This is a genomic window from Nonomuraea sp. NPDC050022, assembly GCF_044460705.1.
Taxonomy (GTDB): Bacteria; Actinomycetota; Actinomycetes; order Streptosporangiales; family Streptosporangiaceae; genus Nonomuraea.
In genome coordinates, this window is the sequence record NZ_JBITKE010000014.1 from 1 (window position 1) to 113085 (window position 113085).

Consider the following 113085-nt stretch of genomic DNA (forward strand, 5'->3'; position numbering starts at 1 on the left):
AGCCCCGAGCCCTGGCCTGCGGCTGATGGGTCGTGTTCGACCTGTGCCTCCAGCCGCAACGGGCGCGACTCCGGATCGCCGCCGTAGGCGTAGAAAGTCGGCTGCGTTGACGGCAGCGTCCACAAACCGGCCACCTGCTGTCCTGGGGAGGCCGACATCTCTGACACCACCGGCTTGGAGGTGTCCACTCGTCCGGCCTGCCATTCCGACCACGGACTGGCCACTCCGTCAGCGGTGGACGCCCTCACTCGCCAGCGGATCAGCCAGCCGTCTTTCAGCTTGCCGGCCGTCACTGCGGGGGTCTGCAGCCAGCATGTGCTGGTCGGGTAACAGCCGCTGCTGGACATCGCGCCGTTTCCGGACCAGATCAGCCCCGAGCCCTGGCCCGCTGCCGACGGGTTGTGCTCGACCTCCGCCTCCAGCCGCAACGGGCGCGACTCCGGATCTCCACCGTAGGCGTAGAAGGTCGGCTGCGTGGACGGCAACGTCCACAAACCGGCCACCTGCTGTCCTGGGGAGGCCGACATCTCTGACACCACCGGCTTGGAGGTGTCCACCCGTCCGGCCTGCCACTCCGACCACGGGCCCGACACCTGGCTGGAGGTGGACACGCGCACGCGCCAGCGGATCAGCCAGCCGTCCTTGAGCTTGCCGGCCGTCACTGCGGGGGTCTGCAGCCAGCATGTGCTGGTCGGGTAACAGCCGCTGCTGGACATCGCGCCGTTTCCGGACCAGATCAGCCCCGAGCCCTGGCCCGCTGCTGACGGGTCGTGTTCGACCTGTGCCTCCAGCCGCAACGGGCGCGACTCCGGATCGCCGCCGTAGGCGTAGAAGGTCGGTTGGGTGGACGGCAGCGTCCACAAACCCGCCACCTGCTGGCCGGGAGAGGCCGACATCCCCGACACCACCGGAAGCGCGGCGGCCGTGACAGCCTGCGTCCGGGTTGCCTTCGCATCGTCCTGTGCCGCGCTTCCCCGGGAGACCTTGTGCAGGCCGGCGCTCTCAGCGTGAACACGGGTCTGTCGTCCATTGTTCGTCGCTTGTGCTGATCCGGCGGCGTCGGGGGACGATTCCCAGGGCAGCGGCGGCGGGGTGTTCAGCCCGTCCGTGGCCGGCTCGTCCACCATCTCGCGCGGCTGCTCCAGCGGAAGCGAGCCCTTGGGCCGCTTCTTGCCAGCGTCCTTCGTCTTGTCCTCGATCTTCGGCTGAGTGGCGGCCGGGTCGACGAGGTGCGGCAGGTTCGCCGCGGTTCCGGAACCCTGGACGGGGGCGGCGTCGGCGGAACCTGAAGCTGGTGAGCCGGGAATCGCCAGCCGGTTCGGCGACGGGTCCACGACGATCGCCTGTGCCTGCAGCCCGAGAATCCCCGGCATGAGGATCATGGTCACGACCACGGCGAGGCGGCTCAGCCACCTCGATGGTCCACCCCGCCCGGTACTGAGCCGAGTCCGACCCAGCACACCCGCACCCGTCTGAGCACGCTGCATGGCCACGCCCACACTCCCCGTAGACCGGGCGCATCCCCGTAAGCGCCGCATAAAGAACACCACAGATATACACAGACAAGACGAACCATGAATAGATCTTGACAAGGTGATCACTGTTGGTGCAGTAGGCCGACAATTTGCAGCGCCAAAGGTGATTCGGGCAGCTCACACGTATGAGGCCAAAACGGAGATGTGACGTAGGTCACACGGGAAGTTTGAATTACCCAAAGGGGCATGCAAATTCTGTAGCTTCCTCGTCACAATGCGTCTCGTATGGTCGGTACTCTTGCCGGCGGCAGGCATCCCAAGCCGGGCCGATGCCCCGCCGAACAGGCAAAGAAGCGCATCACGTCATTCCGCTAAAAAGCGACTGGGGCGTTCGCGTCGAGATCAATAGCATTCGGTCCCTGCCTTTACCGGCTGCTCGTGGCGAGGGCGTGGCCGATCATCTCCGCAGCATGAATGGTGATATGAGCAGGTCAGGACCGTGATTGAATTCCTGTGATGTTGCGCGGCGCCACCGTACCGCCTGCGCGCAGTTGATTGTCTAGAGAGAAGAAAACACAGGCAGTTAACCATTTGAATGGACAAGCTGTTGGAGCGGCAACTTGGCCCTGGACAACGGAGGCCAGAAGATCGGGAAGGTGTCATGGACCCGATCCTGCGGTCCCGGTGGAGGGTTGGGCGGTGATCCGCCGGTTGCCCGGGCCGAGGGTATGCCGATCAAGGCGATCGCGCGGCGTCTGGGCATCGCCAGGAAAACGGTGCGGCGCGCATTGGCGGCCGAGAAGCCGCCGAAGTATCGGCGGCCGGGCAAGGGCTCGATCGTGGACGCAGTGGAACCGCAGATCGGACGGCTGGTGCGGCATGGCCGGACATGCCGGCGACGGTGATCGCCGAGCGGATCGGCTGGCGGCGGTCGCTGACCGTGCTCAGGGGCTGCGTCCGGCAGTTTCGGCCGGGGTTCCGGCCTGCCGGTGCTGGTCCCGGTCTGCGGCTACGCGCCCTGGCTGCTGGCCTGGATGATCCCGTCGCGGGCGGTTCTGGACACTTGTCCATGACGACCTCATCCTCGATCTTCAGCAGGGCGCTTGGATGGCTTCTGGCGGTGGCCGTTCGATCTGGGCGCGAAGATCGGGTTTTGTGTAGACGATCCAGGCTCGTGACGGGTACCTGCCTGCGCGGCCAGTCGGTCGGCTCGGGCGTCGGCGGGACGCGGGGTGGCCGGCTACCGCTCTGGGGGTGGCCACCCTGCTGCTCCCACTGGCCATCTATCGCTCACACGCTCAGCGGACGGTGAACTTCCGATGTCAGGCGCGTTTCTAGATTGTTATCCGCAACAACAAACTCCCCCCTCCATAGGTCTTCCAAAGCAGGCCGTCCCGGAATACGTTGCCGCAAACAACATTCATCCGGGCCCTCCGGAAGAAAGGACCCTGCACTATGCGCAAGGGGATCCTCAGCCTGACCGCCGCGGCCGCCGTTCTAGCCCTCGGTCTCACCGCCTGCGGGGGCAACAGCGGTCCGACCTCGTCCACGTCTTCCGCGCAGAGCACACAGAGCTCGCAGAAGGCCGGCAAGATCGGCGTCATCCTGCCCGACAGCAAGTCCTCGGCCCGCTGGGAGACGGCGGATCGCAAGTACCTGGAAGAGGCGTTCAAGGCCGCCGGGGTGGCCTATGACATCCAGAACGCCCAGAACGACAAGACGGCCTTCCAGACCATCGCCGACCAGATGATCACCAACGGCGCCACCGTGCTGATGATCGTCAACCTCGACAGCGGCACCGGCAAGACGGTCATCGACAAGGCCAAGTCCCAGGGTGTGGCGACCATCGACTACGACCGGCTGACGCTGGGTGGCGGCGCCGCCTACTACGTGAGCTTCGACAACACCAAGGTCGGCACCCTGCAGGGCGAGGGCCTGGTCAAGTGCCTGACCGACAAGAAGGCCAGCAAGCCGATCATCGCCGAGCTCAACGGCTCGCCGACCGACAACAACGCCACCCTCTTCAAGGCCGGGTACGACGGCGTGCTCAAGCCCAAGTACGACTCGGGCGACTACGTCAAGGGCCCCGACCAGTCCGTGCCCGACTGGGACAACGCCCAGGCCGGCACCATCTTCGAGCAGATGCTGACCAGCGCGCCGAAGATCGCCGGTGTGCTGGCCGCCAACGACGGTCTCGGCAACGCCGCCATCACGGTGCTGAAGAAGAACAACCTCAACGGCAAGGTCCCGGTGACCGGCCAGGACGCCACGGTCCAGGGTCTGCAGAACATCCTGGTAGGCGACCAGTGCATGACCGTCTACAAGGCCGTCAAGAAGGAGGCCGACGCGGCGGCCAAGCTCGCGGTCGCGCTGGCCAAGGGCGAGAAGCCCGCGGCGAGCAGCAGCGTCAAGGACCCGCAGACCAACCAGGACGTGCCGTCCGAGCTGCTCGACCCGCAGCCGATCTACCTCGACAACGTCAAGGACGTCGTGGCGGACGGTTACGTGACCAAGGAGGAGCTGTGCACCGGCGACTTCGCCGCCAAGTGCACCTCAGCCGGCATTCAGTAGGAAAGTAAGAAAGCAGAACCGGGTACGGCCGCGACCTACACAGGGCGGCCGTACCCCTCCCCAAGGGAGCCTCATGACCCCCCTGCTCGAAGTGCGCGGGATAGACAAGAGCTTCGGCCCGGTACAGGTCCTGCATGACGTCACCTTCGCCGCCAACCCCGGCGAGGTGACGGCCCTGGTCGGCGACAACGGCGCGGGCAAGTCGACGCTGGTCAAGTGCATCGGCGGCATCTACCCGATCGACGGGGGCGACATCCTCTTCGACGGCCGCCCCGTCCAGGTGCACGGCCCGCGTGACGCCGGTGAGCTGGGCATCGAGATCGTCTACCAGGATCTCGCCCTGTGCGACAACCTCGACATCGTCCAGAACATGTTCCTCGGCAGGGAACGCCGCAGCGGGCTCGTGCTCGACGAGGCGTCGATGGAGGAACTGGCCACACAGACGCTCGACGGACTGTCCGTCCGTACGGTGAAGTCCATCAGGCAGCAGGTGTCCAGCCTGTCCGGCGGTCAGCGCCAGACGGTGGCCATCGCCAAGGCCGTCCTGTGGAACAGCAAGGTCGTCATCCTCGACGAGCCGACGGCCGCCCTCGGCGTCGCCCAGACCGCGCAGGTGCTGGAGCTGGTACGCCGGCTCGCCGACACCGGCCTGGCCGTCGTTCTCATCTCGCACAACCTGAACGACGTCTTCGCCGTCTCCGACCAGATCGCGGCGCTCTATCTCGGCAGGATGGCCGCGCAGGTCAGGACCGCCGACGTGACGCACGCGCAGGTCGTCGAACTGATCACATCCGGCCGGAGCGGAGACCTGGGGATCGCGCAATGAACAAGGTCAAGGAACTCCCCGGCGAGGCGATCGTCACCGCGACGCGGTCGCCGTCGATCGGGCACAGCGTCACCGCCTACATCGAGCGGGTACGCGGCGGCGACATGGGCGCGCTGCCGGCCGTACTCGGCCTGCTGGTGCTCTGCACCGTCTTCGCCATCGCACGTCCCGCCTTCCTCACGGCGATCAACGTCGCGAACCTGTTCACCCAGGGCGCCGCGGTCACGGTGATCGCGATGGGCCTGGTGTTCGTGCTGCTGCTCGGCGAGATCGACCTGTCGGCCGGTTTCGCCAGCGGCGTGTGCGCGGCGGTGCTCGCGGTGACGCTGACCAACATGGGCCTGCCCTGGTACGTCTGCGTGGGGGCGGCGATACTCACCGGCGTCGTCATCGGCACCGTGCTCGGCACACTGGTGGCCAAGGTGGGCATACCGTCCTTCGTGGTGACACTGGCCGCCTTCCTCGCCTTCCAGGGGCTGGTCCTGGTGCTGGTCGACGAGGGGACGAACATCTCGATCCGGGATTCCGTCATCGTCGCCATCGCCAACAAGAACCTGCCGGTCTGGCTCGGCTGGGCGCTCTTCGCGGCCTGCGTGGCGAGCTACGCGGCCCTCCAGCTGTTCAGGGCCCGCAGGCGGTCCAAGCGCGGGCTGGTGGCCGACCCGATCTCGCTGATCGCCGCCCGCGTGGGCGCGCTGACGATCATCGGGGGCGTCCTCGTCTACGTGCTCAACCTCGAGCGCTCCCGCAACCCGGCCATCAGCTCGCTCATGGGCGTGCCGATCGTGGTGCCGGTGATCCTCGTGCTGCTGGTCGTGTGGACGTTCGTGCTCCGCCGTACCGCGTTCGGCCGGCACATCTACGCGGTCGGCGGGAACGCGGAGGCGTCCCGCAGAGCCGGTATCAGCGTCGACCGGATCAGGATCAGCGCGTTCGTGATCTGCTCCGCGATGGCCGCCGTCGGCGGCATCGTCGCCGCCTCCCGGGCCAGCTCGGTCGACCCGAACACCGGCGGCAGCTCCGTGCTGCTGTACGCGGTCGGCGCCGCGGTGATCGGCGGCACCAGTCTGTTCGGCGGGAAGGGGCGGGTCCTCGACGCGGTACTCGGCGGCGCCGTGGTCGCGGTGATCGAGAACGGCATGGGCCTGATGGGGTACGGTGCGAGTGTGAAGTACCTGGTCACGGGGTTCGTTCTGCTCCTGGCCGCGGGTGTCGACGCTCTGGCGCGCAAGCGGGCGGCAGCCGCTGGTCTAAGGTGATCAGCGACTCTCACCCCTTTAAGGAAGCCCAGACGATGCGTGCCGGTCCCTCCCAGGAGGACATCAGGCGTCACAACCTCGGCGCCCTGTTGCGACACGTCCATCTGGGCGGGCCGACCTCGCGCGCCGAGCTGACGTCGAAGATGGGCCTCAACCGCAGCACGATCATGGCGCTCACCTCCGACCTCACCGCGGCCGGGCTGGTACGCGAGGAGCTGCCGCGCGAGACCGGCCGCGCGGGCCGCCCCTCGCTCGTGGTGCGTCCCGAGTCGGCGCGGGTCTACGTGTTCGCCTTCGACGTGGGCCCGGACCGGCTGGCCGTCGCGCGGGTCGGGCTGGGCGGGGTGATCCTCGACCGCAGGGAGGCCGTACGGTTGCGCGGCCCGTTCGAGCTGGAGGAGCTGGCCGGGATCCTGGCCGGCTTCGCCCGGCAGATGCGGCGCAAGACCAGGGCCGACACGGTCTGCGTCGGCGCGGCCGCGGCGGTCGCCGGCGGGGTGCGCAAGGGCGACGGCATGATCAGGTTCGGCCCGAACCTCGGCACCGAGGAGGTGCCGTTCGGTGAGGAGCTGGGCCGCAGGCTGGGCCTGGGCCTGCCCGTGAGCGTGGGCAACGACGCCAACCTGGCCGCGCTGGCCGAGCACAGCCGCGGCGTCGGGGCCGCCGTCAGGGACCTGATCTACCTGCACGGAGACGTCGGCATCGGCGGCGGGATCATCGCGGGCGGTCACCTGCTGGGCGGTCACGACGGCTACGGCGGCGAGGTCGGCCACATGGTCGTCAACCCCGGCGGGCGGGCCTGCGGCTGCGGTTCGCACGGCTGCCTGGAGGCCGAGGTGGGGGAGCGGGCCCTGCTGGAGACCGCCGGCCGGCTGGCCGGCGAGCAGCACGGCAGGGACGCGGTGCGCGCCGTGGTCGACGCCGCCGACCGGGGCGACATCGTGGCCCAGGAGGCGCTCAAGAAGGTCGGCGACTGGCTCGGTGTGGGCGTCGCCAACCTGGTCAACATCTTCAACCCGGAGATGGTCATCTTCGGCGGGATGCTGCGGGAGATCTATCTCGGTGCGGCCGCTCAGGTACGCACCAGGCTGACGCTGCACGCGATGGCGCCGCAGCGAGAGAAGCTGCGGCTGCGCACCTCGGCCCTGGCCGACGACGCGACGCTCGTGGGCGCGGCCGAACTGGCCTTCGCCCACGTGCTCGCGGACCCGCTGGAAGTGCTGGCCAGGGCCAACGCTTAGGAGACCCGGCTCTTCGACGCGGTCCAGGTGTTGCAGTACCGGGCCGATCCGCCGCTGTAGCCGCGGTCCTGCCAGTAGGCGAGGTTGGCCGGCTTGCCGTGGACCTTGCTCTCCCCGGCCCTGCTCACGGCGTCGGTCCACTCGTCCCAGGTGATGCCCGGGTCGATGGAGTCGAGCGTGGAACTGTAGAAGACGCCGGCGAAGCACTCGGCCTGCATCTCCAGGCGGTGGCTGAGTATCGTGCGCGCGCTGCCTCCGGCTCTCCAGTAGAGCCTGTTCTGCTCGTCCAGCATGCCGCTGAGCTGCTGCACGTGGTGGCCCCACTCGTGGGCGACGGAGTGCGCGATGTTCATCCGGAACGGGTCCTGCAGGTCCCGCTTCATGATCCGGATGGCGATCGTCCGTTGCGCCGGGCAGTACTGGGCGCCGTTACTGGTGATCTTGCCGCAGACCGATCCGCTGCCGGTCGTGATGGCGATCTTCGGAGGGCTGTAACGCAGCCCGGCGGCCTTGAACCTGGTGGCCCAGAAGGTGTTGGCGCACCTGGCCATGGCCCGGTGGAAGGTCTTGAGTGAGGCGGCGCTGCCCTTGCGGATCGCGGGGATCGCGCACGACTGCGGCGACGGGGTGCCGGACCGATAGATCTTGTTCTTGGCCAGTACGGCGGGCGGCGCGATCTGCGCGACCTGCGGGGCCGTGGTCTCCGCGTTGGCCGTGCCAGATAGGGCCAAACCCACGACCATGCCGACAGATGCGGCGATAAGGGGTATACGCACGATCGCGGATACTAGACCACTAGGTGAGGCCCTGTTCGCGAGACCTGTGCTTTGTCCGGAAAGCGCAATGCGGCCGCGCCGTAGGGCGCGGCCGCATCACAGCGGGAGAACGTTCAGAGTGGAGAACGTTCAGAGTGGAGAACGTTCAGAGTGGAGAACGTTCAGAGTGGAGAACTAGGCGACGGTGCGCGACGACGCGGCCCAGGTGTTGCAGGAGCCGGGGGACGCCGAGCCGTAGCCGCGGTTCATCCAGTACGCCTGCGACGGGCCACGGCCGTGGTCGTTCTGCGGCCAGCCCTTGGCGCCGTTCTTGCGGAACCAGTTGACGGTGTAGTCCCACTCACCCGAGTCGACGGGCAGCGTGCCCTCGACCGTGCGCATGAAGACCGAGGAGAAGCACTCCGCCTGCAGCTCCGAGCGGCGCGAGAGCGCGAGCTGGCCGGACCTGCCGCTGGAGTTCCTGGCGGCCCAGTAGTAGTTCCAGATGCCCGACATGTTCTGCACGTGGTGGCCGTACTCGTGGGCCATCAGCCGGGTGATGCCCAGCGCGAACGGCTGGCGCAGCTGAGACTTGGTGATCAGCATGTACATCGTGCGGTCGGTCGAGCAGTAGATGCCGTCGGCACCCGTGCTCCACGGGCCACAAGGGGTGCGGACCTTCCTGGTGATGATGCGCAGCCGCGGCTTGCTGAAGGAGAGGCCGGCCTTGCGGAATTGGGTGGCCCAGGAGCGGTTCAGGCAGTTCGTCACGGTCGAGAGGAAGCGCTTGTACGCCGTCGTGCTGCCCTTGGGCAGGTTGCCGGGCGAACAGTTGGAGCTGGCGAGCCGTCCCGTCCGGTACAGCGGGCTGGCCGTCGCGGCGGCCTTGCCGCGAGGGGGCGCCGCCTGCTGAGCGGCTGGCGGAACGACCTGCTGACCTGCGGAGACCGGCTTGACATCGGCTGTCGCCGTTCCCGCGCCGGCCAGCGCGATAACCGCGCCTGCGGCCACAAGGGACGACAGCTTCTTCATGGGGAGAGTGTTCATAGTGAAGGAAAGACTAGGTCAAGATCGGACATATGTGGGTGGATTTGACTCTATGGAGCTCGATGGAGTCAGCAAGGCAGGCACGAACTAGACTCGATCGGGTTAGCGCACAGGAGCAGAGGGGATCGCATCCGTGAGCGGGTTGCTGGGCTCGGTAAAGGGACCACACGACGTCAAACGCCTGGATGCAGAGGAGCTGCCGCAGCTAGCGGCGGAGATCCGTGACCTGCTCGTCGACTGCTGCGCCCGGTTCGGCGGCCATCTCGGCCCCAACCTCGGTGTGGTGGAGCTCACCATCGCGCTGCACCGCGTCTTCGACTCGCCGGGCGACCCCATCGTCTGGGACACCGGGCATCAGTCGTATGTTCATAAATTGCTCACCGGCCGGGCCGCGGGCTTCGGCGCGCTGAAGCAGGAGGGCGGCCTGTCCGGCTACCCGAGCCAGGCCGAGTCCGAGCACGACTTCGTCGAGAACTCCCACGCCTCCACCGCGCTGTCCTACGCCGACGGCCTGGCCAAGGCGTTCAAGCTGCGCGGCGAGCACGACCGCACGGCCATCGCGGTGATCGGCGACGGCGCGCTGACCGGCGGCATGGCCTGGGAGGCGCTCAACAACATCGCGGCGGGCAAGGACCTGCGGCTGGTCATCGTCGTCAACGACAACGGCCGCTCCTACTCGCCGACGATCGGCGGCCTGGCCTCCCACCTGTCCTCGCTGCGGGTCAACCGCCGCTACGAGGACATGCTCGAATACGTCAAAGACAAGATCGGGAACGTTCCCGTGCTCTACGACGCGCTCCACGGCATCAAGAAGGGCGTCAAGGACGTCCTGGCCCCGCAGGTCATGTTCGAGGACCTCGGCCTGAAATATGTCGGGCCGATCGACGGCCACGACGAGCAGGCCATGGAGGCGGCGCTGCGCAAGGCCCGCGACTTCCGCGGCCCGGTCATCGTGCACGCCCTCACTCAGAAGGGCCGCGGCTACTCGCCGGCCGAGAACCACGACGAGGACCAGTTCCACTCGCCCGGCGCCTTCGACCGGGCCACCGGCGCGGAGAAGCCCAAGGGCCGCATCTGGACCAACGTGTTCAGCGAGGAGCTGGTCAGGCTCGGCAAGGACCGCGAGGACCTGGTCGCCATCACCGCCGCGATGCTCCACCCGACCGGCCTGGCCGCCTTCGCCGAGGCCTACCCCGAGCGCATCTACGACGTCGGCATCGCCGAGCAGCACGCCCTGACCAGCGCGGCCGGGCTGGCGCTCGGCGGCATGCACCCGGTCGTCGCCGTCTACGCGACCTTCCTCAACCGGGCCTTCGACCAGCTGCTCATGGACGTGGCCCTGCACCGGCTGCCCGTCACCGTGGTGCTCGACCGGGCCGGCGTCACCGGCGACGACGGCGCCAGTCACAACGGCATGTGGGACCTGTCGATCCTGCAGGTCGTCCCCGGCCTGAAGATCGCCGTGCCGCGTGACGGTGAGCGGCTGACCGAGCTGCTCGGCGAGGCCGTGGAGGTCTCCGACGGCCCGACCGTGCTGCGCTTCCCCAAGGGCCCGGTCGCCGAGCCGATCGAGGCCGTCGGCAAGCTGGGCACGATGGACGTGCTGCGCGCGGGCGAGCCCGACGTGCTGCTGGTGGGTGTCGGCCCGATGGCGCGGATCTGCATGGACGCCGCCCTCCTGCTCGACGCGCAGGGCATCTCGGCGACCGTGGTCGACCCGCGCTGGGTCAAGCCGCTCGACGAGGCGCTCGTGGCCGCCGCGAGCGCCCACAAGCTGGTCGCCGTCGTCGAGGACAACGGCCGCGTGGGCGGCGTCGGTGACGCGGTGTCCCGCCTGCTGCGCGACGCCGACGTGGATGTGCCCGTACGCGGCTACGGCATCCCGCAGCGCTTCCTCGACCATGCCAAGCGGGCCGCGATCCTCGGCCAGATCGGGCTGACCGGCCAGGACCTGGCGCGCGAGATCACCGAGGCGATCGCCAAGCGGAGCAGCCCCATCGAGAGCCAGTCCGCGCCGCACTGACCGGCGGCTGAAGCCCGCGCCGGGCTGATCGCCCTGGTCACCCCCCGGACAGGCATGATCACCCAGAGGTGTGGGAAGACGCTGGGTGTGGACATCTTTCGCACCAAGAGCGTCGAGCAGTCGATCCTCGACACCGAAGCCCCCGAGCATCGGCTGCGAAAGCGACTGACCGCCGTCGACCTCACGGTCTTCGGCATCGGCGTCATCGTCGGCACCGGCATCTTCGTCCTCACCGGCCGCGTGGCCAAGGAGACGGCCGGTCCGGCGGTGGCGCTCTCCTTCGTCGTGGCCGCCGTCGTCTGCGGCCTGGCGGCGCTGTGCTACGCGGAGTTCGCCTCGTCGATCCCCGTGGCCGGGTCCGCCTACACCTTCTCGCTGGCCACGCTGGGCGAGTTCCCGGCCTGGGTCATCGGCTGGGACCTGATGCTGGAGATGGCGCTGGCCGGGGCGGTGGTAGCGGTCGGCTGGTCGGGCTACTTCGCGTCGCTGATGTCCTCGGTGGGCCTTGAGCTGCCCGCGTGGATGGCGGGGGAGAGCCCCGTGGTCAACCTGCCCGCGATGGTCATCGTGCTGATCCTCACCGGCGTCCTGACCGCCGGGATCAAGCTGTCGTCGCGGGTCAACCTGGTCATCGTCACCATCAAGGTGGCGGTGATCCTGCTCGTCATCGTGGCCGGGCTGTTCTTCATCAACTCGGCCAACTACTCGCCGTTCATCCCGCCGCCGGTGTCCACGCCGGGGGTTGAGGGGTTGAAGGCGCCGCTGATCCAGGTGCTGTTCGGCATCACGCCCGTCGCTTTCGGCGTGATCGGCATCTTCTCGGCCGCCGCGATCGTGTTCTTCGCCTTCATCGGCTTCGACATCGTCGCCACCGCCGCCGAGGAGACCATCAGGCCGCAGCGCGACCTGCCGCGGGGCATCATCGGCTCCCTGGCCATCTGCACCGTCCTGTACGTCGCGGTGTCGCTGGTCGTGGTCGGCATGCAGCGCTACGACAAGCTGAGCGAGAAGGCGCCGCTCGCCGACGCCTTCACCGCGGTCGGGCAGTCCTGGGCGGCCACGCTGATCAGCATCGGCGCGATCGCCGGCCTGACCACCGTGGTGATGATCCTCATGCTGGGTCAGAGCCGGGTGCTGTTCGCCATGTGCCGCGACGGGCTGCTGCCGCGCGCGCTGGCGAAGGTCCACCCCAGGTTCGGCACGCCGGCCCGGCTGACGATCATCATCGGGCTGGTCACCACGCTGCTGTCCGGGTTCATCTCGCTCGGCGCGCTGGCCGAGCTGGTGAACATCGGGACGCTCTTCGCGTTCGTGGTGGTCTCGGCCGGTGTGATCGTGCTCCGTCGTACACAGCCGGACCTGCACCGGGCCTTCCGTGCGCCGATGGTGCCGCTGCTGCCGATCCTGTCGGTGCTGGCCTGCCTCTACCTGATGCTCAACCTGCCGGTCGAGACGTGGCTGCGATTCCTGGTGTGGCTGATCATCGGTGCCGTGCTCTACTTCGCCTACGGCTACCGCCACAGCCGGGTCCAGGTGACCGGCCCGAAGGGGTAGGCGCCCGGGGCGCCCACCCCTCGGCGGTCAGGCGGCCGGCGGTCTGACGGTGAAGACCGCTCCGCCCGCCGCCTTCATCCGGCAGGAGTTGGAGAAGACGTACGTCCATCGCAGCGATGTCCCGCGCCACTTGCCCACCACCACGACGGTGTGCGGCTGGTACTCGTCGGTGCACACCGGATTGGGCACCACGTTCAGCTTGCTCGGGTCGCCCTTGACCTTCCGCAGCAGGTCGCAGGCCGCGGCGGGGGTGGGGTGGCTGCCGCCGTCGGGGTCACAGGTGAGGGTGGCCCCCTTCGGCAGGCCGTCCACCACGACAACGATCTTCAGTGTCGACTTGGGGGCCGTTTCGGCGAGTGCGGGGGTCGCCGTCACCAGCGCGGCTGCGCACAACGCGATCGTGCCGACTGCTCTCATCATGGATCTTCTCCGTTCGTAGCGCGGCGAACACGCTACGTGACGGATCGCCGGACCTTGGGAGGCCCGCCGGACGGGCCTCCCAAGATTCGGTCAAGCCGACCCGTCTCAGGCGGGCACGGAGGCGGTGCCGGGCGGGAGGAAGCGCGGCTGGGCCAGACCCGACCTGTCCAGGTACGGGGTGATCCCGCCCAGATGGAACGGCCAGCCCGCGCCGAGGATCATGCACAGGTCGATGTCCTGCGCCGCCGCGACCACGCCTTCGTCCAGCATGATCTGAATCTCCTCGGCCAATGCCCGCAGCACGCGCAGTCGTACCTCGGCGGCGGTGGAGGCTGCCGAGCCGCCCGCGAACAGCGCCACCGCCTCGGGGTCGAGCGAGAAGTCGGGCAGATAGACGCCCGGCTTGCCGGAGGCGACCAGCTTGGCCATGTTCGCCGAGACGCCGAAGCGCTCGGGGAAGGCCGCGTGCAGCGTCTCGGCCACGTGCAGGCCGACGGCCGGCCCCACGAGCTGGAGCAGCGCGAACGGCGTCATCGGCAGCCCGAGGTCGTCGAGCGAGTGCTCGGCGACCTCCAGCGGCGTGCCCTCGTCGACCGCGGCGATCACCTCGCCCATGAACCGGGTGAGCAGCCGGTTCACCACGAACGCCGGAGCGTCCTTCACCAGCACCGACGACTTCTTCAGCGTCCGGCCCACGGCGAAGGCGGTGGCCAGCGTCGCGTCGTCCGTCGCGGGCGCCTTGACGATCTCCAGCAGCGGCATCACCGCGACCGGGTTGAAGAAGTGGAACCCGACCAGCCGCTCCGGACGCTCCAGCGCGGCGCCCATCTCGGCCAGCGAGAGCGAGGAGGTGTTGGTCGCGAGCACGCAGTCAGCCGAGACCACCGCCTCCACCTCCGCGAACACCTGCCGCTTGACCGACATCTCCTCGAAGACCGCCTCGATGACGAAGTCGGCGTCGGCGAAGGCATCCTTGGTCAGCGAGCCGGTCACCAGCCCCTTGAGCCGGTTGGCCTGGTCGGCCGAGACGCGGCCCTTGGCGAGCAGCTTGTCGACCTCGGCGTGCACGTGCCCCACGCCCTTGCCGAGTCTGCTCTCGTCGAGGTCGGTCAGCACGACCGGCACCTCCAGACGGCGGGCGAACAGCAGCGCCATCTGCGAGGCCATCAGCCCCGCGCCCACCACGCCGACCTTGGTCACCTTGCGGGCCAGCGCGGGGTCGGGGGCGCCCGCCGGGCGCTTGGCCCGCCGCTGCACCAGGTCGAAGGCGTAGAGCCCGGCCCGCAGCTCGTCACCCATCAGCAGGTCGGTCAGCGCCTTGTCCTCGGCGGCGAAGCCCTCGTCGCGCGCGGCAGTACGGGCCAGGGAGATCAGGTCGAGCGCCCGGTAGGGCGCGGGGGAGGCGCCACGCAGCTTCATGTCGACCAGGAAACGCGCGTCGGCGACCGCCTTGTCCCAGTCATCGTCCGCGTGCGAGTCGCGCGCCACGACAGTGTCGCCGGTGAGCACCCGGGCGGCCCAGCGCAGCGACTCCTCCAGGAAGTCGGCCGGCTCGAACATCGCGTCGGCGACGCCCAGCTCGAACGCCTGGGCGCCTTTGAGCATCCGGTTCTGCGACAGCGGGTTCTCGATGATCAGCTTGATCGCACGGGCCGGGCCGATCAGGTGCGGCAGCAGCTGCGTACCGCCCCAGCCCGGCACCAGCCCGAGGAAGCACTCGGGCAGCGCGATGGCCGGGACACCCGAGGAGATCGTCCGGTAGGTGCAGTGGAGGGCCACCTCCAGGCCGCCGCCCATCGCCGCGCCGTTGACGAACGCGAACGACGGGATCGGCAGCTCGCCCAGGCGGCGGAACACGTGGTGCCCCAGCGCGCCGATGGCCCGCGCCTCATCGCGCGAGGCCATGGTCGTCGCGCCCTTGAGGTCGGCGCCGACCGCGAAGATGAACGGCTTGCCCGTCACGCCCACGGCGGCCAGGTCGGTGCGGGCGGCGATCTCGGACAGCGCGCCGTTCAGCGCGAACAGCCCATGCGGGCCGAAGGTGTTGGGCTTGGTGTGGTCGAAGCCGTTGTCGAGGGTGATGAGCGCCATCGTGCCGGCCCCGCCGGGCAGCTCGACGTCGCGGACCAGGGCCTTGGTGACGACTTCGCCGGTGTCGCGCTCGGTCAGCAGCGAGCGCCAGGTGTCGAGGTTGCTCATGCCAGGTTCTCCCAGATCACGGTGCCGCCCATGCCCATGCCGACGCACATGGTGGTGATGCCATAGCGAACGTCGGGGCGCTCGCCGAACTGCCGCGCGAGCTGCGTCATCAGCCGCACGCCCGAGGAGGCCAGCGGGTGGCCGAAGGCGATGGCGCCGCCGTAGGGGTTCACCCGCGGGTCGTCGTCGGCGATGCCGAAGTGCTCCAGGAAGGCCAGCACCTGTACGGCGAAAGCCTCGTTGATCTCGAACAACCCGATATCGGAAATATCGAGATTTGCCAGGCGGAGCGCCCGCTCGGTGGACGGGATCGGGCCCACACCCATCACCTCGGGATCCACCCCGGCGAAGGCGTAGGAGACCAGCCGCATCTTCGGTGCCAGGCCCAGCTCGGCGGCCGTCTCGGCGGCGGCCACGACGCAGCCGGTGGCGCCGTCGTTGATGCCCGAGGAGTTGCCCGCCGTGACGTTGCCGTGGGCGCGGAAGGGCGTCTTGAGCGCGCCCAGCCCGTCCAGCGTGGTGCCGGGGCGCGGCGCCTCGTCCTCGACCGCCAGGCCCCAGCCCCGCTCGGCCGTCCTGATCGCCGTGGGGACCAGATCGGGCTGGATCCGGCCGTCGGCGTACGCCTTGGCCACCTTCTCCTGCGACAGCACCGCGTAGGCGTCGGCGCGGTCCTTGGTGATCGTGGGGAAGCGGTCGTGCAGGTTCTCGGCCGTCATGCCCATGACCAGGGCGCTCGGGTCGACGAGGCGCTCGGACAGGAACCTCGGGTTCGGGTCGACGCCCTCGCCCATCGGGTGGCGGCCCATGTGCTCGACACCGCCCGCGATGGCCACGTCGTACGCGCCGAACGCGATGCCGCCCGCGACCGTGGTCACCGCGGTCATCGCGCCCGCGCACATGCGGTCGATCGCGTAGCCGGGCACGGTCTTGGGCAGCCCGGCCAGCACCGCCGCCGAGCGGCCGATGGTCAGGCCCTGGTCGCCGATCTGGGTGGTCGCGGCGATCGCGACCTCGTCCACGCGCTCCGGCGGCAGCCCCGGGTTGCGCCGGATCAGCTCGCGGATGACACGGACGACCAGGTCGTCCGCGCGGGTCTCCGCGTACATGCCCTTGGGCCCCGACCGGCCGAAAGGTGTGCGTACGCCGTCGACGAACACGACGTCACGAGAGGAAGGCACGGATTCGCTCCTCGTTGCTCGGCAGTTACCGCGCCTATGCTACTCGTCAGTAACCACGCTGCGGACGAGGTCCGTGCCCGCCGCCGTGCCCGCCGACAGCCGGCGCCTCAGTGACCCGGCTATCCCGTCGGCGAAGCCGTACAGGCCCGCCTCGCGGAACGGGCGTGGCACCGTACAGCGTCGCCGCCCGCCCGCGGCCGACGAAGAGCCTGCTGAGCGCCCGCGGCGGCGTCCTGGGCGGGCTGGCGTACAACTCAGCGTTCGCGTCTGCCTACGGTCCGCACGCGCGCCCCAGACGGTCTGGGTGAGCGTCGGCGCGGCGAGGGAAGAGCGTGAGCGCGAGTACGGCAGGCGGCAGGCTCTGTCCGCGCGCCGGGACCCGTTCGGCGAGCGATGGGGAGGAGGCGATCGGCGCGAGCGATCCGGGGGCGTGAGGATTGGGGGGAGGCGATCGGCGCGAGCGAGTCGGAGAGCGTGACGATCGCTGGCCGGCGCGCGGCGCGCGCCCGCGCGCGCAAAACGGTCAGCGCCGGGGCGCCGGGAGGGGGTGTGGTCTCGGTCGTAGGGGTCATGATCTCGTTACTGCGCGTGACCGCATCCTGAATTCCGGTCTTTTGGGTGGAGCCTTCGATTGGACCGAAACTCCAGTCCTGGCCGAGATCAGCGCCGTCATACGCGGCCTTTGCTGGCTTTAGGTGGGCCGTGTCCCATTACCGTGCGTATAGGGCTGGAGCAGGTGCGTGGTCATGTGCAGGCAACCTTCGGGCATACCCCTCGGGGGGTCTGCCGAAACGGGAGATAAGAGTTGTGACACCAGCTTATTTATGAGCATCCTGTGAAATTTCCGGACAAGTGGTGGAGAAGTCTGTTAGGAAGGGTCGCGGTCCAGATTCGTATTAGAGAGGTTCCATCGTGGCGCGCGACGAGAACGACAGGCCATATGAGGATGGGCAGGGCAGGTCGGCGAACCCGGAGCTGACCGGCGACGTTCTGTCTCCGCGCTGGAGCACGGACGACACCGACGAGCAGCCGGCCATTGTGGTCTCGGGCAATGAGACCTACATTCTCCCGCCGGACAAGGGCGCGCCCGAGTTGTACATCCCGCCGTCCGAGGGGCAGCACCGCGCGACGGGCGCCGAGGGTGAGCTGTACACGGGTGACCCGGCCAGCGGCCCCCTCTACGGGGATTCGCTTTACACGGGTGGTGACCAGCTGTACGCCGGTGACGCGCCCAGCGGGCCGCTTTACACGGGCGATGCGCAGAGTGGGCCGCTCTACTCCGGTGACACCGGCGAGCCGCTCTACTCCGGTGACACCGGCGTGCCGCTCTACACGGGCGACGCTGAGAGTGGGCCGCTTTACACGGGCGACGCGCCGAGCGGGCCCCTTTACACCGGTGACCAGCCGAGTGACGCCTACCTCCCGCTCGACAAGAGCTACGGGTCCTCCTACGACGATGACGAGCCCGCGGAGCCCAAGCGCGGCTTCCTCGGCTCCGGCTGGACCGACGGCTCCCAGGGGGGCGGTCACCAGGCCGAGGGCGACAAGGAGGTGCGCCGCCGTACCAAGGTGCTGCTCATGGCGGCCGTCGCGGTCGTCGTGCTCGGCGCGGGGGCCGGCTGGATGCTGACCGGTACGTCCTCCGACGACCCGTGCCAGAGCGGGAAGTGCGCCAGCGCCGAGCAGGTGAGCGCGCCGGCCGCCTCTCCCACGGACTCGGAGCCGACCGACGCCGAGGAGGAGGCCACCGACCCCACGGAATCGGACTCCCCGGAGCCGACCGCGTCGGCCACCGCCGCCCCGTCGCCGACCGCCGCCCGGGTGCGCGCGACCCGTACCCCCTCGCCGCGGGCCACCCGCACGCGCATCGGCGAGCCGACCGCCAAGCCGAGCACCCGGGCCACCAGGGCGACGCAGGACACGATCAAGGACACGGACACCGGCACCACGCAGAAGCAGGCGACGCAGGAGCCGCCCAAGGAGACCAGCCAGCCGACGCAGGCGGTCCAGCAGACGCAGGCTCCGGTGCCGGCTCCGACGGAGACCAAGAAGGGCCTGTTCGACATCCTGTTCCCGTGGGGATGAAGTCCTTCGGCGGTGACTTCCTGTCGCGCCGGCCCCGAGACGTGTAAGGATGCGGACCCAGGTGCCGGTCTGGCACACTGGGAAACCGCTTTCCGGGAGGTCTCGTGGTCACGCTGGAAGACGTCGCCAAGCAGGCGGGCGTCTCACTCGCCACCGCCTCGCGGGTGCTCAACGGCAGCACCCGCCAGGTGGGCGCCGACCTGCGGGCCCGCGTCGAGCGAGCCGCGTACGAGCTGGGCTACCGCGCCAACATCGCGGCGCAGACACTGGCCCGCGGGGCGAGCAACGTCATCGGCATCGTGGTCCACGACCTGACCGACCCCTACTTCGCGGCGCTGGCCGACGGCGCGATGCGGGCCGCGGCCGGCGAGGGCCTGCTGGTCATGGTGGGCACCACGCACCGCGACCCCGAGCAGGAGATCGCCTACGTGGCGACGCTCAACGCCCAGCGCGTACGCGCCGTGCTGCTGGTCGGCTCCCGCGTCGCCGACCCTGAGGTCACCCAACGGCTCCGCGTCGAGCTGGACCGCTACCGGGCCAGTGGCGGGCGGGCCGCGTGTGTGGGCCAGGACCTGCTCGGCGTCGACACGGTCGCGCCCGCCAACCACGAGGGCGCCGCCGCCCTGGCCCGCTCGCTGGCCGGGCTGGGCCACACCCGCTTCGCCGTACTGGCCGGGCCGCCGCGCCTGATGACCGCCCGCGACCGCTGCGCCGGGTTCGTGTCGGCGCTGGCCGAGCTCGGCCTGCCGGAGCCGCGCGTCATCGAGGGGCCCTTCGACCGCGACGGCGGCTACCGGGCGGCCCAGGAGACGGGGGACGCGACGTGCGTGTTCGCCGTCAACGACGTGATGGCCGTGGGCGCGCTCGCCGCCTACCGTGAGCGGGGGATCCGGGTGCCGGAGGAGGTGTCGGTGGCCGGCTTCGACGACATCGCGACGCTGCGCGACCAGGTGCCCGCGCTGACCACGGTACGGCTGCCGCTGCAGGACATGGGCGCCCGCGCCCTGGAGCTGGCCCTGGCGGCGGAGGAGGAGCCGACGGTGGAGCAGGTGCCGGGTGAGGTGGTTTTGCGCGAGAGCGTACGGGCGCTGCGCTGAGCTTCGCCATACAGGGCGTGGACAGGGGCGCTTCCGCAAGGGACGCGCCGTACAACGCGTGGTCAGGGGCGCTTCCGAAGGGGACGCGCCGCACAGGCGGGACGGTCGCTCGGGAGGGCGTTATGAAACTGGCGGTCAGCACGCTCGGGATGCCGGGCGACGGGCTCGACAGGGCGATCGAGGTGGCGACCGCGCAGGGTTGCCAGGGCCTGGAGCTGCGGTTGCACCCCGACACCGGCGTACACCGGGGTCTGTCGGCGGACGAGCGGTCGTCGGTGCGGCAGCGGGTCGAAGCCGCAGGTCTGGAAATATCGGCTCTCGCCGGATATGTCGGCGTATGTGAGCCGGGCCCTGACGAGCCCGTCGTCGAGGCGCTCGTCGCGGACCTGACGCTCGCGGCCGACCTCGGCGCCCCGGGCGTCCGGGTGTTCCCGCGTGGCGAGGACCCTTCTATCGGAGCGCGCAGGCTCAAAGCGGTCTCCGCCACGGCCGCCGGACTCGGTCTGCGGGTGCTCGTCGAGACGCACGACCAGATGGCCACCGGCGCGGCCGTCGCGCGACTGCTCGACGAGGCGGCCTGCCCGGAGACCACCGGCGCGCTCTGGGACGTGCTCCACCCTTGGCGCCACGGCGAGTCCCCGGCCGACACCCTGGCCCTTCTCGGCCCGCACCTCGCCTACGTCCAGGTCAAGGACGCGGTCTCCGCCCAGGACACCACGCCGGTGCCGATGTGGAGCGGCACGGTGCCGCTGGACGAGTCCGGTGAGCTGCTGCGCTCGTGGGGCTACTCCGGGTGGGTGTCGCTGGAGTGGGAGCGCACCTGGTATCCCCAGGTCGCACCGGTAGAGGAGATACTGCCTGGGGCCGCGGAGTGGGTGCGGCGTTTCAGGAGGGAGTAATCAGTGACGAGCGACCCGGTGAGGGACCCAGCGAGCAATCCAGTGGGCAACCCGGCGAGCGACTCGATGACGGACCCAGCCAGGGGGCCAGTGAGCGACAAGGTGCTGGTGGTCGGTATGGACGGCCTGCGCTTTGACCGGCTGGTCGCGCTGGAGCCGCCGGTGCTGAGCGGGCTGATGTCGGCGGGGGCGTATGGGACGAGCCTGCTCCCGTACGGCGAGGCCGCCGCCCCCCGTACCGAGTCCCCCGGCGAGATCGTCCCCGAGGGCACCGCCGCTTCGGGCGAGGGAGCTGGCACTTCAGGCGAAGACATCACCTCGGGTGAGGACACCGCCACCTCGGGCGGGGGCGCTGGCAGTTCGGGGGAGATCTCCTCCAGCAGTGCCGCTTCGGACCTGGTCTCCTCCAGGCGGGTCATCAGGTCGCGGACCGATTCCGGGCCGGGGTGGTCGTCCATCGCCACCGGGGTGTGGCCCGACAAGCACGGCGTTGTGGACAACGCATTCACCAGCCCCCAATTCGCGAAATATCCTGACTTCTTGACGCGCGCCAACACGGCCCGCCCCGACCTGACCACCGCGGCGTTCTTCTCCTGGGCGGCGCTGGCGGACCACGGCGCGTTCGGCCCGGCCATCGGCACGCGCCTCGCCCTGGACGGCTACGCGATCACCTGGCCGACCGCCGACAAGCAGGTAACCGCGGCCGCCGAGAACCACCTCGCGAACACCGGCGCCGACCTCACCTTCGTCTACCTCGGTGAGACCGACGAGGTGGCCCATGACCTCGGCCCGCACTGCCCCGAGTACACCGAGGCGCTGCACACCCAGGACGCCTACCTCGGCCGCTTCCTCGACGCGATCCGGGACAGGCCGACGTTCGCCGGCGAGCGCTGGACCGTGCTGGTCACCACCGACCACGGTCACGTCGACGAGGGCGGCCACGGCGGCACCTCCATCGAGGAGCGAACGGTCTTCGTCATCGCCGCCCGCCTGAACATGGACCTGGGCGGCACAGATCTCAGCGGCACAGACCCCAGCGGCCTGGAGCTGGACGGCGCGGAGTTGGGCGGCCCGGACCTTAGGGGCATGGACCTCAGAGGTGCGAACCCCGGAGGCGCGAATCTGGGTGACACGGACCTGGGCGCCGGCGAGCTGGGCGGTCCCGGCCTCGGCGGCCCGAGGCTGGTGGACGTCGGCCCGACCGCGCTGGCCCTGCTCGGTATCGAGCCCGACCCCGCCTGGGGCCTCGACGGTGTGCCGCTGGAGGTGTGAGCGACGCCACTGTTCATCAAGTGTTGAATTCTTTGCCGTAAAGCGTGAAACTCATAACGAGACGCTGAACGGTGGGAGTACACCCGATGACGACGGCACTGGACTTTTCCGACATCGACGGCGGCATGCTGGCCGAAGTCGGTGGCAAGGCGGCCAACCTCGGTGAGCTGACCCGGGCCGGGCTCCCCGTCCCGCCTGGCTGGGCACTCACCACCGAGGCGTACCACGAGGTGGCACAGGCGGCGGGCCTGGACGACGTCATCGCGACCGGCGGCCCGGGCCTCGCGGAGGCCGCCAGGACCCGGCTCCTGGGGGCCCCGATCCCCGGAGCCGTCGCGCGGTCGATCCGCGAGGCGTACACCAGACTGAGCCAGACAATGCACCAGGACGCGGCGCCGGTCGCGGTGCGGTCCTCGGCCACGGCGGAGGACCTGCCGTTCGCCAGTTTCGCCGGTCAGCAGGACACCTACCTCAACGTCGTCGGCGCCGACGACGTGCTCGACGCCGTACGCCGCTGCTGGGCCTCGCTCTGGACCGACCGCGCCGTCGCCTACCGCGACTCCAACGGCATCGACCACGCCTCCGTACGGCTGGCGGTGGTCGTCCAGGTCATGGTCGACGCGCGGACGGCCGGCGTACTGTTCACCGCCAACCCGCTCACCGGCCGCAGGCACGAGGCCGTCATCGACGCGAACCCCGGGCTCGGCGAGGCCGTGGTCTCCGGCGCCGTCAACCCCGACCGGTTCGTCGTCGACGCCGCGAGCGGCGAGATCCTCGACCGGCACGCGGGCGACAAGCGGCTGACGATCCGCGCCCTGCCCGGCGGCGGCACGGAACGCGTCGAGTCCGCTCACGACGGCTTCTGCCTGACCGATGAGCAGGTACGCGACCTGGCCGCGCTTGGCACCCGCGTCGAGGACCACTACGGCGCGCCGCAGGACACCGAGTGGGCCATCGACGCCGACGGCGCGCTCTGGCTCACCCAGGCCAGGCCGATCACCACGCTCTACCCGCTGCCCGAGACCACCAGGCAGGGCCTGCGGGTCTACTTCTCCATCAACGTCGCCCAGGGCGTCATGGGCCCGCTCACCCCGATGGGGCTGTCCGCGTTCCGACTGCTCAGCTCGGGTGCCGCCGGGGTGTTCGGCTATGGCCCGGCCAAGGCGCGTGATGGCGCGGCGTTCATGTTCGAGGCGGGGGAGCGCGTCTGGCTGGACCTCACCACGGCCCTGCGCAGCCGCATGGGCCGGGCGATCATGCCGCGCGCCCTGCTGATGGGCGAGGCCAGGGCCGGGGCGGTGCTGACGGACCTGTTCGAGGAGCCCCGGTTCTCGGTGATCCAGACCTCGCGCCGGCCGTTCTTCCGCGCGGTGGCGCACTTCGCCCGTCGCGTACACGCCCCGAAGCGGCTGCTCCAGGCGCTGACCCGGCCCGATCGGGCGATCGCCTACACCAGGCGGATGGGCGACGAGCTGGACCGGCGGCTGCGGGTGCCCGGCTCCGCCACGCCCGTCCAGCGGCTCGACCACGCGGAGCGGATGCTCAGCACCGCGTTCCCGGCGATCGTCTCGCTCATGCCGATCGCGGTCGCCGGTTACGGGCTGTTCGCGCTGGCCTCGAAGCTCTCCGGCCTGTCCATGAGTGACATGCAGGACGTGCTCCGCAGCGTCCCCAACAACCCGACCACCGAGATGGACCTCGAACTCTGGGCGCTGGCGACGCGCGTCGAGCCGGAACCGTTCAGGAACGAGCCGGTGAGTGAGCTCGTACGCCGCTTCAGGGCCGGCGAGCTGCCGCCGAAGGCCCAGCAAGGGATCACTGCTTTTCTGGATAAGTACGGGCATCGCGGCATCGCCGAGATCGACCTGGGCGTCGCGCGCTGGTCGGAGGACCCGACACACATCCTGGGCGTCCTGGCCAACTACCTGCGCATGGAGGGCGGCGCCGACCTCGCGCCCGACGCGCTGTTCGCCAGGGGAGCGGCCGAGGCCGAGGCGGCCGTCGCGCGGATCGTGGCGACCGCTCGCCGCAAGGGCGCGCTCCGGGGGGCTGTCGCCCGGTTCGGGCTGCGGCGGACCCGGATGTTCGCCGGGGTACGCGAGATGCCGAAGTTCTACCTGGTGAAGACCCTGGCCGCGATCCGGCGGAGTCTGCTGGTCGTCGGCGAGCACCTGGTGACCACCGGCGTGCTGGACGCGGCGGACGACGTGTTCTACCTGCGGATCGAGGAGGCGCGGTCGGCCCTGGACGGGGGCGACCTGCGTACCACGGTGATCGAGCGGCGGGCGGCCTACGAGCGGGAGTCACGCCGCAGGCACGTGCCGAGGATCATGCTGTCGGACGGCACCGAGCCCGAGGCTCTGGCGGCCCCCGCGGCGGCCGGTGCGCTGATCGGCAGCGCCGCCTCCGCGGGCACGGTCACCGGCCGCGCCAGGGTGGTGCTCGACCCGGTCGGGGCGCACCTGGAGCCGGGCGAGATCCTGGTCTGCCCATCGACCGACCCCGGCTGGACGCCGCTGTTCCTCACGGCGGGCGGGCTGGTGATGGAGATGGGCGGCGCCATGTCGCACGGCGCGGTGGTGGCCCGCGAGTACGGCATCCCGGCGGTGGCCGGCGTCCCGGACGCCACCCACCGCATCGTCACCGGCCAGGAGATCACCGTGAACGGAGCCGCGGGCACGGTGACGATCACCGAGGCCCCGGACCCGGCTGACGAAGCCGCGGTACGGGACGAACCGGCAGCCAGCCCGGCCTGACCCGGAGAGGCGGCGCGGGACGAACCGGCAGCCAGCCCGGCCTGACCCGGTCGGGGTCAGGAGCGGCGGCACAAGACGCCCGGCCGGGTCAGGCGGACACCACCTGGGCGTAGCGGTGCTTCATGGTGGCCACGATCTCGTCCGGGTCGGCGGCCCAGACGTCGGCGTTGAAGATCTCCACTTCGACGTCCCCGGTGTAACCGGCCGCGGCCACGGCGCGGGTGATCGGCGGGAAGTCGATCACCCCGTCGCCCATCATCCCCCGCCCCAGCAGCACGTCCGCCGGAAGCGGCTGCAGGTAGTCGCACACCTGGTACGACGCGATCCGGCTGCCGGCCCTGGCGATCTCCTCGAACAGCCGCGGGTCCCACCACACGTGGAAGGTGTCGACCACCACCCCCACCTGCTCCTCCGGATACGGCAGACACAGGTCGACCGCCTGGGCCAGTGTCGACAGGACGGCCCGGTCGGCGCAGTACATCGGATGCAGCGGCTCCAGCGCCAGCTTGACGCCCCGCTCGCCGGCGTACGGGGCCAGCACCTCCAGCGCCTCGGCCACCTGCTCACGGGCCCCGGCCAGATCACGCGAGAACGGCGGCCCCGCGCCGTCGAGGTCGGCCGGCAGCGGTTCACCCGGCCGCACGACCGGCAGCGGTTCGCCGGGCCGTACACCCGGCAGGCCGCCGACGACCATGACCAGGCAGGCCGCCCCCAGCTCGGCGGCCTCGTCGATGGCCCGCCGGTTGTCGTCGAGCGCCGCCTGACGGGCCGTCCCGCCTAGTGCCTGGCCGCTCGTGCCGGGGGCTGGGTCGGCGGGGGCAGTCAGGAAGCCGCCACGGCAGAGCGACGACACGCGCAGCCCGGCGTCGCGGACCAGCTTGACGCTCTCGGCCAGCCCCTGCTCCGCCACCTCCTCACGCCACAGCCCCACGGCCTCCAGGCCGTGCCGTACGCAGCCCTCGACGGCCTCCGCCACCGACCACCGTTTGGTCGTCCGCTGGTTCAGGGAGAGGCTCACAGCCCGTTCACCTCCAGCAGCGCCTTCATCTTCCGTACGGCCAGCTCCTGGTCGGCCAGCAGCCCGGCCTGGTCGGCCAGGCGGAAGACCTCTGACAGGTGGACCAGCGAGCGGGCCGACTGGGCGCCGTTCACCATGGCGAACGCGTCCTGGTGGCCGTTCAGCCAGGCCAGGAAGACGATGCCGGTCTTGTAGTTGTACGTCGGCGTCTCGAAGATCTTCCGGGACAGCGGCACGGTCGGCGCCAAGATCTCATCGTAAAGTGCGAGATTTCGGGCGGCCTCCGCGCCGGTGCTCTGTTCGGCGGCATCCAGCGCCCGCAGGGCCGCGGCCGCCGCCGGCGCGATCGCGTCGAAGATGCCCAGCAGCGCGTGCGACCCCGATTTGATCAACGACGGATAGTTGAAGTCGTCGCCGGTATAGAGCCTGACTCCGGCGGGCAAGGCGGCCCGCAGGCCCACCTCGTGCTCCTCGTCGAGCAGCGACACTTTCACGCCGTCCACCTTCGAGGCGTGCGCGTGGATCAGCTCCAGGAACGACTCCGTGGCCGCCGCCACATCGGCGGAGCCCCAGTATCCGGCCAGCTGCGGATCGAACATCGGGCCGAGCCAGTGCAGGATCACCGGCCGCTCGGCCAGCCCGAGCAGCTCCCCGTACACCTGGTGGTAGTCCTTGGGCCCGCTCGCCACCCGCGCGAGCTGCCGCGAGGCCATGATGATCGCCCCGGCGCCCGCGGCCTGCACGGTCTCCAGCTGCTCGGTATAGGCGGCGGTGATCGCGCCCAGGTCGGCGGCGTCGGGGGCGTGGTCGGTGCCCGCGCCGCAGGCCACCAGCGCGGCGGGGTCGCCGAACGAGCGGGCCTCGGCGGCGCTGCGCCGGATGAGCTCCTTGGTGGCGGCCCAGTCCAGGCCCATGTTGCGCTGGGCGGTGTCCATGGCGTCGGCGACGCGCAGGCCGTACGACCACAGGTGCCTGCGGAACCGGAGCGTGGCGTCCCAGTCGACGGCGGCGGGGGAGCCGGGCGTGTTGTCGCCGAGCGGGTCGGCCACCACGTGCGCGGCCGCGTACACGACCCGGCTCGACGCCGGGGCGTCGACGACGGGCCAGGTCACGGGCTCGCGCAGCGCGTACGCGCCGCCGGGCAGGTCGATGATCACAGGTGCGGCACCTCGATCCGGCGGCCCTCGGCCGAGGAACGCAGGCCCAGCTCGGCCAGCTGCACGCCGCGCGCGCCCGAGGCGAAGTCGTTCGGGAACGGAGCGTCCTCGCACACGTGGCGGACGAACCCCTCCCACTGGATCTTGAAGCCGTTGTCGAAGTCGGCGTTGTCCGGCACGTCCTGCCAGCCCTCGCGGAAGCGGGCCGTGGCGGGCAGGTCGGGGTTCCAGACCGGCTTGGGGGTGGCTGCGCGGTGCTGGAAACGGCAGTTGCGCAGGCCCGCGACCGCGCTGCCGTGCGTGCCGTCCACCTGGAACTCCACCAGCTCGTCACGGTTGACGCGGACGGTCCAGGAGGAGTTGATCTGGGCGATCACGCCGCCGGCCAGCTCGAAGATCCCGTACGCGGCGTCGTCGGCGGTGGCCGCGTAGGTCTTGCCCTGCTCGTCGACCCGCTGGGGAACGTGCGTCACGGCCTTGGCGTAGACGGACTCGACGCGGCCGAACAGGTTCTCCATCACGTAGTGCCAGTGCGGGAACATGTCGAGCACGATGCCGCCGCCGTCCTCGGCCCGGTAGTTCCACGACGGCCGCTGGGCCTCCTGCCAGTCGCCCTCGAACACCCAGTAGCCGAACTCGCCCCGGACCGAGAGGATCTGGCCGAAGAAGCCGCTGTCGATGAGCCGCTTCAGCTTGAGCAGGCCCGGCAGGAACAGCTTGTCCTGCACCACGCCGTTCTTGACGCCCTTGGCCTTGGCCGCCTCCGCCAGCGCGACCGCCTCCTGAACGGACTCGGCCGTGGGCTTCTCGGCGTAGATGTGCTTGCCGGCCTCGATGGCCTTGAGCACCGCCTTCACCCTGGCGCTGGTGACCTGGGCGTCGAAGTAGATGAGGTTGTCGTCGTCGGACAGCGCCGAGTCGAGGTCCGTGGTGTAGCGGGAGATGTGGTGCTCGGCGGCGATCCGGGAAAGCTTGTCCGCGCTCCTGCCCACCAGGACCGGCCTGAGCTTGACCCGGCTGCCGTCGGACAGGACGACCCCGCCCTGCTCGTTGATGGCCAGGACCGATCGGACCAGATGCTGGCGGTAACCCATCCGGCCGGTGACGCCGTTCATCACGACGCCAATGGTGCGCACGCTCATGAGGATCCTTTCGCGGAAAGCGCTTTCCCGAACGGTAAGGCCGCCCCCGTGGGGGCGTCAAGTGGGCCGTACCTAGAGCTCGCCCTTGCTTTCCAGCCGGGCCAGCGCCTTGGCGAGCGGATGGGCGGTGAGGGAGAGCTGCCATTCGCGGGCGCCGAGCCCGCGCAGCCGGTCGGTCACGGTCTCGTCGGTGATCTCCACCGGCGGCTCCCAGGTGAGTCTGCGGACCGCGTCGGGCTGCAGGAGATTCTCCGTCGGCATCCGATGCTCGTCGGCGAGCGCGGCCACGACGGCGCGCGCCGCGGCCAGCCGCTTGGCCGCCGCAGGATCGCGGTCGGCCCAGCGGTTGGCCGGGGGCGGCCCGTCGCCGGGCGTGCTCGGCTGCGGCAGCTGGGACTCGGGCAGCCCGCGCGCCCTGCTGACCGCGGCCAGCCAGTCGGTCATGTGCCGGCGCGCGCTGCGACCGGTGAACGCCGAGATCTCGGTGAGCGCCTTCTTGGTGCGCGGCACCTCCAACGCGGCCGTGACGATCGCCGAGTCGGGCAGCACCCGGCCGGGCGCCAGGTCGCTCTCCTGGGCGATGCGGTCGCGCATGGTCCACAGCTCCCGCACGATCGCCAGCGCCCGCATGTTGCGCACCTTGTGGATGCCCGACGTACGCCGCCACGGATCGGAGCGGGGCACCGGCGGCGGGGTGTTGAGCACGGCGGCGAACTCCTCGCGCGCCCACTCCAGCTTGCCGCTCTCCACCAGCTCGCCGTGGAGCACGTCGCGGAGCTCGACCAGCACCTCGACGTCGAGCGCCGCGTAGCGCAGCCAGTCTTCGGGCAACGGCCTGGTCGACCAGTCGGCCGCCGAGTGGCCCTTCTCCAGCCGCAGCCCCAGCACGGTCTCGACCATCGTGCCGAGCCCCACCCGCTCGTAGCCGAGCAACCGGCCCGCCAGCTCGGTGTCGAACATGTCACGCGGCCTGAACCCGACCTCCAGCAGGCACGCCAGGTCCTGCGACGCGGCGTGCAGCACGATCTCCGCGCCCGAGACGGCCTCGTCCAGCTCCGACAGGTCGGGGCAGGCGATCGGGTCGATCAGCGCGCTGCCCGCGCCCGCCCGGCGCAGCTGCACCAGGTACGCGCGGTTGCCGTAGCGGTAGCCGGAGGCCCGCTCGGCGTCGACGGCCACGGGACCAGAGCCCGCCCGGAAGGCCGCGACGACGCGCGCCAAAGAGGCGCCGTCTTCGACGACCGCCGGGATGCCCTCGCGTGGCTCCAGCAGTGGGACGACGGTTCGTTCTTCTGTCATGAGATCACCGTTCTCATGACGCTTGTGCGGTATTGACTGGTGCCCTCACTTCGTACGGTCACTCTCCGGATCTTCACGTCGGCGTGGCATGGCGGCCACGTCGGGAGGGAGCGGCGGGATCCCCGCCGCCAGGCACATGAGGTCACACCAGGCTGCGACATGGCCGGAGAGATCCTCATGCGCGGGCGACCAGGACGCCCTCAGCTCTAGCTCGGTGGTGACCGGGTCTTCGGCCTTGTTGCCGAATCCCTCGGACACGGCTCTAGTCACGGTACCGCCAGCGGCGGAGTAGTCGGCCTGATGAGCCTCTAGCGCTTCGGTGAGCCAGCTCCACGCGACGGGGCCGAGCAGGGGGTCGGAGGTGATCTCCGGCTCCATGTCGGCCCTGACATAGGCGACCAGCCGGAACGGACCCTCCCAGCCGCGCTGGCCGTCGGGGTCGAAGAGCAGGATCAGCCTGCCGACCGCGAGTTCGTCGTCCTCGCGGTAGACCGAGGCGCCGATCGCGGCCGAGAAGGGGGCCAGCCGCTGGGGCGCGGGCAGGTCTTCGAGCTCGATCTCCGGCCTGACCTCGGCCTGGCGCAGGCTGTCGACCGCACGCCTGAAGGAGGCGGGGGCCGGCGGCTGCTCACCGAGGGTCATAGCCGAAGCGTAGGTCGAAGACGGGCGGAAGGGGACCACGGGGGTGCTCATAGTTCGCGATCAAACCGATGCCATAGCCAGCTGACGGACCGGCAGGGTGATCCCGCCCAGGACGATCGCGTGGCCGCAGTCGACACAGGCCCACTCCGGACACTCGCCCGGCTCGTGCCCATCGAGACACGGAGGCTGCTCGAACAGCCGCATGCCGGCGCAGGGAGCGCAGTGCTCACTGCGGTGTTCTGGGGAACCCCACAACGCGGTCATCGCACCGGAGCCTTTCTTCGGGTCGTCGCTCCGACGTTGGCACGGCACGCTGACAATTCGCCGCAACGCGCTCGGCGTGTCCCGAAAGTGGATGCTGAATCGATGCCGCGCGGTGGCTTGGCCAACTTTTGGTCCAGACGAGACCGGCTTTCTGGTCGCCCATGGGGTGTGTTCGACCCGTGTGAGGCGCCGATGCCGAGCCGACCGGTAAACATCCATCTGGCTATCTGATCATGATTTTGGTCATTCAATGCATACTTTTCCGACACGTCGCGCCGATGAACGGACCGGCACGAGGTCATGGGACCCTTGAGAGGTGAATCTCGCCGACTCAGCGTTCCTTCGCGCCTGCCGCCGTCAGCCCGCACCGCACACCCCGGTCTGGTACATGCGGCAGGCCGGGCGGTCGCTGCCCGAATACCTGAAGGTTCGCGAGGGCGTGCCCATGCTGACCGCGTGCGCGACACCCGACCTCATCGTCGAGATCACCTTGCAACCCGTCCGCCGCTATGGCGTCGACGCGGCCATCTTCTTCAGCGACATCGTCGTGCCGCTCAAGGCCATCGGCATCGACCTCGACATCAAGCCGGGAGTCGGCCCGGTCGTGGCCGACCCCATCCGCGACGCCGCCGGAATCGACGCGCTGCGCCCGCTGGAGCCCGGCGACGTCCCCTACGTGAGCGAGGCGATCCAGGCACTGACCGGCGAGCTGGGCGCCACGCCGCTGATCGGCTTCGCGGGCGCGCCCTTCACGCTCGGCTCCTACCTCATCGAGGGCGGGCCGTCCAAGAACCACGACCGCACCAAGGCCATGATGTACGGCGAGCCCGCGCTGTGGCACGCGCTGATGGACCGGCTCAGCGCCATCGTCCTGGAGCACCTGCGCATCCAGGTCCGGGCCGGGGCGTCGGCCGTCCAGCTGTTCGACTCGTGGGTGGGGGCGGTGGCCCCCGAGGACTACCGCGAGTTCGTCCTGCCCCACACCCGCCGCATCTTCGACGGCCTGGCCGACCTCGACGTGCCGCGCATCCACTTCGGCGTGGGCACCGGCGAACTGCTGGGCCTGCTCGGCGAGGCCGGGGCCGACGTGGTGGGCGTCGACTGGCGGGTGCCGCTCGACGAGGCCGCCCGCCGCGTGGGGCCGGGCAAGGCGCTGCAGGGCAACCTCGACCCCGCCATCCTGCTGGCCCCGTGGGAGGTCGTCGAGCGCAAGGCGCGCGAGGTGCTGCGCCGGGGCGAGGCGGCCGAGGGCCACGTGTTCAACCTCGGCCACGGCGTGCTGCCCTCGACCGACCCCGACCAGCTCATGCGGCTCACCGATCTGGTTCACGGAGCCTGAGTTCCAGCTCGGGCTCGTTCACGAAGCCTGAGTCTCCACCGGGGTCGCCGCTGCTGGGCGGGCCGGGCGGCGCCGCCGTGCCAGGACGACCGTCAGAACGATCACCGGCACGACCACGATCATCCAGGGCAACAGCACCCCGACGACCGTCAGCGCGACCTTCACGGCCCCGACCAGGCCCCTCCAGCCCGACTTCAGGCCGCCGAGGAAGCCTGCGGGCTCCTCAGACGGCTCGTTCACGACCGCGACGGGGCCGACCAGCCGGAGCGTGAGCGTGGCCATGCCGACCTGGGTGGCCAGCTCCTTCTGCTGTGACTGCAGCGACTCCAGGTCCGCCTCGCGGTCGGAGATCTCCCGCTCGACCTGCAGCACCTGGCCGATCGTGTCGGCCTTCTTCAGCAGCGTACGCAGCGAGTCGAGCGCCTGCTGCGCCGACTTCAACCGGCTGTTGACGTCGGCCACCTGCAGCGTGACGTCCTGGGTGCCCTGCTGGACCGACAGCTGCTTGCCCAGGTTCTTGCCGAGCGCGGCGAGCACCTCGCCGTAGCGGGCGGGCGGGATCTTGAACTCCAGCAGGGCGCTGGCCTCGCTGCCCTCGGCCGAGTTCGACTCCTCTTTCGACAGGTAGCCGCCGGCCGTGGTGACGATCTGCTTGGCCTGGAGCGCCGCTCCCGTGACCTCCTTGGCGCGTACGGTCATGCTCGCCGTGTAGATGACCTGGCGGTCCTGCTGGGTGACCTTGACCTTCGAGGCGATGTTCTCGACGGACTTGGGGGCTTTTCGTTGCGGGGTGGAGGCGCTGTCCTGGGCGGCCTTCGACTCTGTCTGGCCGGACGCCGCTTCAGGCGCCACCGCCGGGGCCCCGGCCTGGCTGGACTGAATGTTCGACTGGCCACCGCCGCAGCCGGACAGGACCAGGATCGCGCAGGCGGCTGATAACGCGACGCCGTACCGGAATCTCTCCATGCACCTAAGACGGGCGGTGGCTCCGGCGGGTTTGACCACGGGCGTCACGGTCAGGTCACATGCTTGATCCAAAAGTGGGTTCCCCCGGGGGGCTGGGCGAGCGCCACAGACGGTAGCGTCGGGAGGCGTGGCAGGGAAACAAGCGCACGTGGTCGTCATCGGGGGCGGGATCTCCGGCCTGGCCGCGGCGTGGCACCTCAGACAGGGCGCGGGCGAGCGCGTGAAGGTGACCGTGCTGGAGGGCAGCCCGCGCATCGGCGGCAAGCTGCTCGTCTCCGAGGTCGCGGGCATCGACGTCGACGCCGGCGCGGAGTCCATGCTGGCCAGACGGCCCGAGGGCAAGGAGCTGGCCAAGGCCGTCGGGCTCGGCGACGACCTGGTGGACCCCGGCACCACCCGCGCCGCCGTCTACAGCAGGGGCGCGCTGCGGCCGATGCCCAAGGGGCAGGTCATGGGTGTGCCCGCCGACCTGATGGAGCTGGTCAGATCCGGCATCGTGTCGCCCGGCGGGCTGGCGCGCGTGCCGCTGGACCAGATCCTGCCCCCCACGCTGGTACGCACCGACGTCTCCGTCGCCTCCTACATCAGGGCCAGGATGGGCGGCGAGGTGCTCGAGCGGCTGGTCGACCCGCTGCTCGGCGGCGTCTACGCGGGCCGGGCCGAACGGCTGTCGCTGGAGGCCACGATGCCGGCGATCGCCGCCGCCGCGCGCTCCGAGCGTTCGCTGCTCGCGGCGGCCAGGCAGATCGTGGAGGAGGCGCCCCGCGACGCGGGACCCGTCTTCACCTCGCTCAGGACCGGGATCGGCAGCCTGCCGGATGCGGTCGCCAAGGCGTCGGGCGCCGACATCAGGACCGGTGTGACCGTACGCGAGCTGCACCGGACCGAGCACGGCTGGCGGCTCGTGACCGGCCCCGTGCCGCGCCCCGAGGTCATCGAGGCCGACGCGGTGATCGTCGCCGCGCCGGGGCCCGCCGCCGCCAGGCTGCTGCGCGCCGAGGCGCCCAAGGCGGCGATCGAGCTGGACCGCATCGACTACGCCAGCATGGCCATCGTCACCCTCGCCTACGCCGTCGACGCCTTCCCCACACCGCCGACGGGCAGCGGCTACCTCGTCCCGCCGGTCGAGCGGCGGCCGGTCAAGGCGGTGACGTTCAGCTCGGTCAAGTGGCCGCACCTGGCCGGCGATCTGGTGGTGGTGCGCTGCTCCATCGGCCGGATCGGCGAGGAGCAACTGCTCCAGCGCGACGACTCCGAACTCGTCTCCCTGGCCACGGCCGAGATGGGCGACGTCATGAGCGTACGCGGGCTGCCGGTCGACACCCGGGTCTCGCGCTGGGGCGGGGCGCTGCCGCAGTACGACGTCGGCCACCTCGACCGGGTGGCCCGGATCCGCGCGGCGGTCGCCGTACAGCCCGGACTGGCGGTGTGCGGGGCGGCCTACGACGGGCTCGGCATCCCCGCGTGCGTCTCCACGGCCCGCACGGCGGCGGCCCGAATTCTGGACCACCTCTCGCCGGAAGGACAATGGACCCATGACTGAGGGCGCACCGCGGCCGAAGGCCCGCGATCTGAACCAGGTGATCCGCTACACGATGTGGTCGGTCTTCAAGGCCACCGACCCCTGCCCCGCCAACCGTGACAGCATGACCGGCGAGGTCACTGAGCTGCTCGAACAGGCGGCGCTGAAAGACGTTGTGACCCGCGGCCTCTATGACGTGGCGGGGTTCCGGGCCGACGCCGACTACATGTTCTGGTGGCACGCGCCGACGGCCGAGGACCTCCAGGACGTCTACTCCCGTTTCCGCCGCACCGCGCTCGGCCGCCACAGCGCGCCGGTCTGGTCGGCGATGGCGCTGCACCGGCCGGCCGAGTTCAACAAGTCCCACATCCCGGCCTTCCTGGCCGAGGAGGAGCCGCGCGCGTACGTCAGCGTCTACCCGTTCGTCCGTTCGCTGGAGTGGTACCTCCTCGACGACGCCGAGCGGCGCTCGATGCTGGCCGAGCACGGTCACATGGCGCGTGACTACCCGGATGTCCGCGCCAACACGGTGTCCTGCTTCGCCCTGAACGACTACGAGTGGATGCTCGCCTTCGAGGCCGACGAACTGCACCGGATCGTCGACCTGATGCGCCACCTGCGGGGCGCCAAGGCCCGCGAGCACACGCGCATCGAGGTCCCCTTCTACACGGGCGTGCGCAAGCCCGTTCAGGAGCTCATCGCGGCGCTTCCGTAACACCAACCTCCCTGTTCACAGGCGCCCCATGTTGGCGATCCAACTGAATTGATCTACCGCTTCTTGCCACAATCGTGGGAATCCCTTACCTGTGCGGGGCCGAGGGTGTCACGTTCCAAGGGGGCGGGCCGGGTGCGGCGGTCGGAAGGGCACACCTCTGGGCGACACGCGGCGGATCGTGATGATCTACGGATCAAGCCGGGACGGCAGCGGTCGGACGCGCCTGCGCTGGGATGGGGGCGGTCCGATGCGCCTCCGTCGGGTCGAGAGCGGTCCGACACACCTGCGTCGGGTGGGGAGTGGTTCGACGCGCCTCCGTCAGGACGGGGGCGGTCCGATGCGCCTTCGCCGGGTCGGGAGTGGTTCGACGCGTCTTTGCCGGGCCGCCCGGAGCGACGCGGGGAGGCCCGGCAAGCGCCCGGCCACGGGTCGCCGGGGAGCTCGCCGCGCAGGTCACGGCATGTCGGGCGGCGGCGTCGTACGAAGGCTCGGCGGCCGTGGGTCTTGGGGTTGTCGGCGGGGGCGTTGGTGCTGGCAGGAGCGACCTTGGGGCTGCTGGGCACGGACGACCTGTTCGCCGGTCCACTCGCTGGCCCGCTCGCCGGTGGCCTGACGGCCCGATCGGACGCGAGCGGAGGTGCGGACACCCGTGCGGCCGCGGACCCGAGCCCGCGTGAGGGTACGAGCTCAGGTGCGCACAGGGGAGCGGGAAAGCATGGCCAGGCCCTCGCGGAGGGCGGCGCGACCCGCATCCCGATGAGCGTCACCCCCACCCCACTGGGCGGAGGCGCGCAACGTTCAGGCGGTTCGACGCACGACACCCCGGCCTCGAAGGCCCCTCCGGCCGGCGCCACGCCGGGCTCCGTGACGGGGAGCGACCCCCAGGCCGAAGCGCCCGCGGACAGCGGCACCGTGGATCCGTCGGCCGTCGATTCGTGGCTCGGAGATTCGTCGACCGGGGACGACGGGTCCGACTACAAGGCGGATGGTCCCTCGATGCACACCGACCAGAAGGCGGCCGAATACTTCCGCACGCACTGGCCCGCGGACGACAAGGCATCCAAACGCCTCAAGGACATCCGCACCATAGGCGGATATCTCCGCCTATACACCGACCTTCCAGAGTCGGCCGGAAATTCCAGCCAAGCCATCACGCTGTGCGAACGCGGCCTGCAGTACCTGAGGGAGAGCGGCGAGACGAACCCGATCATCTTCGTCCAGGCCAAGTTCGGTGAGAACGGCAACCCGGTCCTGGCCAACATCCTCGGCCCCACCGACAAGACCTGCCGCGTCACCCACCCCGAACCCGACTAATGCGACGCCCATGAACGCTCGCCGGGTATCCGTTCTTCCGCCCTCCTTTGGAGGGGGCGTCTCTGCCTTGGGGGCCTCGGCCGTGATGGGCAGGTGTCTCTCCCCTGGGACCTCTGCCACGACGGGCGGTGTTCCATCTCACCCCCGGAGGCGTTTGTCTCCCCAGGGACCCCAGCTACGACGGACCGTCACAAGAGACTGAAACGGTCGCGTGACGAAGCCCCGCCCAGGGAACCATTGCTGGGTGACCCGGCCATCCCCACCAGGAAGACGATCGACTCGCGGCCGGTTGGGAATTACAACGAATTCGGTAGCGAGCGAGGGGCCTTCATCTGAATGGTGGCGCGGAGACCCGGTCCTTCAGGGCTAGGAGGAAGCGCCACCCCTCCTCTCGAAAACAGTATGGAAAGACTCTGTCACGTTCGGTTGCATGTGCGGTGGGTGATGATCCTGTGACAGGAGGTGTGCGATGGCGATCCGCCGCTCCGCCACCAAACGCCACGGCCTGCCCACCATCGTGCAACTGCGGCTCATGCCCGCCCCGGCTCAGGCTGAGGCGCTGGCCGCAGCGGTGCTGTTGTGCAATCAGGCGGCGACCGTCGTCTCCCGGCTGGCCTGGCAGCATCGCGTCTTTACCGTGGTGGAGTTACATCGGCTGGCCTACTACGAGGTGCGCGGGCAGGTGGCCGGGCTGGGCGCGCAGGCGGCCGTGCGGGCGATCGCCCGGGTCGCCGGCGCCTACGCCAACCGGCGCGCCAGCAAGAAACGCGCCCACATCTTCCGCGCCCACGGCGCCGTCCCCTACGATGCCCGTCTGATGAGCTTCAACCGTGACGCCCGCATCGTGTCGCTGTGGACCCCCACCGGCCGCGTCACCATCCCCTACACCGGCCGCCCAGACGACCTCAAAGCCATCGACACGCTGCCGATGGGGGAGGCCGACCTGATCTACCGTCGCGGCCGGTGGCTGCTGCAGGTCGCGCTCACCCTGCCCACACCGGCGACGCGTGAGCCGGTCGGCGGCTTCGTCGGGGTGGATCAAGGAGTGGCGAACCTGGCGGTCACCTCCGACGGCGCGGTGCTGCCCGGCCCAACACTGCCGGGGCCGATCGGCGGCAACGGCCATGTCCGCACCCTGCGCGAGCGGCGGCACCGCCAACGCCGCCGGTTGCAGAAGAAGGGCACGTCGGCGGCGCGGCGGGTGCTGCGCCGTCTGTCGGGTCGTGAGCACCGGATGATGACCGACCTCAACCACCAAATCTCGACGTTTGTGGTGCGTGAAGCCGAACGCACTGGCCGCGGCATAGCCCTGGAGGACCTTCAGGGCATTCGCGGGCGGGTAAGGGCTCACCGGTTCCAGCGGCGCACCCTGCACAGCTGGGCGTTCGCCCAGCAGATCACCTTCACCCGCTACAAGGCAGCCCGAGCCGGGATCGCCTTCGTCCTGGTCGACCCCGCCTACACCTCCCAGACCTGCCCGGAATGCGGGTACATCAGCCGGGCGAACCGGCCGGCGCGGGGCCGGTTCGTCTGCACCAGGTGCGGCCTCGCTGGGCACGCCGACCACATCGCAGCCCGCAACATCGCCACACGCGGCATCGCGGACTGGGCTGCCATCAACCAGCCACACGCTACCGGCCTCCCCTCACCCAGACGGGACCGCGAGAGCAAACCCCCAGCTTCAGCTGGTGGTAGTTGATATGAGCGAGATCAAGCGGGCACTGGTGATGGGCGGCGGCGGGGTCGCCGGGATCGCGTGGACCACCGGCGTGCTGGCCGGCCTGGCCGCCGGGGGAGTGGACGTGGCCGCCTCCGCCGACAAGGTCATCGGCACCTCGGCGGGATCCGTCGTCGCCGCGCAGGTCACCAGCGGTCTGTCACTGCCCGACCTCCTCGAACGCCAGACCGACCCCGCCCTCCAGGCACCCGAACTCCCGAGCGGCGTCCCCCTGGACCAGGTGTGGGCGACCATGCAGGAGGTCTACGAAAGCACGGAGGACCCGGCCGAGCAGCGGCGCAGGTTCGGCGCGCTGGCCCTGGCCGCCGACACCGTCGGCGAGCCCGAACGCCGCCGGGTGATCGAGGGGCGCCTGCCCGTCCACACCTGGCCGGAACGCGACCTCGTGATCGTGGCCGTGGACGCGGTCACGGGCGAGCCCGCCCTGTTCGGGCCCGGCTCGGGCGTGGCGCTGGTCGACGCGGTCGCGGCGAGCTGCGCGATTCCGGTCATCTGGCCGCCGGTGACGATCGACGGCGTGCGTTACATCGACGGCGGCATGCGCTCGATGACCAACGCCGACCTCGCCTCCGGGTACGACCGGATCCTCATCCTCGCCCCGATGCCCGAGCTCGCCTCCGAGCCCGCGGTGACAGGCGGGAAGGTCGAGGTGATCGAGCCCGACGAGGCGTCACAGGCGGCGGTCGGCACCGACCCTCTCGACCCCGCCGTGCGGGGCGCCAGCGCCGAGGCCGGCTACGCCCAGGGCACCGCCCTCGTCGCCCGCGTCGGCGCGCTATGGACATGACCGTCCGCCTCGCCGCCCTGTGGGCACGACCGCCAGCGTCGCGGATATGACCGCCTTCGTCGGCCGCGTCGCCGCGCTGTGGACATGACCGAACTCGTGCTCGTCCCCGGCCGCCGGGAGAGTTAGCGCACGCGTGTGCGGGTCTTGAAGCACACTTCGCACCGCTGGGTCACGACGCGGCCGATGGCCTCGATCGTGTGCCAGCGGTGACGAAGATGAACAAGATTCACAGCGGAGTACTTACCCGCTCCACGCGCTCGATACGCGGTGTCGCCGGTCGTTCACGCGCTGGGTTCGAGCCGCAAGGACACGGAGTTGATGCAATAACGGTCATCCGTGGGCGTGGCGTACCCCTCGCCGTGGAAGACGTGCCCCAGATGAGAGTCGCACCGCGCGCAGCGCACCTCGGTACGCACCATGCCGTGGCTGGCGTCCTCGATCAGCCGCACCGCGTCCGAATCCGACGGCTGGAAGAAGCTCGGCCACCCGCAGTGCGACTCGAACTTCGTGTCCGACCGGAACAACTCGGCCCCGCACGCCCGGCAGGAGTAGACGCCCTCGGTCTTGGTGTCGACGTACTCGCCGGTAAACGGACGCTCGGTGCCCGCCTCCCTGAGGACGTGGAACTCGTCGGGAGAGAGCTGGATCCGCCACTCGGCATCGCTCTTGACCACCTTTTCCATGCTTCCAGCGTACGAGATCCGGCAAAAAGAGATCTCCGTTGGGTGAAGCATCCCTTCTGGGGCCAATCTGCGTCTTTGACGACAAGGGGGTGTCATCACCTCCTGCCCAGAGGTGAGATCACTCGCCGGATCGCCTGCGCGGCACAGCCCACGCCCGTGCTGGCGCCGCCGGCGATCCGAAGACCGGCCGGGTGGCGCGCCAGCGCCCGGAACGGTGGCGAGTGATCTTTTGGTCCGTCCCGTCGAGCGCCGGTCCCGCCACCGCGCCCGCTCCGGGCCGGACCACCTCACATCAACATCATTGGTTTCTTTACGGCAAGCACGGTCAGCCCCGGTCGCCGCAAGGGGCGGGGCATGGGCCAGCCGTCCGGTTCCGTGGGCGCGCGTAGGGCGTCACCGAGATGTGGTCGAACGTACCGGCACGAACGGCATCACGGCAGCGTGCCCTGGAGCAAGTTTCCCGAGCTGAGCACCGCCGTGTCATCTCGCTTTTAAGGCTTTTTGGGAGACCCCACGGGCCGGGCGCCGCACTGCGTGCCGTTGGCCCGCTGGACTCGCCGAGCCCACGCACCGGCCGGGCGCCTCAGCAAACGTCCGCCAAGCCACCGGCCCAACTCGCTTGACGCTCGCCCTTCGGGTGCCACGCATTGGGCGGGCGGCTTGGCTCCCGTCGCCCAGATTTACGCCAAACCGAGCAGTGATTCCGCCGCTCTCATCGCAGTGACATTCCCGGCGACATCATGGACTCGCACGACCCGCGCGCCCTGATGAACGCACATCGTGTTCGCCGCGATCGTTCCCGCCTTCAGTGCTTCGCTGTCTCGCGCTACTCCGAGGCTTTCCCGAATGAAATGCTTGTTGCTGCACGCCACGAGTACGGGATATCCGAGCGCCGCGATCTCTCCCAGGCGGCGGGTTATCGTGTTCGAGTGCTCGGTGTTCTTGTTCAGGTCGTGCCCCGGATCGATGAAGATCTTCTCCGGTTTGATGCCATGTCCAACCGCGGCGTCCGCCCGTTCGCGAAGGAATTCCGTCACCTCGCTGACGACATCCCCATATTGGGGGCTCGCCACCACCTCTCCCGGCCCGCCGATGCTGTGGGTAATGACAACGCTCATCCCCGTCTCGGCGATAAGGCTCGCCATCCCCGGCGAACGGAGCCCGTTCGTGTCATTGATCACATCGGCACCCGCTTTGTAGGCCGCCTCCGCGACCTCCGGCAGGTGAGTGTCCACGCTGATCACGGCGTCGCTCTTCTCCCGAATGCCCTTGATCACCGGCACCACTCGGTCCATCTCTTCCGCCCCCGACAACGGTGGCTGATCAGAGCGGAACGCCCGGCCCCCTACGTCAAGCCATTCCGCGCCATCCCGTAGCGCCCGCTCCGCCGTCGCGATCGTCTCACCAAGCTCCATCGACCGATTCGGATCCAGGCCCGAGTTCGGCGTGCGATTCACAATGCCCATCACGACTATGTGTCGCGCTAGATTGAATTCTCGCCGTCCCACTCTCCGTATCGGCGCGATGAGCTTGGGGTGGTACATCTGCATTACGTTCAACTCCGTCTGAAATTAATGATCCAGCGCAGCGCCATGAAGGGGCTGATGGATCCCAGCCCGATCAAAACCACGTTGCCTGCTGCCAGCCCTTTCTTCATCGCTCGCCTCAGTCGCTACGTCACTCGCGGTCGTAGTCCAGCGCGGCCGGGTACCGTCCGTGGATCTCCACCACCATAACTTCAACATCGACCTTGAGCGACGGCCGAACTACGTGCGCGCCTCATCGTCAAATTTCCCTTATCAGGGCGGCTACACCGCTGCGCCGCGCGGACACGCGGCCTGGGGGCCGGTCTCACACCTTCGGCCGCACCGTCGCCGGCCGAACTCATACACCGCTCCCGTGGACGCGACCTGGGCGCCGCTACAACCCCTGCGGTACACGCGCGGCACCATACCGCAGAGGTTTACCTCGCTGGCGTGGCCGGACGCGGTACGTCACCGGCATACCGGGCCGACCGGCCTGTCCCGTGTACGGCGAAAGTGAGACAAGGACCGCGCGGCCGTACGGCGAACGTTTAGGCGATCTTCATCCGTCGGGTTGACGCCCTGATTTCCGACTCTTTCTATAAATGGTCCCGGCACTCTCGGGATGTGGCGTGCGGGCATCGGGACGGCACCCGTCCTCTGGCGCGGCGGAACCGACGAGTACTCCGCGCACTTTCGCAGATCCTCTGGAGGGCCCGATGCGCCGTTCCCCCCGCGGGGCAGTTCTCGCCGTGGTCATGTCGCTGCTGGCCGGTACGTTCGGTCCCCCGGGAACCGCGAGCGCCGCGGTGGCGGCCAGGGGCGAACCGCCGGCACAGAGCGAGCCGGCACAGAGCGAGCCGGCACAGAGCGAGCCGGCACAGAGCGAACGGGAGGCCCTGGACCAGGCCCGGAGCCAGAAACAGCACGTCGAGGTGCTGTCCCTGCGTACGGAGAACCGCCAGGTGTTCGCCAACCCCGACGGCTCGTTCACCTCGGAGACCTCGGCCCTGCCCGAGCGGGTACGGCGGGGCGCCGGCTGGGCCGACGTCGACCCGACGCTGGTCTTCGCGGCGGACAGCACTGTGCGGACCGTGGCGACCCCGCTGGAGATGACCTTCTCCGGCGGCGGGACGACCGCGCTGGCCACCATCGGGACGGGCGGGCGTTCGGTCGCGATGACCTGGCCGGGGACCTTGCCGAAGCCGGTGCTCGAGGGGGGCACCGCGACATACGGCGAGGTGCTGCCAGGCGTCGATCTGAAGGTGACCGCGTCGGTAACCGGCTTCTCCGAGGTACTCGTCGTCAAGAACAAGGCCGCCGCCGCCGACCCCGCGCTGGCGAAGCTCACCTTCGGCATGCGCTCGAACGGGCTGGCCGTGCGCGAGACGGCGACCGGTGGCCTGAGCGCCGTGACCGAGACGGGGACGGAGCTGTTCCACGCGCCCCCGCCCCGCATGTGGGACTCCTCAGGTACAGCTTCCGGGCCGTCGCCGCTGGTGGCCGGGCCGAAACGGGAGGGCCGGCAGGCGGTCATGGCTGTGGACGTGACCCGGGACCGTATCGCGATCACGCCGGACAAGAGCCTGCTCACCGGGCCCGGCACGACGTATCCGGTGTACATCGACCCGCAGTGGTCGGGATCCAAGCTGGCCTGGACGTATGTCGACAAGTCCTATCCCGCTCAGGAGTACTGGAACTCCAGCCACATGGCGGAAGCGGGTGACTACGGCGGCGGGGTCAAACGGTCGTTCTTCCGGATGGACTCCAACAACGTCAACGGCAAGCACATCCTCAAGGCGACGTTCCGGATCACGCAGATCAAGTCCTGGGGCTGTACCTCCGACCCGCAGGCCGTGCAGCTCTGGCTGACCGGCGGCATCTCCAAGTCGACGAACTGGAGTCACCAGCCGTCCTGGGCCGACTGGCAGGACAGCGTCTCCTCCGACGCCGGTTACAGCTCTTCCTGCCCGGACAAGGGCATCGAGTTCAACGTGACCGGCGCGATCGTCAAGGCCGCCAAGTCGGGCTGGTCGAACACGACGTTCGGGCTGAAGGACTACGACGACACCGGCAGCAGCGTGTGGGGGTGGAAGGGCTTCAGCTCCTCGCCGAAGCTCGTCATCGACTACAACACCCCGCCGTCGGCGCCTTCGGGCGTGGGCACCTATCCGGCGACGCCCTGCGTCACGGGAGCCGCCCGGCCGGCGGTCAACGCCGGTGACGTGGAGAACCCGCTCCAGCTGAAGGCCCGGATCTACGACCCGGACAAGGCGAACGACGGGGTGCGGGCGGAGTTCGTCATGCACCGCTACAACGCGGGCACCGGCGCGTGGGACGACATCACCTCGACGCTGCCCGGCGGCGGGAAGACCGCCTACAAGTACACCACCTCGGCGACCGACCACTCCATCAAGCTGGCCAAGCTGGTCACCGGGCAGAGCTACTCCTATCGGGTGAAGGCCTACGACGGCACCGACTCCAGCGGGTGGAGCAAGTGGTGTGAGTTCACGGTCGACACGGTGGACCCGGCCAAGCTGCCGAAGGTGAGTTCGGCCGACTATCCAGCCGGCACCCCTGACGACTGGCAGGGCGGCGTGGGCTGGGCGGGCGGCTTCACGCTGGCTCCCGGTGACGGCGAGAGCGACGTGACGGCCTTCAGGTACGCGATCGATGATCCGGCCGAGGCCACCCCCGCGACCCAGGTGTCGATCCCGGCGGGCCAGACCTCCGCCAACGTGCGGGTCGCGCCCCGCCACGACTGGCTGAACGCTCTGTACGTCTACCCGGTCGACCGGGCGGGCAACGTCGGCAAGACCCCGGCCGTCTACTCCTTCTACGTCAAGGCCGGATTCGACCCGGTGGGGCACTGGCGGATGGACGAGGGCGGCGGATTCACGGCCGGTGACTCCTCGGCGACGCCGCACCCGGTGACGTTCGCCGGCGGCGCGAGCTGGGCCGGGGGCCGCGTGGCCGGTGGGGTGCACTTCGACGGCGCCACCGGCTACGGCAGCACGGACGGCCCGGTGGTGCACACCAACAGGAGCATGAGCGTGGCGGCCTGGGTGCTGCTGTCGGACAAGAGCAAGAACTCCACCGTGGCCAGCCAGTCCGCCACTTACTCCTCGGGCTTCCAGCTCTACTATTCCTCCGGCTACAAGCGGTGGATCTTCAACAAGTACAACGCCGACACCGGTAACGAGTCCATCGTCCGCGCGGTGAGCGACACCGAACCGGTGACCGGCATCTGGACGCACCTGGTCGGCGTGTGGGACGCGCCGCACCGGCAGCTTCGCCTGTACGTCAACGGGATGCTCCAGTCGGCGCCCGCCGCCTTCCCCTACACCCCTTGGGACGCCATCGGCGCGCTGCAGGTTGGACGCACCCAGTGGCACAACACCTTCATCGAGAACTTCGCCGGTGACATCGACGAGCTCAAGGTCTGGAACCGGGAGCTGTCCGACGACCCGCGCACGGTCAACGACCCCGCGCTCGGCAACGAGATCGCCGCCATGGCCAAGCAGCCGCCCATCCAGCGTGGCTGGTGGAAGCTGGAGGAGGGCACCGGCACCACCGCGGCCAACTCCTCCGACGGCCGCTGGCCCGCGACGCTCGGCGGAGCCGCCGCATGGTCCGACGACGGCTTCGACGGCGGCGGCGCGCTGAGCCTCGACGGCGCCACCGGCTACGCGGCCACGCCGTCGGCCCCGATCCGTACCGACCACAGCTACGCGGTGACGGCGTGGGTACGTCTGGCCGGCGACGACACCTGCGTGCTGCCCGATCACGTGATGACCGCCCTCAGCCAGGACGGCACCCGCAACAGCGGCTTCTACCTCGGCTACCGGATCTTCACCGAGAACGGCGTCAAGGTGCCCCGCTGGTCGTTCTCCACGACCCCCGCCGACAACGACAGCTCGGGTATGACGCACGCCACCTCGGCCGAGCCGATCGACTGCTCGGTGCTCAGCACCTGGACGCATCTGGCCGGGGTGTACGACGAACCCGCCAAGCAGGTCCGGCTCTACGTCAACGGACAGCTCACCGACCAGCGTCCCGTGACCGGCGCCTGGGCGGCCGGCGCGCTGCAGATCGGACGGGGCAAGTACCGGGGCGCCGCGGTCGACTTCTTCGGCGGAGACGTGGACGACGTCCGCGCCTACACCGGCACCCTGACCGACCGCCAGGTGATCAACATCGCGATGAACCTGCCCATCGACGGCTGACCGTCCCATGCTCGCGAACCTTCGGAGGAGAGCCGTGCTCGGTTCGAGACGAGGCTTACCCCATCTCGCCGCAATCCTGGCCGTCGTGGTGCCGGCCACGTTGATCAGCCCGATCGCCGCCCAGGCGACCGGCGACCCGGGCTGGCACCAAGCCCAGGAGCAGCATGCCGTGCCCGGCCATACCGTCAAGGCACGCGGGCCCTTGACGGACCCTGGGGCCAGGTACGACCTGAAGGGGGCGCCGGCCGTGTCCTGGCCGGCGCCAGGCACGGCGATGGTGAAGCTGCCGGCGCCGGCGGACGGCACACCCCCTGGCGTCACGAACAAGGCGACACCGGACGCCGCGCGGCAGGCGACGACACCCGCGACGACACCCGCGACGACTCCCGCGACGACTCCCGCGACGACTCCCGCGACGACTCCCGCGACGGCGACCGTGCCGGGCGGTGCCGGGAGGGTGCGGGCCGGGGGACTGCCGATCTGGCTGGGCCCGGCCACGCCGCTCTCCCAGGAGAACGGCAAGGTAGCGGCCGACGTCGCCCTTCCCGAGGTCCAGGTACGGACGCTGGACGCGCCAACGGCAGGCAGGTCGCGGATCAACGGGCTCGGCATCCGGCTCACGCCCCAGAGCACGCCGTCCGCCACGGCTCGCCTGGCCGTCGAGGTGGACTATTCGGGCTTCCGGTACGCCTTCGGCGGCGACTGGGGCTCGCGGTTACGCCTGGTCAAGCTGCCGGTATGCGCGGCCACCACGCCAGAACGGCCCGAGTGTCAGACGCGTACACCGCTCCCCACACGCAACGACGTCAAGACGGGCCGGCTGGCCGCCGACGTCGCCCTGGCGGCGGGCGCGACCACTGTGGCGGCCGAGGCCGCGCCGTCCGGTCCGGCGGGCAGCTACGAGGCGACGTCCCTGTCGCCGTCGGCGACCTGGAGCGTGAGCAACCAGAGTGGCGCGTTCTCCTGGTCCTACCCCCTGCGCCTGCCGCCGACCCCGGGCGGGCCGACGCCCAATATCGGGTTCGCGTACTCCTCGGGGAGCATCGACGGCCGGACGGTCGCCACCAACAACCAGGCGTCCTGGATCGGCGAAGGTTTCGACTACTGGCCCGGTTTCATCGAGCGCCGCTACAAGGCGTGCGCCGACGATGGCGTGACGCCCAAACGCAACGACCAGTGCTGGGGCAACTTCAACGCCACTTTGTCCCTGAACGGCCAGGCGACCGAGCTGGTCCTAGACGACGCGACCAATACCTGGCAGCCGAAGGAGGACGACGGCTCCAAGGTCGAGAAGCTGTCGGGCGCCGACAACGGTGACAACGACGGTGAGTACTGGCGGGTCACCACTCCCGACGGCACGCAGTACTACTTCGGCCAGAACCACCTACCCGGCTGGTCGAGCGGCAAGGCGGAGACCCGGTCGACGTGGACGGTCCCGGTGTTCGGCGACGACGACGGCGAGCCCTGCCACAAGGACTCCTTCTCCGACTCCTGGTGCCGGCAGGCGTGGCGGTGGAACCTCGACTACGTCGTGGACCCGCATGGCACGGTCAGCACCTTCTGGTACGGCCAGGAAGGCAACTACTACCGCCGCGACGTCACCACCCTGACCGACGGCGTCCCGAACGGCACCCCCACCTCCTATGACCGGGGCGGCTACCTCAAGCGCATCGACTACGGGCAGCGCTCGGACGCGATCTTCTCCTCCTCGGCCCCGGCCCAGGTCGCCTTCGACGTCAAGGAGCGGTGCATTCCGACGTCGTCCTTCGACTGCGCGGCCGACAAGTTCACCAAGGACAACGCCAAGTACTGGCCGGATGTCCCCTATGACCAGAACTGCGACTCCGGTGAGAAGTGCATCGACAAGTACTCGCCGACCTTCTGGACGCGCAAGCGGCTGGCCGCCGTCACCACGCGGGTGCTGTCGGGCGGCTCGTACAAGGACGTCGACACCTGGACCCTCGACCAGCAGATGCGCGCGCCCGGCGACGGCACGGCGGCGGCGCTGTGGCTGGCCGGGATCCAGCACACCGGGAAGTTCGGCGGCACGGCGTCCCTGCCGCCGGTGAAGTTCGCCGGTGTGCAGCGGCCCAACCGGGTCGACGCCCTGGAGGGACGGCCGCCGCTGACCAAGTGGCGCATCTCCGCCATCGACAACGAGACCGGCGGCGCCCTGTCCATCACCTACTCCGACGAGGACTGCAAGGCCGGGAACACCCCCGAGCCGGACGCCAACACCCGCCGCTGCTACCCGCAGTACTGGTCCCCGGAAGGCGCCACCTCGCCGAAGATCGACTGGTTCCACAAGTACGTGGTCACCCAGGTCCAGCAGATCGACCGGACCGGCGGCGCGCCCGACGTGCTGGAGACCTACGAATACCTCGGCGGCGGCGCCTGGCATCACGATGACGACGACGGGCTGACCAAGGAGAAGTACAAGACCTGGTCGCAGTGGCGCGGCTACGGCAAGGTGCGGGTGCTGCGCGGTGCCCCAGGGGAGCAGCGGTCCAAGGCCGAGTTCACCTACTTCCGCGGCATGGACGGCGACGAACTGTCCGGCGGCGGCACCCGCGACGTCAAGGTCACCGACTCCGAGGGCACCGCCGTCGACGACGCCGAGCCGCTGCAGGGCCAGGTCCGCGAGGAGATCCGCTACGACGGTCCGGCCGGGGCCGCCATGACGGGCACGATCAGCGGCTACTGGACCAAGCAGACGGCCAAGCGGGTCCGTTCCTGGGGTACCACCACGGCGACCATGGTGCGGGGAGACAAGGTACGTTCCCGCACCGCGCTGGCCGCCGGCGGGTGGCGGCGCACCACGACCGACACCGACTTCAACGCCGACGGCCTGCCCACCCAGGTCAGCGATCTCGGCGACGACGCCACCGCCGACGACGACAGCTGCGTGCGTACCACTTACGCCCGCGACGCCGCCCGATGGCTGCTCTCCTACGCCACCCGCGTGGAGACGGTGACCAAGGCGTGCGCCGCTACGCCCGACCGTCCCGACGACGTGGTCTCCGACGTGCGCAGGTACTACGACGGCAAGGCGTACGGCGTGGCCCCGTCCAAGGGCGACGTGACCAGGACCGAGAAGCTCGGCTCATGGAACGGCGGCCCGCAGTACGTCACCGCCGGCTCCACCACCTTCGACCTCTACGGCCGGCCGCTGGTGGTCACCGATCCCAACGGCACCACGACCAAGACCTCCTACACCCCGGGCACCGGGCTGGTCACCGCCAAGCAGGAGACCAACGCGCTCGGCCACGTCACCACGACCGAGATCGAGCCGGCCCTGGGACTGGCCACCGCGACCAGCGACGCCAACGGAAGGCGCGCCGAGCTGGTCTACGACCCGCTCGGCCGGTTGACCGGCGTCTGGCTGCCCGGCCACGCGAAGGCGACGTACCCGTCGGCCCCGAACATGAAGTTCGGTTACCAGATCCGCACCGACGGGCCGACCACTGTCTCGACCTCGACGCTGCGTGACGACGGCACCACTTACACCACCGGCTACGCGCTCTATGACGGTCTGCTGCGCGCCCGTCAGACCCAGCAACCGGCCCCCGGTGGTGGCCGGATCGTGGGCGACACCCTGTACGACACCCGCGGGCTGGTCTACAAGACCAATGAGGACTACTACACCGAAGGGTCGGCGGGCAGCACGCTGTGGGTCCCGGCCAGCGACGACGACGTCCCCGGCCAGAACGTCACCGTCTACGACGGCATGGAGTGGGCCACCGCGCAGATCTTCCGCAAGCGCGGCAGCGAGCAGTGGCGCACCACCACGATCTATGGCGGCGACCGCATCAGCGTCGATCCGCCCGCCGGCTCCACCCCCACGACCAAGATCGTCAACGCGCAGGGCGAGACCACCGAGGTCCGGCAGTACAAGGGCGACGGCCCGACCGGCGACTACGACGCCACCAAGTACACCTACACGCGCGCCGGGCAGCCCGCCACCATCACCGACACGGCGGGCAACGCCTGGACCTACCACTACGACTTGCGCGGCCGCATGACCCAGGTCGACGATCCCGACAAGGGCCCCGCGAAGCTCACCTACGACGACAAGAGCGACCTGCTCAAGACGGTCACCGACGCGCGCGGCTCCAGCCTGTTCTTCACCTATGACGCCCTCGGCCGCAAGACCGCCGAGTACGCGGGCACCTCCGCCGCCGGCACCAAGCTCGCCGAGTGGACGTTCGACACGCTGCCCGACGGCACCTCGGTCAAGGGCCAGCCGATCTCCGCCACCCGCTACGTCAAGAACGCCACCACCGGCGCGCTGGACGCCTACACCAGCGCCGTGACCGGCTACGACAACGCCTACCGGCCCACCGGCACCCAGACCGTGATCCCGGCCGCCGAGGGCGGGCTGGCCGGCACGTACAAGACCACGACCGACTACAACTCCGACGGCACCGTCCACCGCGCCGTGCTGCCCGCCGCCGGGGGCCTGCTCGGCGAGACGATGCTGTACGGCTACGACGACCTCGGCAACCCGACCACCATGCGCGGCCTGACCAACTACGTCACCTCGACGACGTACGGCAAGCTCGGCCAGGTCCTCGACATGACGATGAGCACGGGGCTGAAGCGGGTCAAGCAGACCAACTTCTACGAGGAGGGCACCAACCGGCTCACCCGCTCCCTCTATGAGAGAGAAACCGCACCCATCTCCGTCGCGGACACCAACTACACCTACGATCCATCGGGCAACATCACCAAGATCGCCGACACACCGTCCGGACAGACGCCCGACGTGCAGTGCTTCCAGCAGGACTACCTGCAGCGTCTGACCGACGCCTGGACGTCGACCAACGACTGCGCCACCGGACCCTCCCAGGGCATCGTCGGCGGACCGGCGCCGTACTGGCAGTCCTTCAAGTACGACATCGTCAGCAACCGTACTCAGGAGGTCGACCACCAGGCGACGGGCGACCTCACCAAGACCTACACCTACGCGGGCGCCGGCAAGCCGCAGCCGCACACGCTGACCTCCGTCGCCTACAAGGGCGGCACGCGTGACGGCGAGATCGACACCTATACCTATGACAAGGCCGGCAACACCACCGAACGCGGTTCCGGACGCCTGCTGGAGTGGGACGTCGAGGGCCACCTGGCGAAGTCGACCGACCCCTCCGGCGTCAGCACGTACCTCTATGACGCCAACGGCGAGCGGCTGATCCGCCGCGACCCATCTTCCACCACCCTGTACGTCGCCGGCATGGAGATCCGGCTCGACAGCAAGACCGGCGCCAAGAGCGCGACCCGCTACTACACCTACGCCGGTGAGACCATCGCCACCCGGACCAACAAGGGTGTGACCTGGCTCGGCGCGGACCACCACGGCAGCGCGGACACCTCGATCGCCGACACCGACACCCAGATGGCGACCCGCCGCCGCTTCACCCCGTTCGGGCAGGAACGCGGCACCCCTCCGTCGTCCTGGCCGGGCCAGCAAGGCTATGTAGGCGGCATCATCGACGAGGCCACGGCGCTCACTCACCTCGGCGCCCGCGAATACGACGCCGAGACGGGCCGCTTCATCTCCGTCGACCCGCTGTTCAACGCGGGTGATCCGCAGAGCTGGAACGGTTACACCTACTCGGACAACAACCCCGTCAACATCAGCGACCCCACCGGACTGGACGGACCGCTGACCGGAGACACCAACTGCTACTACTCCGGAAAGTGCGGCGGCGGGGGCGGCGGAGGCGGGGGCGGAGGCGGCGGTGGTGGGGGTGGCGGCGGTGGCGCCTACCCGCCGCCGCCTCCTCCGAGCAACCCGCCCCACTGCGGCCGCTGGAGCTTCGGCTGCAAGGCGAAGAACTTCTGGAACCAGCACAAGGCCACCATCGTCAACGTCACGGTCGCGATCGTCGTCACGGCCGGATGCGAGGTGGCCACGGGAGGCGTCGGCAGCATCGGCTGCGCCGCCGCCGGAGGAGCGGCCGGCAACCTGGCGGGCTACCTGGTCTCGACGCCCCGTGACGAGTGGAGCGCCGGAGGCGCGGTCAAGGCCGCCACGGTCGGAGCCGTCACGGGCGCGGTAGGCGGCGCGGTCGGCAAGGGAGTGGGCGCGGCACTCGGCAAGCTCGCCACCACGGCGACGGGCAGGACCGTCGCGGGGGCGGTGGGCAAGGCGGCAGGAAAGGCCAAGGCCGCCCTGGGACGTGGCGGCGGCGCGGCGGCGGAGGACGCCGGAGCGGCAGGCGGCGCCGCGGGACGCACCGCCGGCAAGGCGGCAGGCAGACCCAAGGCGTCCTCTGGAGGCCGCCCGAGCTGCAACAGCTTCATCGCCGGCACCATGGTCAAGCTCGCCGACGGCACGTCCAAGGCGATAGAGAAGATCAAGCCCGGTGACAAGGTCCTCGCCACCGACCCGATCACGGGCAAGACCGCACCGAAACCGGTTCTCGCCGCCTTCTCGGGCGTCGGCTACCTCAGCCTGATCCAGATCACGGTCGACACCGACGGCAAGAAGGGCGACGCCACCGGCGTCATCCTCGCCACCGAACACCACTTGTTCTGGGACACCAAGGACCGCGCCTGGGTCCGCGCGGACCAGCTCACCAAGGCCGACCACCTCCGCACTCCCAACGGCACGGCCGTGTCCGTCGTCGGCACCAACCGGCAGCAGCGCCACCCCACCGTGTTCGACCTCACCGTCGCAGACGTTCACGCCTACTATGTAGTCGCCGGGGAAGCCCCAGTCCTGGTTCACAATACGAGCGGATGCTTCACATTCCGGAGCCCCAATCCGAATCACCCGCCCAACCAGGCGGCGATGCAGGCAATGCGGAAGCAGCCGATCGACGACTGTGCCGTGGACTGCTCTGACATCGCACAAAATCTTCTCGAGGCCGCAGGTGGTAACGGCAAGATAGTCGCGTTCCGCGGGCCGGGTGAAACGCTGGTTACGCCGGAGGGCAATGGCACGGTCGAATACACCTTCCATCATGTCTACACTGACGGGAAGTATGCCTATGACCCCCGGCTCAGCGCTGAGGCGATTCCATGGGGTGACTATATGAAAACCATGAAGTCGCTCAATCCAGGTCTCAGGTACGGTCCGCCAGGGTTCGACGGGCCTTTCTCATGATCGACTCCACGGATGTGCTCGACGCCTTGAGGGCACACGGGACCGTGCAATGGGCAAGAATTTCCATCGGACGCGATCCACTGGACTCGCTCGTGCGGGTGCCGATGATCTCGTGGCGTTATGCTGACCGCCGGGATTTCCTGCGGGAGAGGATCCTGCTGGCCGTCGGCTCATTCACGGGAAACGTTGAATGGCGGGCGGAGCTGTCCGGCAAGAATTGGGTGCTGTTGCCAGAGCGGCTGGATCGGGAATTCAAGCGGGCCCCGGCGGGATACACGGGCGTCTTGTCGGATCTCAAGCACTCCGATCAAACCTTTTGCCTCCGCGCGACAGAGGACCTCGAGATTCTGCTGGACAAGATCAAAAGGATCGAGAGTGCCTGATCGGCTTCCAGGGTGGCGGAGGTTTCTGGGAACCGGTGGCCCCGGCTCGGCCGTTCCACGCGGGCGGTCGTGCCGTCACGTCACGGTGCCTGGCCACCTCCACCGGAGGAGCGTTTCCCTGGACAGGCGCGGGCCCCGTGCGGTGGGTGGGGCTCACCGTGCCTGCCGTACAAGATCGTCAAGAGAATGAGGTACGGCGCGCAGGCGATCTCCACCGGAGGCGCGTTAGGTTGGGGGCATGGCGTCACCGTTTGTTGAGATTGAGGTGGGGGAGCGGACCGTTAAGGTCACAAATCCCGACAAGGTGTATTTCCCGGAGATCGGGGCGACCAAGCGCGAGCTGGTCGAGTACTACGTGAGCGTCGGCGACGGCGCGTTGCGGTCGCTCAAGGATCGGCCGACCAACCTGAAGCGTCACCCCGACGGCGTGCACAGTCCGGCGATCTACCAGAAGCGGATGCCGCCCAAGCATCCCGACTGGCTCGAGACCGTGACCGTCACGTTCCCCAGCGGGCGCAAGGCCGACTCCCTGCGCGTCACCGAGGTGGCCGCCATCGCCTACTGCGCCAACCTCGGCACCATCGACTTCCACCCCTGGCAGGTGCGCGCCGCCGACACCGAGCATCCCGACGAGCTGCGCATCGACCTCGATCCGCAGCCCGGCCTGGAGTTCGACGCCGCGCGGAAGGCCGCGTTCCTGACCCGCGAGGTGCTGGACGAGCTGGGGATGACCGGGTTCGTGAAGACCTCGGGCAATCGCGGCGTGCACATCGCCGTGCGGATCGAGCCGCGCTGGGACTTCGTCCAGGTGCGGTACGCGGGCATCGCCCTGGCCAGAGCCATCGAGGCGCGGGACCCCGGCCTGGTCACGACCGCCTGGTGGAAGGAGGAACGCGGCGAACGGGTCTTCATCGACTTCAACCAGAACGCCCGCGACCGCACCATAGCCAGCGCCTACTCCGTCAGGGCCAGACCGGACGCCACCGTCTCCACCCCGCTCACCTGGGACGAGCTGGCGGACGCCGACCCGCGCGACTTCGACATCCGTACGGTCCCGGCCCGCTTCGCCAAACTGGGGGACGTCCACGCCGCCATCGACGACCAGGCGTACTCGATCGAGGCCCTGCTCGACCGCTACGAAAGCGACGAACGCGGCGACATGCCCTATCCCCCCAACTACCCGAAGATGCCCGGCGAGCCCAAGCGGGTGCAGCCGAGCAAGGCCAGGGACAGCGAGCAAGACTGATCTGTCGACGCCCCCGAGACGGCGGCCTTCCCGGAGTCCTGCGGATTCACGCTCGCGGCGCGCTGCCTGGACTATCGGCCGTGAGGAAATCTGTCACGAGCGCGGCGACCGCCTTCGGCTGCTCGGCGAGCATATTGTGGCTGGCATCCAGCTCTTTGACCTGAATATTGGACGGCACGTCGGCGAGGTCCCGGCGCACCCCTCTTCTGAAGGCTTCCATCAATTCCCCGCCCGACAGCCCCGGCGGGTCCTGGGTCGGGATCACCACCAGCGCGGCACAGGTGACCTGACGCAGCAGCGGAATCGTGTCGCGGAACTCCGGCGTGTATCGCACCGCTTCGAGGAGTGCCGCGCTGGGCCGGGCGTAGGTTTTCCCGTCCTTCTCGGTGAGAGCCCTCGTAGGGAACATCGCCTGGAACTCGGCGGACAGCGGTTGGCCCATGTTCGCGGCCTGCGCGTCGAACATGGCCTTGAGTTTCGCCAGTTCCTGGTCCCTCGCGGCCGGATCCATCCCTGGATAGTTGCCGGGGTCGTTCTCGGCGGATCGCAGTCCGTCCAGGTTGACGATGCCCGGGCAGCCGGGATGGCGCCGGGCCCAAAGTACGGCGAGCATTCCGCCCAGCGAGTGCCCGACTATCGCCGGGTTGCCGAGGTCGAAACGCCGCACCACGGCCTCGATGTCGTCCAGAACTCTTTCCCACTCCCACGGCCCATCGCCGGACAGGCCGTGGCCCCGCAGATCCATGGCCACGGCCCGGTGGTCTCCAAGTTCCAGCGCGTCCCAGGCTTCCAGGGTGCCGCCGAGCCCGTGGAGAAGAAGCACGGGTTCGCCGTCCCCGCCTAAGTCCCGCGCGGCGAGGGGTATTTCGTGTTCAGTGATGGTCACGTCGTGCGGCATAACGCTCCTGAGGTTGGTTCAGTCGTTCGTGTATGGATTCTGTGGTCACCCCGCCGTCGGGATGCCGGTCGAGCTTCGCGCGTTTGACGAGGTCGTGAACGCCCTGCCGGGTGATGCCCAGCATCGCCCCCGCCGTGGCGAACGGCACCGCGGTCTTGCCCGGGTGGCCCACACGTCTGGCCACCGTCCGGCCGAAGGCCGTGCGCCACCACTCGTCGGGTGGATCGAACGGACCGTCTCCGGGAAAGACCGCCGCGATCAGCCGCGCTGCCGTATGAACCGCGAGCCGGTCGTCGGGTCCCAGCAACTGCGCGGCCCAAACCTCGGCCTCGATCCGCAATCGACCCCTGACCGGACCCACCTGTTCGTCCGAGCCGAACAGGATCTCCAACGGATCGACGATCCGCCGGTCGATCAGTCTGACCAGCTCACCAGCCAACGCGACGTGCTCGTCCGTACTCACTTGACGCACGATAGCAAGTACTTGCTATCGTGCGTCAAGTACCAATCGCGAAGCCGCTTCCGCTCACTGATCCGGCGGATATGAGTTGGCTCCTGTCCGCAGGAGGTCGGGTATGTGCGCGGTGGGTGCGGTCGTGGTCCCGTTCGGGCTGTGGTCACTGCGTGTAGGTCGCTCCTGCGGTTTTCTGGGAGCGGGAAAACGCAGAGTAAGTGACTGATTTCACTTCGGTCACATTACTTGACTCTTGGTCTAATAATTCGCGAGGCTCTCTTTCTATCTCGGGGCGTGACAACCGATTCGGGAGCCTTGTTATGACAAGAGCGCGACGTCTCGCAGCCGCCGGAGCCTTGGCGGCCTTCGTGGTCGGGGGCGTGAGCATGGTGGCGGGCATCGGAACCGCTTCGGCCACCACGCGGGACGAGCCGAACGCGGGTGCCACCTGCCTGCTGCCCATCCTGCCGTGCGAGGTCCAGCCGTCGCTCGCGGTGCCCGACCTGCCCATCCCCAACCCGCTCGACAGCTGGTCCAGCGCGCCCGCGACGGACGACTCGTGGTCGCCGCCGCCCGATGAGCCGGCTCCCTCGAAGGAGCCCGACCGGCCGTGGAAGCCGGCCGACGAAGAAGAGCACCGGATGCCGCAGGGCCATCCCGAGACGGGCGGTGGCGGGCTGGTGCCTGAGCCGCCAGTGTGGCCGTTCGCGGCGGGCGGCGTCGCGCTGCTGGCCGGGGCCGGGCTGACCGGGTTCGCCGTGCGGCGCGGCAAGGGCGACACGGACGCGGAGGAGATCGCGCACGCCCCCCAGCGCTGAAGCGGCCGGTGCAGAGGATGGCGCGGGCGGCCCAACGCTGAAGCGGCCGATGGCATGGGAAACGGGGCGGTGAGACGGTGGCTGGCTCGAAGCTGATCTGGGCCGGGGCGGGTGTGGTGTCGCTGGCCGGGGTGCTGCTGATCGGGTTCGGGATCAACGGCATGCTCGGCGACGGCGCGTCCGAGCCCGTGGCGGCCGCCGGACCCCAGGTGCCCCACGCACTCAAGGCCACGAGCCTGCCGTCCCTGAACGTGCCGCTCGACAAGGTCGCCAAGCCGATGAAGGCCGCGCGGCCCACGGCCGTCTACATCCCCTCGATCGGCGTGTCGGCGCCGCTGATGGAGCTCGGCCTCGACGCGGCCGGGGCGATCCAGAACCCGCCCTTCGACCCGCCGAACCTCGCCGGCTGGTACCGCTACGGCGCCGTCCCCGGCGGGCGCGGCGCCGCCGTGATCACCGGCCATCTCGACACGAAGAGCGGCCCGGCCGTGTTCGCCAGACTCAAGAACGTCAAACGCGGCGAGCAGGTACAGGTGCTGCGGGCCGACCGGTCCGTCGCCGTGTTCGTGGTGGACCGGGTCGAGCACACGCCGAAGAAGAGCTTCCCCACCAAGAAGGTGTACGGGAAGATCGACTATCCGGGGCTGCGGCTGGTGACCTGCGGGGGGACCTTTGACCGGCAGGCCCACAGCTACCGGGACAACACCATCGTGTTCGCCCACCTCGCGGCGCCGTACCATCTCAAGAGCTAAGGGTCGCGGGGCAGGCCGAGGGCGCGTTCGGCGATGATGTTCAGCTGGACCTCGGCGGTGCCGCCGCCGATGGTGAACGCCCTGGTGGTCAGGATCGTCCGTGACCAGCGGGTGTTCGACGGGTCGAGTGACCAGCAGTATTCGGAGACGGCCTGGGCGTGCCGCATGCCGAGGAGTTTGCGCACGCTGGGGGCCGTACCCGGGTCGGTGCCCGAGAGCTGGGAGAGCGTCACGCGCAGGCCGAGCGCCGAGATGGCCTGACCCTCCGCCCAGAGGCGGCCGGCCTGTTCGCGCTGGGACTGCCGCAGGTCGGGCAGCTTGCCGACGAGTTCGATCATGTCGGTGTGCTGGGAGCCGGGGCCCCAGGAGTCGCCGAGCGCGACCCGTTCGTGCGAGAGCGTGTCGCGGGCCACCCGCCAGCCGCCGTCGACCTCGCCGATCACCAGGTCATCGGGTACGAACACGTCGTCCAGGAACACCTCGTTGAAGATCTCCTCGCCGTTGATCTCCTTGAGCGGCCTGATGGTGATGCCCGGCGTGGCCATCTCCACCAGGAAGTAGGTGATGCCCTGATGCTTGGGTTTCGAGGGGGAAGTCCTCGCCAGACATATCCCGAAATTTGCGTACTGGGCGAGGGATGTCCAGATCTTCTGGCCCGTCAGGGACCAGCCGCCCTCCACCCGGGTCGCCCTCGTCGACAGGCTCGCCAGGTCGGAGCCCGCGCCCGGCTCGCTGAAGAGCTGGCACCAGACGATCTCGCCGGTGAACGTCCTGGGCAGGAAGTGTTCGGCCTGCTCGCGGGTGCCGTACTTGACGATGGAGGGCACGGCCCACGCCGCTATGCCGAGGTTCGGGCGGCCGAGGTCGCGGAACTCCTGATGGATGATCACCTGCTCCAGCGGTGACGCCGCCCGGCCCCACGGCTTCGGGAGGTAGGGCATGATCCACCCCTCCCGGGCGAACCTCGCCAGCCTGGCTTCCCGCTCCAACGCCCGCAGGGACGCCGCCTCGGCCCAGATCGTGTCGCGTACCTTCGCCGCCTCCTCGGGCAGATCGGGCTCCATGCGCCGCCGCACCCCCGCGGCGGCCAGCTCGGCCACCTTCTCGGCCCACACGCCCGGATCGTTGGCCAGCATCCTGTCGGACAGAGCCCGGCGGTAGTAGCGATGCGCGTCGTGCTCGTAGGTGTAGCCGATGCCGCCGAGGACCTGGATCGCGTCGGCGGTACACCGTACGGCGGCATCGGGCCCCAGCACCGCCGCCACCCCGACCGTCAGCCGCGCCTCATCGCCGACCATCCACGGTCCGGTAGGACTCGCGGCCGATCCGCTCGTGACCCGCGTACGGCCGAGGGTCGGTGCGGCGGGGACCGCGTCGTCCAGGGCCCTGGCCGCGTCCCAGACGGCGGCGCGTGCCTGCTCCAGTGCCACCAGCGCCGCCGCCACCCGGTGCTTGACCCCCTGGAACTGCCCGATCGGCCGCCCGAACTGTTCGCGCGCCTTGGCGTACTCGGCGGCCGTCGCCACGGCCCACGCCGCCACCCCGCACGAGTCCGCGCCCAGCAGCACGGCGGCCACCTCACGCACCGGTACGACGCCGAGCGGCCGCTTCCGCATCCCGGCGAACCCCACGATCGAGCACACGGCCCGGTCGAGGTCCACACTGTCGAACGGCTCGGCGGTGACGTCCTGCCACTCGAACAGCGACCACTCCCCGTCCCCGACCGGCAGCAGGAAGACGTCGGCCTTGGAGGAGCCAAGGGCGAGCAGCGCGTCGCCGTCGGCCGTACCGTGCAGGGCGACCGCCGCGCTGAGCGACCCGTCGGCGAGGCCGCCGAGCAGGTCCTTCGGTCCCCGGGACCGCGCCAGCACCGCCGAGGCGAGCACGGTCGGCAGGTAGGCGCCGGGCACGCGCCGCTCACCGAGCACCTCCAGCGCCACGGCCAGCTCCAGCAGCCCGTAGCCCTGACCGCCGTATTCCTCGGGCAGGTGCAGCCCGAGCACACCCTGCTCGGCCAGCGCCCGGTGGCTGGTGTCCCGCTCGGCCTGCCCGCGTACGGAGGCGGCCAGCGCCCGGTGTTCCTCGGTCAGCCCGATCCCCATGCGACCGAATCTAGAAGCCCGGTGTGTCGATCTCCAGAGGTCAGAGGCAACGGATCACGCACAGTCGGCGTCGTACTACGCCGGCCGCCGCATCGGTGAACAACACCTGTGCGCGGGTACGGCTGTGGTTCGAGGGGCTCAACCGGGCGCTGACCAAACGATCACTGGCCGCCGCGCAGCAGGAAATCCACTCGGAAACAGCGTCAGGAGACGCATCATGCGCAAGATCAACATAAGCTGCCTGAGCGCGGCCGCCGGCCTGGCCGCCGCCCTCACCGCCGCCCCGCCGGCATCGGCATCGGCCCTTGGCGACAACGTGCGAGACGCTCGGGAAATCATCCAGCTGGTCGCCAAGCAGACCCAGTCCGAATCCCTCGACCTGGGCAAGAAGGGACTCAGCCTGGGTGACGAGCGCATCATCGCCGAAGACCTGTACCAGGACGGCGAGAAGGTCGGTGACCACAGCGTCGTCTGCGTCTACGTCCACATCGACCCCGGCCAGCTCCAGTGCGTGGGCACCTTCGCGCTGCCCCGCGGGCAGATCGCCGGACAAGCCCTGCTCCACCTACCCGCCGCTCCCGCGATCGACATCCCCATCACCGGCGGCGCGGGTGCCTACAGCACAGCCCACGGCTACGTCCACACCGTCCCCGCCGGAGAGACCGAAAGGCGGCTCACTTTCCACATCACCCACTGACCGCTTGGGTATATGTCCCGTTATGTAGGCATATGGGGGTGATTGCGTGGATGGGATCGCCGACATGGGGGGCACCGAGGGCTGGGGTCCCACCCATCCGCCTAGAGGCGATGAACCGGTCTTCAAGGAGCCCTGGCAGGGGAGGGCGTTCGCGCTGACGCTGCTGTCCATCCGGGTGTCCGGGCGAAACGTGGACGCCTTCCGGCATGCGCAAGAGCGCCTGGGCCGAGCCGCCTACCTCGACGACGGCTACTTCGGCCGCTGGTTCAACGCCTCGGAGCTGATGCTCACCGACAGCGCCATCCTCGCACCGGCCGCGATCGACGCCCGCGCTCGCAACCTGCGCGGCGAACACGTCGAGGAACCACCGATCCCCGAACCTGCGAAGCCCGACTACACGCCGACCGCGCCGGGCTCGCTGCGCCCGGTGGACGTCCCGCCGGCCTTCGCCGTCGGCGAGCGGGTACGCGCCAAGGACATGTCACCGCCCGGGCACACCCGGTTGCCGGCGTACGTACGCGGACATACCGGCGTTGTCGAGTTCATCCAGCCCGCCGCGCTGCTGCCGGACACCAACGCGCACTTCCTGGGCGAGAACCCGCAGCACGTCTATTCGGTGCGATTCGACTCACGGGAGTTGTGGGGCGCCGACGCCGAACCCTTCACGCTCACCGCGGAGCTGTACGAGAGCTACCTGGAGGCACTCTCATGACCATCGGCGAACGTCTCCCCGCGGCGCTGCGTACCGAGGCGCTCGAACAACTGCTCACCGAGCGGGGCCTGATCGACCCGAAGGCGATGGACGGGATCATCGCCGACTACGAGACCAACGTGGGCCCGCTCAACGGCGCCAAGGTGGTCGCCAAGGCGTGGACCGACCCGCGGTACCGGCGACGGCTGCTCGCCGATGGCACCGCGGCCATCAAGGAGCTGGGCTTCGGCGGGCCGCAGGGCGAGCACATCGTCGTCGTGGAGAACACCGCGACCACCCACAACGTGGTGGTCTGCACGTTGTGCTCGTGTTACCCGTGGCCGGTGCTCGGCCTGCCGCCGAGCTGGTACAAGGATCCGGCCTACCGGGCGCGCATCGTCAAAGAGCCGCGTACGGTGCTGTCGGAGATGGGGCTCGAACTCGCCGAGGACGTAAGGATCACCGTCCGCGACTCCACCAGCGAAGTGCGCTGGCTGGTGCTGCCCGAACGCCCGGCCGGCACCGAGCACCTGTCGGAGGAACAGCTCGTGCCGCTGGTGACCCGGGACGCGATGGTCGGCGTGGCCAAGGTCAAGGCGCCAGGCACCCCGCTGGACGTGGCCAAGGTCAAGGCGCCATGACCACCCCGCTGGACGCCGAGGGCCCGGCCGCACCGCCCCGCTCCAACGGCGAGCTGGTCTTCGTCGAGCCGTGGCAGAGCCGCGCCTTCGGCATGGCCGTCACCCTGCACGAGGCGGGCGTGTTCACCTGGCCGCAGTTCCGGGCCGCACTGATCGCCCGCATCTCAGCCTGGGAGAAGGACGAGCGCTGGAACTACTACCAGCACTGGCTGGACGCCCTGCAGGATGTGCTCGTCGGCCAAGGCACCGTGTCCGCCGAGGAGGTCATCGCCCGCGCACATACCCTGGCCCGACGCCACCCGGGCCACGACCACCTCAACGATCACGGTCACCCGTGATCATGCCCGCCTCTCCGGCCTGCCCGCGTGCGCGGCGGCGTGGCGCAGTGAGCGGCAGGCCACCACGACCCACGCGGCGACGAGTAGCGCGTAGCGGAGTGCGGCGAACCTCTTGAAGGAGGCGGACTGGCGACCGTGGCGCAGGAGGCGGACCGTCCAGGGCTCACTCATCCCGTGCCGTCGACTGCTGGGGCCCCGCTGCCGGATGTGACGTCGGCGATCACCTCGGACAGTGGATGATTCGCGCGTAGATCCGCATACCGCAAGGCCACGCGGCGAGCAGCCCGGACAGGCTCGACAGCGGGATGCCAGGCGTAAAGCACGCGCCTGCGCTGGGCGTCCCATCCCGTACGCCACCAGTAGCGTTCACCGTCGCACCAGACGACCAGGCCGACCCACACCGACACGAGAGCCATCCCGTATCCCTGATGGACGTCGGCGCGGATACCCAACCTTTCAAGCTCATCTCTGAGCTGCTCCGCGGCAGCTGGGGCATGGTGGCCGGAGCTGGAGTTCAAGGTTTCCGGGGGAGTGGCTGACATGCCACCAAGCATCACGGAGAGTTACGTGCCACTCCAGGGACGTGATGTGGCACATGGAGACCCTCCGAGCGACACCTGCCACACTTGGTGGCACTTCGATCAGGACTCGACACCCAGGAATGTCGCGATCTCGGCCTGGTCCGCACGAAGTGCCCGCGATCTGTCCTCAATGAGCTGATCCACGACACGTCGGGCGAACGACTGATACTTGAGCCAGTGCGGCACCCGAGTCCGTAGGTCGTGAAGTATCGCCCAGGACTCCGCCGCGTTCCGTGCGGAGGCGTTGGCGCTGGCGACGTCGAGCATGTAACGGTGCTTCGTGCTGCTGGACAGCCGGTTCGACAGCCGTACGGTGTTGTGGATCTCCAACGCCCGTGAATGGTCGCCACGCACCACGGCGTACTCCACAGCCTTGATCTGGATCAGCTCGGGGGAGAAGCCGGCGAAGGTCGATGCTCCTCGTGCTGCCCACAGCGGCGGAGCTTGGAGCTCTTGTTCGCTGATTCGGTGCGCACCCGCTTGCGCGAGTGTGAGCATGTCATCGGCTTCGTCGCCCTGGTTGTTCCGTACGGCTGCCGCGGAGGCCCACAGCAGTAGCCATCCCCACGTGGCGAACTCGGCCGGATTCCCGGTCGAGAAGCGAGGCTCGATCGCCTGCGCCGTCGAAAGCGCCGCACGCCGGGAGTCTTCCAAGCGCCCCTCACGGAGAAAGAGCCAGCACTCGTTGAAGACGTGCCACGCGGCCAGCAACGCGTCATCGGCCAGTTCCGCGTGCGCGATGCCTTCGGTGATCGCCTGATAAGCGAGGTCGTACTGCTGAAGTTGAATCAGTGCCTGCGCGGAGAACTGGAAGGTCTGGGACAGCAGCGTTCTGGCCGCACGTTCCGACGGTGCATCATTCGCTTCGGCCACCAAGGTCATCGCTTCCAGAAGCAGCGAAGGGATGGTCTGCACCACCGCGCGGTAATCGTCCTCGCGGTACAGCCCGTTGGCGGCGAGGAAGGACGCCCGAACGGTCTCGTACGTGACCGGCCCGTCGAGATCAGGCATGTGGACGCCTGTCAGACCGCGTATCGGCTGGAGAGTGCGCCGCAGGGCGAAAAGATCGGCGTGCACACTTTCGTCCTGGGGCGACACCGGTTCCGGCGAAGGCCGGAACAGCTCTGAGGTCCGCACGTCCAACGCCTGCGCCAGCTTGCGGAGGGTGGAAACCCGAGCGCTCTTGCGGTCGTTCTGTTCGAGCTTGCGGATCGTGGACACGCTGACGCCCGAGCGTTCTTCGAGTTCTTCCTGGGTGAATCCCTTGCTCACCCGGATGCGCGCCAAATTGTCGCCCAGCGCTGATTCGGTCGCCATATCCAGAACACCTCTGGGGGTTGTGGGGCCTTCTCTGAGAGTAGCCGCCTGGAACCGGTCTCTTGCGGCGAATCGGCGCGGGGACGCAGCGCTTTGCCAGCCTCCTCGACAGATGATCTACTTTGCCCCATGGGGTTACATCGCTCGATTCGACCATCCAGGAGGCTCTGCACAGCGAGTGCCTTGATGGTCTTGGCATGCAGTCTGATCGGCTGTAGCCCCGTTTATGAGGGCATGTACGGTGGCGGCCAGGAATGCGTAGACCGGGCGAACCGGGAGAACGCTCTGTATCTGAAGGCGGTCGGGGCCGTTCTGCCATCGGGCAAGCGTGTGAGTGTTGACGAATGGAACGGATGCGACTCCGCCAACAACGGTGCCGCACTGTCCGTTCTGGTGAGCCCGGAACTTCGACGTGATGAGCTGCGGAAGGCGTTCGTCGAGGCGGGGTGGTCGCCCGCCTGGCAGGCATGCGCTCCAAGCTGTGCGGAATTTCAGCTTGTCGACCAGGTGGGCCAGCGGCTCATCGGTATCGCCTTCGAAGAGATCACTGACACTTCTCCAAAAGGCCAGCGAGAGGGCTTGTCGGTCAGCGTGGCCGCGGCTGACTCCTGCTGGGACGACAGCGGGTACAGGTGCGGCTAGGCGACATCCGTTGCTTGATCAGCCCGATGGGTCGAGCAAGCGTCCGGAACCGCGCGCGGGACCGGACACCACGCGGCCAGCCGGGAATTTGACCACCAGGACGGCGGTCAGGACGAGAGCGGCGGTCTGAAGGGCGAGTTGCGCCCCATAGTTGATCTCTTGGGTGGGGAACGCGCCGCTGCTCAGGTAGATCGAGGTATGTACGCCCACAGCCATCCACACCGCTCCCGTTCGCGCCCGGGCCGCCCCGCACAGTAGCCCGAGCGCGGTGGCCTGCACGACAAAGAGGATCTTCTCCGCGATCCCCGAGGCGGGGCTGCTCGACAGGATGTGGATCGCGCCGAAGGACAGCGTGGTGATCGCCAGAACGGCGCGGGGCCCGAGCCGGTCGGACAGCGTGTCGTACAGATGGCCCCGGAACAGCAGCTCTTCCGGGAACGAGGCCCTCAGCATGATCAGGACGATGGCGAGAGGCAGCATGAGGGGCGACTCGATCGCCGGCGGTTGCCAGGTCGCCGCGCCCGCCCAGACGGACACGGCGTTGCCCGCGAGCAGGGGGGCCAGGCCCACCGCCATGCCGAGCAGCGCTTGGGGTAGAGCACGCCAGGTCAAGGTCATCCCGAGGCCGGACCACGGGCGATGGCTCACGAAGCGTCGATAGACGTACAACATGAGGAGCACCAGCACCGTGATCAACGGCGCCAGGGCTTGTGAGCCGTCGAACAGGACGTTGCCGATCGCGGCGACTCCGAAGATGGCCGCGAACAGCATCGCGATCGTGACAAGGACAGCACCGAGGATTCGCATGGCGGCACGCTAAAGCGCACTCGTCAGCGCGCACATCGAGCATGGGGTAGATCCGGGCATGACCGAAGTACCGTGTCGCTGGGGGGATGTCGCGGGGGTGGACAGCCGCGTAGGGTCCCCAGATGTGATGTTTCGCGACCCCGGTCGGCCTGCCCTGCTGTCGGTGGTGTTCTGGTCGGTCTTCGCGACGGTCCTGGTCGGCGGCGTCGGGGCCGCCGTGGAATCCACCACCGGATCCGCCGCCGGATGGCCGCGCCTCGGGCTCTTCGCCGCTCTGATGGCGCTGGTGGCGGCGCTCTGGCTGGTCATGCCGTGGAGCCCCGACGCGAGCCCCGTGCGCAAGCTGGCCGCCCCGGGGCTCCTGGTGGTGATCTTGTTCGTCGGTCAGTTCCTGAGCGGGTGGCACATCGCGCTGGTGTTCGTCGCGATGGTGAACCTGGCCTTCGTGTACGACATGCGCCGCGCCATCGTGATCACGGCGATCTACCTGCTCGCCGTGGGCGCGTCCATCCTGGTGCTGTTCGGCGCCACTTGGCGCGAAGCGCTCGACCAGGTCATGCCGATGACGCTGCTCGCCGTCTTCTCCCTGGCCATGACCTCCGCTCTGCTCGAGGCCGGGCGGCAGCGCGCGGCGGCGCAGCGCCTCATCGAGCGGATCAGGGAGCTGGCCGTGGCCGAGGAACGCGCCCGGATGGCCAGGGACATGCACGACTCGATCGGGCACCAGCTCACCGTGATCAAGATCAACCTGGAGAACGCCGAACGCTACCGGGAACGGCGTCCGGAACTGATCTGGGAGGAGGTGCGCCAGGCCAAGGAGATGACCGTGCGGGCGCTGGCCGAGGCGCGGCGCTGGGTGCGCGCGCTGCGCCCCCTCGCCCTGGACGGCCAGCTCGGCAGTGCCGCGCTCGGTCAGCTGGCCAGGTCATTCGAGGGCACCGGCGTCGAGGTCAGCTTCACGGTCGACGGGGCCGAACGCCGCATCGACCCCGACTCCGAGCTGGTCCTCTACCGCGTACTCCAGGAGGGACTCACCAACGCGCTGCGGCACGCCGAGGCCCGCCGGGTGCGTGCCCGCCTGAACTTCGGCGAGGATCGGGTGGTGCTGACGATCGACGATGACGGCAAGGGTACGGCGCGCGCGGCCGGGTTCGGCCTGTCCTCGCTGGCCGAGCGGGTGCGGGCCGTCGGCGGCAGCTTCCTGGCGGCCAACGCCCGCGACGGCGGGTTCGAGCTGCGGGCCGAGGTGCCGGTGGCCCGGCCATGATCCGCGTACTGCTCGTGGACGATCAGGAGCTCATGCGCCGCGGACTGCGCAAACTGCTGGAGATCGAGGACGGGATCGAGGTGGTGGGCGAGGCCGCCGACGGCCGGGAGGCATTGGCCGCCGTGCCGGGCTGCGCCCCCGACGTGGTGCTCGTCGACGCCAGGATGCCGCGGATGGACGGGGTCGAGCTGACCGCCCGGCTCGCCGCCGAGCACCCGGGCGTCGCCGCGCTGGTGCTCAGCACCTTCGAGGAGGACGCGTACATCTTCGGCGCGCTGCGCGCCGGAGCGTGCGGCTACCTGCTCAAGGACTGCTCGCCCGAGGAGCTGATCGACGGCATCCGCAAGGCGTACGAGGGCGAGACCGTGCTCGACGGACCCGTGGCCGCCCGGCTCGTGGCCGAGCTGCGTGGGCAGCCGCGCGAGCCGAGTCGCTTTCCCGGCCAGGAGCTCCTGTCGAGCCGGGAACTCGAGGTGGCCCGGATGATCGCCGTGGGTGCGACCAACCGGGAGATCGCCGCCCGGCTGTTCATCACCGAGGGGACGGTGAAGAACCACGTGTCGAGCATGCTGCGCAAACTGGGCCTACGCGACCGGACCCAACTCGCCCTGCACCTGTCCAGGTCGTAAGGGGACCTTTCAGGAGCCGCCGAACTCCAGGTCCAGTGCCCGGGTGAAGTCGGCCACCGCCTCCTCGTGCCGCTCCATCTCCTGCAGGACCTCGCCCCGCACCCGGTATGCCCAGATGTAGTCCTCGTCCAGCTCGATCGCCCGGTCCAGGTCCTTCACCGCGCCCTCGTTGTCGCCCATCTCGCTGAGCACCGCCCCACGGCTGCCCAGCGCCCGGTCGTTGTCCGGGTCGAGGTCGATGGCCCGGTTCAGGTCGGTCAGGGCCTCGTCGTAGCGGTCGACCATGCGCAGCGCCTCACCGCGCCTGCTGAACGCCCGTACGTACTCGGGCTCCACCTCCAGCGCCCGCGTGTAGTCGTCGATGGCCTCGGTGTACAGGTGCATGCGCTGGTAGAGCTCGCCTCTGGCCAGCCATGAGTACGCCAGTTCCTCGTTCAGGGCGATGATCTTCGCGTGCTCCTCCAGCGCCTCGTCCAGGCGGCCGAGATCGGCGAGGGTGTCCGCCTTCGCCTCCAGGATCCACAGCGATTCGGGCGAGAGGGTGAGCGCGTGCTCGAAGTCGGCCATGGCCTCCTCGAAGCGGCCGAGCGAGGCATACGCCTGGCCGCGCGAGCCCAGGGCGTACCCGCTGTCCGGCTCCAGCCGCAGCGCCTCGTCGAAGTCGGACAGCGCGGCCTCGTAGCGCTCGATGATCCGGTGGCTCTCACCGCGCAGCCGCCAGGCTCGGGCATTGTCCGGCACGAGCGCGATCGACTCCGTAAGATCGGCGATGGCGGCGTCGTGTCTCGACAGCGCGATGTACGACTCGGCCCGGCTGCGCAGCACCGAGGCCCGAGACTGTGCGGCAGCCTCGGAAAGCTCCGGCTTTTCGTTGATCCCCTCGCTCATGATGGGAATCTATCTAACTAAATCTGGATGATGGCCGCCTTCTCCCGGGTGTATTCGAGGACCGAGTCGTGCCCGTAGCCGCTGTCCTTCACGCCGCCGAACGGTAGCCCCGGCGGCATCTGCCGGAAGGTGTTCACCCACACCGTCCCGCTGCGCAGATCGCGGACGAACCGGTGGGCGCGGCGCAGGTCACGCGTCCACAGACCGGCCGCCAGCCCGTACGGCGAGTCGTTGGCGATCGTCAGCGCCTCCTCGTCCGTCTCGAACGGGATCGCCACCGCCACGGGCCCGAAGATCTCCTCCTGGCAGATGCGCAGCGCGTTGTCGCCGGTCGTGTAGAGGGTGGGCGCCACCCAGTAGCCGCCGGGCAGATGTGGCACCACCTCGGCGCCCGCCCGGCCGCCGAACACCAGCTCCGCGCCCTCCTTCTCGGCCACCTCCAGGTAGGAGAGGACGCGCTCGTACTGGCCGGCCGACACGATCGGGCCCATCGTGGTCGCCAGGTCGAGCGGGTCGTCCAGAATGAGGCTCTCCGCGATCTGCCGGGTACGCTCCAGCACCTCGTCCCAGACGGACCGGTGGATGAGGATCCGCGAACCGGCCACGCAGACCTGCCCGGCGTTGCCGGTGAAGATGGAGTTCACGGTGATGCCCTGGGCGGCCGCCTCCAGATCAGCATCAGGAAAGACGATATTTGGCGACTTGCCGCCTAGTTCGAAGGTCATCGGCTTGAGAGAGTCGGCGGAGGCCCGGGTGATGGCCTGACCGGTGGCCGTCGAACCGGTGAGGCTGATCTTGCCGACGCCCCGGTGCCGTACGAGGGCGTCGCCCACCTCCTCGCCCAGGCCGCTGACGATGTTCAGCACGCCGGGCGGGAACACCTCCGCCAGCAGTTCGCCCAGCCGCAGCACCGACACGCTCGCCTGCTCGGCGGGCTTGACGATGACCGTGTTGCCGGCCGCGAGGGCGAAGGCGGCCTTCGCGGAGAACGTCGAGATGGGGGAGTTCCACGGGATGATGCAGACGGCCACGCCGTACGGCTCGCGCCGCGTCAGACCGAGTGCGTCGGGCCCCAGGATGACGGTGTCGCCCTTGACCGCGTCCAGGCACTGGCCCGCGGCGAGCTGCCACAGGTGCGCCATGCCCGGCAGGTCCTTCTTGAGCGTGTCGCGCAGGATCCTGCCGTTGTCGCGCGTCTCCAGCCTGGCCAGCTCCTCGGCGTGCTGGACGAAGAGCTCGGAGACCTTGCGCAGGAAGTGCGCCCTGCCCAGCGCCGGCATGGCCGACCAGCGGGGGAACGCCTCCTGGGCGGCCGCCACGGCCGCCTCGGCGTCCTTGGGGCCGCTCGCCGGGATCCTGGTCCACACCTCGCCGGTGGCCGGGTTGACGGAGTCCATGGTCTTGCCGTCGACGGCCGGGACGAGCTTGCCGCCGATCAAGTTGCGATAGTCAGCCACGTGGCCAAGCATATGCTTGCTTGCCTCGCACCGGCTAGCGGGCACTGCGGTGCGCCGGGTGCCCATCGTGATCGCAGAAGCTGCTGTGACCACGATGGGCAGGGTTTGGCGACCGGCGCTCAGCCGTCGATCCGGCTGATGGTGTACATCTGCGGGGTGGCGCCGAGCTGGGCGCGCAGTTGCTGGCCGCTGCCCACGTTGGAGGCGGGCTTGTGGTCGCTGATCACTACCGGCCGTGCGTCTTGCCACCATTCGCATTGGTCGCCGCCGCCCACGAACCTCCACCGCTGGCTGGAGGAGCCTACGGCGCAGACGTAACCGTCGCTGGAGTCCAGCCAGTAGCCGGCGTAGGGGCCGTCGTCGATTTTCATCAGGCAGCTCCAGCCGCCGTCCTCCTCTTGACCGTCTACCACGCGGAAGCGCGCCTGGGCGGAATCGACGGCGCCCCAGCACAGCCACTTGGTGTCCACCAGACGCGAAGGGTGGCCGACGGCGGACTGTGTGCCGTACGCGAAGTCCAGCCGGCTCTGGGGGTGTAGCTCCGTGCCCCGGTAGATGGAGAACCGTCCTTGTGGAAGTCCCATAGATTCCTCGCTAGCTACTTTGTGCATTCATTCATGTTCAGAGAGTAGCTACCCAGGATCGGAACGGGCCGCACCCAGGCGAGTGGGGCAAAGTGCCAGGTGGCCGTCATTATGGCTGTGGGATGCCGAGGTCCGAGGGGGATTGGGCCGAGGTGGAGGGCTTGGCGAGGTCGGGGTCGAGTTGTTCCAGCAGTCGCTGGACCAGTGCCGCTCGGCGTACTCGCTCCCGGCCCAGCTCGCGGGGCACCGCGCCGAGGTGGGCGCCGGACGGGTAGATGTTCGGCGCGTTCCGCAGGCCCATCTTCAGGTAGACCGGGGCCGTCGCCCGGACGATCTCCACCGCCTCGTAGAAGCGGACGAATCCGCCCTGGTCATCGGGTACCTCCAGATACAGGTCGATCGGCAGGCCGGTGGCGGCGCGGATCTCGGCCAGGTGCGGGACGGTCAGGTCGGTGCCGACGTTGAGCGTGCTCGCGCCGAGCCGTTCCAGGATCGTGGCGGTGGGGCCGTTGGTGAGCGGCAGGAGCACCGAGGTCTTCAGCACCAGGGAGGACGGGAGCGCGCCGTCGGCCTTCATCGTCGTGAGCACCTCCAGCGTGCCGAGATCGCCGACGAGCAGGCTGCGGATGCCCAGCTCGCAGGCCCGCAGCGCATCGGCCACGCAGGCGGCGACCATCGCGTTGCCCCTGGCCGCGGCGCCGACCGCCTGGGTCACCTTGGCCTGGCCGCCGGTGTCCCAGGCGGCGCGCGGGCCGAGGAACAGGTTGATCTCGATGCCGCGCTCGGCGCCGATACGCGCCATGCGGGTGATCTCCGCGTCCGACAGCATCATCACGCCGCTGCCCTGCGAGGTCCGGTGCACCGGTACGTTCAGGAGGTCCCCCTCCGCGACGACGGCCTCCAGGACCTCCGGCCCCTCCACGCTGGGAATCTCGAACCGGTACGGAGCGCCGTCCGCGAACCGGGACACGGAGGGCGCGGGGGCGGTCACCACCGGATGTCCCAGGCGAGCCATCAGGGCGTGCAGGTCGGCAAGGGTGGTCATCGGCTCTCCTTGAAGATGATCTCGGCGTGGCCGAGAGTGGTGCGGCGGCCCTGGTCATCTTCGCCCCATAGTTCGAGCTCCGCCCGCTCGCCGTCGGCCGAGACTACGCGGCCGCGGCAGGTGTGCGGGCGGTCGCGGAAGTCCATGCCCCGGTAGCTGACCTCCAGTACGGTCAGGCGGCCGCGCCCGTTCAGCCATCGCGTGACCAGCCGGCCCCGGTAGGCGGCCTTGAGCAGGCCGTGGACCGCCAGGTCCGGGTGGCCGAGCGCGTGGGCGAAGTCGAGTCGAGGTCGTAGTGCATGTCTTGACGTGCTCCTCCACATAAATTATGGAGGGTTCCTGTGCTGCTTACGCAGCAGCTCGCGGCGCGGGTGCGGGCGAGGCTGTGGGACAGGATGCTTGACGCTTCACCGGCCCCGCTATCGCGGAGTCTCCACGTCCTGTGACCGCCCGTCCGGCGGCAGAGTTGTACCGATGAAGCTGGTTTCTGGCGGCGTTGGTATCAGCGTTGCCGATCCATCCGCACGCCAGGTTCTTGCACGCGAACCGCGACTGCGTTTCGCGTGATCCTTTCGTGGTGGTGTGGCAGCGGTGGCACTCCTGGCTGGTGCCGCGCGGGTCGACCTTGGCGACCAAGCCGCCGCGGTCGGCGGCCTTGTAGGTCAGCAACTCCACCGTCCGGCCCCACGCCTGACCCGCGATCGAGCGGTTCAGGCCCCGCTTCTGGGCGACGCCACGCCCCGGCTGCTGCATGGTCCCGGACGCCGAGGCCATCATGTGGGTGATGTTCAGGTCTTCGACCACGATCGCGCTGAACCGCCGCGCGAGGTCGGTCGTGCGCTGGTGCTGCCAGTCGACGGCTCGGCGCTTGGCTGTCGCGCGGAGCCGGGCGATCTGGTCGTAGGTGCGGCGTTCCCGGTTGGAGACCGGGTCGCCTTTGCCGCGGCTGGCACGCTGACGGGCGCTTTTGCGCTCCAGACGCAACAGCCGCTCGCGCTGCCCACTGGACAGCCACGGGCCGTGCCGAAGGTGTCCTCCGGTGGACAGGGCCAGGGGGACCGCGATGCCCCGGTCCATGCCGGCCTTCGGCCCGGTGTGCGGCACGGGGGCGGCGACGAGCAGTTCGGTACGGAAGGCGATGGTCCACCCGTGGGCTTGTTTCACCAGGCGAGCCCCGGTGATCCTGCCGTGAGGGCCGCTCTTGGTGAGGCCGGGCAGGTCTTTGGTCCACCGGAACTTCACCCGCCCGAGTTTGGGCAGGTTCACCGCGCCCCACCTGCGGTTGATCCTGGCGATCTGCAGGTCGCGGGATTGGGGGACGTCCACGGCCATCCGAGACCGCAAGCGGTCCTTGAACGTCGGGCGTTCGGCCGGGTGGTCGGGGTTGAAGAAGTTCGCCCACGCCTGCCGGTAGATCTTCAGCACGGCCTGCGCGGCCTGAGCGGGCAGCAGCCCCATCCACCCGATCTCATGGCGGGCCTGCCGAATCGCCGCGTCGCACTCCTTCAAGGACGCCAACCGGCCCTGACGGAAGGTCGCGAACTCATGAAGCAGGTTCCACACGGCACGCGCGGTGTGGGCTTGGCCGTCCAAGACGGCTGCCTGCCGCTTGTCCAACGCCAAGCGCGCCACGTGCGCACGAGTCCGCTTCACCTTCTCCACGCACTGATCATATCGTTTGGTTTATGTCACCGCGATGAAATTCGAACCCCGAGGTGAGAAGGGGGCGACATGTCGTCTATAACCTCCATGCTCATGTGGTGCTCGTGACAAAGTACCGGCGTGGGGTGTTCACCGACGAGATGCCGATCCGCGGCGACCAACTCATGCGCCAGGTATGCGCCGACTTCGAGGTCGAACTGCGCGAGTTCAACGGCGAGCACGACCGCGTCCACCTGCTGGTCCACCACCCAACCAAGGTCACCCTGTCCAAACTCGCCAATTCGCTGAAAGAGGTCTCGGCCCGGATACTTCGCAAGGAATACAGCGTGCTCGGACATTTCTGGTCTGGCGCCTATTTCGCCGGCTCGGTCGGCGGGGCGCCGCTCACCATACTCACGGAATACATCGAGCAGCAGAAACAACCTGTCTGAGTGAAACTGCCGACAAACCTGAAAGATCAGGGCACCCTCGCGCCCTGGCGGGCACTCCCATATGAGCCTTCACCCCCGGCGTGAACACCGGAGCACTGGCCCACATTCTGGTAGAAGTCGCCCGAGGCGCCAGCGTACTCCACGAGCCTGTGCAGCGTGGTGGTCTCCGCCAGGGGTGGGATATTCGTCATGAAATGGCCAAACACAAACCCTACTGGCAGGGACACTGACGGGACCACCAGCGGTGGAGCCTCGGCGGGCCGTGCCATCGGCTCGGCGGGCGGGCCCGTCAGGAGGCCGGTCGTCGGCGGCCGGGGCCTAAGATCGGAGTATGGAGCTGGCCCCCGGAGTGCACGTCGCCATCACCGATCGCCACGGGGGCGTGAGCGCCGCGCCATACGCGTCGCGCAATCTTGGCGGGCTGGTCGGAGACGACCCCGAGGCGGTGCGCGCCAACCGGGCGGGTGTCGCGGCCGAGCTGGGTGTGCGGGCCGTCGTGTTCATGCGGCAGGTCCACAGCGCCGACGTCGCCTACGTCAGCGAGCCGTTCGGCGACGACGCGCCGCCGCTCGACGGCGTCTTCACCACCGAGCCACGGCTGGCACTCGCCTCGCTGGGCGCCGACTGCCCGGCCGTGCTCGTCGCCGACCCGGTCGCGCGCATGGTGGCCGCCGCCCACTCCGGACGTCCGGGCACCGAGGCGGGCATCGCGACCGCCCTGGTCGAGGCGATGACGGCCAAGGGCGCGGCACCCGCGCGCATGGTGGCGCTCATCGGACCCGGCGCGTGCGGCCGCTGCTACGAAGTGCCCGCCGACCTGCGCGAACGGGTCGCGTCCCGGGTGCCGGAAACTTGGTCGACCACCTCGTGGGACACCCCCGCGTTGGACCTGCGGGCGGGCATCGAGGCTCAGCTGCGTACGGCGGGCGTCGCCGACGTACGACACGACGCCCGGTGCACGATCGAGTCGCAGGAGCTCTACTCCCACCGGCGCGAGCAGCCGGGCGGCCGCTTCGCCGGCCTCATCTGGCTCACCTGACCGCCGCCGCCCACCAAGCCCCTCACCGCTCTGGGACCTGCACCTCCCCGGAGATCTGCGCCCTGCCCGAGCCCTGCGCCCCTTGGGACCCGCACCCCCTGGGACCCGCACCCCCTGGGACCCGCACCCCCTGGGACCCGCACCCCCTGGGACCCGCACCCCCTGGGACCTGCGCGGCCGAGGGCCATGTTGTGGAGGTGTGCAACGCCGAGCATGGCCTGAGAAGGCCCAGCCACTGGACGGCAGGCAGATCATCGCGTGTCCGAGGCCTCGATGAAGCTGGAATCGCTGCGCACCGACCGCGTTCGGTTGGGTGAGCACCGGGACAGCAGCCATCCCATCAGCGCGGCGGCGAGGCCGGCCAGGCCGGCCGCCGCGAAGCCGCCTGCCGGTCCGGACGTGTCGATCACCCCGCCGACGATCGGGACGCCGAGGGCGAAGCCCGCGCCCAGCGCCGAGGACTGCAAGCCTGTCGCCTCACCGCGCACGCTCGCGGGTGCGAGCCGGCTCACGGCGTCGGACAACGCGGAAAGAGTCGGTGCGGCAAGCAGCCCCGCGCCGCAGCCTGCCACACACAACCAGCGCCAATCGTGGGCCAGTCCGGCGGGAATGGTTACCAGCCCGAGCAGGCCGAGCAACAGCCAGGTGGGCAGCGGTCGCGGGAGCGCGCCGTACAGGAGCCCGCCGGCGATGGAGGCCGCGCCGTACACGGCCACCACGACGGCGCCCCAGGAGACCTGACCGGCTTCCTTGAGAGTGGCCACGATGGCCAGGTCGGTACCGTTGAGCACGATCGTGGCGCCGAACGCCATCACCAGCACCGCGATCATTCTCGGGCCCAGCCACTCTCGGCGACGGGGGCGGTCGGCTGGGTCGGCCGGCGCCTCGTCCTCAGCCCGCAGCGGGGGGTTGAGCAGGGCGATCCCCGCTCCGCCCGCCACGATCGCAGCGCCGACGCCCCAGGCCACCACGCCGGAGGGCAGTTGTGCCGCGCAGAGGATCACGATCGGCGGGCCCACCATGTAGGACAGCTCGCCCTGTACCGCTTCCAGCGCGAAGGCGGCCCGGCGCTGTCCCGCCTTCGTCATCGCGGCGATCGCCTGCCTGGTCACCATCGGGGCCGGCACCATCAGCAGACCTGCTGTGAAGGCGGCGGCCAGCAGGGTCGTGTACGGCAGTACCGCGACGCCCAGCCAACACGCGACCTGAACCACGACGGTGATCAGCAGCACGATACGCGCGCCTCGCCGGTCGATCATGCGGCCCAGCAGCGGACCGCCCAGCGCCAGACCGGCGGTCATGGCCGCCGCGGCTCCTCCCGCTGCCGCGTAGCTCATGCCCAGGCCCAGAACGACGTACATCGTCAGCGCCATCCCGGAGGCCGTGATCGCGGTGCGGGCGAGCAGCGAGACGCCTAGCAGCGATGCCATCCCGGGCACGGCGAGCACCTGCCGGTATCGAGTCACCCGCGTGACGCTAGCTCCCATCATCTGGCAATAGGAAGTAGCCATATGATTGGAGCCGATATAATGAATTTTTATGGCCAGGGATCTAGAGATCGCCCTGCTGCGGTCGTTCGTCACCGCTGTGCGGGCGGGCAGCATCAGCCGCGCCGCAAGCGCGCTGGGGCAGAGCCAGCCCGCGCTCAGCCAGCAGTTGCGCAAGCTTGAGAACACCGTCGGCAGCCCCCTGCTCCTCCGGTCCACGACCGGCGTCTCGCCGACCCGCGCGGGTGACGAACTCCTGCCATACGCGGAGCGCATCCTCTCGCTCTCCGCGCAGGCACTCACCGAAGCCGGCCGCGCACTGACCGGCCACTGCGGCGTCGGGTTGCTCGAAGACCTCGCCGCGTCCCAGCTTCCGCAGGCCCTCGCCGACCTCGCCCGGCTGCATCCAGGCGCGACGCTTGAGGTGCTCAGCCTCTCCGGCGACGCGAGGCGCGAGGCGTACGACGCGGGACGCGTCCAACTCGTGCTCGACGAGGCGGCGGACGTCCCCGGCCGGCCTCGCTGGACGGTGCGCCGACCGCTGGTCTGGGCGGTTGGCCAGGGTGTGGACTTGGCTGCCGATCCGCTACCCGTGGTGCTGTTCTCGGGCCCGTGCACATGGCGTGCGTCGGTGCTGGAAGGGCTGGAAGCTGCCGACCGCCGCTGGCGGGTGGCGTTCGAGAGCAACAGTCTCGTCGGTGTGCTCGCCGCGGTGCGGGCCGGGCTCGGCGTTACGGCGGTGCTGCCCGGGAATCTCGAACCGGCCATGGCGTGCCACGACGCGGACGCCCTGCCCAGCCTGCCGGACATCGAACTCGGCCTGGCCAGGCACCCGCGGACCGAAGGCGATCCGCTGGTCGATGCCGTGGAGACCGCGCTACGACGCATGGTCTGAGCGGCGCCGCCCTCTGCCCGTCGAGTGCCGCTCGAATCTGACCGACCCCCTCGGTGCCCAACCGCCGCCCGTCGAGTCAGGTGTCGACCGGGCCTGCCATGGTGTTCCCACCCTCGCTGATGGCGGCTACCAGGGCACCGGGCTGCTCATCCCGCACCGCGAAAGACGAGGCCAACAGCGTCTGAGTCCGCAGCAGGAGGCCGAAAACGCTGTCCACCGTCGGGCCCGGGCACGTGTCGAGCATGCCCTGTCGCGCCTCAAGAACTGGAAGGTCCTGCGGGACTGCCGACTCAAGGGCAACGGCGTTCACCTGGCCATGCTCGGCGTTGCACGCCTTCACAACATGGCCCTCACGGGATAACCCCAACTCCATACGGGACAACTTCTGCACCCGGGAACGGCCGGGCAGGACCTACGCCCGGCATGGGCCGGGCGGCTGGGTCAGCCCTTGCCGTTGCCGTTGCCGGAGAAGATCCCGTTGACCACGATGATCGCGAACCAGATCGGCGCGATCACCCACATCTCCTTCTGCCCCATGATCACGGCCAACGTCAGGATCGTGCCGAGAGCCATCGAGACGATCGCCAGAGCCAGCCGATGGCCGTCGGCCGGACGCTGCTGTTGCTGCTTGGCCTTCTTGCCCTTGGGGTCTGCGGCGGCGAGCCGCTCGTCGACCCGCCGGTCGACCTCCTGCCCCATTTTGTCGAGGAACGACTCGACTATCGCATCCTCGAAATCGGGACCGAGGTCCCGTCGGGCGCCCACCGCCGCCCGCAGCTCATCACCGGTACTCATATGTCGAGATATAACGGGATAAAGGGCTATCGGGCAAGGATATCGTCAAGGTTGTACAAAACCGGCCTCTCTAGCTGCTCGTACGTACACGATTCCGGTGTGCGGTCCGGCCGCCACCGCCGCCACTGCGCGGTGTGTCGAAACCTGTCGCCTTCCATCTGGTCATAAGCCACCTCGATCACCAGCTCCGGCCGGAGCGGGATGAACGACAGGTCCTTCTTGGCGTTCCAGCGCGACACCGCGCCGGGCACCCGCTGCCCGCCGGTGGCGGGTCCGGCCGTCGGCTGCCCGACGGTGGCCGCCGCCTGCTCGGCCCAGTGGCCCCAGGGATGCTCGCCCAGCTCGGCGACGTACGGCTTGAGCTCCTCGACCAGCTCGGCCCGGCGCGCCATCGGGAACGACGCCGCCACGCCCACGTGATGCAGCCTGCCGTCGTCGCCGTAGAGGCCGAGCAGGATCGAGCCCACGATCGGCCCGGTCTTGTGCTCACGGTAACCGGCCACCACCACGTCGGCGGTGCGCTCGTGCTTGACCTTGAACATCGTGCGCTTGTCGGGGATGTACGGCTGGTCGCCGGGCTTGACGATGATGCCGTCGAGCCCCGCCCCCTCGAACATCTCGAACCACTCGCCCGCCTGCTCGGTGTTGGTCGTGACCGGGGTCAGCCGGATGGACCTGCCCTTCTCCGGGAAGATCTGCTCCAGCCGCGCTCGCCGCTCACTGAACGGCGCCTCCATCAGCGACTCGTCGCCCAGCGCCAGCAGGTCGAAGGCCACGAAGGACGCGGGCGTCCGCTCCGACAGCATCGTGACCCGCGACTTCGCCGGATGGATGCGCTGCTGCAGCGCGTCGAAGTCGAGCTGTGACCCCTGCGGCAGCACGATCTCGCCGTCGACCACGCACCTGTCCGGCAGCTCCGCCCTGACCGCCTCGACCAGCTCGGGAAAGTATCGGGTGAACGGCCGCTCGTTGCGGCTGCCCAGATAGACCTCGTCACCGTCGCGGAACACGATGCACCGGAACCCGTCCCACTTCGGCTCGTAGAACAGCGTGCCGTCCTGCTGGGGCATCTTCTTGACCGGCTTGGCCAGCATCGGCGCCACCGGCGGCCGCACCGGCAGATTGGGCACCGGCTCCGGCTCTTCTGCTACCGGCGCTTCGACCGGTGCTTCGACCGGTTCCCCGGCTGCCGCCTCGACCGGTGCCTCGGCGGGTGGTTGGGTGGGTTCGGTCATGTCGTCGACTCCCTCGTGTACTTGCAGAAGAGGACCCCCTCCTCCTCCAGCACCTGGCTGAGCCGCAGCTCGACCTGTGCCGCCTCGCCGTTGAGAATGCGCGCCGCCCCGCCCCCGACCAGCAGCGGGCTGATCGACAGGCAGAGCTCGTCGATCAGGTCGGCCGCCGCGAGCTGCCCGTTGAGCCGGGGGCCGCCCTCGCACAGGATCTGAGTCAAGCCGCGCTCGTGCAGCTCGCGTACGGCCACCGACATGTCGACCTGGTCGCCGCCCGCCACCACGACGTCGGCCACCTGGGCGGCCTCGGCGCGGAGCTCGGTGGGCGCGGCCTCGCACGTGATGACGATCGTCTTGCTCACGGCCTCGGTGAACAGCGGACTGCCCAGATCGAGGTCGAGCCGGCGGGTGACGACCGCGAGGGGCGGAGCCGGCGGCCGGTCCCCCCGCAACTCCTTCCAGGAGTCACGTGGCTTGACCGCGCCGTACCCCTCGGTACGCACGGTCGCGGCGCCCGCCATGACCACGTCGGCCAGCCCGCGCAGGATCCGGAAGATCCGCCGGTCACCCTGGCTGGACAGCCCACCTGACAGGCCCTTCAGCCAGGCGGCTCCGTCGGCGCTGGCGACCATGTTGAGGCGCAGCCACGGCCGGTCCGCCGGGTAGGCGTAGGCCTGCTGAATGTCTGGATCGTCCTGAATGTCGGGATGGATGCGACGCACTCCTCTACCTTGGCACACGCCTCCGACAACCAGCCGACGAAGGACCCGCGACGACGGCGCCGCGGCCCAGACCGGGCACTCGACGGCGGCGCTGCGGGCCCAGACAGGGGGACTGGCCGCCCGGACTGCGCCCAGGGATAGCACTTTGGCGTATCTAGGGACGTACGCAGCGTGACGCGCATAACGTGGCGGCAGGGGAATCGGGCACTTGAGGGGAGAGCCCAGTGGGGTTGGTCGCCGCTGTTACATGGCTGTTCACCGCGCTCGTGGGGATCTACCTGCTCTACCTGTGGCTGTCGGGGGGTGGGCTGCGGCAACAGGCGGCGAAGGTCACGCGCTTTCCGGTGGCGCTGATCTTCTCCCATCCGGTGCTGGGGGTCTCGGCGCTGGCCTGCTGGGTGGCCTTCCTGCTCACGGGCAACCGCGCGCTGGCATGGACGGCGTTCGGAGTCCTGGCGGTGGCGGCCCTGCTGGGCTTCGTGATGTTCACCCGCTGGCTAGGCGCGGGACGCCACGCACGGGGCGCGGAGCGACGCTTCCCGCTTCTCGCGGTGCTCCTGCACGGTTTGGCGGGCGTGGCCACATTCGTCCTGGTCATCCTCACGGCGAGCGTCGCGGGCCTGCTCTGAGATCCCGGCAGCCCTGGCGCTTTCCAGGGCGGCGGCGGCATGGGGTGCGGATAGGAGGCCCCGGTCTCACCGTCTCGTCACGGCGCCGGGCCACCTCCACCGGAGGAGCGTCCCCCTGGACAGACGCCGACCCCGTGCGGCGGGTGGGGCTCACCGTGCCTGCCGTAAAGAAGGCTCGTAAAAACAGCCCTTAAGAAAGCGGACGCTGGAGCACATGCATGCTGCGGGCGGTCACCGTCACCTGGGAGGAACAGGCGTATTCGCCATCACAAACCCCCTTGTCGTCGGTGTCCAGGATCGGCAGCCAATGGTCGCCGAATTCACCGCCCGGCAGTGTGAACGTCATGTCCTCATGGTGGGCGTTGATCAGCAACAGGAACGAGTCGTCCACGATCCGCTCACCCCGCGTCCCCGGCTCCGTGATCGCCTCGCCGTTGAGGTAGACCATCAGCGACTTGGCGTAGCCGATGTGCCAGTCTCCGGCCGTCATCTCCGTGCCGCCCGGCGTGAGCCACACCAGGTCGCGCCGGCCGTCGTCCGGGTGGCGGCCGTGGAAGAAGCGGCGGCGCTGGAAGACCGGGTGCTCGCGCCGCAGCCGCGACAGCTTGCGGACGAAGTCCAGCAGGTCGGACTCGGTGTGGATCTGCGACCAGTCGATCCAGGCGAGCTCGTTGTCCTGGCAGTAGGCGTTGTTGTTGCCCCGCTGCGTGCGGCCGAGCTCGTCGCCGTGGGAGAGCATCGGCACGCCCTGCGACAGGAACAGCGTCGTCAGGAGGTTGCGGCGCTGGCGGTGGCGGAGCCGGACGATCTCGGGGTCCTCGACGGGCCCCTCCGCGCCGCTGTTCCAGGAGCGGTTGTCGTCGGTGCCGTCGCGGTTGTCCTCGCTGTTGGCCTCGTTGTGCTTGCGGTCGTACGACACCAGGTCCGTGAGGGTGAAGCCGTCGTGGCAGGTCACGAAGTTGATGGAGGCGACGGGCCGGCGGCCCGAGGAGGCGTAGAGGTCGGCGGAGCCGGTCAGGCGGGAGGCGAACTCTGGCAGCGCCGAGTGGGTGCCACGCCAGAAATCTCGCACTATGTCGCGGTATTTCCCATTCCACTCCGTCCACAATGGCGGGAAATTTCCGACCTGGTAGCCGCCGGGGCCGACATCCCACGGCTCCGCGATCAGCTTCACCTGCGAGATGACCGGATCCTGCTGGATCAGATCGAAGAAGGCGCTCAGCCGGTCGACGTCGTGCAGCTCGCGCGCCAGCGCCGCCGCCAGGTCGAACCGGAACCCGTCGACGTGCATCTCCAGCACCCAGTAACGCAGGGAATCCATGATGAGCTGGAGCGCGTGCGGCGACCGGACGTTCAGTGAGTTGCCGCAGCCGGTGTAGTCGAGGTAGTAGCGCCGGTCACCGTCGTGCAGCCGGTAGTAGGCCGAGTTGTCGATCCCCCTGAACCCCAGCGTGGGCCCCATGTGGTCGCCCTCGGCCGTGTGGTTGTAGACCACGTCGAGGATGACCTCGATGCCCGCCTCGTGCAGCGCCCGCACCATGGCCTTGAACTCCAGCACCTGCTCGCCCCGCGTGCCCGCGCTGCTGTAGCGGCCGTGGGGGGCCAGGTAGGCCATCGTGTTGTAGCCCCAGTAGTTGGTCAGCCCCCGCGCCACCAGGAAGTGCTCGGGCATGTACTGGTGCACCGGCATCAGCTCGATCGCCGTCACCCCGAGCGAGAGCAGGTGGTCGATGATCGCCGGGTGCCCCACGCCCGCGTACGTGCCGCGCTGCTCCTCGGGCACCGCCGGGTGGCGCATGGTGAGCCCCCGCACATGCGCCTCGTAGATCACGGTCTCGTGGTACGGAGTGCGCGGCGGCCGGTCGTTGCCCCATTCGAAGAACGGGTTGATGACCACATTTTTCGGCATGAAGGGCGCGCTGTCGGCCGAGTTGAGCCGCGTCGGATCGGTGAAGTGGTACGGGAACAGCGATTCGTTCCACGTCAGATCACCGTCGATCGCCTTGGCGTAGGGATCGAGGAGGAGCTTCGCCGGGTTGCACCGGTGCCCGTGTGACGGCTCGTACGGGCCGTGCACCCGATAGCCATAGCGCTGCCCCGGCGCGATGCCCGGCAGGTAACCGTGCCAGACGAATCCATCGACTTCCGGCAGATCCACGCGTTCTTCGGAGCCGTCATCGTGAAAGAGGCATAGCTCAACTCGCTCGGCCACCTCGGAGAACAGTGAGAAGCTGGTGCCCACGCCGTCCCAGGTGCCGCCAAGTGGATAGGGCTCGCCCGGCCAGACCTCGCGCATGTGACCCAATTGTCGCACGCGATCGCGGTCCCGCTAGAGGAGTTCGGCGTTGAGGCTGATCGTCGTGCCCGTCAGCGCCTTGCTCACCGGGCAATTGGCCTTCGCGGTTTCCGCCGCCTCCTGGAACTGCTCGGCCGTGATCCCGGGCACCTGCCCCTTCACGGTGAGAACGATCCCGGTGATGCCCTCACCAGGCTGGAACGTCACGTCCGCGTTGGTCTCCAGCGACTCCGGGGGCGTGCCGGCGCCGGCCAGGCCGTGCGAGAGCGCCATCGAGAAGCAGGAGGAGTGGGCGGCCGCGATGAGCTCCTCGGGCGAGGTCTTGCCGCCGGCGTCCTGGGACCTGGACGCCCAGGTGACCTCGAACGTGCCGACGCCCGAGGTGTCCAGCGACACCGTCCCCGACCCGTTCATCAGCGCGCCCTTCCACTGAGTGGTGGCGGTGCGAGTGGTGGCCATAGTGGTTGCTCCCTCTGATCGTAGGAATTCCGACCCTATCGCGCGCCCGACAAAGTTCTGCGGCTCGGTCATCCGTGTGCACTTTTCCGGCGAATTAATGACATGCTCGGGTCGCGGCGCACCCGCCGCCTTGGTCCGGATCACGGGAGTGTGGTGCCAGTGGAGGCACCGTACGACGACCGCCTGCTGCATCAGCGGGTGGTCGGCGGCGACGAGGCCGCGCTCGGGGAGGTCTACGATCGGCTCTCCTCGCTGATCTTCGGTCTCGCCCTGCGTGTCACCAGGGACCGGGTGATCGCCGAGGACATCACGCAGGAGGTGTTCCTGGTCTTCTGGGAACGGCCGCTGGCCTACGACCCAGATCGTGGCACCCTGCGCGCGTGGCTCGCCACGATCGCCCACCGCCGCGCGGTCGACCACGTACGGGCCGAGGAGCGCAGGCGCGTCTCCGCGCTGGGCCCCCGCCTGTACGAACCCGAGCCCGCCAGGCTGGAGGACAACGTGCTCGCGGCCGACGAGGCCAAGCGGGTACGGCAGGCGGTGACGGCGTTACCCGACGGCCTGCGGGAAGCGGTCGAACTGGCCTACTACGGTGGGCGGACATACCGCCAGGTGGGCGAGGAGCTGGGCGTGCCCGAGGGCACGGCCAAGTCGCGGATCCGGCTGGCGCTACGCCGCCTGGCAGACGCGCTGGCAGAGGAAGAGGTGTGATGGAGCCCGTCGAGCGTCTCTACCTGGACGCGCTGATGGAGGACCCGGCCGTACCGGAACGTTCCCTGCGGCCCCAGCTCCTGGCCGGGGCCAGGGCCCGGCGCCGGCCCGCCGCGCCCACCGCCCCCTGGGCGCAGCCGTACGCCGGGCGCGTCGCCGCCATGGACGCGCTGCTCGCCTCCGCCGTGGAGGACGACTGGTCACGGGTCATCGTCGAGGGCTGGACGCTCCAGGAACTCGTCGCCCACCTCGCCGCCAAGGACGGCCTGCTGGCGGCCTCGGTCGGCGCCCCCGTGCTGGGCCCGGCCATCGGCGCGAACGACTCGCTCGGCCGTACCGCCGACGTCCAGAACTACGAGCGGGCCCGCAGCCCCGAACAGACCAGGCGCGACTGGCGCGCCCAGGCCGACGCCCTCTGCCGCCACCTGGCCGACCTCGACCCCGGCACCGCCGCGCACCTCGACGGCCTCGACGCGCCGGTGTCCGACCACATCCTGGCCCGGTGCCTGGAGACGTGGGTGCACGCCGACGACGCCGCCCGCACCGGCGGCCTCCGGCTGCCCGACCCGATCCCCGAGCACATCCACCCGACGGCCGACCTGTGCGCGCGGCTGCTGCCGTGGACGATGCTCCTGTCCGGCCTGGACGGCAGCGGGCGCACGCTCCTGCTCACGCTGACCGGGCCGGGGGGAGGGGAATGGCACGTTCCCCTCGGCGTGACGGACGCCGCCGACGGTGGCGGCGTCCCGGACGCGCACATCACGGCGGACGTGGTGGGGTTCTGCTTCCTGCTGGGCGGGCGGGGCGACCCGGGGTCCTTCCCCGCCGCCCTCGAAGGCGACCTCGCCCTGGCTCACGACGTCCTCAACACCGCCCCGGCCCTTTCGGGCCCCTGACGCCCGCTTCTCCGCAGGCGGTCAGGGCCGGGCCGGTGTCACCACGTCCCAAGGATCCGCGGCGTCAGAGCCGAGTCCGTGTCACGTCCCTACTGCGGCTGGGTCTGGGTGACCAGGTCCCTGGCGTACTCGTCGTCGCTCTCCGCCAGCACCCGCTTGACGCCCTGCTCGGCCCGCGGGTCGCCCCGCTCGGCGAGCCCGCGCGTGGCCTCCGCCACCGTACGGAAGTCGGCGTCGTCGAGGCGGTCGGCGAGTGCCTCGCGGATCTGCGGCGTGTCGGCCTTGAGCGAGGCCAGCCCGGCCGTGGCCCAGTCGCGGACCTCGGCCTCGTCGTCCCGCGTCATGCCGATCAGCAGCTCCAGCCCCTCCTCGTGGTCCGGCGGCAGCACGTCGGCCAGCGCGATCGCGTCGGTCATGGTGCGCTGGTGATCCGGACGGCCGATGATGTCGAGCACCTGCGGCAGCGCCCGGGGGTCGCCCTGGTGGCCGAGCGCGGCCAGCACCGAGCGGAGAACCTGCGCGTTGCCCTCCGTGGTGGCCATCTTCTGCAGCAGCGGCAGCGTCTGCTCAAGGTAGGGCTTGTCGTCGTCGGCGAACCCGAACTGGGCGATCGCGTCGACGCCGAACTCCCGCTCCCTGGCGTCCTCGCTCACGCACAGCCCGGCCAGCACCTCGTACGTCTCGTCGTCGGCCCGCTTGCCCAGCGAGTCGGCGACGATCCACCACGTCTCGGCGTCCTCGTCGGTGTCGCGGTGCGCCAGGGCCCGCGCCACGAGCTGGTCGGCCGGGGCGTAGACGCCGGTGACGTCCTCCAGCAGCGTCGCGATGGCGGCGTGGCCGCGCTGCGCCTGCACCTGCTCGGTCTGCTCGCCGTCGGGGGAGCGCCCGGCCACGGTGACGAGCTCGGTGCCGTCCTTGGCGAACTGGCGCGCCACGACGTACTCCCAGTCGTCCTGGCCGATCTGGTCGAGCAGCGCGCTCTCTAGATGCACGCCCACCCAGTCGACGGCGATCTCGTGCGGGGTGTCGCCGTCTCCGTCGTACTTGGTGGCGTCGGCCCCGCTGTCCAGCAGCAGGCGTACGACGCCCAGGGCGCCGCGCCTGGCCGCCAGCGTGAGCGGCGTGTCGCCGACGTCGTTGGCGGCGTCGATCTCGGCCCCCGCCTCGACGAGCAACTCAGCCGTCTCGGCGTGTCCCTTGGCCGCGGCCCAGAGCAGCGCGGTCCAGCCGCCGCTCTCCCGGCCGTTGACGTCGGCCCCGGCGGCCAGCAGCAGGCCCGCGACCTCGGCCCGGTCCCAGGCGGCCGCCGCGCAGAGCGGCAACCCGTCTTCGTCGCCGGCGCTGGCCTGGTTAGGGTCGGTGCCACCGGCGAGCAGCTCGCTCACCTTCTCCGACTCGCCGTTCAACGCGGCCCGGTAGAGCTGTTCCTCATGCATGACTGGACCCTAGCTTGGATCGGGCTCCGGCCGTGTCAGCCCCTCGGAAGCGCCATGAGCAGTTCGCGGGGGGGAGCGGTTCGCGAGGTGAGCAGTTCGGAGTATGACTGTTCCTTCTCCGGGAGGATCCCGATCGTCCAGAAACGCGATATGTTGCGAGTATGACTGACCCTGGCGAGGTTAGGGCCTCGGACGCCGAACGTGAAGCCGTCGTGGAGCAGCTCCGCGTCGCCTCGGTCGACGGGCGGCTGACGCTCGTCGAGCTGACCGACCGCACCGAGGCCGCCTACACCGCCTCCACGCACGCCGAGCTGGCCATGCTCGTCCAGGACCTGCCCGCCTCGGGCGCCGTGCCCGTGCCACCGGTCCATCAGGAGGGGCCCGCGCGCAAGCGGCGCTGGTTCGTCGGCGTCATGGGCGACTCCAAGCGGCGCGGCACCTGGCGGATCGACCAGGAGCTGGGCGCGGTCGCCGTCATGGGCGACGTGCTGCTCGACCTGCGTGAGGCCGAGGTCCGCACGAACATCGTCGACATCATGGCCGTCTCGGTGATGGGCGACGTGAAGATCATCGTTCCCGACGGCGTCAACGTGGACCTCGACGGCATGGCCATCATGGGCGACAAGCGGGTCGACGTCCTGGAGGCGGCACCGGGCACCAACGCACCGGTCATCCGGGTGCACGCGTACGCGGTCATGGGTGACGTGAAGGTGATCGGCGACTCCCAGGCGCAACCGCTGCGGCGCGGCCTGGCGGCATGGCGTGAGCAGTGGCGCATGCTGCACGGCGACGAGTGGCGCAGCATGCGCAGGCAGCTCCGCGACGACCACCGCAGCATGCGCCGCGATCTACGCCGGGGCTACTGACGAACCCATCACCGCCATCAACGGCAGCGGGTTGATGTAGTCGCGATAGTGCACGACAAGTCCGTCACGCACCCGGATCACGGCGATGACCCGCTGGGTGAACGGCGCGCCGGTGGCGGCGACGTGGCCATGGACGGTGTACTCGACGATGACCACCTCGGGATCGGCCGTCTCGTGGATCACCACATCGACGTGCCTCTCGAACTCGATCAGCCGCCCACCCGTGGCCATGAACGCCCGGATCTCGTCCCGCCCGTCGAGGGTCTCCGGGACGCCCTCGGGTCGATAGGGCCACTCGATGACCCCGTCGGGGGCCATCAGCTCAACGAACCCCTCCATGTCCGCCGACAGGCTCGTCTCCAGCACCCGCTCGGCCACCTCACGTGCGTTCACGGCCACTCCTCGTTCGTTGAACGTGCGTTCATTGAACAACCGTAGAACGAAGTCGGTGATTCGGTCAACGCCCGTACAATGAACCGGTGTCCGACGAGAAGCCGCGCCGCACCCGAGCCGAGCAGCGCCGCGAGACCGAGGCCCGCATTCTCGCCGCCGCCCGTGCCACCTTCGCCGAGCTCGGATACGAGCGCACGACGATCCGGAACGTGGCGTCCGCCGCGGGGGTCAACGCGGGGCTGGTGATGCACTACTTCGGCAGCAAGGAGGAGCTGTTCTCGCGCGCCGCCAAGCTGCCGGACGAGGAACTGCCGGTGGGGCATCCGGCGGAGGCCCTGCTCACCTCGCTGCGCCGGCGGCTCGACGACGAACCGGTCGCGTCACTCGTCGTGCTGCGTTCCGTGCTCACGCACGCGGAGGCGTCGGGGGAGTTCCGAGCGGCGGCGGCGACCTGGCTCGACCGGATGAGCGCGGCCATCCCGGCCGCTGACGCCGGGCTGCGGGCGGCGCTGATCAGCGCCATCATCAACGGGGTGGTGATCGATCGTTACCTGCTCAAGCTGAGCTCCCTGGCGGACGCGCCCGCCGACGACATCATCGCCCTCCTGCGGCCGTGCTTCGAAAGCTTGGCGGGCGAGACGCGCTGACGTCTACGAGGCCGCCGCACCGGCCGGGGCGCGGGCCGCGCTGTCATAGCGCTCCAGGAGCACCTCGGCCAGTTCAGGAGCCGGGCCGAGCACGTCGGCGACCACGTCGGCGCCCGCCTCAAGGGTGCTGCGCCGCACCTTGTCGGCGAAATAGCCGGGCGCCAGCAGGTACGGCGCGACGGCCACCCGGGGCGCGCCCGCCTCGCGGAGGAGCGCCACCGCCTGCGCGGGCGTCGGCTCGGCCGCCGACGCGTACGCCGCCGTCACCGCCCACCACCCTCCAGTGGTACGCGGGTCCGCGGACAGCCCGCGCGGGAAGCCCGTCGCCCGTGACCAGGAGCGCGCCATCCCGGAGACCACCGCGTTGGCCCGCGAATCACTCGAACCCGCCGACACGAGCACGACCGCCGTGTCCGGATCGCCCGGCGACACCCCGGCCTCCGCCAGCCGCCGTTCGAGCGTCGCCAGGAGCAGCGGGTGCGGCCCCAGCGTCGCGCCGTAGCGCACGCGCAGCCGCGGGTCGCGCGCCCTGGCCTCGTTGAGCGCCGCGGGAAGGTCCACCCGGCTGTGGTAGGCCTCGGTGAGCAGCAGCGGCAGCACCACGGCCGCCTCCAGCCCGCTCAGCGCCTGCCCCAGGGACGGGGTCGCGTGGTCGAGGTACGCCGTGCGCACCGGCAGTCCGGGCCGCGCCAGCCGTACCTCGTCGAGCAGGGCTTCCACGGTCGCGGCGGCGCGTGGATCGCGAGACCCGTGCGCCACCGCGACCAGTGGGATGTCCTGGCCCGTCCCGTCTGCCAACGGGACGGGCCACATGCTGGGGGTTACAGGTGAATGCCGCATTCGACCTTCCCCAGCCCCGCCCAGCGGCCGCTGCGCGGGTCCTCGCCCTCCGCGACCTGCCGGGTGCAGGGGGCGCAGCCGATCGAGGGGTAGTTGTCATAGTGCAACGGGTTGATCAGCACCCCGTTGTCGGCCATGTAGTTGTCGACCTCGTCCTGGGTCCACCTGGCGATCGGGTTGACCTTGACCATCTGCCGCTTGGCGTCCCACTCCACGACCTTGGTGTCGGCGCGGGTGCTCGCCTCGTCGCGGCGGATGCCGGAGATCCACGCCAGGTACGGTTCGAGCGCCCGGTTGAGCGGCTCCACCTTGCGCAGGTAGCAGCACAGGTCGGGATTGCGGCCGAACAGGCGCGGCCCGAGCTCGCGTTCCTGCTCCTCCACCGTGCGCGACGGCTGCACATTGATCACATTGACGTCATAGACCTGCTGGACCGCGTCACGGGTGCCGATCGTCTCGGCGAAATGGAACCCGGTGTCGATGAACAACACGTCCACCCCGGGCTTGACCCGGCTGACCAGGTCGATGAGCAGCGCGTCGCTCATCGAGGAGGTCAGGCACAGCCGGTCGCCGAACGTCGCCGCCGCCCACCGGATGATCTCGCGGGCGGAGGCGTCCTCCAGGAAGACCGCGGCGGACTCGACGATGTCCTGCAGGTCGAGCGCGCCGCGTTGCTCTCTTAAACCGACCTCGATGTCGACGAGTGTCATATCTTCACTCCGATTCCAAGAAACTTCAGCTTGAAGGCGCGGGCGCAGGACCGGCAGTACCAGCCGCCGTGCGCCGCGGGTTCGGGCGCTTCGGGGTCGCCCTCGTAGGGCTCGAGGTCCTCGTCGCCGCAGTAGGGGCAGTGGAAGGGGACGGCTCGCGTGGTCATCGCAGGTCCGCCTCGTCCGCTCGCTGCACCCAGTCGGCGAAGGCCTCGCCTTCCTTCTTCTGGGCGTCGTAGTGCGTCACGACCCGCTCGACGTAGTCGGGCAGGGCCTCGGCGGTGGTCTTGAGTCCGCGTACCTTCCTGCCGAAGCCGGGGTTGACGCCCATCGAGCCGCCCAGGTGGATCTGGTAGCCCTCGACCTGCTCCCCGTGCTCGTCCACGACCAGCTGGCCCTTGAGGCCGATGTCGGCGACCTGGATGCGCGCGCAGGAGTTGGGGCAGCCGTTGACGTTGATGGTGAGCGGCTCGGCGAAGTCGGGCAGGCGCCGCTCCAGCTCGTCGATGAGGTTGGCGGCGGTGGCCTTGGTCTCGACGATGGCCAGCTTGCAGTACTCGATGCCGGTGCAGGCCATCGTCTGGCGGCGGAACGTCGACGGGTTGACCTGGAGGTCGTTGGCCTCCAGCTCGGCGACCAGGGAGTCGACCTGGTCCGGCGCGACGTCGAGGATGACCATCTTCTGCTCGACCGTGGTGCGGACGCGGCCGGAGCCGTGCCGCTCGGCGACGTCGGCGATCACGTGCAGCTTGTCACCGTCGAGGCGGCCGACCTTGGGCGCGAAGCCCACGTAGAAGTTGCCGTCCTTCTGCGGGTAGACCCCGACGTGGTCGCGGCGGGAGCCACGGGGCGCCTGGGGCGCGGGCCCGTCGGGCAGCGCCTCCTTGAGGTATTCGGTCTCCAGGACTTCCCGGAACTTCTCCACGCCCCAGTCGTTGACCAGGAACTTGATCCGAGCGCGGTGCCGCAGCCGCCGATACCCGTAATCACGAAATATCCCGATCACACCGGCCCAGACGTCCGCCACCTGCTCCGGCCGGACGAACACACCGAGCCGCTTGGCGAACATCGGATTGGTGGACAGCCCCCCGCCGACCCACAGGTCGTAGCCCTTCTCCCCACCGGGCAGCTCGACACCCACGAACGCCACGTCGTTGATCTCGTGCACCGTGCAGTGCGACGGGCATCCGCTCAGCGCCGACTTGAACTTGCGCGGCAGGTTGGAGTAGGCCGGGTCGCCGATGAACCGCTCGTTGAGCACGTGGATCTCGTCGGTCGCGTCCAGCACCTCGTCGGTGTCGATCCCGGCCAGCGGGCAGCCCAGGATGACGCGCGGGGTGTCGCCACACGCCTCGGTGGTCGACAGCCCGACCGCTTCGAGCCGCGCCCAGATGTCGGGCACCGACTCGATCTCGATCCAGTGCAGCTGGACGTTCTGCCGGTCCGTCAGGTCGGCGGTGCCCCGGCCGTAGTCGTTGGAGATCTCGGCGATGACCCGCAACTGCGGGATGCTCAGCTGGCCGCCGTCGATCCGCACCCGCAGCATGAAGTAGCGGTCGTCCAGCTCCTCGGGCTCCAGGATCGCGGTCTTGCCGCCGTCGATCCCGGGCTTGCGCTGGGTGTAGAGGCCGTACCAACGCATCCGGCCCCGCAGGTCAGCGGGGTCGATCGAGTCGAAACCACGCTTGGAGTAGATGTCGATGATGCGTTGGCGGACGTTGAGGCCGTCGTCGTTCTTCTTGTTCTCTTCATTCTTGTTCAGCGGCTCCCGGTAACCGAGAGCCCACTGGCCTTCGCCGCGCGGGCGTTTGTGATGCCGGCTGGCAGGGGTGCTCATTGCGCGTCCTTCGGTTCATGGGCGCGCGCAGGCTTCCTCCCGCCTCATCATTGAGGGCAGGGGTGAAGGAGGAGATTTGCGACGCGCGCAACGGAGAAAACGGGTGGGTTAACGGGCGTCGCAACAGATGGCACTGCGGACACGCTGAAGATCGACGTGTCGTCGACCGACAAGCATGGGGTCCGCTGGCATAGTTCGAAGATACGCTAGGTATCCGGTATGTCCAAGACTGGGTCCAGACTGTGGACGCTCTTCACCCCTGACGGGGCCAGTCCAGGTCCGACTCGGCCGGCTCCTCCGCCTGCTGGTGCTGGCAATCGCACCAGGATCCGCCGCGACATTCCTCGTGGCGCTTGTCCTTGCACTTCTCGCAGATCACCCTTGCATTATTCCTCGTAGAACCTTGTTCGGTTAGGCTGGCGCCCGTGGACCTCATGGGCGAGTTGCTGAGCGACCTGCGTGCGGAGACCGCGTCACTCGACGAGCTGTTACGGCCCCTGGAGGCCGGAGACTGGGAGCTCGGCACACCCGCCGAGGGATGGGCGGTGCGTGACCAGGTGAGCCACCTGGCCTGGTTCGACGAGGCCGCGCGCACCGCCGTGACCGATCCCGACGTCTTCCGGGCGGCGGCGGCGCACTTCACCTCCACCGATGACCTGGCCGCGGAGTTCCGCGGGCTCGCCCCCGACGAACTGCTCGAATGGTTCCGTACGGCTCGTGCCCGCAGCATCAAGGCGTTCACCGGGCTGTCCGCCCGTGACCGGCTGCCCTGGTACGGGCCCGACATGTCGGCCGCCTCCTTCGTCACCGCCCGGCTGATGGAGACCTGGGCGCACGGCCAGGACGTGGCGGACGCGCTCGGCGTCACCAGGGAGCCCACCCCGAGGCTGCGGCACGTGGCGATGATCGGGTTCAGGGCCATGCCCTTCGGTTTCGCCGTACGGAATCTGCCCCTTCCGTCGCGACCGGTGCGCGTGGAGCTGACCATGCCCGACGGGACGCCATGGACGGCGGGGCCCGAAGAGGCCGCCGACACGGTCCGCGGGCCGATGCTGGACTTCTGCCTGCTCGTCACCCAGCGCGTCCACCGCGACGACACCGACCTGGAGATCACCGGCGAGACCGCCCGCGCCTGGATGGAGATAGCGCAGGCGTTCGCCGGACCACCCGGTAAGGGTCGATCAGGGAAAGGCCAGGGGCATTCCCGATGATTTGAGAGGCAGCCCCGGTGACATGCTGTAAGCATGCGGACAATCCTGAACGTCATCTGGCTGATCTTCGCCGGTGTCTGGCTGGCCATCGGCTACGCGATCGCCGGCGTCATCTGCTGCATCCTGATCGTCACGATCCCGTTCGGCATCGCCTCGTTCAGGATCGCGGCCTACGCGCTCTGGCCGTTCGGCCGGACCGTCGTGCGCGACCCCGACGCGGGGGCGCTCTCCACGATCGGCAACGTCATCTGGCTCGTCTTCGCGGGCATCTGGCTGGCGGTCGGGCACGTGGTCACCTCGATCCCGTTGTTCCTCTCGGTCATCGGCATTCCGCTGGGCATCGCGAACCTGAAGCTCATCCCGGTTTCGCTGCTCCCGCTGGGTGCGCGCATCGTCGACGTCGACTAGGGCAGTGCCCGGGGGACGTAAGCTGTCCCGAAGAGTCACTGCTAATAACCGTTGGGTGCCATGACGTCCACCGATGCGCCTAGCCGGTCGATGAGGAGGCGACTCGCCTCCAACGCCCGTGCCAGGCTGAACTGGGTGCTCGACACGAACTCGTGGGCGACCGTCCGCGCGACCACGAACGCGGGAGTCACTTACCGCGTCACGGGCCTCGCGGGCGAGGCGGCCTTCTTCGCGCTGCTGTCCCTCCCGCCGTTCGTGCTGGGACTGATCGGGGTACTGGCCAAGCTCGGCACCTGGCTGGGGCCCCAGGTTGTCGTGCAGGTGAAGACCTGGGTGATCGACCAGGCCGGGCTGCTGTTCACCGACGACGCGGTGCACAAGGTGGTCAACCCGCTCATCACCGACGTCCTCAGCGACGACGCCAGCAAGGTGTCGATCATCTCGGTGGGCTTCCTGCTGTCGCTCTGGTCGGGCTCCCGGGCACTTTACGTCTACGTGGACCTCATCTCCGTCTCCTACGGGCTCGGCGAGGAACGCGGCATCATCAGGACCAGGCTGATGTCGTTCGGGCTCTACGTGATCGGCCTGGTCATCGGGATCATCGTGATGCCGGTGCTGGTCATCGGGCCGACGCTGCTCAAGGACGCGCTGCCGGGGGAGTACGGCGTCCTCGTCGACCTGCTGTACTGGCCGGTGGTGGTCATCGGCTCGGTGCTCTTCCTGACCGTGCTCTACCACGTGAGCGTGCCGGTCCGGACGAAGTGGTACCGGGAGCTGCCGGGGGCGATCCTGGCGCTGTTCCTGTGGATCGTTTGTGCCGCCGTGCTGCGGGCCGTGCTCGCGGCGTGGTTCTCGCCAGTGTCCGTCTACGGCTCGCTGGCCGCGCCCATCGCGCTGCTGCTCTGGCTCTACATCACCGCGCTCGCCGTGCTGATCGGAGCCATCCTGAACGCCGAGGTCGATCGGCTCTGGCCCGGCGCCAGTCGTACCAAATAGGGAATAATCCCCCAGTGGACGCACAGCGGAGAGTCGGTCCCTACACGCTCGTCAGGAAGCTGGGCGAGGGTGGCATGGGGTTCGTCTACCTCGCGGAGGACCCCACCGGCAGGCGCGTCGCGCTGAAGACGATGCGGCCCGAGCTGGCCGCCCGTGAGGAGTTCAGGCGCAGGTTCGGCAAGGAAGCCGAGGCCGCCAGGCGGGTCGCCAGGTTCTGCACCGCCCCCGTGCTCGACGCCGGGTTCGAGGGCGGGACCGCCTATCTGGTCACCGAATACGTCGAGGGCCCCGACCTGTCCGGCGTGGTCGTCCGGCAGGGGCCGCTGACCGGGTCGAACCTGGAGGCGCTGGCCGTCGGCGTGGCCACCGCGCTGGCCGCGATCCACCAGGCAGGGGTCGTGCACCGCGATCTGAAGCCGTCCAACGTGCTGCTCAGCGCGGTCGGGCCGCGGGTCATCGACTTCGGCATCGCCCAGCTCGCCGACGCCGGGGGAGCGCCCGTCACGATCGCCCAGAGCATGGGGACGCCCGCGTACATGTCGCCTGAGCAGGCCAAGGGCGAGCAGGTGACGTCGGCGAGCGACATCTTCTCGTGGGCCGCTCTGGTGGCGTACGCGGGCGTCGGCCGGCCGCCGTTCGGGTCCGGCGGGGTCGCCGAGGTCGTCTACCGGGTGATCAACCACGCGCCGGTGCTCGACGGGCTGGACGAGCGGATCAGGCCGCTGGTCGAGCGGGCGCTGGACGTTCGAAGGCCCGTCCGCTGGTCCGGAAGGTCTGTCCGGTGGGATGGTGGCTGGTTCGTCCGCCGGGGTGGTCAAGGGGCCGTCCGCTGGAGCCTTGGAAGGCCCGCCCGCTGGAGCGCTGGAAGGCCCGTCCACTGGGGCCGGTGAAGGGCCGCCCGCCGGGACGGGTGAAGGGCAGTCCGGCGGGAGGCGGGCTTCTGGGCGGCGCCGTTGGCTGGGCCCGGTCGTCGCCGCCGCGCTCGCGGCCGTCCTCGGCGTGGCCGCCACGCTCGCCGTACTGCGCCCGTGGCAGGAGAGCGTCGCCGAGCCGGGCACCCCCGCCGTCACCCGCACGCTCGACGCCCTGGACACCACCTTCCAGGTGCGCATCGACTCCCTCGTGCGGCAGGGCACCACGGCGCGCCTGCAGTGGACGGTCAAGAACGTCGGCACCAAGAACGCGCCTCTGTACGACAGGTTCGGCGCGAGCACCCTCGACAACACCGTGTCGAGGATCAGCATCGTCCCTCCCGGCGTGGGCAAGCCGTTGTACCCGGCCAGGAAGGACAACGCCTGTCAGTGCGCCGAGGTCCCCACGGCCTCGTTCGGGGGCGGTATGCAGCTTCAGCTCTGGGCCGTCTTCGAGGGCCTGCCCCAGGACGCGGAGCACGTGGACGTGAACCTCGGGCCGCTCGGAACGATCAAGAACGCGGCCCTCTCATCTGCCTGATCACCTGATCCGTGCCCGGTCCCCCCTGCCCGATCCGCTATCGTCTAGAACGTCGCGACTGGCGCGTTAGGTGGGGCGAACCACCAGGGAGCGGAAGGGCAGAAGGCCGTGCGCCTGGGTCTTCGCACATTGTCAACGATGACAGGAGAGTCATGAGTTCTCTCACAAGCGTGGACCCGCAGATCGCCGAGCTCATCAAGGCGGAGGAGCGCCGTCAGGCCGACACCGTCAAGCTCATCGCGTCGGAGAACTACGTGTCCAAGGCCGTTCTGGAGGCCACGGGCACCGTCCTGACCAACAAATACTCCGAGGGCTACCCCGGCAAGCGCTACTACGAGGGCCAGCAGGTCATCGACCAGGTCGAGACTCTGGCCAACGAGCGGGCCAAGGCGCTGTTCGGCGTCAACCACGCCAACGTCCAGCCCTACTCGGGCTCGCCCGCCAACCTGGCCATCTACATGGCCTTCCTGCAGCCGGGCGACACCGTGATGGGCATGGGCCTGCCGTTCGGCGGTCACCTCACGCACGGCTGGTCGGTCTCGGCCACCGGCAAGTGGTTCAACCCGGTCCGCTACGGCGTGCGCCAGGACACCGGCCGCATCGACCTCGACGAGGTCAGGGCGCTGGCGCTGGAGCACCGGCCGAAGCTGATCTTCTGCGGTGGCACGGCCATCCCGCGCACGATCGACTTCGAGGGCTTCGCGTCCATCGCCCGCGAGGTGGGCGCCGTACTCGCCGCCGACATCGCGCACATCGCCGGCCTCGTCGCGGGCGGCGCGCACCCGTCGCCGGTGGGCCACGCCGACGTGATCTCCACGACCACGCACAAGACGCTGCGCGGCCCGCGCGGCGCCATGCTCATGGCCACCACCGACGAGCACGCGACCGCGCTCAACAAGGCCGTCTTCCCCGGCCTGCAGGGCGGCCCGCACAACCACACCACCGCCGCCATCGCCGTGGCCCTGCACGAGGCGTCCACCGACGCCTTCAAGGCCTACGCGCACCAGGTGGTGACCAACGCGAAGGCGCTGGCCGAGGAGCTGTCGAGCCGCGGCTTCGACCTGGTCTCGGGCGGCACCGACAACCACCTCATCCTGCTCGACCTCACGCCCAAGGGCATCGGCGGCAAGCCGGCCGCCCAGGCGCTCGACCGCGCGGGCCTGGAGACCAACTACAACACGGTCCCGTTCGACACCCGCAAGCCGTTCGACCCGAGCGGCATCCGCATCGGCACCCCCTCTGTCACCTCGCGGGGGATGGGGCCGGGCGAGATGCGGCAGATCGGCGCGTGGATGGACGAGGTCGTCACCGCCCTGGCCAAGGGCGACGCCGAGCACGTCATCAGCCGGGTGCATCACGAGGTCAGCGAGCTGACCGCGCAGTTCCCGGCGCCGGGTCTCTCCTGATTTTCGTTACGGCAAGCCGCCCTCACCGCCACCCGCCGCACATGGCGGGGGGCCTCCAGGAAAACGGCCGCTGAGCCCGGCTTGCCTTTTCGGGTGAACCACTTTCATCCGTTACGGCAAGCCGCCCTCACCGCCACCCGCCGCACATGGCCGGGGGCCTCCAGGAGAACGGCCGCTGAGCCCGCACAGGGCTCGGCGCCGTTACGTGCGTGTCGTTGACCGGTGGCGCGGTTCGGTGGGCCGGAGGCGTCCCTCTCGGATGGTGGTCACCGGGAGGACGTGGTGAGTGGGCTCGCGGTGGGTTCCGCGAGAATCCACATAGACCCGCTCCGTCTCCCCAACCAGCCCAAACTCCGTTGCCCCTCCGGTCGGCCGGGACTCCGTGGCATCCCCAGTCAGTCGGAATACCGTGGCGTGGCGTATCGCGCCGTTGTCCGCCAGCCATTCCGAGTCCGGCGAGTCCACGCGCAGGACGCGGCGGGGTGCGGCGGTGACCGCCGTGATCGCGTTCTCCAGTGGCAGGCCGCAGGCCAGTAGCTTGGTGATCGTGGTGGCCAGGTCGTGGACGGGGCCGCCGATGTTGCGCACATGGATGTCGGTGCTGATCGAGTGCGGTGGGAAACCGGCGGCGATCGCGCGTTCGGCGACGTCGAAGCTGAAGCTGGCCGCGCCGTGGCCCACGTCCAGCAGCACGCCACGGTCGAGCGCGCGGGCCAGTGCGGGGACAGGGGTGCCGTCGGGTCGCCATGGATGGCCGGTCTTGCCGTGGTAGCAGTGGGTGATCACGTCGCCCTCGTCCAGCAGGTCGAGCACGTCCTCGATCAGCGGCGGTGCCTCGCCGACGTGCACCAGCAGGGGCAGACCCGCCTGCCGGGCGACGAGCCGGCCGAGCTGGAGCGGTTGCAGCCCCATCGCGCCCACGACCGCGCCGCTGGAGCGGACCTTCACGCCGCAGACCAGTCCCCGGTGCCGTTCGATGGCGGTCAGCGTGGCGTCCACGTCGATGAAACTCGGGTCGGCCGTTTCGCGTAGGTGAACGAGGCCGTATGAGCCGATGTTCATCCAGGCGCGTATTTCGGTCTCGGCGGCCGGGACGACATAGCGGGCCAGCCCGTCGATCGTGGCCTGGCCCGCGCTGCCCGCGTCGGCGACCACGTGCACGCCCTGGTCCAGGCCGGCCCGGTCCGGGGGCACGCTGATCACCGTCATCCCGTCGTAGACGTGGGCGTGCAGGTCCACCCAGCCGGGCCCGATCCAGAGATCCCCGGGCCGCTCCCGGGTCGGCTCCAGCACCAGCCCGGTGTCTCCCGGAACCAGCCGCACCGCCGCCGACGAACCAACCACCCGAAGCACACCGCCGACCCCGTAGCCGTCCGCACCCGCCCGGCCGACCCCGGAACCGCCGTTCCCGGCACCGCCCGCCTCGCCGACCCCGGAGTCGCCGATCCCGGCACCGCCCGCACCTGCGTCGCCGATCCCGAAACCGTCGGCCCCGGAACCGCCCGCACCTGCGTGGCCGAACCCCAAACCGCCGTTCCCGGAGCCGCTCACACCCCCGCCGCCGGTCATGCCAGGGCCTCCGCCACGGCCGCGTTGTGGAAGGCGCGGCGGATCCGGTTGATCGCGTCCGACCCCCGCCTCGGGTGCACCCGGTTGGTCAGCAGCACCACGAACACGTCCAGTTCCGGATCCACCCACAGGCTCGTCCCCGTGAACCCGGTGTGCCCATACGCCGCCGGGCTCAGCAGATCACCCCCGCTGCATCCGGGCCGCTCCCACCCTTCCCAGGCCAGCGCCCGGCCGCCGATTCGCGTCCGGGTCATCACCTCGAGCGTCCGGGCAGCCAGAAAGCCGCCGCCCCGGCACAGGGCCCGGCCCAGCCGCGCCAGGTCGTCCAGCGTGCCGAACAGCCCAGCGTGCCCGGCCACCCCGCCCAGCACCTCGGCGTTCTCGTCGTGCACGGTCCCTTGGACGATCCGGCCGCGCCACGGGCAGTCCTCGGTGGCGGCCGCACGCCGATGGTCGGGCTCGGGCAGCAGGAAGCGGGTCTCGTCCATGCCGACGGGCTCGGTCACCCGCTCCCGTACAAGCTGGTCGAGCGGTGTCCGGGCGGCCCGCTCGGCGATCAGCCCGAGGACCATGAACCCCTGGGAGCTGTACTCGAACCCGGGGGACGGACGCAACGGCAGCCGGGCCACCGCGGCGAGCAGTTCGTCGCGGGTCGGGTGGTCGCGGTAGAGCGGCTGCTGTCCGGGGATGCGTGAGGTGTGCGTCAGCAGCTCGAAGACGGTGATGCCGGACTTGTCGGTCGAGGCGTACTCCGGCAGGTGCAGCGCGATGGGGTCGTCCAGGGTCAGTTCGCCCGACTCGACCAGCGCCATGACGGCCAGCCCGACGATCGGCTTGGTGAGCGAGGCCAGGTCCCACAGGGTGTCGTCACCGACCGGGTCGCCGTTCCACGCCAGCGTGCCGAGGAGGCCACGCGAAACCGGGCCACTCGACCTGCCGTAGGCCCAGGCCGCGCCGGAGAATTCCCCGAGGGCGCGGGCCCGCGCGAGCACGTCCGTCATATGTTCCTCCCGATCGCCGCCGACACGCGGGCGGCGGCGGCCACCACCAGCGGTCCCAGCAGCGGCATGTCGTCCTGGCTCAGGCTGAGTGTGAGACCCGCGACGCTCACCGCGCCCACCGCCGTCCCACTCGCGTCGCGGACCACCGCCCCGACGCGGCGCACGTTCGCCTCATTCTCCTCCTTGTCGATCGCGTAGCCGCGTGAGCGTACCGCCTCCAGTTCCTGAAGCGGCAAAGCCGCCGCAGACCGGGGCTGAGGGCCGGGCATGAGGACGCCCCCCGTTCGGACCTGCTCCGGGCATGAGGACGCTCCGCCACAACGGACCTGTGGCGGGCATGAGGACGCCCCGCCGTACGGAGGGTTACGGCGGGGCGTCGGGTGCCTTCGGGGACGGGCCGGAGGTCCCCGGAGGCGGTGGCCGGTGGCGGGTGGCGCCGCTACCGGCCGGGGGCGGTCCTCACGGGCGGGACCGAATCGCCCGCTCGGACCTGCTCTTCAGCTGGTCTTAGAGTGATCAGCCGAGGAAGAGGTAGTCGGCCTTGTAGTCGACCTGGGTCTGGGCGCCGACCGTGCAGGTGCCCGCGGGGGCCACGCCGCCCTCGGTGTTGAGGCGCAGGATCGTGGTGGCGTGGGCCAGCAGGCCGGTGTTCTTGCCGGACTGGGTGGCGTCCAGGACCAGCTCGGGGATGTTGCCGTCACCGTTGGGGGTCTTGGTGACGACCGCTCCGCGCACCGCGCTGCCGTCTGGAGCGACCCACTGCGGCGGTCCCGCGGCCGGGGTCACGAAGGAGTGGTCGATGCCGCGCCGCAGCTTGGCCGCCACACCGTACTGGGTGAAGGCCGGGGCCGCGCCGGGCTGCTGGGTGCAGGCGTAGATCTGGGCGCCCTTCAGCACCTCGGCGGTGACCGCGCGGGGGTGGTCGAACGGGTCGCCGGACAGCGGGCCGCGTACCGCCCCGCCGTTGAACTCCGTGGTGTGCAGGTTGGTGTAGTACCGGCCGGGGTTGGCGGCGATGCGCTTGACGACCGGCGCGGCGACCTTGGCCTCACCCGCGACGCCCGTCAGGTTCGACGGCAGGCCCGCGGCGTCGGCGAACAGGTCGGCGACCACGTCGCCGTTCTTGCCGCTCGCGCCCTTGTGGATGTGGCCGTTGGTCACCGGGGCGAGCCCGGTCCAGAAGGCGGTGTAACCGATGACCGATCCTGTCGGGCGCAGCCACCAGGTGGCCTGGCCGTCCTGGTCGCCGCGCTTCTTGCCGTCGTTGGCGGGCACTTCCTTGGCGCCGTCGGCGCGGGCGGAGAGCGTGGCCTGGTTGCTGCCCTGCAGGACGCCGTTGATGTCGATCGGCTTGTTCAGCCGGTGGAACTGGCCGCGGACCGCGCCCTTGGGGTGGGCGGCGTCGTGCAGGTTGGCGTAGAAGCCGCCCGGGTCGTCGATCAGCGCCTTGACCAGCGCCGGGTCGGCGGTGACCGTGCCGGTCACGCCGAGCACGGTCTTGGGCAGCGGCTTGGTGAAGAACTCGAGCTTGACGTCGCCGTTGGCCCCCTTGGCGGCCTGGTGGATGTGCCCGGCGGTAGGTGAGTCGATCTTGTTCCAGCGAGCCGCGAAGGTGACCTCGTTACCGCTGATCTTGATGACGACGGTCGACCGGCCATCGGCGTCACCCTTGACGCCCACCTCGTTGGCACCGCGCAGGCCGGCGGCGAGGTACACGTCGTCACCGGAGGCCGAGACAGTCGCCTGAGCGGCGGTGACCGGAGCGAGAAGGCCGGTGGCGAGCAGCGCCCCGGACAGGGCGAGCGTACGAATCGACATGATGAAACCTCTTCAAGGATTGTCATTGGGGTTGGTACGGCAAGCAGTACGCGACCCGGCCCGAAGAGGTTCAACCGCTGAATCCGTAAATTTACATATAGGGAAGCGAGCGCAAAAAAGCCCTCCCACCTGCGGTGGAAGGGCTTCTGGGAGGTGAGTCCCGGGGAATTCAGGCTCTGACGGTAAGTAAAGTCTTACCAGAGGTGGTGACCACCTCGAAATGGTCGATGTCCTGGAGCTTCCACGGGCTGCCGCCGTGCATGTAGAGCGGATCGGGCGACCCGGGAACGCCGTATCCGGCGGGCGGCACCGACCAGCCCGTCATGATCCGCTTCTGGCCGGTCTTGGACACCGAGATCAGCTCGCATTCGAGCGGGCCCTTGATGCCCGAGAGCTTGAGCGCGGCATGTGTGCCCCAGCCCTTGGACTCCAGCACCAGCCCGCCGGTCACGCCGTCGGCGCCGACGCCCTCGATGGGCTTGCCGTCGGCGTAGAACTGCTCGGCCGGACCCAGATGCTGCGTGGGATGGCCCGCCGCCACGGGCGTCGCCGCGTCGCCGCCCCCGAGCTGGGTGCCGACCGCGAGCCCGCCGGCCACCAGCGTGACCGAGGCCGCCAGCCCGATCACGAATGTCCCCCGCCTCGACCGCCGGTCCTGCGCCTTCTTACGCCGGAGCAGGTCGATGACATCGGCCTGCCCGTAATCGGGAGGAGGGGGCTCTTCTCGCACCGGCCCGATCCCCGTCAGCACACTGGCCACTCCGGCCAGCTCTGACAGCTCCGCCCGACACGACGGGCAGAGGGAGAGGTGCGCTTCGAAGGCTAATCTGTCGTCGTCGTCCAGCAGACCGAGGGAGTAGGCGCCCACGTCCGTATGCTCGACTCTGTTCACGCCGTCACCCCTCTCTCCTGCAGTGCGACGCGCAACGCGCGGACCGCGTAGTAAACCCGGGACTTAACTGTGCCAACGGGAATGCCGAGCGCTATGGCAGCATCGTTGACCGACCGGTCTCGCAAGATCGTCTCGTTGAGGATCTCGCGGTGGGCCGGGGATAACGCCATCAGCGCCTCGGATACGACCACCTGGTGCAGCAGTCCCTCCATCTCGTCCGGCACGGGCATGCTCTCCAGCGGGCCGTCGCCTGATTCCGGCGGGCGGGCTTCCTTGCGCCGCCGGTCATCGATCACGATACGGCGTGCGACGGTGGCTAGCCAGGGCATGAGCGAAGCCGAGTCCGGATCGAGCTGCTCGGAACTACGCCAGGCGCGGATCATGGTCTCCTGCACGACGTCCTCGGCCCATTGCCGATCACCCGCCGTCAGCCGGATCACGAAGGCCAGCAGCGGCCGGTGGTACTCCCGGTAGAGCGTGGAGACGACCACTTCGTCATCCGGACGTACTCGTCTCATCCGGTGGCGTGAGCGTGGCTTGCCCATGGGGGCGGCTCCCTCGGCCGAGGGCGGGGGACACGTGCTGACTCGCATCATTCCCCTTTCAAAGTGCAGTCGGCAGGAAGTACGGACAGATTCCCTGGCGCGGTTCAACAGATCGGGAAGAAAGTCGTTGCGAACTCGCAGGAGGGATGCGTAGAGTCACTTCCCAGCTGCACCGAGAACTCGAGTGAGGAGGTGACGACCATGCGGGCTGTTCTGTTCGGCTTGCCGTCTGTCATCCTCCGGGTGCCTGCTTAGAGGTCACCCGGGGTCCTTCTCGACCACAAAGGTGTCACTCCGTTGTTCTCCACGCTTTTCCCGCTCGGCTGGACCGAATCCCGCGTCGCCGAGCTACCACTACACACCGTGCCCGCCCGCGTGTCCCGGGTCGATCGCGGCGCGGCCGAAGTGATCGCCGCCGATGGGCAGCATCACGTCAAGTACGGCGCGCGCGTCCGTAGGGCGTCCGCTGACGACCCGGTGGCGCTGCCCTGTGTCGGAGACTGGGTCGCGCTCAAGGAGCTCCCAGAGGGCCGTTACGAGCTCGACGCGGTCCTGCCGAGAAGCAGCGCCTTCGTCAGGGGCGGCGTCAGCCGCGACTCGCGCGGCGGCCTGTCGGGCGACGGACAGGGCCAGGTGCTCGCGGCCAACATCGACATCGTCTTCGTCGCGGAGCCGTCCATGCACGCCACGGACTTCGCCGACCTGGGCCGTATCGAACGGCTCGTCGCGCTGGCCTGGGAGTCGGGCGGCACGCCGGTCGTGCTCGTCACCAAGTCCGACCTGTTCGAACGCGGCCTCGACGACCTGCTCGCCGACGTACGCGTCGCCGCGCCGGGCGTCGACGTGCACGCCGTCTCCTCGGTGCTCGGCGACGGTGTCGAGCTCGTACGCGGCTACCTCGAAGGCTCGCGTACGGCCGTCGTGCTCGGCCCGTCGGGCGCCGGCAAGTCCACGCTCGTCAACGCCATGGCGGACGGCGAGGCGATGGACACCCAGCAGGTGCGCGCCGCCGACGGCCGGGGCCGCCACACCACCGTGCACCGGGAGCTGATCCCGCTGCCCGGCGGCGGCCTCGTCATCGACACGCCGGGCATCCGCCGCGTCGGCCTCTACGAGATGAGCGAGGGCGTCGACCTCGTCTTCTCCGACATCGAGGAACTGGCGGCCGGCTGCCGGTTCGACGACTGCGGCCACGAGAGCGAGCCCGGCTGCGCGGTGCTCGCCGCGCTGGAGTGCGGCGAACTCCCCGAGCGGCGGCTGATCAGCTGGCGCAAGCTCCAGCGTGAGGCCGCCTGGATGGCCTCGCGCACCGACGCGCGCCTCCGCAAGGAGCAGCAGAACAAGTGGAAGGTCATCCACAAGGAAATGCGGCGCACGGGCAGAAACCGGCCCTGACCGGGTAACACCACTGCATGGAGCTGCTGTTCGCGGACCGCGCGCAAGCGGGGGCCATGCTGGCGGGACGCCTGCTCGACGCGCAGGACCCGGTGGTGCTGGCGCTCCCGCGCGGCGGCGTGGCGGTGGCCGTGCCGATCCACCGCAGCGTCGGTGGCCGGCTCGACGTGCTGGTGACTCGGAAGATCGGCTATCCGCCGACGCCCGAACTGGGCGTCGGCGCGATAGCCGAGGGCGGCGAGCCGGTGTTCGACCTGCTGCTGCTGCGCCGGCTCGGGATGACGCCCGAGTCGGTGGCGGACGTGGTCGCGGAGGAGCGGCGCGAGCTGGCCCGCCGGGTCAAGGTCTATCGGGGCGACCGCCCGCTGGCCGATCTCGCCGGACGCGAGGTGATCGTGGTCGACGACGGCCTGGCCACCGGCGCCACCGCGCGGGCCGCGCTCCGGGCGGTCGGCGCGGCCAAGCCGGGCCGGGTGACGCTGGCCGTGCCGGTGGGCGCCCGCGACACCGTCGAGGCCATGCGCGAGGAGGCCGACGAGGTGGTGGTGTTGCGGGTCCCGGCGGATTTCCGGGCGGTGGGGCAGTGGTACGAGCACTTCGATCAGCTCAGCGACGCCGACGTGCTGGATCTGCTGGCGGGTGCCTGAGTGAGGGGTGTTTCGTCACGCGACCGTCTCGGGCTCTGTGACGGTCCGTCGGGGTTGGTGTCCCTTGGGAGGGATACCTCCTGCGGGGGTGAGGAGGAGGCCGGTCCGCAGAGGGCGGGGTCCCCTCGGGGAAGCGGACGAAGGTGGTCCGTTGTGGCCTGGGTCCCGCTGGGCGTGAGGTCAGTTGGAGAGTACGGCCCAGACGAGCTTGCCCTGGGTGCCGGGGGTGAGCCAGCCCCAGGTGGTGGTGAGGGCCTCTACCAGGCGCAGGCCGCGGCCGTATTCGGCGAAGACGTCGGTGGTGGGCGGGGCGGTCGGCGCGTGCCGGCTGTAGTCGCTCACCACGCACGCCACCTCGGGCCGCCGGCTCAGCAGCCGGAGCTGGATGGCGCCGCCGCCGTGCCGCATCGCGTTGGTGACGAGCTCGGAGACCACCAGCTGGGCGTCGAAGACCATGCCGTCGGAGCCCCACGAGGTGAGCGTCCGGTCGACGAACCGCCTGGCGGAGGCCACACAGACGGGCTCGAACGTGCTCAGCTCATGAAAGCGGAAGACCTCGTCACACGGACCGCGCCGCCCTTCGAGCAGAATGGGCAGCAGCCATTCGGGTGCCTGGGCACACGTGGCGGCTTGCGGCCGAGCGTCGAAAGTCGTCATCCTGGCCCCCGAAGCGCGGTCTAGGTGATCCAATGCCCATCTTTACGGCGTGTGCTTACCGATGCAAGACTTTTCGTGTTTTACAGATGCAAATAGCATCTGCACGTGCAGATGATCTGGGAGCGATGGGTGTGAGCGCACTGAGTGCGGAAGGGAATGTGGTCGGCTACTCGCCGGGAAGCCCGACGGTGCTGCGGATCCTGCTGGGTACGCAACTGCGCAGGCTCCGCACGGAGAAGCGTATCTCGCGGGAGGACGCGGGGTATGCGATTCGCGCTTCTCACGCCAAGATCAGCCGCCTGGAGCTCGGGCAGGTCAGCTTCAAGGAACGCGACGTCGCCGATCTGCTCACCCTCTACGGCGTCACCGACGAGGCCGAGCGGGCGCCGTTGCTGGAGCTGGCCCGGCAGGCCAACGCCCCGGGCTGGTGGCACAAGTACAGTGACCTGCTGCCCGGCTGGTTCGAGGTCTACATCGGGCTGGAGGGTGCGGCTTCGGTCATCCGTACGTATGAGAACCAGTTCATCCCCGGCCTGCTCCAGACGCCCGAGTACGCCAGGGCGGTGATCAAGCTGGCGCACGAGACGACTCCCGAGGGCGAGCTCGACCGGCGCGTGGCGCTGCGCACCAGGCGGCAGGAGCGCCTGGCCGGTGGCCGGCCGCTCAAGCTGTGGGCGGTCATCGACGAGGCCGTGGTGCGGCGTGCGCTCGGCGGCCGTGAGGTGATGCGCCGGCAGATCGAGCACCTGCTGGAGATGACGAAACGGTCCAACATCACCGTTCAGGTCATCCCGTTCGAGCGCGGCGGGCACGCGGCCGCCGGCGGGCCGTTCAGCATCCTGCGTTTCCCCGAGCGTGAGCTGCCCGACGTCGTGTACCTGGAGCAGCTCACGAGCGCCCTCTATCTGGACAAGCCGGCCGAGTCCGAGCATTACATGCAGGTCATGGACCGATTGAGCGTCCAGGCCGACTCCCCTGAGCAGACCAAACGCTTCCTGGAGCGCCTGCTGTCAGTGTGATCCACCCCATATCCGGGTTTTGGTCGTCCCCTATATGGTGATCTTGGCGATGCCGTAACGTGATCTCGCAACCACGGCTGCACGTGCATCCGTAAGCGCGCGAGGGAGCTTCCCCAATGCATGAGTTCCGCAACGGAACGCCCGCCGGTCGCCTTCCCGCCGTCTGGCGCAAGAGCAGGCGGAGCAACCCCAACGGCAACTGCGTCGAGGTGGCCGATCTGCCCACGGGAGAGGTGGCGATGCGTAACTCACGCTTCCCCGAGGGGCCCGCCCTGGTCTACACGCGGGATGAGATCACCGCGTTCGTGCTCGGCGCCAAGGACGGCGAGTTCGACGATCTGATCGTCTGAGGCTCTGATCGCCTGAGGCTCTGATCGTCTGAATCTCTGATCGTCTGAGCCAAGAGCCCCGAGCCAGGCGTAGCGCCGACCCAGAGCGGTCCAGCCCCGAAGCTCGGGAGACACTGATCCGGAAATCACTTCAGCCCGGCGTCACGGATGACGCCGGGCTGAAGCGCGTGCTGGGGGCTGAGGTCTTTGCCTGATCAAGCAGTTGCCCCGACCGGGTTCGCCGGAGCCTGGACTTGGCTGGCCAGGCCCCGGTTCATCGGGGCAACTGCATGATCACGCGGTGATCGCTGCCGGGTGGAGTCAGGCGGCGGAGATGCCGGCGCTGGCGGCGCGGCGCATGCGACGGCGACGCTCGGAAGCGCGCTCGTCCTCGTTCAGGCCACCCCACGTGCCGTACTTCTCCGGACGGGACAGCGCGTAGTCCAGGCACTCGTTGCGGACAGGGCACTGGGCGCAGATCGCCTTGGCCTTCCGCTCGCGCACGTCACGCTCGGGCTGCCGCTCCCCATCGGGGCCGAAGAAGAGCACGAGGTCCTCACCCCGGCACGCGGCATCATCCTGCCAACCCCAGCTGGGGCGCGGGCGGGCGAGCTGCCGACGTACCTGAGACATGAGAAAACCACCTTCGTGAGAGGTATTTCAGTAATTGAGCCGCATTGGACGTTTTCGGCGTCACTGTTCCAACGCAAAGGTGGGCCGTAGTGTTCCCGTGATCAGGTAAGGGCGGGCGTGGCGTACCGCACAGGCGTGAGCCTGTCCAGCGAAACCAGCCGGTAGGTGGTGATCTTCTCGGCGCAAGCCGTACCACACGGCGCTTGGAACACCGATGGCTCAACCACAACCTCGAACCGGACGTCGCCGCAGCGCACGATGGCTTCGGTGACGTCGCCGTCCGACCTGGAGGATTCCACGGCCACTGCGCCGACAGAACACTCTCCCGTATGGGTTCGGGCGAAGTGCTCGACGGCTTGCAATGGCTCAGGGATGCCTGCGCGTCCCCGGTAACGGTCGAGAATGATCTCGCCCGACCGGTACGCGTTAGCCGCTGCGATCGCAGCAGCCTGAGACATGCTGCCGTAGAAAATTCCGTGTGGCAAGCACACGAGGTTGGCGGCGTAGCGATCGCCGCCAACGTGTGACGTTTCCCATACTCTGTCCGGCCAGTTTTCGGCCAGGCTTCGAGCGATGGGTAGTCCAATGCGGGCGCAACACGCATTGCGCTTGGCGTGCGTGCAGACCAGAAATACCGGCTCGTCTTCAAGTATGCAGGACTCCGGGACCACTCCGGCCACCAGCGCGTCCAGGTCAAGATCCTCGGTACCTGCGATGACTCCGCTGGCCAGCCAGGGGTTGGGGCCCGTGGCGTAGCCCACTAGCACACGCAAGTCCTGCTCCTGTGGGCGGACCCGTCGGCCGGGGCGGCGGATGAGCTGGGCTCTGATGCCACGTTCTTGGGCTCGGCGCACGAGGTTCGAGATTTTTTCAGGAAGCTCGAAGGTTTCCAGATGTGACGGCCACGGCCCGTCGTACTCGACGAGTAGCCACAGCCGGGCCCCCACGGTGGCGCTGGCCAGATTCGGCACCCCGCCCGTGTGGCAGCCATCCGGATGCTCGCAACCCCTGGTCAACGCCTTTCTCCCCTCTTGCGAATTAGGTAAGACTAACCTAACGGTAAGAGGGATGTACGGGTTACCGACTGAAAGCCGCCCTGGCGGCCGGCAGCGCCGCCGCCCGGTCCTCGGGGACGAGACCGATCCTGGTCCTGCGGTCGAGGAGGTCGTCCGCGTCGAGCGCGCCCTCGTGGGCGACGGACCACAGCAGCTCGCCCACCGTGACGCCGAGGCCGACCTCCTCGGGATGCGCCCGGACGAGTTCGTGCACGGCCGCCGCCTCGACGCCGTGGCGGGCGACCAGCCGCTCGGGTGGGCGGCCCGCGCCCGCCCCGGTTCGCGGGGTCACGGCGCCGTGACCCCCGACGGCTCCGACGAGCGGGATCGAGGCGGTACGACTCCGGCCCGCCGGGAGGTTCCCCACCGAGATCGCTCGATCCACCGCGTCCGCCGCCATCCGCCGGTATGTCGTGAGCTTGCCACCCACGACCGTGACGACCCCTCCGTCCACGGTCCCTCTGTGCGCGACCCCCTTCTTCGCGGTCTCTCCGTCCGTGAACACGGCGTGCCTGCGTGAGACGTCGGCCGTCCGCCCGTCCGCCGCCAGGAGCGGCCTGAGCCCCGCGTAGGCGCCCGCGACGGCCTCGCGGGCCACCGGTGCCGCCAGAACCGTGTTGAGCACGCTCAGGAGCGTCCTGATGTCCTCCTCAGGGGCCTCGGGTACGTTGGGGACGGGGCCGTCGAGGGGCTCGTCGGTCAGGCCCACGTGCACGCGGCCGTCGGCTTGGGGGAGTACGAGCGCGAATCGGTTGCTCTCTCCGGGAATCGGAATGTGCAGTCCGGACAGGAGACCCGGCAGGGTCCCGGGGCGGAGCACGAGGTGCGTGCCGCGTGACGGGCGCAGGCTCACCCGCGGGTCCAGCAGGCCCGCCCACACGCCCGCGGCGTTGATCACCGTCCTGGCCCGGACGGCGAACTCCGCGCCGGTCAGTTCGTCACGTACCTTGGCGCCCGCGCCGGTCAGCTCCAGGGCGCGGCACCGGGTCAGGATCCGGGCCCCGTACGCCGCCGCCGTCCTGGCTATGGCCACCACCAGCCGGGCGTCGTCGTACACGCGGCCGTCCCACGACAGCAGGCCGCCCCGCAGGCCGTCCTCGCTCAGCATGGGCGCGAGCGTGTGCGCCCGGGCGGCCGTCAGCCGGGACGGGCCGGGCAGCAGGCGGCGCGGCGTGCCGGCGGCGGCGCGCAGCCCGTCGCCGAGCCGGTAGCCGGTCATCAGCAGCTCCGCCCGTGACCTGGAGACCTCCGGCGTCAGCGGCAGCACGTACGGATGCGCCTTGACCAGGTGCGGAGCCGTACGCCGCAGCAGGACGCCGCGCTCGACCGCGCTCTCGCGGGCGATGCCCACCTGCCCCTTGGCGAGGTAGCGGAGGCCGCCGTGGATGAGCTTGGAACTGAATCTCGACGTGCCGAAGGCCAGGTCGTGCGCGTCGATCGCCGCTACGCTGAGACCGCGCGAAGCGGCGTCGAGCGCCGCGCCCGCCCCTGTCGCGCCCAAGCCCACGACCAGCACGTCGACCGTCTCCTCCGCGACCACGGCCAGCTCGCGGGCCCGTCGCGCGGCGTTCAGCGAGCTGTCCATGGGGCGCGTGGCGTTCGGCGGGCTATCCAAGGTAGGCCTCCAGCAGGGTGGCGAGTTCGGCGTCGAGTTCGTCGAGGGTCACGGGGTCGAGCATGGTGGGCGCCGACAGCAGGAACGACTGCGCCACGAGCAGCACCGCCCTGGCCTTGCGGCGGTCGCCGACGGCGGCTTCGAGCACGCCGAGCACCGCCTCGTGGGTGGCGCCGCGCCGATCCAGCAGGTACGGCAGCAGCAGCTCCGGGTCCGCTTCCACGATCTTGCGCCAGAGCGGATGGCCGCGCAGCCGCCGTACCCCTTCGACCACGGCGGCGACCGGGTCCGACAGGTCGAGCTCGGTGACGGCCAGCACCCACTCCCGCGTCATCAGGTCGGCGACCAGGCTCCGCACGTCGGGCCAGCGGCGATAGAGCGTCATCCGGGACACCCCCGCCCGCCGCGCCACGTCGGTGAGCGTGGTGCGCCGCACCCCGTAGGCGAGCACGCAGTCGCGGGCCGCGTCCAGCACGCCGTCATTGTGACGAATCGACGTCATATGTCACAGTGTAGACGTGCTGAACGAACCGATGCTGTGGTCGGGCTGGGGCGACCCCGCCAAGGCCCGCGAACTGCCCCCGCAGATCCGCGAGCTGCTCCACGACCTACTGGGCGTACGCGAGCCAGCCGCTCCCGCCGCCTCGTTCGAGTCCGTACGGCTGGCCCCCGTCGCGCTCTCGCCCGCGCACCTGGCCGCTCTGGCCGACGTCGTGGGCCACGAACAGGTGCGGACCTCGCGCGCGGCCCGGATCCGGCACACGCGCGGCAAGTCGACCCCCGACCTGCTGCGGATGCGCGCGGGAGACGGCTCGGCCGCGCCCGACGCCGTGCTGCTGCCCGGCTCGCACGACGAGGTCGCCGCGTTGCTGCGGTTGTGCGCGGCCGAGCGGATCGCGGTGGTGCCCTTCGGCGGCGGCACCTCCGTGGTGGGCGGGCTGGCGGCCTCCCGGTCCGGCTTCGCCGGGGTGGTGGCGCTGGACCTGGCCCGGCTCGACCGGCTCGTCTCGGTCGACACCGAGTCGATGGTCGTCACCGCCGAGCCGGGACTGCGGGCGCCCGAGGCCGAACGGCTGCTCGAACGGCACGGGCTGACGCTGGGGCATTTCCCGCAGTCGTACGAGTACGCCACGCTCGGCGGATTCGCGGCGGCCCGGTCCAGCGGCCAGGCTTCGGCCGGTTATGGGCGCTTCGACGACATGGTGGTGGGTCTGACCGTCGCCACTCCCTCCGGCGACCTGGACCTGGGGCGCGCGCCCAAGTCGGCGGCGGGGCCCGATCTGCGGCAGCTCCTGCTGGGGTCCGAGGGGGTGTTCGGGGTGATCACGGCGCTGCGGCTGCGGGTGCGGCGGGTGCCCGGGCGGCGGGTGTACGAAGGGTGGCGGTTCGGGTCGTTCCGGGAGGGGACGGCCGCGCTGCGGGTGCTGGCGCAGGAGGGGCCGCTGCCTACGGTGCTGCGGCTTTCGGACGAGACGGAGACCATGATCGGGCTGGCCCGGCCGGACGACATCGGGGGCGGCTCCAGCGGATGCCTGGTGATCGCGGGTTACGAGGGCCCGGCTGAAGAGGCTGAAGAGACCGAGAGTCCGGCGACGTCGGTCGAAGGGCGCAGGGCTGGGGCCGGGGCGGTGCTGGCGCGGATGGGCGGGGTGCCGCTCGGGACCGAGCCCGGACGGGCGTGGGAGCACGGCCGGTTCTCGGCTCCGTACCTGCGCGACTCGCTGCTGGCCGCCGGCGCGACGGTGGAGACCATCGAGACGGCCGGGTTCTGGTCCGCGCTGCCGCGCCTGTACGACGCGGTACGGCTGGCCCTGCTCGGGGCGCTGGAGTCGCCGCTGGTCATGTGCCACATCTCGCACGTGTACGAGACCGGGGCCTCGCTGTACTTCACCGTCGTCACCGCGCAGAAGGGGGACCCGGTGGCGCAGTGGGAGCGGGCCAAGGAGGCGGTCAACGCGGCCATCGTGGCGGCGGGCGGCACGATCTCGCACCATCACGGCGTGGGCCGCGACCATCGCGAGGCGTACGCGGCGGAGCTGGGACCCGTGGGCGTGGACATCCTGCGCGCCGTCAAGGCCCGCCTCGACCCCTCCGGCATCCTGAACCCGGGCATCCTGATCCCCTGACCGACCTCAGTCCGGTGGGTCGACCGACGCGGCCTCCGTCATGGCCGCCGCGGCTTCCCCAAAGCGTTGCTGGGCCTCGTACACGTCCGCCAGGCAGGCCAGCGCGAACACCAGCGGCGCGCCACCCGCCGGACGGCAGAGCTCGACGGCCTCCTCGGCGTGCGGCAGCGCCTCCGCGGCCCGGCCGCGCTTGAGCAGCAGCTTGGCGGCGGCCAGCAGGCAGCGGGCGAGCAGCACCGCGTGCCCGTCGGGGTCCGCGGCGGCCAGCTCCCGGCTGAGCCCGATCGCCTGGTGGACCCTGTCGAGCGCCCCACCACCCCAGCGCGACCGTCTGCCGGCGTACGCCAGCAGCCCCTCTACGGCGGCCACCCCCGCGGTGCCCCTCCGGGTGGCGTCGTCCGAACCGTTCCGGGCCATGGCAGCCCCCCATCGCGGCGACGAACCGCTTGCTTGGGGCGTGAGGCTACACCATCGCGAACCGATTGTGTTCCCAACGGCACGCTGCGTTCGGACGCGCTTCGGGAAGTGGGTGCGGCTTGGGGAAGATCGCGTAAAGATGGAGTCATGGTGGAAGTCGCGGCTGAGCGTGGAAAGCAGCTCTCCTCCCGGGTGTCGGAGGAAGGCGCGGGGTGGGCCTGTCAGCGGATCGGCACGTTCAACGACCTGAGACCCGACCACAAGGGGTTCACCTGGTTCAGCCCGCGCACGCTGTGGCACTCGCGCAACCAGATCGTCGCCGGGCTCTTCGGTGACCCGTCCGGGAAGGTGCGCCGCAGGTGGGTCGCCGAGCAGGAGGCCCGTGGCGCCGACCCGGACTTCCGCGTCAAGCCGGAGGTGGGGGAGAGCTTCAGCTTCCTGCTGCTCGGCGACACCGGCGAGGGCGACGCCTCCCAGTACGCGGTCGTGCCCGGCCTGCTCAAGGTGGGTGAAGGCACCTCCTTCGCGGTCATCGCCAGCGACGTGCTCTATCCGGCCGGGTCCGGCAACGAGTACGAGAACAAGTTCTTCCGCCCGTACAAGGACTATGACGCGCCGATCTACGCGATCCCCGGCAACCACGACTGGTACGACGGGCTCGGCGGTTTCATGCGCGTGTTCTGCGACGCCCCGGCGCTGCCGCCCAAGCGGGATTCCGGGTTACGCGGCCTGCTCTGGCGCCGGTCGGAGACGATCGACGAGCGGCTGCTGGCCGAGGCTCGCACGTTCAGGGACCGTCCGGCGCAGCGGGCCGCGCAGCCGGGACCATACTGGGCGATCGAGACCCCGAGCCTGCTCATCGTGGGCGTCGACACCGGCATCCAGGGAGAGATCGACGCCCAGCAGACCGAATGGCTGCGTCGCACCTCCCTGGACCCGCGCCCGAAGATCCTCGTCACCGGCAAGCCGATCTACACGCGCAACGACTACAAGCCGTCCCCGCTGGAGGGCGGCGGCACGATCGACGACATCATCCGCGCCCCCGAACACCGTTATGTGGCCGCCATCGGCGGCGACGTGCACAACTACCAGCGCTATCCCGTCAGGGTGGGCGACCGGGTGATCCAGTACATCGTCTCCGGGGGCGGGGGCGCGTTCATGCACGCCACCCACACCACCCGCCGGGTGGACGTGGCGGGCGTGCACGAGGACGACTTCAAGTGCTACCCCCTGCGCGGCGACTCGCTGTCCTTCTACAGCCAGCTGTACGCCAAACGGCTCCGGATGAAGTGGATCTACCTCACCCCGGCCGAGGCCGCCTGCATCATGGCGGACCAGATCAAGAACACCCCGGTGCGCCCCATCGAGAGCCCCGTCAAGATCACTCGGCGGATGAGGTGGGCGGCCCGGCTGCTCGGGGCCTGGCCGATGCCGCTCCGCCTGCCCGTGGGCACGGTCTTCCACCGCTACCTCTCCGAGCTGTCCGACTGGGACACACCACCGTTCTTCAAGCAGTTCCTGCACCTTTCGGTCACGCCCGACCTGCTCTCGGTGCGCTGCTTCGCCGCCAC

The 113085-nt window shown here is 69.7% G+C and carries 102 protein-coding genes, 2 pseudogenes and 1 riboswitch (1 of these 105 only partly in view); of the genes and pseudogenes, 52 read left to right on the forward strand and 52 right to left on the reverse strand.

The window, feature by feature from the left end; genetic code table 11:
* Positions 1 to 1373 (reverse strand): hypothetical protein (locus ACIBO2_RS45750; protein ID WP_397304297.1); only part of this gene is annotated, 1373 nt, incomplete at its 3' end.
* A 786-nt stretch (positions 1374 to 2159) separates the two neighbouring features.
* Between ACIBO2_RS45750 and ACIBO2_RS45755 the strand changes: the two are divergent.
* From ACIBO2_RS45755 to ACIBO2_RS45775, 5 genes and pseudogenes are all read left to right on the forward strand, one after another.
* Positions 2160 to 2536, forward strand: a pseudogene (locus ACIBO2_RS45755) (helix-turn-helix domain-containing protein); the annotation flags it as partial.
* 394 nt (positions 2537 to 2930) lie between these two features.
* Positions 2931 to 4046 carry a substrate-binding domain-containing protein gene (locus ACIBO2_RS45760; protein ID WP_358549090.1) on the forward strand — a complete coding sequence of 372 codons (1116 nt, stop codon included), beginning with the start codon at positions 2931 to 2933 and terminating at the stop codon, positions 4044 to 4046.
* A 73-nt stretch (positions 4047 to 4119) separates the two neighbouring features.
* Complete coding sequence (locus tag ACIBO2_RS45765; protein WP_357940942.1) at positions 4120 to 4872, forward strand: ATP-binding cassette domain-containing protein; 753 nt, start codon at positions 4120 to 4122, stop codon at positions 4870 to 4872.
* Complete coding sequence (locus tag ACIBO2_RS45770) at positions 4869 to 6131, forward strand: ABC transporter permease (RefSeq protein WP_358549087.1); 1263 nt, start codon at positions 4869 to 4871, stop codon at positions 6129 to 6131. The genes ACIBO2_RS45765 and ACIBO2_RS45770 overlap by 4 nt, the downstream gene beginning before the upstream one ends.
* A gap of 35 nt (positions 6132 to 6166) precedes the next feature.
* Positions 6167 to 7372, forward strand: coding sequence for an ROK family transcriptional regulator (locus tag ACIBO2_RS45775; protein WP_358549084.1), 1206 nt, complete (start codon positions 6167 to 6169; stop codon positions 7370 to 7372).
* Here the strand turns inward: ACIBO2_RS45775 and ACIBO2_RS45780 are convergent.
* The gene (locus ACIBO2_RS45780; protein WP_358549081.1) at positions 7369 to 8148 is read right to left on the reverse strand and encodes a neutral zinc metallopeptidase; all 780 of its coding nucleotides are present in this window, start codon (positions 8146 to 8148) and stop codon (positions 7369 to 7371) included. The genes ACIBO2_RS45775 and ACIBO2_RS45780 overlap by 4 nt on opposite strands.
* 174 nt (positions 8149 to 8322) lie before the next feature.
* Positions 8323 to 9174, reverse strand: a complete 852-nt coding sequence (locus ACIBO2_RS45785; protein WP_358549079.1) for a neutral zinc metallopeptidase — start codon at positions 9172 to 9174, stop codon at positions 8323 to 8325.
* A gap of 142 nt (positions 9175 to 9316) precedes the next feature.
* On the opposite strand from ACIBO2_RS45785, the gene dxs reads away from it, so the two are divergent.
* Both dxs and ACIBO2_RS45795 read left to right on the forward strand, forming a co-directional pair.
* Positions 9317 to 11197 (forward strand): 1-deoxy-D-xylulose-5-phosphate synthase, encoded by a 1881-nt coding sequence (gene dxs, locus ACIBO2_RS45790; RefSeq protein ID WP_358549304.1) that lies wholly within the window; start codon positions 9317 to 9319, stop codon positions 11195 to 11197.
* 87 nt (positions 11198 to 11284) lie between these two features.
* On the forward strand, positions 11285 to 12751 hold the full coding sequence (locus ACIBO2_RS45795; RefSeq protein WP_397304298.1) for an amino acid permease: 1467 nt from the start codon (positions 11285 to 11287) through the stop codon (positions 12749 to 12751).
* Between the two features lie 27 nt (positions 12752 to 12778).
* Here ACIBO2_RS45795 and ACIBO2_RS45800 read toward each other — a convergent pair whose 3' ends face one another.
* The 4 genes from ACIBO2_RS45800 to ACIBO2_RS45815 all read right to left on the reverse strand — a co-directional run bounded on the left by ACIBO2_RS45800 (position 12779) and on the right by ACIBO2_RS45815 (position 16722).
* Complete coding sequence (locus tag ACIBO2_RS45800) at positions 12779 to 13171, reverse strand: SSI family serine proteinase inhibitor (RefSeq protein ID WP_358549073.1); 393 nt, start codon at positions 13169 to 13171, stop codon at positions 12779 to 12781.
* 105 nt (positions 13172 to 13276) lie between these two features.
* Positions 13277 to 15370, reverse strand: a complete 2094-nt coding sequence (locus tag ACIBO2_RS45805) for a 3-hydroxyacyl-CoA dehydrogenase NAD-binding domain-containing protein (RefSeq protein ID WP_397304299.1) — start codon at positions 15368 to 15370, stop codon at positions 13277 to 13279.
* On the reverse strand, positions 15367 to 16530 hold the full coding sequence (locus tag ACIBO2_RS45810) for a thiolase family protein (RefSeq protein WP_397304401.1): 1164 nt from the start codon (positions 16528 to 16530) through the stop codon (positions 15367 to 15369). The genes ACIBO2_RS45805 and ACIBO2_RS45810 overlap by 4 nt, the downstream gene beginning before the upstream one ends.
* A 60-nt stretch (positions 16531 to 16590) precedes the next feature.
* A complete protein-coding gene (locus tag ACIBO2_RS45815; protein WP_397304301.1) occupies positions 16591 to 16722 on the reverse strand; it encodes a hypothetical protein in 132 nt (43 codons plus the stop codon).
* 741 nt (positions 16723 to 17463) lie between these two features.
* On the opposite strand from ACIBO2_RS45815, the gene ACIBO2_RS45820 reads away from it, so the two are divergent.
* The 5 genes from ACIBO2_RS45820 to ACIBO2_RS45840 all read left to right on the forward strand — a co-directional run bounded on the left by ACIBO2_RS45820 (position 17464) and on the right by ACIBO2_RS45840 (position 24660).
* Positions 17464 to 18636: a hypothetical protein gene (locus ACIBO2_RS45820; protein ID WP_397304302.1), complete on the forward strand. Its 1173-nt coding sequence runs from the start codon at positions 17464 to 17466 to the stop codon at positions 18634 to 18636.
* Between the two features lie 104 nt (positions 18637 to 18740).
* Positions 18741 to 19733 carry a LacI family DNA-binding transcriptional regulator gene (locus tag ACIBO2_RS45825; RefSeq protein WP_397304303.1) on the forward strand — a complete coding sequence of 331 codons (993 nt, stop codon included), beginning with the start codon at positions 18741 to 18743 and terminating at the stop codon, positions 19731 to 19733.
* A 122-nt stretch (positions 19734 to 19855) separates the two neighbouring features.
* Positions 19856 to 20632, forward strand: a complete 777-nt coding sequence (locus tag ACIBO2_RS45830; RefSeq protein ID WP_358549059.1) for a sugar phosphate isomerase/epimerase family protein — start codon at positions 19856 to 19858, stop codon at positions 20630 to 20632.
* Between the two features lie 90 nt (positions 20633 to 20722).
* A complete protein-coding gene (locus tag ACIBO2_RS45835; RefSeq protein ID WP_397304304.1) occupies positions 20723 to 21904 on the forward strand; it encodes an alkaline phosphatase family protein in 1182 nt (393 codons plus the stop codon).
* A gap of 86 nt (positions 21905 to 21990) precedes the next feature.
* Complete coding sequence (locus tag ACIBO2_RS45840; protein ID WP_397304305.1) at positions 21991 to 24660, forward strand: PEP/pyruvate-binding domain-containing protein; 2670 nt, start codon at positions 21991 to 21993, stop codon at positions 24658 to 24660.
* Positions 24661 to 24748: 88 nt separating this feature from the next.
* Here ACIBO2_RS45840 and ACIBO2_RS45845 read toward each other — a convergent pair whose 3' ends face one another.
* From ACIBO2_RS45845 to ACIBO2_RS45865, 5 genes are all read right to left on the reverse strand, one after another.
* The gene (locus tag ACIBO2_RS45845) at positions 24749 to 25678 is read right to left on the reverse strand and encodes a sugar phosphate isomerase/epimerase (RefSeq protein ID WP_358549051.1); all 930 of its coding nucleotides are present in this window, start codon (positions 25676 to 25678) and stop codon (positions 24749 to 24751) included.
* The gene (locus ACIBO2_RS45850; protein WP_397304306.1) at positions 25675 to 26835 is read right to left on the reverse strand and encodes a dihydrodipicolinate synthase family protein; all 1161 of its coding nucleotides are present in this window, start codon (positions 26833 to 26835) and stop codon (positions 25675 to 25677) included. The genes ACIBO2_RS45845 and ACIBO2_RS45850 overlap by 4 nt, the downstream gene beginning before the upstream one ends.
* The gene (locus ACIBO2_RS45855) at positions 26832 to 27977 is read right to left on the reverse strand and encodes a Gfo/Idh/MocA family protein (RefSeq protein WP_397304307.1); all 1146 of its coding nucleotides are present in this window, start codon (positions 27975 to 27977) and stop codon (positions 26832 to 26834) included. Before ACIBO2_RS45855 ends, ACIBO2_RS45850 begins: the two co-directional genes overlap by 4 nt.
* Positions 27978 to 28049: 72 nt before the next feature.
* A complete protein-coding gene (locus ACIBO2_RS45860) occupies positions 28050 to 29276 on the reverse strand; it encodes a ribonuclease D (protein WP_358549046.1) in 1227 nt (408 codons plus the stop codon).
* Between the two features lie 45 nt (positions 29277 to 29321).
* Complete coding sequence (locus tag ACIBO2_RS45865; protein WP_225289305.1) at positions 29322 to 29918, reverse strand: DUF3000 domain-containing protein; 597 nt, start codon at positions 29916 to 29918, stop codon at positions 29322 to 29324.
* A gap of 652 nt (positions 29919 to 30570) precedes the next feature.
* Between ACIBO2_RS45865 and hemE the strand changes: the two genes are divergently transcribed.
* Positions 30571 to 31521, forward strand: a complete 951-nt coding sequence (hemE, locus tag ACIBO2_RS45870; RefSeq protein WP_397304402.1) for a uroporphyrinogen decarboxylase — start codon at positions 30571 to 30573, stop codon at positions 31519 to 31521.
* A gap of 18 nt (positions 31522 to 31539) precedes the next feature.
* Here the strand turns inward: hemE and ACIBO2_RS45875 are convergent, their stop codons facing one another.
* Positions 31540 to 32487 carry a DUF4349 domain-containing protein gene (locus ACIBO2_RS45875; RefSeq protein ID WP_358549040.1) on the reverse strand — a complete coding sequence of 316 codons (948 nt, stop codon included), beginning with the start codon at positions 32485 to 32487 and terminating at the stop codon, positions 31540 to 31542.
* Positions 32488 to 32614: 127 nt separating this feature from the next.
* On the opposite strand from ACIBO2_RS45875, the gene hemG reads away from it, so the two are divergent.
* The 5 genes from hemG (at position 32615) to ACIBO2_RS45900 (ending at position 38563) form a co-directional block, all read left to right on the forward strand.
* Positions 32615 to 34030 (forward strand): protoporphyrinogen oxidase, encoded by a 1416-nt coding sequence (gene hemG, locus ACIBO2_RS45880; RefSeq protein WP_358549037.1) that lies wholly within the window; start codon positions 32615 to 32617, stop codon positions 34028 to 34030.
* On the forward strand, positions 34023 to 34724 hold the full coding sequence (gene hemQ, locus ACIBO2_RS45885; protein WP_358549034.1) for a hydrogen peroxide-dependent heme synthase: 702 nt from the start codon (positions 34023 to 34025) through the stop codon (positions 34722 to 34724). Before hemG ends, hemQ begins: the two co-directional genes overlap by 8 nt.
* A 528-nt stretch (positions 34725 to 35252) precedes the next feature.
* Entirely contained in the window at positions 35253 to 36038 is a 786-nt protein-coding gene (locus ACIBO2_RS45890; RefSeq protein ID WP_397304309.1) for a hypothetical protein, read from the forward strand.
* 469 nt (positions 36039 to 36507) lie between these two features.
* Positions 36508 to 37737 carry an RNA-guided endonuclease InsQ/TnpB family protein gene (locus ACIBO2_RS45895; protein ID WP_397304310.1) on the forward strand — a complete coding sequence of 410 codons (1230 nt, stop codon included), beginning with the start codon at positions 36508 to 36510 and terminating at the stop codon, positions 37735 to 37737.
* A 1-nt stretch (position 37738) separates the two neighbouring features.
* Positions 37739 to 38563 carry a patatin-like phospholipase family protein gene (locus ACIBO2_RS45900; protein WP_397304311.1) on the forward strand — a complete coding sequence of 275 codons (825 nt, stop codon included), beginning with the start codon at positions 37739 to 37741 and terminating at the stop codon, positions 38561 to 38563.
* Between the two features lie 281 nt (positions 38564 to 38844).
* On the opposite strand, the gene msrB is transcribed toward ACIBO2_RS45900, so the two are convergent.
* Together msrB and folP are read right to left on the reverse strand one after the other, a co-directional pair.
* Entirely contained in the window at positions 38845 to 39246 is a 402-nt protein-coding gene (gene msrB, locus ACIBO2_RS45905) for a peptide-methionine (R)-S-oxide reductase MsrB (protein WP_225289313.1), read from the reverse strand.
* A 680-nt stretch (positions 39247 to 39926) separates the two neighbouring features.
* Positions 39927 to 40712: a dihydropteroate synthase gene (gene folP / locus ACIBO2_RS45910; RefSeq protein ID WP_358549024.1), complete on the reverse strand. Its 786-nt coding sequence runs from the start codon at positions 40710 to 40712 to the stop codon at positions 39927 to 39929.
* Positions 40713 to 41488: 776 nt separating this feature from the next.
* Here folP and ACIBO2_RS45915 point away from each other — a divergent pair.
* The 4 genes from ACIBO2_RS45915 (at position 41489) to ligD (ending at position 53732) form a co-directional block, all read left to right on the forward strand.
* Positions 41489 to 44995: a LamG-like jellyroll fold domain-containing protein gene (locus tag ACIBO2_RS45915; RefSeq protein ID WP_397304312.1), complete on the forward strand. Its 3507-nt coding sequence runs from the start codon at positions 41489 to 41491 to the stop codon at positions 44993 to 44995.
* 34 nt (positions 44996 to 45029) lie between these two features.
* Positions 45030 to 52103 carry a polymorphic toxin-type HINT domain-containing protein gene (locus tag ACIBO2_RS45920; RefSeq protein WP_397304313.1) on the forward strand — a complete coding sequence of 2358 codons (7074 nt, stop codon included), beginning with the start codon at positions 45030 to 45032 and terminating at the stop codon, positions 52101 to 52103.
* Positions 52100 to 52486 carry a hypothetical protein gene (locus tag ACIBO2_RS45925; protein WP_358549015.1) on the forward strand — a complete coding sequence of 129 codons (387 nt, stop codon included), beginning with the start codon at positions 52100 to 52102 and terminating at the stop codon, positions 52484 to 52486. Before ACIBO2_RS45920 ends, ACIBO2_RS45925 begins: the two co-directional genes overlap by 4 nt.
* A 238-nt stretch (positions 52487 to 52724) precedes the next feature.
* Positions 52725 to 53732, forward strand: a complete 1008-nt coding sequence (ligD, locus tag ACIBO2_RS45930) for a non-homologous end-joining DNA ligase (protein WP_358549012.1) — start codon at positions 52725 to 52727, stop codon at positions 53730 to 53732.
* 46 nt (positions 53733 to 53778) lie between these two features.
* Here ligD and ACIBO2_RS45935 read toward each other — a convergent pair whose 3' ends face one another.
* On the reverse strand, positions 53779 to 54630 hold the full coding sequence (locus ACIBO2_RS45935; RefSeq protein ID WP_358549009.1) for an alpha/beta hydrolase: 852 nt from the start codon (positions 54628 to 54630) through the stop codon (positions 53779 to 53781).
* A complete protein-coding gene (locus tag ACIBO2_RS45940) occupies positions 54605 to 55093 on the reverse strand; it encodes a hypothetical protein (RefSeq protein ID WP_397304314.1) in 489 nt (162 codons plus the stop codon). The genes ACIBO2_RS45935 and ACIBO2_RS45940 overlap by 26 nt, the downstream gene beginning before the upstream one ends.
* Before the next feature lie 311 nt (positions 55094 to 55404).
* Between ACIBO2_RS45940 and ACIBO2_RS45945 the strand changes: the two genes are divergently transcribed.
* Both ACIBO2_RS45945 and ACIBO2_RS45950 read left to right on the forward strand, forming a co-directional pair.
* Positions 55405 to 55902 (forward strand): hypothetical protein, encoded by a 498-nt coding sequence (locus ACIBO2_RS45945; RefSeq protein WP_397304315.1) that lies wholly within the window; start codon positions 55405 to 55407, stop codon positions 55900 to 55902.
* A gap of 77 nt (positions 55903 to 55979) precedes the next feature.
* Positions 55980 to 56654: a class F sortase gene (locus tag ACIBO2_RS45950; protein WP_357941029.1), complete on the forward strand. Its 675-nt coding sequence runs from the start codon at positions 55980 to 55982 to the stop codon at positions 56652 to 56654.
* Here the strand turns inward: ACIBO2_RS45950 and ACIBO2_RS45955 are convergent.
* On the reverse strand, positions 56651 to 58756 hold the full coding sequence (locus ACIBO2_RS45955; protein ID WP_397304316.1) for an acyl-CoA dehydrogenase: 2106 nt from the start codon (positions 58754 to 58756) through the stop codon (positions 56651 to 56653). The two genes, ACIBO2_RS45950 and ACIBO2_RS45955, sit on opposite strands and share 4 nt — an antisense overlap.
* Positions 58757 to 58973: 217 nt before the next feature.
* Here ACIBO2_RS45955 and ACIBO2_RS45960 point away from each other — a divergent pair, with 217 nt between their 5' ends.
* Genes ACIBO2_RS45960 through ACIBO2_RS45975 form a run of 4 tightly spaced genes read left to right on the forward strand, consistent with a single transcriptional unit; the run spans position 58974 to position 61123 of the window.
* Complete coding sequence (locus ACIBO2_RS45960; RefSeq protein ID WP_397304317.1) at positions 58974 to 59453, forward strand: hypothetical protein; 480 nt, start codon at positions 58974 to 58976, stop codon at positions 59451 to 59453.
* Between the two features lie 46 nt (positions 59454 to 59499).
* Positions 59500 to 60165, forward strand: coding sequence for a nitrile hydratase subunit beta (nthB, locus tag ACIBO2_RS45965; protein ID WP_397304318.1), 666 nt, complete (start codon positions 59500 to 59502; stop codon positions 60163 to 60165).
* Positions 60162 to 60785 (forward strand): nitrile hydratase subunit alpha, encoded by a 624-nt coding sequence (gene nthA, locus ACIBO2_RS45970; RefSeq protein ID WP_397304319.1) that lies wholly within the window; start codon positions 60162 to 60164, stop codon positions 60783 to 60785. The genes nthB and nthA overlap by 4 nt, the downstream gene beginning before the upstream one ends.
* A complete protein-coding gene (locus tag ACIBO2_RS45975) occupies positions 60782 to 61123 on the forward strand; it encodes a nitrile hydratase accessory protein (RefSeq protein ID WP_397304320.1) in 342 nt (113 codons plus the stop codon). Before nthA ends, ACIBO2_RS45975 begins: the two co-directional genes overlap by 4 nt.
* Here ACIBO2_RS45975 and ACIBO2_RS45980 read toward each other — a convergent pair whose 3' ends face one another.
* A complete protein-coding gene (locus tag ACIBO2_RS45980) occupies positions 61124 to 61294 on the reverse strand; it encodes a hypothetical protein (protein ID WP_397304321.1) in 171 nt (56 codons plus the stop codon). It abuts the gene before it with no gap.
* Between the two features lie 470 nt (positions 61295 to 61764).
* Complete coding sequence (locus ACIBO2_RS45985) at positions 61765 to 63021, reverse strand: helix-turn-helix transcriptional regulator (protein ID WP_358548988.1); 1257 nt, start codon at positions 63019 to 63021, stop codon at positions 61765 to 61767.
* Between the two features lie 234 nt (positions 63022 to 63255).
* Between ACIBO2_RS45985 and ACIBO2_RS45990 the strand changes: the two genes are divergently transcribed.
* A complete protein-coding gene (locus ACIBO2_RS45990; RefSeq protein WP_397304323.1) occupies positions 63256 to 63663 on the forward strand; it encodes a hypothetical protein in 408 nt (135 codons plus the stop codon).
* Positions 63664 to 63681: 18 nt separating this feature from the next.
* Here the strand turns inward: ACIBO2_RS45990 and ACIBO2_RS45995 are convergent, their stop codons facing one another.
* Complete coding sequence (locus tag ACIBO2_RS45995) at positions 63682 to 64470, reverse strand: lysostaphin resistance A-like protein (RefSeq protein WP_397304324.1); 789 nt, start codon at positions 64468 to 64470, stop codon at positions 63682 to 63684.
* Between the two features lie 127 nt (positions 64471 to 64597).
* Between ACIBO2_RS45995 and ACIBO2_RS46000 the strand changes: the two genes are divergently transcribed.
* A complete protein-coding gene (locus ACIBO2_RS46000; protein WP_397304403.1) occupies positions 64598 to 65737 on the forward strand; it encodes a sensor histidine kinase in 1140 nt (379 codons plus the stop codon).
* The gene (locus ACIBO2_RS46005) at positions 65734 to 66366 is read left to right on the forward strand and encodes a response regulator (RefSeq protein WP_397304326.1); all 633 of its coding nucleotides are present in this window, start codon (positions 65734 to 65736) and stop codon (positions 66364 to 66366) included. Before ACIBO2_RS46000 ends, ACIBO2_RS46005 begins: the two co-directional genes overlap by 4 nt.
* 9 nt (positions 66367 to 66375) lie before the next feature.
* On the opposite strand, the gene ACIBO2_RS46010 is transcribed toward ACIBO2_RS46005, so the two are convergent.
* The 6 genes from ACIBO2_RS46010 to ACIBO2_RS46035 all read right to left on the reverse strand — a co-directional run bounded on the left by ACIBO2_RS46010 (position 66376) and on the right by ACIBO2_RS46035 (position 72002).
* Positions 66376 to 67254, reverse strand: a complete 879-nt coding sequence (locus ACIBO2_RS46010; protein ID WP_397304327.1) for a tetratricopeptide repeat protein — start codon at positions 67252 to 67254, stop codon at positions 66376 to 66378.
* Positions 67255 to 67271: 17 nt separating this feature from the next.
* Positions 67272 to 68711: an aldehyde dehydrogenase family protein gene (locus ACIBO2_RS46015; protein WP_358548976.1), complete on the reverse strand. Its 1440-nt coding sequence runs from the start codon at positions 68709 to 68711 to the stop codon at positions 67272 to 67274.
* A 119-nt stretch (positions 68712 to 68830) separates the two neighbouring features.
* Positions 68831 to 69295 carry a hypothetical protein gene (locus tag ACIBO2_RS46020; RefSeq protein ID WP_358548974.1) on the reverse strand — a complete coding sequence of 155 codons (465 nt, stop codon included), beginning with the start codon at positions 69293 to 69295 and terminating at the stop codon, positions 68831 to 68833.
* 109 nt (positions 69296 to 69404) lie between these two features.
* A complete protein-coding gene (locus ACIBO2_RS46025; RefSeq protein ID WP_358548971.1) occupies positions 69405 to 70340 on the reverse strand; it encodes a hypothetical protein in 936 nt (311 codons plus the stop codon).
* The gene (locus tag ACIBO2_RS46030) at positions 70337 to 70663 is read right to left on the reverse strand and encodes a hypothetical protein (RefSeq protein WP_358548969.1); all 327 of its coding nucleotides are present in this window, start codon (positions 70661 to 70663) and stop codon (positions 70337 to 70339) included. The genes ACIBO2_RS46025 and ACIBO2_RS46030 overlap by 4 nt, the downstream gene beginning before the upstream one ends.
* Positions 70664 to 70688: 25 nt before the next feature.
* Positions 70689 to 72002: a transposase gene (locus ACIBO2_RS46035; RefSeq protein WP_358548966.1), complete on the reverse strand. Its 1314-nt coding sequence runs from the start codon at positions 72000 to 72002 to the stop codon at positions 70689 to 70691.
* A 53-nt stretch (positions 72003 to 72055) separates the two neighbouring features.
* On the opposite strand from ACIBO2_RS46035, the gene tnpA reads away from it, so the two are divergent.
* A complete protein-coding gene (gene tnpA / locus ACIBO2_RS46040) occupies positions 72056 to 72433 on the forward strand; it encodes an IS200/IS605 family transposase (protein WP_397304328.1) in 378 nt (125 codons plus the stop codon).
* Positions 72434 to 72764: 331 nt separating this feature from the next.
* The gene (gene pgeF, locus ACIBO2_RS46045) at positions 72765 to 73472 is read left to right on the forward strand and encodes a peptidoglycan editing factor PgeF (protein WP_358548961.1); all 708 of its coding nucleotides are present in this window, start codon (positions 72765 to 72767) and stop codon (positions 73470 to 73472) included.
* A 251-nt stretch (positions 73473 to 73723) separates the two neighbouring features.
* On the opposite strand, the gene ACIBO2_RS46050 is transcribed toward pgeF, so the two are convergent.
* Complete coding sequence (locus ACIBO2_RS46050; RefSeq protein WP_358548959.1) at positions 73724 to 74938, reverse strand: MFS transporter; 1215 nt, start codon at positions 74936 to 74938, stop codon at positions 73724 to 73726.
* Positions 74939 to 75011: 73 nt separating this feature from the next.
* Here ACIBO2_RS46050 and ACIBO2_RS46055 point away from each other — a divergent pair, with 73 nt between their 5' ends.
* Together ACIBO2_RS46055 and ACIBO2_RS46060 are read left to right on the forward strand one after the other, a co-directional pair.
* Positions 75012 to 75854 (forward strand): LysR family transcriptional regulator, encoded by an 843-nt coding sequence (locus ACIBO2_RS46055; protein WP_358548957.1) that lies wholly within the window; start codon positions 75012 to 75014, stop codon positions 75852 to 75854.
* Between the two features lie 73 nt (positions 75855 to 75927).
* Positions 75928 to 76215, forward strand: a pseudogene (locus ACIBO2_RS46060) (transposase family protein); the annotation flags it as partial.
* Positions 76216 to 76295: 80 nt separating this feature from the next.
* Here the strand turns inward: ACIBO2_RS46060 and ACIBO2_RS46065 are convergent.
* From ACIBO2_RS46065 to ACIBO2_RS46075, 3 genes are all read right to left on the reverse strand, one after another.
* A complete protein-coding gene (locus ACIBO2_RS46065) occupies positions 76296 to 76649 on the reverse strand; it encodes a hypothetical protein (RefSeq protein ID WP_397304329.1) in 354 nt (117 codons plus the stop codon).
* Between the two features lie 26 nt (positions 76650 to 76675).
* Positions 76676 to 77743, reverse strand: coding sequence for an ATP-dependent DNA ligase (locus tag ACIBO2_RS46070; protein WP_397304404.1), 1068 nt, complete (start codon positions 77741 to 77743; stop codon positions 76676 to 76678).
* Positions 77744 to 77880: 137 nt separating this feature from the next.
* The gene (locus tag ACIBO2_RS46075) at positions 77881 to 78603 is read right to left on the reverse strand and encodes a pyrimidine reductase family protein (protein WP_397304330.1); all 723 of its coding nucleotides are present in this window, start codon (positions 78601 to 78603) and stop codon (positions 77881 to 77883) included.
* 224 nt (positions 78604 to 78827) lie between these two features.
* On the opposite strand from ACIBO2_RS46075, the gene ACIBO2_RS46080 reads away from it, so the two are divergent.
* Positions 78828 to 79232, forward strand: coding sequence for a hypothetical protein (locus ACIBO2_RS46080; RefSeq protein WP_358548948.1), 405 nt, complete (start codon positions 78828 to 78830; stop codon positions 79230 to 79232).
* Between the two features lie 190 nt (positions 79233 to 79422).
* Here ACIBO2_RS46080 and glgX read toward each other — a convergent pair whose 3' ends face one another.
* Positions 79423 to 81528, reverse strand: a complete 2106-nt coding sequence (glgX, locus tag ACIBO2_RS46085; protein ID WP_397304331.1) for a glycogen debranching protein GlgX — start codon at positions 81526 to 81528, stop codon at positions 79423 to 79425.
* Between the two features lie 33 nt (positions 81529 to 81561).
* The gene (locus ACIBO2_RS46090; RefSeq protein WP_358548943.1) at positions 81562 to 81987 is read right to left on the reverse strand and encodes an OsmC family protein; all 426 of its coding nucleotides are present in this window, start codon (positions 81985 to 81987) and stop codon (positions 81562 to 81564) included.
* Positions 81988 to 82140: 153 nt separating this feature from the next.
* Between ACIBO2_RS46090 and ACIBO2_RS46095 the strand changes: the two genes are divergently transcribed.
* Positions 82141 to 82698: a sigma-70 family RNA polymerase sigma factor gene (locus ACIBO2_RS46095; RefSeq protein ID WP_358548938.1), complete on the forward strand. Its 558-nt coding sequence runs from the start codon at positions 82141 to 82143 to the stop codon at positions 82696 to 82698.
* The gene (locus tag ACIBO2_RS46100) at positions 82698 to 83594 is read left to right on the forward strand and encodes a maleylpyruvate isomerase family mycothiol-dependent enzyme (RefSeq protein WP_358549295.1); all 897 of its coding nucleotides are present in this window, start codon (positions 82698 to 82700) and stop codon (positions 83592 to 83594) included. Before ACIBO2_RS46095 ends, ACIBO2_RS46100 begins: the two co-directional genes overlap by 1 nt.
* 89 nt (positions 83595 to 83683) lie before the next feature.
* Here the strand turns inward: ACIBO2_RS46100 and ACIBO2_RS46105 are convergent, their stop codons facing one another.
* Positions 83684 to 85030: an ankyrin repeat domain-containing protein gene (locus ACIBO2_RS46105; RefSeq protein ID WP_358548936.1), complete on the reverse strand. Its 1347-nt coding sequence runs from the start codon at positions 85028 to 85030 to the stop codon at positions 83684 to 83686.
* A 161-nt stretch (positions 85031 to 85191) separates the two neighbouring features.
* On the opposite strand from ACIBO2_RS46105, the gene ACIBO2_RS46110 reads away from it, so the two are divergent.
* Entirely contained in the window at positions 85192 to 85896 is a 705-nt protein-coding gene (locus ACIBO2_RS46110) for a DUF1707 domain-containing protein (RefSeq protein WP_358548933.1), read from the forward strand.
* On the opposite strand, the gene ACIBO2_RS46115 is transcribed toward ACIBO2_RS46110, so the two are convergent.
* Entirely contained in the window at positions 85879 to 86289 is a 411-nt protein-coding gene (locus ACIBO2_RS46115; protein WP_358548930.1) for a nuclear transport factor 2 family protein, read from the reverse strand. The genes ACIBO2_RS46110 and ACIBO2_RS46115 overlap by 18 nt on opposite strands.
* 86 nt (positions 86290 to 86375) lie before the next feature.
* Here ACIBO2_RS46115 and ACIBO2_RS46120 point away from each other — a divergent pair, with 86 nt between their 5' ends.
* Positions 86376 to 86936 (forward strand): TetR family transcriptional regulator, encoded by a 561-nt coding sequence (locus ACIBO2_RS46120; RefSeq protein WP_358548927.1) that lies wholly within the window; start codon positions 86376 to 86378, stop codon positions 86934 to 86936.
* 3 nt (positions 86937 to 86939) lie between these two features.
* On the opposite strand, the gene ACIBO2_RS46125 is transcribed toward ACIBO2_RS46120, so the two are convergent.
* The 5 genes from ACIBO2_RS46125 to ACIBO2_RS46145 all read right to left on the reverse strand — a co-directional run bounded on the left by ACIBO2_RS46125 (position 86940) and on the right by ACIBO2_RS46145 (position 90515).
* Positions 86940 to 87749, reverse strand: a complete 810-nt coding sequence (locus ACIBO2_RS46125) for a sirohydrochlorin chelatase (protein WP_397304332.1) — start codon at positions 87747 to 87749, stop codon at positions 86940 to 86942.
* Positions 87750 to 87757: 8 nt separating this feature from the next.
* On the reverse strand, positions 87758 to 88486 hold the full coding sequence (locus ACIBO2_RS46130; protein ID WP_225289346.1) for a phosphoadenylyl-sulfate reductase: 729 nt from the start codon (positions 88484 to 88486) through the stop codon (positions 87758 to 87760).
* On the reverse strand, positions 88483 to 88653 hold the full coding sequence (locus tag ACIBO2_RS46135) for an Insertion element protein (protein ID WP_358548921.1): 171 nt from the start codon (positions 88651 to 88653) through the stop codon (positions 88483 to 88485). Before ACIBO2_RS46135 ends, ACIBO2_RS46130 begins: the two co-directional genes overlap by 4 nt.
* Positions 88650 to 90323: a nitrite/sulfite reductase gene (locus ACIBO2_RS46140; RefSeq protein ID WP_358548918.1), complete on the reverse strand. Its 1674-nt coding sequence runs from the start codon at positions 90321 to 90323 to the stop codon at positions 88650 to 88652. Before ACIBO2_RS46140 ends, ACIBO2_RS46135 begins: the two co-directional genes overlap by 4 nt.
* A 108-nt stretch (positions 90324 to 90431) precedes the next feature.
* On the reverse strand, positions 90432 to 90515 hold the full coding sequence (locus ACIBO2_RS46145) for a putative leader peptide (protein WP_311132608.1): 84 nt from the start codon (positions 90513 to 90515) through the stop codon (positions 90432 to 90434).
* A 242-nt stretch (positions 90516 to 90757) separates the two neighbouring features.
* Here ACIBO2_RS46145 and ACIBO2_RS46150 point away from each other — a divergent pair, with 242 nt between their 5' ends.
* The 6 genes from ACIBO2_RS46150 (at position 90758) to glyA (ending at position 95796) form a co-directional block, all read left to right on the forward strand.
* Positions 90758 to 91534: a TIGR03084 family metal-binding protein gene (locus ACIBO2_RS46150; protein WP_358549292.1), complete on the forward strand. Its 777-nt coding sequence runs from the start codon at positions 90758 to 90760 to the stop codon at positions 91532 to 91534.
* A 33-nt stretch (positions 91535 to 91567) separates the two neighbouring features.
* Positions 91568 to 91942: a YccF domain-containing protein gene (locus ACIBO2_RS46155; RefSeq protein WP_358548915.1), complete on the forward strand. Its 375-nt coding sequence runs from the start codon at positions 91568 to 91570 to the stop codon at positions 91940 to 91942.
* 90 nt (positions 91943 to 92032) lie between these two features.
* Positions 92033 to 92938, forward strand: coding sequence for a YihY/virulence factor BrkB family protein (locus tag ACIBO2_RS46160; protein WP_358548912.1), 906 nt, complete (start codon positions 92033 to 92035; stop codon positions 92936 to 92938).
* A 14-nt stretch (positions 92939 to 92952) separates the two neighbouring features.
* Positions 92953 to 93828 (forward strand): serine/threonine-protein kinase, encoded by an 876-nt coding sequence (locus ACIBO2_RS46165; protein WP_358548909.1) that lies wholly within the window; start codon positions 92953 to 92955, stop codon positions 93826 to 93828.
* The gene (locus tag ACIBO2_RS46170; RefSeq protein ID WP_397304334.1) at positions 93776 to 94390 is read left to right on the forward strand and encodes a hypothetical protein; all 615 of its coding nucleotides are present in this window, start codon (positions 93776 to 93778) and stop codon (positions 94388 to 94390) included. The genes ACIBO2_RS46165 and ACIBO2_RS46170 overlap by 53 nt, the downstream gene beginning before the upstream one ends.
* A 45-nt stretch (positions 94391 to 94435) precedes the next feature.
* A riboswitch (ZMP/ZTP riboswitch) is annotated at positions 94436 to 94517 on the forward strand.
* Between the two features lie 25 nt (positions 94518 to 94542).
* Positions 94543 to 95796 (forward strand): serine hydroxymethyltransferase, encoded by a 1254-nt coding sequence (glyA, locus tag ACIBO2_RS46175; protein ID WP_358548903.1) that lies wholly within the window; start codon positions 94543 to 94545, stop codon positions 95794 to 95796.
* Between the two features lie 201 nt (positions 95797 to 95997).
* Here glyA and ACIBO2_RS46180 read toward each other — a convergent pair whose 3' ends face one another.
* From ACIBO2_RS46180 to ACIBO2_RS46205, 6 genes are all read right to left on the reverse strand, one after another.
* Entirely contained in the window at positions 95998 to 97365 is a 1368-nt protein-coding gene (locus ACIBO2_RS46180; RefSeq protein ID WP_397304335.1) for a hypothetical protein, read from the reverse strand.
* A complete protein-coding gene (locus tag ACIBO2_RS46185; protein WP_358548898.1) occupies positions 97362 to 98366 on the reverse strand; it encodes a serine hydrolase domain-containing protein in 1005 nt (334 codons plus the stop codon). The genes ACIBO2_RS46180 and ACIBO2_RS46185 overlap by 4 nt, the downstream gene beginning before the upstream one ends.
* Complete coding sequence (locus ACIBO2_RS46190; RefSeq protein WP_358548895.1) at positions 98363 to 98602, reverse strand: IclR family transcriptional regulator C-terminal domain-containing protein; 240 nt, start codon at positions 98600 to 98602, stop codon at positions 98363 to 98365. The genes ACIBO2_RS46185 and ACIBO2_RS46190 overlap by 4 nt, the downstream gene beginning before the upstream one ends.
* Positions 98603 to 98882: 280 nt before the next feature.
* A complete protein-coding gene (locus tag ACIBO2_RS46195) occupies positions 98883 to 100184 on the reverse strand; it encodes a CHRD domain-containing protein (protein ID WP_397304336.1) in 1302 nt (433 codons plus the stop codon).
* 169 nt (positions 100185 to 100353) lie between these two features.
* A complete protein-coding gene (locus ACIBO2_RS46200) occupies positions 100354 to 101076 on the reverse strand; it encodes a zf-HC2 domain-containing protein (RefSeq protein WP_358548889.1) in 723 nt (240 codons plus the stop codon).
* A complete protein-coding gene (locus ACIBO2_RS46205) occupies positions 101073 to 101594 on the reverse strand; it encodes a sigma-70 family RNA polymerase sigma factor (RefSeq protein WP_393465268.1) in 522 nt (173 codons plus the stop codon). The genes ACIBO2_RS46200 and ACIBO2_RS46205 overlap by 4 nt, the downstream gene beginning before the upstream one ends.
* A 324-nt stretch (positions 101595 to 101918) precedes the next feature.
* Between ACIBO2_RS46205 and rsgA the strand changes: the two genes are divergently transcribed.
* The gene (rsgA, locus tag ACIBO2_RS46210) at positions 101919 to 103016 is read left to right on the forward strand and encodes a ribosome small subunit-dependent GTPase A (protein WP_358548886.1); all 1098 of its coding nucleotides are present in this window, start codon (positions 101919 to 101921) and stop codon (positions 103014 to 103016) included.
* Positions 103017 to 103033: 17 nt separating this feature from the next.
* Entirely contained in the window at positions 103034 to 103663 is a 630-nt protein-coding gene (locus ACIBO2_RS46215) for a phosphoribosyltransferase (protein ID WP_397304337.1), read from the forward strand.
* Positions 103664 to 103843: 180 nt separating this feature from the next.
* Here ACIBO2_RS46215 and ACIBO2_RS46220 read toward each other — a convergent pair whose 3' ends face one another.
* Positions 103844 to 104320, reverse strand: coding sequence for an ATP-binding protein (locus ACIBO2_RS46220; RefSeq protein ID WP_358548881.1), 477 nt, complete (start codon positions 104318 to 104320; stop codon positions 103844 to 103846).
* A 125-nt stretch (positions 104321 to 104445) separates the two neighbouring features.
* On the opposite strand from ACIBO2_RS46220, the gene ACIBO2_RS46225 reads away from it, so the two are divergent.
* Complete coding sequence (locus ACIBO2_RS46225; protein WP_397304338.1) at positions 104446 to 105339, forward strand: helix-turn-helix domain-containing protein; 894 nt, start codon at positions 104446 to 104448, stop codon at positions 105337 to 105339.
* Positions 105340 to 105455: 116 nt separating this feature from the next.
* Complete coding sequence (locus tag ACIBO2_RS46230) at positions 105456 to 105689, forward strand: DUF397 domain-containing protein (RefSeq protein ID WP_225289364.1); 234 nt, start codon at positions 105456 to 105458, stop codon at positions 105687 to 105689.
* A 300-nt stretch (positions 105690 to 105989) separates the two neighbouring features.
* Here the strand turns inward: ACIBO2_RS46230 and ACIBO2_RS46235 are convergent, their stop codons facing one another.
* The 4 genes from ACIBO2_RS46235 to ACIBO2_RS46250 form a co-directional block, all read right to left on the reverse strand.
* Positions 105990 to 106301, reverse strand: coding sequence for a WhiB family transcriptional regulator (locus tag ACIBO2_RS46235; protein ID WP_080036407.1), 312 nt, complete (start codon positions 106299 to 106301; stop codon positions 105990 to 105992).
* 101 nt (positions 106302 to 106402) lie between these two features.
* Positions 106403 to 107272, reverse strand: coding sequence for a sucrase ferredoxin (locus tag ACIBO2_RS46240; protein WP_358548875.1), 870 nt, complete (start codon positions 107270 to 107272; stop codon positions 106403 to 106405).
* 106 nt (positions 107273 to 107378) lie between these two features.
* Positions 107379 to 108941, reverse strand: a complete 1563-nt coding sequence (locus ACIBO2_RS46245) for a glycerol-3-phosphate dehydrogenase/oxidase (protein ID WP_397304339.1) — start codon at positions 108939 to 108941, stop codon at positions 107379 to 107381.
* 22 nt (positions 108942 to 108963) lie between these two features.
* Positions 108964 to 109473: a helix-turn-helix domain-containing protein gene (locus tag ACIBO2_RS46250; RefSeq protein WP_357941113.1), complete on the reverse strand. Its 510-nt coding sequence runs from the start codon at positions 109471 to 109473 to the stop codon at positions 108964 to 108966.
* Positions 109474 to 109504: 31 nt separating this feature from the next.
* Here ACIBO2_RS46250 and ACIBO2_RS46255 point away from each other — a divergent pair, with 31 nt between their 5' ends.
* The gene (locus ACIBO2_RS46255; protein ID WP_358538826.1) at positions 109505 to 111097 is read left to right on the forward strand and encodes an FAD-binding oxidoreductase; all 1593 of its coding nucleotides are present in this window, start codon (positions 109505 to 109507) and stop codon (positions 111095 to 111097) included.
* 6 nt (positions 111098 to 111103) lie between these two features.
* Here ACIBO2_RS46255 and ACIBO2_RS46260 read toward each other — a convergent pair whose 3' ends face one another.
* Positions 111104 to 111514, reverse strand: a complete 411-nt coding sequence (locus ACIBO2_RS46260; RefSeq protein ID WP_358537581.1) for a hypothetical protein — start codon at positions 111512 to 111514, stop codon at positions 111104 to 111106.
* Between the two features lie 147 nt (positions 111515 to 111661).
* Here ACIBO2_RS46260 and ACIBO2_RS46265 point away from each other — a divergent pair, with 147 nt between their 5' ends.
* On the forward strand, positions 111662 to 113085 hold the 5' portion of the coding sequence (locus tag ACIBO2_RS46265) for a metallophosphoesterase (protein WP_358537583.1). Its footprint extends 64 nt past the window's final position; only the first 1424 of its 1488 coding nucleotides appear in the window; its start codon is at positions 111662 to 111664; its stop codon lies beyond the right edge, outside the window.

Excerpts from the sequence above, each read along its gene's own strand:
- ACIBO2_RS45980 (WP_397304321.1), bottom strand. The coding sequence starts at position 61,294 with ATGAGTGAGCCCTGGACGGTCCGCCTCCTGCGCCACGGTCGCCAGTCC.
- ACIBO2_RS46020 (WP_358548974.1), bottom strand. The coding sequence starts at position 69,295 with ATGGGACTTCCACAAGGACGGTTCTCCATCTACCGGGGCACGGAGCTA.
- ACIBO2_RS45860 (WP_358549046.1), bottom strand. The coding sequence starts at position 29,276 with ATGACAGAAGAACGAACCGTCGTCCCACTGCTGGAGCCACGCGAGGGC.
- folP (WP_358549024.1), bottom strand. The coding sequence starts at position 40,712 with ATGGGCATTGTGAATCGCACGCCGAACTCGGGCCTGGATCCGAATCGG.
- msrB (WP_225289313.1), bottom strand. The coding sequence starts at position 39,246 with ATGGAAAAGGTGGTCAAGAGCGATGCCGAGTGGCGGATCCAGCTCTCT.
- pgeF (WP_358548961.1), top strand. The coding sequence starts at position 72,765 with ATGGAGCTGGCCCCCGGAGTGCACGTCGCCATCACCGATCGCCACGGG.
- ACIBO2_RS46260 (WP_358537581.1), bottom strand. The coding sequence starts at position 111,514 with ATGGCCCGGAACGGTTCGGACGACGCCACCCGGAGGGGCACCGCGGGG.
- ACIBO2_RS46100 (WP_358549295.1), top strand. The coding sequence starts at position 82,698 with ATGGAGCCCGTCGAGCGTCTCTACCTGGACGCGCTGATGGAGGACCCG.
- ACIBO2_RS46160 (WP_358548912.1), top strand. The coding sequence starts at position 92,033 with ATGAGGAGGCGACTCGCCTCCAACGCCCGTGCCAGGCTGAACTGGGTG.
- ACIBO2_RS46065 (WP_397304329.1), bottom strand. The coding sequence starts at position 76,649 with ATGAGTACCGGTGATGAGCTGCGGGCGGCGGTGGGCGCCCGACGGGAC.
- ACIBO2_RS46130 (WP_225289346.1), bottom strand. The coding sequence starts at position 88,486 with ATGACACTCGTCGACATCGAGGTCGGTTTAAGAGAGCAACGCGGCGCG.
- ACIBO2_RS46150 (WP_358549292.1), top strand. The coding sequence starts at position 90,758 with ATGGGCGAGTTGCTGAGCGACCTGCGTGCGGAGACCGCGTCACTCGAC.
- ACIBO2_RS46110 (WP_358548933.1), top strand. The coding sequence starts at position 85,192 with ATGACTGACCCTGGCGAGGTTAGGGCCTCGGACGCCGAACGTGAAGCC.
- ACIBO2_RS45900 (WP_397304311.1), top strand. The coding sequence starts at position 37,739 with ATGAGCGAGATCAAGCGGGCACTGGTGATGGGCGGCGGCGGGGTCGCC.
- ACIBO2_RS46250 (WP_357941113.1), bottom strand. The coding sequence starts at position 109,473 with ATGACGTCGATTCGTCACAATGACGGCGTGCTGGACGCGGCCCGCGAC.
- ACIBO2_RS45875 (WP_358549040.1), bottom strand. The coding sequence starts at position 32,487 with ATGGAGAGATTCCGGTACGGCGTCGCGTTATCAGCCGCCTGCGCGATC.
- ACIBO2_RS46195 (WP_397304336.1), bottom strand. The coding sequence starts at position 100,184 with ATGTCGATTCGTACGCTCGCCCTGTCCGGGGCGCTGCTCGCCACCGGC.
- ACIBO2_RS46215 (WP_397304337.1), top strand. The coding sequence starts at position 103,034 with ATGGAGCTGCTGTTCGCGGACCGCGCGCAAGCGGGGGCCATGCTGGCG.
- ACIBO2_RS45775 (WP_358549084.1), top strand. The coding sequence starts at position 6,167 with ATGCGTGCCGGTCCCTCCCAGGAGGACATCAGGCGTCACAACCTCGGC.
- ACIBO2_RS45805 (WP_397304299.1), bottom strand. The coding sequence starts at position 15,370 with ATGAGCAACCTCGACACCTGGCGCTCGCTGCTGACCGAGCGCGACACC.
- ACIBO2_RS46030 (WP_358548969.1), bottom strand. The coding sequence starts at position 70,663 with ATGTGGAGGAGCACGTCAAGACATGCACTACGACCTCGACTCGACTTC.
- hemE (WP_397304402.1), top strand. The coding sequence starts at position 30,571 with ATGCGGCAGGCCGGGCGGTCGCTGCCCGAATACCTGAAGGTTCGCGAG.
- ligD (WP_358549012.1), top strand. The coding sequence starts at position 52,725 with ATGGCGTCACCGTTTGTTGAGATTGAGGTGGGGGAGCGGACCGTTAAG.
- ACIBO2_RS45945 (WP_397304315.1), top strand. The coding sequence starts at position 55,405 with ATGACAAGAGCGCGACGTCTCGCAGCCGCCGGAGCCTTGGCGGCCTTC.
- glgX (WP_397304331.1), bottom strand. The coding sequence starts at position 81,528 with ATGCGCGAGGTCTGGCCGGGCGAGCCCTATCCACTTGGCGGCACCTGG.
- ACIBO2_RS45865 (WP_225289305.1), bottom strand. The coding sequence starts at position 29,918 with ATGACCCTCGGTGAGCAGCCGCCGGCCCCCGCCTCCTTCAGGCGTGCG.
- ACIBO2_RS45995 (WP_397304324.1), bottom strand. The coding sequence starts at position 64,470 with ATGCGAATCCTCGGTGCTGTCCTTGTCACGATCGCGATGCTGTTCGCG.
- ACIBO2_RS45760 (WP_358549090.1), top strand. The coding sequence starts at position 2,931 with ATGCGCAAGGGGATCCTCAGCCTGACCGCCGCGGCCGCCGTTCTAGCC.
- ACIBO2_RS46055 (WP_358548957.1), top strand. The coding sequence starts at position 75,012 with ATGGCCAGGGATCTAGAGATCGCCCTGCTGCGGTCGTTCGTCACCGCT.
- ACIBO2_RS45785 (WP_358549079.1), bottom strand. The coding sequence starts at position 9,174 with ATGAACACTCTCCCCATGAAGAAGCTGTCGTCCCTTGTGGCCGCAGGC.
- ACIBO2_RS46025 (WP_358548971.1), bottom strand. The coding sequence starts at position 70,340 with ATGACCACCCTTGCCGACCTGCACGCCCTGATGGCTCGCCTGGGACAT.
- ACIBO2_RS46000 (WP_397304403.1), top strand. The coding sequence starts at position 64,598 with ATGTTTCGCGACCCCGGTCGGCCTGCCCTGCTGTCGGTGGTGTTCTGG.
- ACIBO2_RS46245 (WP_397304339.1), bottom strand. The coding sequence starts at position 108,941 with ATGGACAGCTCGCTGAACGCCGCGCGACGGGCCCGCGAGCTGGCCGTG.
- ACIBO2_RS45895 (WP_397304310.1), top strand. The coding sequence starts at position 36,508 with ATGGCGATCCGCCGCTCCGCCACCAAACGCCACGGCCTGCCCACCATC.
- ACIBO2_RS46185 (WP_358548898.1), bottom strand. The coding sequence starts at position 98,366 with ATGACGGACGTGCTCGCGCGGGCCCGCGCCCTCGGGGAATTCTCCGGC.
- ACIBO2_RS46125 (WP_397304332.1), bottom strand. The coding sequence starts at position 87,749 with ATGTGGCCCGTCCCGTTGGCAGACGGGACGGGCCAGGACATCCCACTG.
- ACIBO2_RS45955 (WP_397304316.1), bottom strand. The coding sequence starts at position 58,756 with ATGGGGATCGGGCTGACCGAGGAACACCGGGCGCTGGCCGCCTCCGTA.
- ACIBO2_RS45935 (WP_358549009.1), bottom strand. The coding sequence starts at position 54,630 with ATGCCGCACGACGTGACCATCACTGAACACGAAATACCCCTCGCCGCG.
- ACIBO2_RS45765 (WP_357940942.1), top strand. The coding sequence starts at position 4,120 with ATGACCCCCCTGCTCGAAGTGCGCGGGATAGACAAGAGCTTCGGCCCG.
- ACIBO2_RS45990 (WP_397304323.1), top strand. The coding sequence starts at position 63,256 with ATGTACGGTGGCGGCCAGGAATGCGTAGACCGGGCGAACCGGGAGAAC.
- ACIBO2_RS45770 (WP_358549087.1), top strand. The coding sequence starts at position 4,869 with ATGAACAAGGTCAAGGAACTCCCCGGCGAGGCGATCGTCACCGCGACG.
- ACIBO2_RS46140 (WP_358548918.1), bottom strand. The coding sequence starts at position 90,323 with ATGAGCACCCCTGCCAGCCGGCATCACAAACGCCCGCGCGGCGAAGGC.
- ACIBO2_RS46205 (WP_393465268.1), bottom strand. The coding sequence starts at position 101,594 with ATGAGACGAGTACGTCCGGATGACGAAGTGGTCGTCTCCACGCTCTAC.
- ACIBO2_RS46005 (WP_397304326.1), top strand. The coding sequence starts at position 65,734 with ATGATCCGCGTACTGCTCGTGGACGATCAGGAGCTCATGCGCCGCGGA.
- ACIBO2_RS46255 (WP_358538826.1), top strand. The coding sequence starts at position 109,505 with ATGCTGTGGTCGGGCTGGGGCGACCCCGCCAAGGCCCGCGAACTGCCC.
- ACIBO2_RS46135 (WP_358548921.1), bottom strand. The coding sequence starts at position 88,653 with ATGACCACGCGAGCCGTCCCCTTCCACTGCCCCTACTGCGGCGACGAG.
- ACIBO2_RS45975 (WP_397304320.1), top strand. The coding sequence starts at position 60,782 with ATGACCACCCCGCTGGACGCCGAGGGCCCGGCCGCACCGCCCCGCTCC.
- ACIBO2_RS46180 (WP_397304335.1), bottom strand. The coding sequence starts at position 97,365 with ATGACCGGCGGCGGGGGTGTGAGCGGCTCCGGGAACGGCGGTTTGGGG.
- ACIBO2_RS45960 (WP_397304317.1), top strand. The coding sequence starts at position 58,974 with ATGCGCAAGATCAACATAAGCTGCCTGAGCGCGGCCGCCGGCCTGGCC.
- ACIBO2_RS45915 (WP_397304312.1), top strand. The coding sequence starts at position 41,489 with ATGCGCCGTTCCCCCCGCGGGGCAGTTCTCGCCGTGGTCATGTCGCTG.
- ACIBO2_RS46225 (WP_397304338.1), top strand. The coding sequence starts at position 104,446 with ATGGGTGTGAGCGCACTGAGTGCGGAAGGGAATGTGGTCGGCTACTCG.
- ACIBO2_RS46010 (WP_397304327.1), bottom strand. The coding sequence starts at position 67,254 with ATGAGCGAGGGGATCAACGAAAAGCCGGAGCTTTCCGAGGCTGCCGCA.
- ACIBO2_RS46090 (WP_358548943.1), bottom strand. The coding sequence starts at position 81,987 with ATGGCCACCACTCGCACCGCCACCACTCAGTGGAAGGGCGCGCTGATG.
- hemQ (WP_358549034.1), top strand. The coding sequence starts at position 34,023 with ATGACTGAGGGCGCACCGCGGCCGAAGGCCCGCGATCTGAACCAGGTG.
- ACIBO2_RS45925 (WP_358549015.1), top strand. The coding sequence starts at position 52,100 with ATGATCGACTCCACGGATGTGCTCGACGCCTTGAGGGCACACGGGACC.
- ACIBO2_RS46155 (WP_358548915.1), top strand. The coding sequence starts at position 91,568 with ATGCGGACAATCCTGAACGTCATCTGGCTGATCTTCGCCGGTGTCTGG.
- glyA (WP_358548903.1), top strand. The coding sequence starts at position 94,543 with ATGAGTTCTCTCACAAGCGTGGACCCGCAGATCGCCGAGCTCATCAAG.
- ACIBO2_RS46235 (WP_080036407.1), bottom strand. The coding sequence starts at position 106,301 with ATGTCTCAGGTACGTCGGCAGCTCGCCCGCCCGCGCCCCAGCTGGGGT.
- ACIBO2_RS46230 (WP_225289364.1), top strand. The coding sequence starts at position 105,456 with ATGCATGAGTTCCGCAACGGAACGCCCGCCGGTCGCCTTCCCGCCGTC.
- ACIBO2_RS46220 (WP_358548881.1), bottom strand. The coding sequence starts at position 104,320 with ATGACGACTTTCGACGCTCGGCCGCAAGCCGCCACGTGTGCCCAGGCA.
- ACIBO2_RS45855 (WP_397304307.1), bottom strand. The coding sequence starts at position 27,977 with ATGAGCGTGCGCACCATTGGCGTCGTGATGAACGGCGTCACCGGCCGG.
- ACIBO2_RS45800 (WP_358549073.1), bottom strand. The coding sequence starts at position 13,171 with ATGATGAGAGCAGTCGGCACGATCGCGTTGTGCGCAGCCGCGCTGGTG.
- ACIBO2_RS46145 (WP_311132608.1), bottom strand. The coding sequence starts at position 90,515 with ATGCCAGCGGACCCCATGCTTGTCGGTCGACGACACGTCGATCTTCAG.
- ACIBO2_RS45985 (WP_358548988.1), bottom strand. The coding sequence starts at position 63,021 with ATGGCGACCGAATCAGCGCTGGGCGACAATTTGGCGCGCATCCGGGTG.
- ACIBO2_RS46070 (WP_397304404.1), bottom strand. The coding sequence starts at position 77,743 with ATGCTGGCCAAGCCGGTCAAGAAGATGCCCCAGCAGGACGGCACGCTG.
- ACIBO2_RS46105 (WP_358548936.1), bottom strand. The coding sequence starts at position 85,030 with ATGCATGAGGAACAGCTCTACCGGGCCGCGTTGAACGGCGAGTCGGAG.
- nthA (WP_397304319.1), top strand. The coding sequence starts at position 60,162 with ATGACCATCGGCGAACGTCTCCCCGCGGCGCTGCGTACCGAGGCGCTC.
- ACIBO2_RS45830 (WP_358549059.1), top strand. The coding sequence starts at position 19,856 with ATGAAACTGGCGGTCAGCACGCTCGGGATGCCGGGCGACGGGCTCGAC.
- ACIBO2_RS45840 (WP_397304305.1), top strand. The coding sequence starts at position 21,991 with ATGACGACGGCACTGGACTTTTCCGACATCGACGGCGGCATGCTGGCC.